General features: G+C 63.0%; 74 protein-coding genes and 3 pseudogenes. 41 read left to right on the forward strand and 36 right to left on the reverse strand.

Features of this window, described 5'->3' with window-relative positions:
* Positions 1-386: 386 nt before the first annotated feature.
* Positions 387-770 carry an RNase A-like domain-containing protein gene (locus tag ABF990_RS07435; protein ID WP_415500573.1) on the reverse strand — a complete coding sequence of 128 codons (384 nt, stop codon included), beginning with the start codon at positions 768-770 and terminating at the stop codon, positions 387-389.
* Positions 771-809: 39 nt separating this feature from the next.
* Positions 810-1,136 (reverse strand): annotated as a pseudogene (locus ABF990_RS07440) (hypothetical protein); the annotation flags it as partial.
* A 775-nt stretch (positions 1,137-1,911) separates the two neighbouring features.
* Here ABF990_RS07440 and ABF990_RS07445 point away from each other — a divergent pair.
* Entirely contained in the window at positions 1,912-2,898 is a 987-nt protein-coding gene (locus ABF990_RS07445) for a helix-turn-helix transcriptional regulator (RefSeq protein ID WP_415500561.1), read from the forward strand.
* Here the strand turns inward: ABF990_RS07445 and ABF990_RS07450 are convergent.
* The 4 genes from ABF990_RS07450 to ABF990_RS07465 form a co-directional block, all read right to left on the reverse strand.
* Complete coding sequence (locus tag ABF990_RS07450) at positions 2,888-3,712, reverse strand: sulfotransferase family protein (protein ID WP_415500562.1); 825 nt, start codon at positions 3,710-3,712, stop codon at positions 2,888-2,890. The two genes, ABF990_RS07445 and ABF990_RS07450, sit on opposite strands and share 11 nt — an antisense overlap.
* Before the next feature lie 416 nt (positions 3,713-4,128).
* Positions 4,129-5,643, reverse strand: coding sequence for an aldehyde dehydrogenase family protein (locus ABF990_RS07455; RefSeq protein ID WP_415491540.1), 1,515 nt, complete (start codon positions 5,641-5,643; stop codon positions 4,129-4,131).
* A gap of 42 nt (positions 5,644-5,685) precedes the next feature.
* Entirely contained in the window at positions 5,686-6,975 is a 1,290-nt protein-coding gene (locus ABF990_RS07460) for an NAD(P)/FAD-dependent oxidoreductase (RefSeq protein WP_415491541.1), read from the reverse strand.
* Positions 6,976-7,218: 243 nt separating this feature from the next.
* Entirely contained in the window at positions 7,219-8,832 is a 1,614-nt protein-coding gene (locus ABF990_RS07465; RefSeq protein WP_415491542.1) for an APC family permease, read from the reverse strand.
* A gap of 476 nt (positions 8,833-9,308) precedes the next feature.
* On the opposite strand from ABF990_RS07465, the gene ABF990_RS07470 reads away from it, so the two are divergent.
* Entirely contained in the window at positions 9,309-10,313 is a 1,005-nt protein-coding gene (locus tag ABF990_RS07470) for a 4-hydroxyproline epimerase (RefSeq protein ID WP_415506537.1), read from the forward strand.
* A gap of 89 nt (positions 10,314-10,402) precedes the next feature.
* Positions 10,403-11,416, forward strand: coding sequence for a GntR family transcriptional regulator (locus ABF990_RS07475; RefSeq protein ID WP_415500564.1), 1,014 nt, complete (start codon positions 10,403-10,405; stop codon positions 11,414-11,416).
* 249 nt (positions 11,417-11,665) lie between these two features.
* Here the strand turns inward: ABF990_RS07475 and ABF990_RS07480 are convergent, their stop codons facing one another.
* From ABF990_RS07480 to ABF990_RS07510, 7 genes are all read right to left on the reverse strand, one after another.
* Positions 11,666-12,364, reverse strand: coding sequence for a M24 family metallopeptidase (locus ABF990_RS07480; RefSeq protein WP_415500565.1), 699 nt, complete (start codon positions 12,362-12,364; stop codon positions 11,666-11,668).
* Positions 12,365-12,538: 174 nt separating this feature from the next.
* Positions 12,539-13,027: an OsmC family protein gene (locus tag ABF990_RS07485; RefSeq protein ID WP_415500566.1), complete on the reverse strand. Its 489-nt coding sequence runs from the start codon at positions 13,025-13,027 to the stop codon at positions 12,539-12,541.
* A 48-nt stretch (positions 13,028-13,075) separates the two neighbouring features.
* Complete coding sequence (locus ABF990_RS07490; RefSeq protein ID WP_415500567.1) at positions 13,076-14,284, reverse strand: NAD(P)/FAD-dependent oxidoreductase; 1,209 nt, start codon at positions 14,282-14,284, stop codon at positions 13,076-13,078.
* A gap of 3 nt (positions 14,285-14,287) precedes the next feature.
* Positions 14,288-15,106: an NAD-dependent epimerase/dehydratase family protein gene (locus tag ABF990_RS07495; RefSeq protein WP_415500568.1), complete on the reverse strand. Its 819-nt coding sequence runs from the start codon at positions 15,104-15,106 to the stop codon at positions 14,288-14,290.
* 7 nt (positions 15,107-15,113) lie between these two features.
* Positions 15,114-16,442 (reverse strand): pyridoxal phosphate-dependent aminotransferase, encoded by a 1,329-nt coding sequence (locus ABF990_RS07500; protein ID WP_415491550.1) that lies wholly within the window; start codon positions 16,440-16,442, stop codon positions 15,114-15,116.
* A 2-nt stretch (positions 16,443-16,444) separates the two neighbouring features.
* On the reverse strand, positions 16,445-18,085 hold the full coding sequence (locus ABF990_RS07505) for a hydantoinase B/oxoprolinase family protein (protein WP_415500569.1): 1,641 nt from the start codon (positions 18,083-18,085) through the stop codon (positions 16,445-16,447).
* 25 nt (positions 18,086-18,110) lie between these two features.
* Entirely contained in the window at positions 18,111-20,159 is a 2,049-nt protein-coding gene (locus tag ABF990_RS07510) for a hydantoinase/oxoprolinase family protein (RefSeq protein ID WP_415491552.1), read from the reverse strand.
* Positions 20,160-20,351: 192 nt separating this feature from the next.
* On the opposite strand from ABF990_RS07510, the gene ABF990_RS07515 reads away from it, so the two are divergent.
* The 4 genes from ABF990_RS07515 (at position 20,352) to ABF990_RS07530 (ending at position 25,102) form a co-directional block, all read left to right on the forward strand.
* A complete protein-coding gene (locus ABF990_RS07515) occupies positions 20,352-21,902 on the forward strand; it encodes an APC family permease (protein ID WP_415491553.1) in 1,551 nt (516 codons plus the stop codon).
* 264 nt (positions 21,903-22,166) lie between these two features.
* Positions 22,167-22,928, forward strand: a complete 762-nt coding sequence (locus tag ABF990_RS07520) for an SDR family oxidoreductase (RefSeq protein WP_415491554.1) — start codon at positions 22,167-22,169, stop codon at positions 22,926-22,928.
* Between the two features lie 9 nt (positions 22,929-22,937).
* Positions 22,938-24,374 carry an MFS transporter gene (locus ABF990_RS07525; RefSeq protein WP_415491555.1) on the forward strand — a complete coding sequence of 479 codons (1,437 nt, stop codon included), beginning with the start codon at positions 22,938-22,940 and terminating at the stop codon, positions 24,372-24,374.
* A gap of 17 nt (positions 24,375-24,391) precedes the next feature.
* Complete coding sequence (locus ABF990_RS07530) at positions 24,392-25,102, forward strand: FadR/GntR family transcriptional regulator (protein WP_415491556.1); 711 nt, start codon at positions 24,392-24,394, stop codon at positions 25,100-25,102.
* 338 nt (positions 25,103-25,440) lie between these two features.
* Here the strand turns inward: ABF990_RS07530 and ABF990_RS07535 are convergent, their stop codons facing one another.
* Both ABF990_RS07535 and ABF990_RS07540 read right to left on the reverse strand, forming a co-directional pair.
* A complete protein-coding gene (locus tag ABF990_RS07535; RefSeq protein WP_415500571.1) occupies positions 25,441-26,589 on the reverse strand; it encodes an MFS transporter in 1,149 nt (382 codons plus the stop codon).
* 654 nt (positions 26,590-27,243) lie between these two features.
* On the reverse strand, positions 27,244-29,046 hold the full coding sequence (locus ABF990_RS07540) for an ABC transporter ATP-binding protein (RefSeq protein ID WP_415500572.1): 1,803 nt from the start codon (positions 29,044-29,046) through the stop codon (positions 27,244-27,246).
* 976 nt (positions 29,047-30,022) lie between these two features.
* Between ABF990_RS07540 and nth the strand changes: the two genes are divergently transcribed.
* Entirely contained in the window at positions 30,023-30,697 is a 675-nt protein-coding gene (nth, locus tag ABF990_RS07545) for an endonuclease III (protein WP_415501050.1), read from the forward strand.
* 322 nt (positions 30,698-31,019) lie between these two features.
* On the opposite strand, the gene hemH is transcribed toward nth, so the two are convergent.
* Together hemH and ABF990_RS07555 are read right to left on the reverse strand one after the other, a co-directional pair.
* Positions 31,020-32,174 carry a ferrochelatase gene (gene hemH / locus ABF990_RS07550; protein WP_415501049.1) on the reverse strand — a complete coding sequence of 385 codons (1,155 nt, stop codon included), beginning with the start codon at positions 32,172-32,174 and terminating at the stop codon, positions 31,020-31,022.
* Between the two features lie 472 nt (positions 32,175-32,646).
* Positions 32,647-33,732: pseudogene (locus tag ABF990_RS07555) on the reverse strand (A/G-specific adenine glycosylase); the annotation flags it as partial.
* A 10-nt stretch (positions 33,733-33,742) separates the two neighbouring features.
* Here ABF990_RS07555 and ABF990_RS07560 point away from each other — a divergent pair.
* The 8 genes from ABF990_RS07560 to ABF990_RS07595 all read left to right on the forward strand — a co-directional run bounded on the left by ABF990_RS07560 (position 33,743) and on the right by ABF990_RS07595 (position 45,097).
* Positions 33,743-34,225 carry a DUF721 domain-containing protein gene (locus ABF990_RS07560; RefSeq protein WP_415500071.1) on the forward strand — a complete coding sequence of 161 codons (483 nt, stop codon included), beginning with the start codon at positions 33,743-33,745 and terminating at the stop codon, positions 34,223-34,225.
* Positions 34,226-34,372: 147 nt separating this feature from the next.
* Positions 34,373-35,554, forward strand: coding sequence for a transglycosylase SLT domain-containing protein (locus tag ABF990_RS07565; RefSeq protein ID WP_415500072.1), 1,182 nt, complete (start codon positions 34,373-34,375; stop codon positions 35,552-35,554).
* Between the two features lie 268 nt (positions 35,555-35,822).
* Positions 35,823-38,669, forward strand: a complete 2,847-nt coding sequence (locus ABF990_RS07570) for a BTAD domain-containing putative transcriptional regulator (RefSeq protein WP_415500073.1) — start codon at positions 35,823-35,825, stop codon at positions 38,667-38,669.
* A 102-nt stretch (positions 38,670-38,771) separates the two neighbouring features.
* Positions 38,772-39,332 (forward strand): DUF3576 domain-containing protein, encoded by a 561-nt coding sequence (locus ABF990_RS07575; RefSeq protein ID WP_415490851.1) that lies wholly within the window; start codon positions 38,772-38,774, stop codon positions 39,330-39,332.
* Positions 39,333-39,452: 120 nt separating this feature from the next.
* Complete coding sequence (gene leuS / locus ABF990_RS07580; RefSeq protein ID WP_415490850.1) at positions 39,453-42,086, forward strand: leucine--tRNA ligase; 2,634 nt, start codon at positions 39,453-39,455, stop codon at positions 42,084-42,086.
* Positions 42,086-42,784: an LPS assembly lipoprotein LptE gene (lptE, locus tag ABF990_RS07585; RefSeq protein ID WP_415490849.1), complete on the forward strand. Its 699-nt coding sequence runs from the start codon at positions 42,086-42,088 to the stop codon at positions 42,782-42,784. The genes leuS and lptE overlap by 1 nt, the downstream gene beginning before the upstream one ends.
* Before the next feature lie 9 nt (positions 42,785-42,793).
* Positions 42,794-43,819 (forward strand): DNA polymerase III subunit delta, encoded by a 1,026-nt coding sequence (gene holA, locus ABF990_RS07590; RefSeq protein ID WP_415490848.1) that lies wholly within the window; start codon positions 42,794-42,796, stop codon positions 43,817-43,819.
* 1,032 nt (positions 43,820-44,851) lie between these two features.
* Positions 44,852-45,097, forward strand: coding sequence for a hypothetical protein (locus ABF990_RS07595; RefSeq protein WP_415490847.1), 246 nt, complete (start codon positions 44,852-44,854; stop codon positions 45,095-45,097).
* A gap of 135 nt (positions 45,098-45,232) precedes the next feature.
* On the opposite strand, the gene ABF990_RS07600 is transcribed toward ABF990_RS07595, so the two are convergent.
* From ABF990_RS07600 to ABF990_RS07615, 4 genes are read right to left on the reverse strand one after another with little or no spacing between them, the layout of a single operon-like run.
* Positions 45,233-46,456, reverse strand: a complete 1,224-nt coding sequence (locus ABF990_RS07600; protein WP_415490846.1) for an MFS transporter — start codon at positions 46,454-46,456, stop codon at positions 45,233-45,235.
* Positions 46,453-46,776, reverse strand: a complete 324-nt coding sequence (locus ABF990_RS07605) for a hypothetical protein (protein ID WP_415490845.1) — start codon at positions 46,774-46,776, stop codon at positions 46,453-46,455. Before ABF990_RS07605 ends, ABF990_RS07600 begins: the two co-directional genes overlap by 4 nt.
* A gap of 7 nt (positions 46,777-46,783) precedes the next feature.
* Positions 46,784-47,350 (reverse strand): isochorismatase family protein, encoded by a 567-nt coding sequence (locus ABF990_RS07610; protein WP_415490844.1) that lies wholly within the window; start codon positions 47,348-47,350, stop codon positions 46,784-46,786.
* 48 nt (positions 47,351-47,398) lie between these two features.
* Positions 47,399-47,851: a MarR family winged helix-turn-helix transcriptional regulator gene (locus tag ABF990_RS07615; protein WP_415490843.1), complete on the reverse strand. Its 453-nt coding sequence runs from the start codon at positions 47,849-47,851 to the stop codon at positions 47,399-47,401.
* A gap of 352 nt (positions 47,852-48,203) precedes the next feature.
* Here ABF990_RS07615 and ABF990_RS07620 point away from each other — a divergent pair, with 352 nt between their 5' ends.
* The 4 genes from ABF990_RS07620 to ABF990_RS07635 all read left to right on the forward strand — a co-directional run bounded on the left by ABF990_RS07620 (position 48,204) and on the right by ABF990_RS07635 (position 52,400).
* Complete coding sequence (locus ABF990_RS07620; protein ID WP_415490842.1) at positions 48,204-49,688, forward strand: tetratricopeptide repeat protein; 1,485 nt, start codon at positions 48,204-48,206, stop codon at positions 49,686-49,688.
* Entirely contained in the window at positions 49,685-50,125 is a 441-nt protein-coding gene (locus ABF990_RS07625) for a MarR family winged helix-turn-helix transcriptional regulator (protein ID WP_415490841.1), read from the forward strand. The genes ABF990_RS07620 and ABF990_RS07625 overlap by 4 nt, the downstream gene beginning before the upstream one ends.
* A gap of 263 nt (positions 50,126-50,388) precedes the next feature.
* Positions 50,389-51,606: a DUF2075 domain-containing protein gene (locus ABF990_RS07630; protein WP_415490840.1), complete on the forward strand. Its 1,218-nt coding sequence runs from the start codon at positions 50,389-50,391 to the stop codon at positions 51,604-51,606.
* Between the two features lie 146 nt (positions 51,607-51,752).
* A complete protein-coding gene (locus ABF990_RS07635) occupies positions 51,753-52,400 on the forward strand; it encodes a TetR/AcrR family transcriptional regulator (RefSeq protein ID WP_415490839.1) in 648 nt (215 codons plus the stop codon).
* Between the two features lie 60 nt (positions 52,401-52,460).
* Here ABF990_RS07635 and ABF990_RS07640 read toward each other — a convergent pair whose 3' ends face one another.
* From ABF990_RS07640 to ABF990_RS07665, 6 genes are all read right to left on the reverse strand, one after another.
* Positions 52,461-52,880 carry a ketosteroid isomerase-related protein gene (locus tag ABF990_RS07640; RefSeq protein WP_415490838.1) on the reverse strand — a complete coding sequence of 140 codons (420 nt, stop codon included), beginning with the start codon at positions 52,878-52,880 and terminating at the stop codon, positions 52,461-52,463.
* Between the two features lie 14 nt (positions 52,881-52,894).
* Positions 52,895-53,773 carry a carbon-nitrogen hydrolase family protein gene (locus tag ABF990_RS07645; protein ID WP_415490837.1) on the reverse strand — a complete coding sequence of 293 codons (879 nt, stop codon included), beginning with the start codon at positions 53,771-53,773 and terminating at the stop codon, positions 52,895-52,897.
* A complete protein-coding gene (locus tag ABF990_RS07650) occupies positions 53,770-54,408 on the reverse strand; it encodes a GNAT family N-acetyltransferase (RefSeq protein ID WP_415490836.1) in 639 nt (212 codons plus the stop codon). Before ABF990_RS07650 ends, ABF990_RS07645 begins: the two co-directional genes overlap by 4 nt.
* A gap of 29 nt (positions 54,409-54,437) precedes the next feature.
* Entirely contained in the window at positions 54,438-55,316 is an 879-nt protein-coding gene (sucD, locus tag ABF990_RS07655) for a succinate--CoA ligase subunit alpha (RefSeq protein WP_415490835.1), read from the reverse strand.
* Positions 55,316-56,515 (reverse strand): ADP-forming succinate--CoA ligase subunit beta, encoded by a 1,200-nt coding sequence (sucC, locus tag ABF990_RS07660; RefSeq protein ID WP_415490834.1) that lies wholly within the window; start codon positions 56,513-56,515, stop codon positions 55,316-55,318. Before sucC ends, sucD begins: the two co-directional genes overlap by 1 nt.
* A 496-nt stretch (positions 56,516-57,011) precedes the next feature.
* Positions 57,012-58,589: a B12-binding domain-containing radical SAM protein gene (locus ABF990_RS07665; protein ID WP_415490856.1), complete on the reverse strand. Its 1,578-nt coding sequence runs from the start codon at positions 58,587-58,589 to the stop codon at positions 57,012-57,014.
* Positions 58,590-58,963: 374 nt separating this feature from the next.
* Between ABF990_RS07665 and ABF990_RS07670 the strand changes: the two are divergent.
* Positions 58,964-61,502 (forward strand): annotated as a pseudogene (locus ABF990_RS07670) (excinuclease ABC subunit A).
* 136 nt (positions 61,503-61,638) lie between these two features.
* Here ABF990_RS07670 and ABF990_RS07675 read toward each other — a convergent pair.
* Both ABF990_RS07675 and ABF990_RS07680 read right to left on the reverse strand, forming a co-directional pair.
* Positions 61,639-63,120 (reverse strand): amino acid permease, encoded by a 1,482-nt coding sequence (locus ABF990_RS07675; protein WP_415500074.1) that lies wholly within the window; start codon positions 63,118-63,120, stop codon positions 61,639-61,641.
* A gap of 266 nt (positions 63,121-63,386) precedes the next feature.
* Complete coding sequence (locus tag ABF990_RS07680) at positions 63,387-63,869, reverse strand: GNAT family N-acetyltransferase (RefSeq protein WP_415490831.1); 483 nt, start codon at positions 63,867-63,869, stop codon at positions 63,387-63,389.
* A gap of 510 nt (positions 63,870-64,379) precedes the next feature.
* Here ABF990_RS07680 and ABF990_RS07685 point away from each other — a divergent pair.
* The 7 genes from ABF990_RS07685 to bcsA all read left to right on the forward strand — a co-directional run bounded on the left by ABF990_RS07685 (position 64,380) and on the right by bcsA (position 76,913).
* Entirely contained in the window at positions 64,380-67,025 is a 2,646-nt protein-coding gene (locus ABF990_RS07685; RefSeq protein WP_415500075.1) for a cellulose biosynthesis cyclic di-GMP-binding regulatory protein BcsB, read from the forward strand.
* Between the two features lie 112 nt (positions 67,026-67,137).
* The gene (locus tag ABF990_RS07690; RefSeq protein ID WP_415490828.1) at positions 67,138-67,791 is read left to right on the forward strand and encodes an SGNH/GDSL hydrolase family protein; all 654 of its coding nucleotides are present in this window, start codon (positions 67,138-67,140) and stop codon (positions 67,789-67,791) included.
* Positions 67,792-67,875: 84 nt separating this feature from the next.
* On the forward strand, positions 67,876-69,021 hold the full coding sequence (locus ABF990_RS07695; RefSeq protein WP_415500077.1) for an acyltransferase family protein: 1,146 nt from the start codon (positions 67,876-67,878) through the stop codon (positions 69,019-69,021).
* A gap of 18 nt (positions 69,022-69,039) precedes the next feature.
* Entirely contained in the window at positions 69,040-70,812 is a 1,773-nt protein-coding gene (locus tag ABF990_RS07700) for a tetratricopeptide repeat protein (protein WP_415500078.1), read from the forward strand.
* 100 nt (positions 70,813-70,912) lie between these two features.
* Positions 70,913-72,973, forward strand: a complete 2,061-nt coding sequence (locus ABF990_RS07705; RefSeq protein WP_415500079.1) for a cellulose synthase subunit BcsC-related outer membrane protein — start codon at positions 70,913-70,915, stop codon at positions 72,971-72,973.
* 147 nt (positions 72,974-73,120) lie between these two features.
* On the forward strand, positions 73,121-74,740 hold the full coding sequence (locus ABF990_RS07710; protein WP_415490825.1) for an SGNH/GDSL hydrolase family protein: 1,620 nt from the start codon (positions 73,121-73,123) through the stop codon (positions 74,738-74,740).
* Positions 74,741-74,816: 76 nt separating this feature from the next.
* Positions 74,817-76,913 (forward strand): UDP-forming cellulose synthase catalytic subunit, encoded by a 2,097-nt coding sequence (gene bcsA, locus ABF990_RS07715; protein ID WP_415490824.1) that lies wholly within the window; start codon positions 74,817-74,819, stop codon positions 76,911-76,913.
* Positions 76,914-77,037: 124 nt separating this feature from the next.
* On the opposite strand, the gene ABF990_RS07720 is transcribed toward bcsA, so the two are convergent.
* The 4 genes from ABF990_RS07720 to ABF990_RS07735 all read right to left on the reverse strand — a co-directional run bounded on the left by ABF990_RS07720 (position 77,038) and on the right by ABF990_RS07735 (position 80,971).
* Entirely contained in the window at positions 77,038-78,051 is a 1,014-nt protein-coding gene (locus ABF990_RS07720) for a glycosyl hydrolase family 8 (RefSeq protein WP_415490823.1), read from the reverse strand.
* 153 nt (positions 78,052-78,204) lie between these two features.
* Positions 78,205-79,236 (reverse strand): exopolysaccharide biosynthesis polyprenyl glycosylphosphotransferase, encoded by a 1,032-nt coding sequence (locus ABF990_RS07725; protein ID WP_415490822.1) that lies wholly within the window; start codon positions 79,234-79,236, stop codon positions 78,205-78,207.
* A 123-nt stretch (positions 79,237-79,359) separates the two neighbouring features.
* Positions 79,360-80,142: a WecB/TagA/CpsF family glycosyltransferase gene (locus tag ABF990_RS07730; RefSeq protein WP_415490821.1), complete on the reverse strand. Its 783-nt coding sequence runs from the start codon at positions 80,140-80,142 to the stop codon at positions 79,360-79,362.
* Between the two features lie 247 nt (positions 80,143-80,389).
* Positions 80,390-80,971: a phosphatase PAP2 family protein gene (locus tag ABF990_RS07735; protein ID WP_415490820.1), complete on the reverse strand. Its 582-nt coding sequence runs from the start codon at positions 80,969-80,971 to the stop codon at positions 80,390-80,392.
* A 347-nt stretch (positions 80,972-81,318) separates the two neighbouring features.
* On the opposite strand from ABF990_RS07735, the gene ABF990_RS07740 reads away from it, so the two are divergent.
* Together ABF990_RS07740 and ABF990_RS07745 are read left to right on the forward strand one after the other, a co-directional pair.
* Positions 81,319-82,056, forward strand: a complete 738-nt coding sequence (locus ABF990_RS07740) for a polysaccharide biosynthesis/export family protein (protein ID WP_415490819.1) — start codon at positions 81,319-81,321, stop codon at positions 82,054-82,056.
* A gap of 2 nt (positions 82,057-82,058) precedes the next feature.
* Positions 82,059-83,384 (forward strand): hypothetical protein, encoded by a 1,326-nt coding sequence (locus ABF990_RS07745; RefSeq protein WP_415490818.1) that lies wholly within the window; start codon positions 82,059-82,061, stop codon positions 83,382-83,384.
* Positions 83,385-83,693: 309 nt separating this feature from the next.
* Here ABF990_RS07745 and ABF990_RS07750 read toward each other — a convergent pair whose 3' ends face one another.
* The 3 genes from ABF990_RS07750 to ABF990_RS07760 are packed head-to-tail and all read right to left on the reverse strand — an operon-like array spanning position 83,694 to position 87,248.
* A complete protein-coding gene (locus tag ABF990_RS07750; protein WP_415490817.1) occupies positions 83,694-84,149 on the reverse strand; it encodes a hypothetical protein in 456 nt (151 codons plus the stop codon).
* Between the two features lie 9 nt (positions 84,150-84,158).
* Positions 84,159-85,133 carry a DUF6492 family protein gene (locus ABF990_RS07755; RefSeq protein ID WP_415490816.1) on the reverse strand — a complete coding sequence of 325 codons (975 nt, stop codon included), beginning with the start codon at positions 85,131-85,133 and terminating at the stop codon, positions 84,159-84,161.
* 24 nt (positions 85,134-85,157) lie between these two features.
* Positions 85,158-87,248, reverse strand: a complete 2,091-nt coding sequence (locus ABF990_RS07760; protein WP_415490815.1) for an exopolysaccharide transport family protein — start codon at positions 87,246-87,248, stop codon at positions 85,158-85,160.
* 441 nt (positions 87,249-87,689) lie between these two features.
* Between ABF990_RS07760 and ABF990_RS07765 the strand changes: the two genes are divergently transcribed.
* From ABF990_RS07765 to ABF990_RS07815, 11 genes are all read left to right on the forward strand, one after another.
* The gene (locus tag ABF990_RS07765) at positions 87,690-89,345 is read left to right on the forward strand and encodes a glycoside hydrolase family 44 protein (protein ID WP_415500081.1); all 1,656 of its coding nucleotides are present in this window, start codon (positions 87,690-87,692) and stop codon (positions 89,343-89,345) included.
* A 13-nt stretch (positions 89,346-89,358) separates the two neighbouring features.
* On the forward strand, positions 89,359-90,717 hold the full coding sequence (locus ABF990_RS07770) for a lipopolysaccharide biosynthesis protein (protein ID WP_415500082.1): 1,359 nt from the start codon (positions 89,359-89,361) through the stop codon (positions 90,715-90,717).
* Entirely contained in the window at positions 90,714-91,139 is a 426-nt protein-coding gene (locus ABF990_RS07775; RefSeq protein WP_415500084.1) for a hypothetical protein, read from the forward strand. Before ABF990_RS07770 ends, ABF990_RS07775 begins: the two co-directional genes overlap by 4 nt.
* Before the next feature lie 176 nt (positions 91,140-91,315).
* Positions 91,316-92,464, forward strand: coding sequence for an FAD-dependent monooxygenase (locus ABF990_RS07780; RefSeq protein WP_415500086.1), 1,149 nt, complete (start codon positions 91,316-91,318; stop codon positions 92,462-92,464).
* Between the two features lie 16 nt (positions 92,465-92,480).
* On the forward strand, positions 92,481-93,011 hold the full coding sequence (locus ABF990_RS07785) for a (2Fe-2S)-binding protein (protein WP_415500087.1): 531 nt from the start codon (positions 92,481-92,483) through the stop codon (positions 93,009-93,011).
* A complete protein-coding gene (locus ABF990_RS07790) occupies positions 93,008-97,063 on the forward strand; it encodes a molybdopterin cofactor-binding domain-containing protein (RefSeq protein WP_415500088.1) in 4,056 nt (1,351 codons plus the stop codon). Before ABF990_RS07785 ends, ABF990_RS07790 begins: the two co-directional genes overlap by 4 nt.
* A complete protein-coding gene (locus ABF990_RS07795; RefSeq protein ID WP_415490808.1) occupies positions 97,060-98,370 on the forward strand; it encodes a solute carrier family 23 protein in 1,311 nt (436 codons plus the stop codon). The genes ABF990_RS07790 and ABF990_RS07795 overlap by 4 nt, the downstream gene beginning before the upstream one ends.
* On the forward strand, positions 98,357-99,397 hold the full coding sequence (locus ABF990_RS07800; protein ID WP_415490807.1) for a 2,5-dihydroxypyridine 5,6-dioxygenase: 1,041 nt from the start codon (positions 98,357-98,359) through the stop codon (positions 99,395-99,397). The genes ABF990_RS07795 and ABF990_RS07800 overlap by 14 nt, the downstream gene beginning before the upstream one ends.
* On the forward strand, positions 99,394-100,044 hold the full coding sequence (locus ABF990_RS07805) for an isochorismatase family protein (protein WP_415500089.1): 651 nt from the start codon (positions 99,394-99,396) through the stop codon (positions 100,042-100,044). Before ABF990_RS07800 ends, ABF990_RS07805 begins: the two co-directional genes overlap by 4 nt.
* Positions 100,041-100,829, forward strand: a complete 789-nt coding sequence (locus ABF990_RS07810; RefSeq protein WP_415490805.1) for an alpha/beta fold hydrolase — start codon at positions 100,041-100,043, stop codon at positions 100,827-100,829. Before ABF990_RS07805 ends, ABF990_RS07810 begins: the two co-directional genes overlap by 4 nt.
* Positions 100,830-100,912: 83 nt before the next feature.
* Entirely contained in the window at positions 100,913-101,665 is a 753-nt protein-coding gene (locus ABF990_RS07815) for an Asp/Glu racemase (RefSeq protein ID WP_415490804.1), read from the forward strand.
* Positions 101,666-101,944 lie beyond the last annotated feature (279 nt).

Genomic DNA, 101,944 nt, shown 5'->3' on the forward strand with positions numbered 1-101,944 from the left:
CCTTCTCGATCGGACTCTACTTTAAAATGGTTACATTTCCGGGGGGCACGTCACTTCGCTTGCATCAAATTTTTCTTTGAAATCTGCACAGCCAGACAGGGCTGTGAGCAAGCAACAAGAAAGGAAAGCAGATATAATTTTCTTGGCCATTTTTTTCATTTCTCTTGAACGCAAAGGGGAGCATAAAATTTATGCTCCCAACGTCGCTTTTTGGCGTCAAGTTTTTGAAAAAGCAATATCGTTTCGAAGGATATCCGCCATATTTCCCTTGCAGGGATTATTTTTATTTTGTTGCGATACCGTTTTATAACTGAAAAAGAAAAGAGGGCGAAAGGAGACTGTATTTTTGATATTTTTTACATAAGGAAACCATGTCGCGCATGTTGTCATTGGTACAGTTTGACAGTGTGGATATAATAGATCATCCCATTATATTCTCTTCTGACAATTGTAACGCGGATACGTCGCGCAGTCCTGCGTTGCCGATTGGCACTCCCGATAACGACAGCCCCCTTTCCAGAGATATATCCTTCAAGATCCAGCCGAGCACCTGTCCCTGCGTCCACAAGCCAGCCATCGATTTTATCAGAATTATCTATAAGCACCGGGTGAATGATACATTCCGCTTCGTCCTTCGATGTGAAGAATGAAACAGAATTACGCTTTTCCTTCGTAATCCGCTGCTCGATATAAGTATCTGTCAGATCAACATGTTTTCGTAGCACGTAACCGCCCACCACGCGATTATGTGATTCAGCTTCGTCAGTCATCGACCACGATGACAAATACCCTCCTGTGTCGGCTCGGGGTAAATTTCTGCCCGCCTGCACTTCCGGGTCATTTTCAAAAGCATTCAGAACAGCAGACCAGAATGCCCGCAAGTCTGCAAAGCGTCCCCACTCAGGTGGTTCATCAGGCTCAGCTGTAGGGTTTATACCAAGCACAACCCGACTGACATGCTCGATATCTTCATCGCAATAGGTCAGACAAAGCCTTAATTCGTCTATCGCTTGTATTTTGAACAACAGACCCCGCGTTTCCGGGTCGTCCTGAATAACTTCACGTAGTGTATCGCCAAAAGTATCGGCATCTTCGCCGAAAGCACCGCTACCAAGGTCGGCCAGACGAGGAAACATATCAAGAATATCGTCACCGCTAGAGTTTAACAGTTTTTCCATATCATATTATCCTATAATAGTTTTTTTAAAAATTGTAACATGGATACGTCAAACAGCCTTGCCATTATGACGCAGAACCGCTTGAGATCAAGCATTGCCGATCGATAATGGAAAAGAATATTTTGGTTAATAGACGCTCCTGAGAGGACGCTGGTAAGTTGATATTCGTTCATGAAAAATGTCAGAACAAGATTCCGGCTGGTATCTGGTATAGCGTGCCCTGAATACTGATACAAAAAGCGTGCCAAGGGCGACGGTGTTTATGTGTGGCATGAATAATGCGCGCTGTACCTTATGCCATAACGCTTTTAGGGAATCACGGTTCTGTGGAGAAATCCCGGTCAATCAGGCTCATGCTCAGAACTGTCGTGAAGATAGCAAAAGCTGTCTGCGAATACAAAATTGAAAACGGGCCGATCTATTCAAATCAATATCTGGTTTTGTATAATTTTCAGCCGGACGCGGATATGCTGGACAGACGGCAAAACTGCTCTTTGTTCAATGAAGAATAAAAATCACATAATATGTCGATAGTGCCTCCATCGTTATATTTCTTGATTTGCGAGATTACGATTTATCTTTCTTTGTGGCGCAGTTACCACAAGGAAGAGTTCATGATTCTCTCCACGCCTGATGCCATACAAACTCCCCTGCGGACAAGATATGTCAGATGCCTGATGGTATTGTCCACGATGGAAAACGACCACGCAAGATTGGCCGGGATGCGTGATAAATGGTAAAGACACCCCCCGAGACGGCACGCGGCTACGACCCCGGCGATACAATCTCGGCACAGAGCGTGTATACCGGCTCCGATGCGGCCGAAGCTCTGCCTGCCGTCGTGACGATCAACGCTCATACCCAGCTTATTGCTCTGAATATCGGTATTCGTATCCTGTACTGGCAGTCCGCGACGGAAAAAGACTTCCGTTATTCGGTTCGCCACGACGATGATCTGATCTATTTCGGAGCCTATACCGATGGTAGCGCACGCCTGGAGGCCCGCTGCCATGACGGGCTTGCCTCGTACGACACCCAAGGTGGTTGCGATGACGCCTATGTCGCCTATCGCCCTGGATGTCTGATCGATTTCACCAAGACTGCGGGGGCAGGGTCTGGCGTTACAGTCGCCATCAGCCCGTCCATGCTCGCCGAGTTGTCAGCCGAAGACGCAACAGTTCTGGACCGACGCCTGCGTTCGGGGCACTGCTTCAATCAGATCCGGGGAAGCCGGGACCTTCTGGGACTGGCAGGCAGCCTGAGAGCGGCACGCACCCGCACGACGCCGGGTACCCAACTGCAGATGCTGGGCGGGAGCCTCTCTTTCATGGGGCTGCTGGTCGAACAGATTTTCGGGCCTGACGAAACGCCGACACGTCTTTCCCGCGCCGAGAGCAGACGCCTGCAGAATGTCCGCGATTTCCTGTTTGCCGATCTTGCCGCCCCACCCCGGCTTGATCTTCTCGCGCGTCAGGCGGGCATGAGCGTCTCACGCCTGCAACGTGGTTTCCGGCTCCTGTTTGGCAGTAGCGTTTATGCCCTGTTCCAGAAGGAAAGGATGGACGAAGCACGTCGCCTGTTGCTTGCCGATGACCAGTCCATTCTCAGCATTGCAACCGCGCTGGGTTACACCAATCCGGGGCATTTTTCGGCTGCTTTCCGCAAACAGTTCGGAATCAACCCGTCCGAACTGAGACGCACGGCACGATTCAGGCGATAACAGCCGCCCCCCTGTTGAGTTTGGATTCACGCCAGAACATCTGGTGCGCAAGCCTTTCCACAACATAGGGGGGCAGCGTCAGCACATGCCCCGTCGCCGCCACGCGGGGGCGGACATCATGCAGACCCGGTGTGCCAAGTGCTGTGTCAAAGGATGACGTGTCCAGTCCTTTCACATGCTCCGGGTCATAGGAAAATGCGCTCAGTCCAAGACATGTTCCCAATTTTGCCAGGACACTACAGGGATCATGAACGAGACGGTCGTAATCGACCACAATAATGCGATCCGCACAGGGGCCGAAAAACACGTCATTCATCAGCCGCCAGGCGTAACCAAATGCGCCATCCCGAGACATCAGATAGTCGATCCGGTCATGCTGGGTGGCACGATGAGCAATCGGAACCAGCCTGGAGCGTAAAAGAGGGTCACGCGCAATAAGCCGTTCGAAAGAATTCAGGATCCAGACCGGATCTCTTACGCAGCAGATCACTTTCGCACCGGGGTAAAGCGCGGCAAGAAGCGGGACATGGGCGCACCATTCGCGGCTGACATCGACAAGAACCGGTTTGTCATGCGAACCGGCATGGTAGCCTTCGACCACACCCCGCATAAGCCGCTGCCATTGACCGTCATGAAACTCCGTTTCGTATTCTCCCTCGCTCATCACCGACATCAGACGGACCAGCATGGGTGCGACGGGTGTATTATGCCCCGGTGCATGAACATCGGGATGTTGGCGCAGGAGAGCCGCCAACAGGGTTGATCCCGAACGAGGAAGCCCGGAGATAACATGAAGAGTGCGAGATACTGTCATGCCTGCATGCTTAGCCGCCTCGATAGGTGGCATCTTCCCGGAAACGGGATTTACGTACCCCGATCCGGTCTTTCGGCACGGAACAGGAATGGCCCCAGGTCATCCCGTGTTCACCGGGTGTCGCGCCGGCCGAAAAATCGCGGGGGTCCTGCTTCTGGCGCAGGCCCTGTCTTCCGCGCTACGCGCCGCTGCCGGGATATCCGGCCAGAAGGCAAGTATCACATGAGTGAAGTGGCGCGGGACCGGATAGCACTTTTCGGGCGCATCAATGCGCACTGTGGAAACCAGCGGGGCTATCTGGACGGCTTGCCAGGAGGCCGCGACAGCCTGGAGCGGACACGTGCAACGCAAAACGGCGCAGGAGGAAACCTCCTGCGCCGTTCATGTCTTTTACCGGGTCTGGCTTATGGTAAGGGTCAGCCCACGTCGAACTTCACGCCCTGGGCCAGAGGCAGCGTGCGCCCGTAATTGACCGTGTTGGTCTGGCGGCGCATGTAGCCTTTCCATGCATCGGAGCCGGATTCACGCCCGCCACCGGTTTCCTTTTCACCCCCGAAGGCACCGCCAATTTCCGCACCCGAGGGGCCGATATTCACGTTGGCGATCCCGCAGTCGGACCCGGCGGCGGAAATATACTGCTCAAGCTCCCGCACGTCGGTGGTGAAGATGGAGGACGACAGGCCCTGCACCACGTCGTTCTGCAAGGCAATGGCCTGTTCCAGCGTGTCGTATTTCAGAACATACAGGATGGGGGCAAAGGTTTCTTCCAGCACGGGGCCGGTCTGTGCGGACATTTCCACCAGCGCCGGGCGCACGTAGAACGAGGCCGCGCCATTCACGTCAACCCGTTCGCCACCGCACACCACGCCACCGGCGGCCTTTGCGGCCCCAAGGCTTTCCTGCATGGCGTTGAACGAGGCTTCGTCGATCAACGGGCCGACAAGGGCGTCGGACGTCAGCGGGCTGCCGACGCTGATCGCGCCGTACACCTGCTTGAGGCGCGGCACCAGCGTGTCATACACGGAGGAATGCACGATCAGGCGACGCAGCGTGGTGCAGCGCTGGCCCGCCGTGCCCATGGCGCCAAAGGCCACGGCGCGCAGGGTCATGTCCAGATCGGCAGAAGGCGTGACGATGGAGGCATTGTTGCCGCCCAGTTCCAGAATGGCGCGGCCGAAGCGACGGGCCACGGCCCCGCCCACGGCGCGGCCCATACGGGTGGACCCGGTGGCGGAAATAACCGGCACGCGGCTGTCATCGACAAGCTGGCGACCGATATCGGCCCCGCCGATCAGCAGCCCGCTCAGCCCCGCGGGCACGCCGCCGAAAGCTTCCGCCGCTTTTTCGAACAGCGCCTGGGTGGCCAGTGCGGTCAGCGGGGTTTTTTCGGACGGTTTCCAGACGATGGAATCGCCACAGACCAGAGCCAGAGCCGCATTCCACGACCACACGGCAACCGGGAAGTTGAAGGCCGAGATAATGCCCACGACACCCATGGGGTGCCACTGTTCCATCAGCCGGTGTTCGGGACGTTCGGACTGGATGGTCAGGCCGTAAAGCTGGCGGGACAGACCGACCGCGAAATCGCAGATATCGATCATTTCCTGCACTTCGCCCAGACCTTCGGACACCACCTTGCCCGCCTCGATCGAGACCAGGCGGCCCAGCAGGTCCTTGTTGTCGCGCAGGACATTGCCCAGCAGGCGCACCAGTTCGCCCCGGCGCGGCGCGGGCACGGTACGCCATGCCTTGAACGCCTCTGTCGCCTCCGCAATGACCGTATCGGCCTGGGCTGCGGACACTTCGGGCACATGGGCGATGATCTCGCCCGTGACAGGGGTGCGCACGGCCAGCGTACCGCCGGTATAGGCACTTTCGGGCACGCCCAGCTTATGGAAAATGCTTTTCACGTCGTGTTGGATCGAACTCATGACTTCTCGGCTTTCGTGGAAAAAACTTGGTCGGCTCAGGACTTAGAGACGGTCGGAAATGGCATGCACGGCAACGGACCCGTGGGCGTACATGTGTTCCTGCAACGCACGCCGGGGCACGGATGCGGTGGGGGTTACAGGCAGGGGCATGTCGTCATCGCCCAGCTCCCCGCAGATACGGCGGGCCAGCACACGGCCGAATGCAGTCCCCGTGGAAATGCCACGGCCGTTATAACCGCTCAGGGACAGCACCGTGTCATCGAACCTGTGGTAGCGCGGCACGGAATCGGTGGTCATGCCGATGGTGCCGTACCATTCGCTCTCGAACCCTTCATGGGCCAGTTCGGGGTAGAGTCTGGCCAGCACCCGGCGGGACCAGTCATGGTGCACCTTGCGCGCCACACCCTTGAGCGCGCCAATGCTGCCCACGATCAGCCGCCCCGCCCGGTCCAGGCGGAAGGATGTCAGAACCTCGCGCGTGTCCCAGGCACCCTGGCGGTCGGGCAGCACGCGGGACAACTGGTCCGCCGAAAGCGGGCGCGTGGCGAAGTTGAAATACGGCAGGGCAACCACCTCTTCGCGCAGTTCGGTCCAGGGGGCGACCGTATAGGCGTTGGTGGCGACAATGACCCATTTGGCCCGCACCGTGCCACCCGGCGTGCGCACATGCCAGGTTTCGCCCACTTTCTCGGCCCCGGTCACGGGGGTTCCGGTGTAGATGGCAGCACCCGCGGCCTGTGCGGCACCGGCCAGCCCGCGCGCATAGGACAGCGGCTGGATGGTGCCCGCGCGCATGTCCAGCAACGCGCCGCGATACAGGGATGTGCCGGTCTGCCGCCGTGTCTGCGCCGCGTCCAGCAGGCGCACGGGGGCACCCAGGCGCTGCCACTGGCGTTCGCGCTCGCCAAGGGCCTTGAGCCCGGCGGCGTCAGGCGCGCAGTGCAGCGTGCCGGTATGTTCGGCCTCGCAATCCAGGCCGAAACGTTCCACGATCTTGAACACCAGATCCGGCCCGTGGCCCAGCAGGGTCAGCACCCGCGCGCCGTATTTGGGGCCAAGGGTCTCGAACACTTCGGACGGCATGTTCCACAGGGCCGCGTTCACCAGCCCGACATTGCGGCCCGACCCGCCATACCCGATGGCCTTCGCTTCCAGCACGGCCACGCTGCGCCCGGCGGACGCCAGATGCAGGGCGGCTGACAGGCCGGTATAGCCCGCCCCCACCACCACCACATCGACAGTGCTGTCTTGCGACAGGGGCGCGGTCAGCGGGGCGGCGCAGGCACTCTGCCCCCATAAACCGTGACTGCGAGGATCATCCGTAATGCTCATTGCTTTCCGCCACGTTCCTATTGTCAGACACAAACCACAAAAACAGGGCCCGCCACACGGACGGCACCCCTACGGATGGCCGGCACGCCGCCACCTGACCCGCCCCGCCCGGTGGACCGGTCCATCGGGGGGCGGGGGCATGGCAGGCAGCTTCGCCCAGACTGTTCTTTGTGCAAAACAATGTTCACCCATGAGGTCATTCCAATTTGGAATGACCTGCCGGGGATGGCGCGAAAACGCGCCTTACTGCACGCCAATGGTGGCGCGCACGGCCTCTGCCTGGGCGTGTATGATCACTTCTTCTTCCTCCGCAAGGCCCGTATCGCGGTGGGCGGTACGAACCCCGATGGCATAGATCGCCCAGGCGAACAGCGCCACCGCCACATCGTCCAGCGGGTGGGGGATAAGGTTCAGCCCCTCGAACGACCCCACGCGCGAGAAGGCCAGAAGCCCCGCGAAATACGCAATGACCCAGCCGCAGCTGCGCAGGTCCTCGCGGCAGTCGATTTTCTGCACCAGGTGGCGCACCAGCACCGAACCGGCAATGAAAATAAGCTGGAGGCTGAGCAGCCAGGACAGGATGGTCCAGCCCGACCAGAAAATAATGAGCGTGGCGACAATGAACGCCACCGGCCCGACAAAGCCCATGAACGGCACCTGGAAAGGCCGGGCCAGATCGGGGTTGGTGCGCCGCAGGGCGCCTGCGGCAACGGGGGTGAAGGTGTAGCTCATGACCAGGGCGGAGGACACGACGCCGATCAGCGCATCCCACGAGGGGAAAGGCAGCATCCAGAACACGCTCAGCCCGAAGGTCAGCAGCACGGCGCGGCGGGGGCTGTTGGTCTTGGGGTCCAGCTTGGCGAACCAGGAACTGAACGTGCCGGTCTGCGCCCAGGCGAACACCACGCGCGAACACGACCCCATGTAGATATTGCCCGTGCCGGAGGGGGAAATAATAGCGTCCAGCACCACGCACGAAGCCAGCCAGCCCAGCCCCAGCATGACGGCCAGGTCATGGAACGGCAGCGACAGCGCGCGGTTTACGCCGTGCCAGCCATCGGTCAGCAGGCTGGGGGGCACGGCGCCCACGAACACGAACTGCAACAGCACATAAACCAGCGCGGCCATGACCACCGACAGCATGAGCGCGAGCGGAATGGTGCGCTGGGGGTCCTTGGCCTCACCCGCCACGGCCACGATGGGTGTCAGGCCCAGATAGGCGAAAATGATGCCGCCGGTGGAAATGGCGGTCTCGAGGCTCTGCCAGCCATGGGGGGCAAAGCCGTGGCTGTGGAAGTTGTCGCCCCGCACATACATGAACAGGCACACGATCACGAGCGAGGGCACCACGAACTTGAAAATGGTGATGATGTTGTTGAAGACCGCGAAGGTCTTGACCGTGGACATGTTCAGCTTGGCCATGAAACACAGGGCCGCGAACTGCACGAACCAGCCCAGCAGCGTGGGGTCGCCCGCGACGTTGCGGGTCAGCCCCGGAATCCAGGACCCGGCATACTGGCGCGCGGCCACGATTTCCACCGAAGTCAGGCTGGAATAGGCGATAACCGTGATAAACCCGAGCAGGGAGCCCAGAAGCGGGCCATGGGCATAAGCCGGGTAGCGCACGATGCCGCCCGCCTTGGGCAGGGCGGCGGACAGTTCGCAATACACCAGCCCCAGGAAGAAGACCGCAACACCCCCCGCCAGCCAGGAAAAAATACTGGCAGGCCCGGCAAGGGCCGCCACATGCGATGCGGCGAACAGCCACCCCGACCCGAACATGGACCCGAAACCAAGCAGGGTCAGGTCCACCAGGGACAGGGACCGCTTGAAGGATACTTCCTGCGATTGCTGCATTACCGACACCTCATTCCTCAACATCCCCTGCCTCGAATGGCGCTCCGTATGGTGCTCCCGGGCGAGCGCGTGCGGGTGGCCCCGACATGCGCCGCTGGAATACGATCCACCGGGATATGCTTCACCATGGGCCTGCCGGAGCAGACCCGCATGGAAAACCCCATAACGATCCGTGCGATCACCGTGGCGATCCTGACTGGTGCCGCGCGGCAGGCCGCACGGCGTTCTTGTCCCGGCCGCGTTCTGCCACAGAACACGCGCGCGAGGCCACCCCCACGTCATCGGGCGGGGTGGTGCTGGCTGGTTCCGGTCGGAGAGATTTTTCCTTCCGGTTTAATTTCGTTTATCGTATACGAATCGTTATCGAAATCAAGATGCGGGACAGGCAGGGGCGGCGCACGCCCGTACCGGCTGGCCCACAGTCTGACCCCACAGGCTGGCACTGCCCCGCCACACCCCAATGCAAGGACAGAACCGTGCGCCATACATTTTTCTGCGTAGACGGACATACGGCCGGCAACCCCGTTCGCCTTGTGGCGGGTGGAGCGCCCCTGCTGGCCGGCTCCTCCATGAGCGAAAGACGCCAGGATTTTCTCAACCGTTTCGACTGGATCCGCACCGGGCTGTGCTTTGAACCGCGCGGCCATGACATGATGAGCGGCGGCTTTCTCTACCCCCCCACGCGGGAGGATACGGATGGCGGCATCCTGTTCATAGAAACCAGCGGCTGCCTGCCCATGTGCGGGCATGGCACCATAGGGCTTGTCACCTTCGCGCTGGAAAACGGACTGCTGACCCCGCGCACGCCGGGCAGCCTGAAGCTGGAAGTGCCCGCCGGGATCATTGACATTACCTACACCACCGAGGGCAAGCGCGTCAGCAGCGTGACCATCCGCAACGTGCCCGCCTGGGTGGCTAAAACGGGGATCGAGATCGACGTGCCCGGCTTCGGCCCGCTGACTGTCGACGTGTCCTATGGCGGCAATTTCTACGCCATTGTGGAACCCCAGGGGCCCTACACGACGCTGGACGCGCTGGGTGCGGGCAAAATCCTTGAACTCAGCCCCATTATCCGCACCCTCGTGCGTGAGAAATACACCCCCGTCCACCCGCTGGATTCCACCATTGCCGGGGTCAGCCACGTTCTGTGGGCCGAACCGGGGGCCAACCCGGCCACACAGGGCCGCAACGCCGTCTTTTACGGGGACAAGGCCATAGACCGCAGCCCCTGCGGCACTGGCACATCGGCCCGGCTGGCGCATCTGTGGCACAAGGGCATCGTGCGTGAAGACCAGGCCGAAGCCTTTACACATCAGAGCTATATCAAAAGCGAGTTCAAGGGCCGCATTGGCGGCACCACCACAGTGGGCGACACGCCCGCCATTATTCCGCTGATTACCGGCTCGGCCATAGCCACCGGCTTCAACACCATCTGGATCGACCGTGACGACCGGTTCTGGCAGGGCTTTCAGGTTACCTGAACGCAGCACCGCGCCGGGTGGTTGTCCCGCCTGCGGGCGCCCACCCGGGCCAGACCGGGGATACAGACTGAAAAAAGGGGCATTGCGCCATGAACCGCCAGCAACCGGGCCATTCCCCCGCCAGTGCCGCAAGCCAGCCCATGGCGGCCCGGCCGGAACGCCCGGCCCGGCTGGCCACCCGCAGGCGCACGCAGCCCCCGCCCCGCGCCCCCGGCGGGGAAAAGGCCGAAGAACACAGCGAACAGGCCCCCGAACAGACCCGTCACGCCACGCACGACCAAGCAGGGGAACGTGGCGTGGAAAACAGCGCCCGTGACACACAACACTATGGCGCGCGGCACAGCACGGCGGGTACTGGCATGGCGGGTAATGGCACAGCGGGCACTGGCGCGGCCGGTCTTGCGGGACCAGGTGCCGCACGGGCTGGCACGGCAGGCGCACGGGCGGGCCTGCTCAATACCCGTTCCCTGCCCGACCAGCTTTTTCACCTGTTGCGCGCGCGCATTGTCTCGGGCGAACTGGCCGATGGCGAACCCATTCGCCAGGACACGCTGGCGGCGGAATTCGGGATCAGCAAAATTCCGCTGCGCGAGGCTCTGGCCCGGCTGGAACAGGACGGGCTGGTGGCGTCCTACGTCAACCGCGGCTTTGTCGTGACCGCCATGACACTGGCCGAAGCGGACGAGGTGTTTACCCTGCGCGCCAAGCTGGAACCCGACGCCGCCGTGGCGGGCAGCCTGCGGGCGACCGAGGCCGACCACGACCGCGCACGCGCCGCGTTTACCGCCTTCAGCACCGCCCCGGCGGAAGAAAGGGCCGAACGCAACAGGGCTTTTCACCTCTGCCTGATCCGCCCCGGCGTGGGGGAGCTGACATACCGGCTGGTGGAACGCCTGAACGTGATCGCGGAACGCTACGTGCTGTTCCACCTTGCCCCGCCAACCCGCCCGCAAACGGCCAATGCCGAGCACAAGCACCTGCTGGACCTGTGGCTGAACCGGCAGGAACAGGCCCTGGCCGCGTTTGCCTACAACCATATCGACGCCACACACCAGGACCTGCTACGCGACATGCAGGCCCGCAGGGCCGCCACCCGCCGCTGAAAAGACTTTGGTAAAAACCGAGTTTTCCATAGCTGCACTACCATGACGGGTGGTCGTGCAGGCGCCGTTCCGTCGCAACGCCTCATGGACTGTCTAAAAAACACCATAGCACCGGGCGCAACCGGGCCGGTTGGGTTCTGAATGCGTGGTCCCTGAAGCTTTTTGAAAAAAAGCGTCACCAAAAATTTTAACGTTTATCGAATGTTTCGCAGGCCCGGTGCTGAAACTGCCCCAATGGGGCAGCGCCGTTCATGCGGTCAGGAGCTGTTCGTAAAACCCGCCAATCTGTTTTGCGCGGTCTACAAGGTGAATTTCCAGAATCCAGTGCAACTGTCGCCCGCTGGCATCCACCCCGCGCAGGCGTGTGGTGCTGCCGGGCATGATGTAGGACGCAACCCGGTCACCGGGTATGACCTCATGCGGGAAATCGCCTACCAGGTGCCCGGCAATGCCGCCCCCGAACTGCCACCCCGCACGCTGCGCCGCCGCACAGGCGCGGGCGTACAAATCCTCCCCCGTCATGTCGGGGTGGGTGTCGAATTCAGCCCGCACCTGCTCGAACACGGGCTGGAGCGAATCACGCAGGCGCAGCTTGTCGGGGTCGTTGCCCAGCACGAAGGTGCGGCCGAAATCGGCCTCCCACTCATCAAACACAGGGCCGAGGTCGACAAACAGGATGTCGTCCGCGGTTATGGTCCTGTCCGGGGCGTTTTCCACATAGGGCAGCAGCGTATGCGGTCCCGACCGCACCACACGGCGGTGCCAGTGGCTGGCCACCCCGAAACGGGCCTCCGCCATGGCGTAGATCTCCTCGCTCAGGGCTGCTTCGGTCACACCGGGACGCACCAGTTCACGCCCGATCATGTCGAACAGGGCTACCGCCTTGTTCTGCGCGGCCAGCAGGGACGCGGCCCGGCCTGCGTCATCAGGGTGAGGTGTTGCGGTCATGGGGGGTCTTTCGCTGTGTCAGACGTATCGAACCCCAATGCACGGCCCCTGTCCAGTCCAGTTCAGTCCGGTGTAGCCAGGCCCGGCCAAGCCCGGTCAGGCGCGCCACCGGTCCCGGAGCCGCCTGCACTGCATCCCCTGCACTACATCCCCTGCGCCACCCCCGGGCCGCGCTCAGCCGGGCGTGGCGTCCTGCACGGTCAGGACAGGGGCAACCGTTACGGGAAAATTCATGGAGCGGGCAATAAAGCACATGGCATGGGCCTTGTGGTGCAGTGCGGTCGCCATGGCCGGGTCGGATGTGGCGGTAATCGTCACATGGGGGTGCAGTTCCACGGCGGTAAACTGGCCTGCGCCGTCGGGTTGTTCCTCCATGCTGCCTTCAGCCCGGTCCTCGTACGCAAGCACGACAACCCCCGCCTGCGCGCACAGGCCCAGATACCAGAGCTTGTGGCAGGCCGATAATGACGCCACCAGCAGTTCCTCGGGGTTCCAGCGGGTGGCGTCGCCCCGGAACGCAGGGTCGGACGACCCGGCAATGGCGGGCTTGCCGGGTACGCTCATCACATGGTCGCGCGCATAGGTGCTGTATTGTGCAGTACCGTCCCCGGTATTGCCGGTCCATACCACCTGCACGCCATACCGGTGCTGCCTGCCCGCCATTACTGTCCCTTTCAGGCCAGCGGGCAGCATGCACCGAAGGCCGTTTTTTCAGATCACCGCTTCTTCCACAAAGGGTTCGCCCTTGACCACGCGGGCATACCCCAGCGGGGACAGGTCAAGTGCCCGGTATTCACCATACAGAATCTGCTCGGACAGGCCACGCCCGATGGCGGGGGACTGTTGCAGGCCATGACCGCTGAAGCCGTTGGCGAACAGGAAGTTCGTCACCTCCGGGTGGGGGCCGACAATCACGTTATGGTCCAGCGTGCAGTAGTCGTAATGCCCGGCCCAGGACCGGATGACCTTGAGCGATTCAAAAACCGGAACGCGTTCGGCCAGCACAGGCCAGATCTCGTTTTCGAATTCGTCATGGGCGATATCGAAATCATCCGGGTCGACCGCAGGGTCCGGGTCGGGTTCGGTCCCCATGAGGAAATACTGCCCCTCGGGCCGGAAGAACACGCCGCTGGGGTCGATGGTCAGCGGCACCTTGCCCGCCAGCTTGTCGCGGCAGTCCACCACGAACAGCGAGCGCCGCCGTGGCTCGACCGGAATGTCCAGCCCCGCCATGGCCGCAACCCGCGTGCCATGCGTGCCCGCCGCATTGACCATAACCCCGCACGACACCGTGGCCCCGCTGCGCAGGGTCAGCGCCGTAACCCGGTCGCCGTTGCGTTCAAGCCCCACGACTTCATCTTCGATATAGGTCGCACCCAGCGACCGCGCCTTGGCCCGCATGCCAAACAGCAGGCCCGTATTGTCGAACCAGCCCTCGCCACTCAGCCCGTAGCTGCCCAGTTGCAGGTCATCGGCCATCAGCCACGGAAAACGCGCGCGCAGTTCCGCCTGGTCCAGCAGCACGGTTTCGGCCCCCAGATCGGTCTGGGTTTTGCAGTTGCGGCGCAAAAGGGCCTCGGCCCGGTCGTTATTGGCCAGGAACAGGTAGCCGTTTTCATGCAGGGACAGGTCGATGCCGTCCCCCTCCACGGCGGAAATGGTCCTGAAATCGCGAATGAACTCGGCCCCGAACATGGACATCTGCACGTTCAGGGGGTTGGAGAACTGGTGGCGGATGGAACTGGATGACAGCGATGTGGCCGCCTTCTGGTAAGTCCAGTCCTTTTCGATCACCAGGATGGACCCCTTGAAATCGGGGTTGGACGCCAGAAAATACGCGGTGGCGCTGCCCACGACAGCCCCGCCCACGATCACGACATCATACGCGGCCTGCAGGTCCGGCTTGGATACGTCCGACATGGATCAGCCTTTCCGGGCAAGATCGTCAAAATGACCGGCGGCGCAGAAACTGCCGCCCTGAAAACGCACGGCGGGGTCGTTCGGGTCGCCCTGTTCCACCTGCGCCATGACCTCGGCCGCGTAATCGTCTGCGCTGTCCTGCGGCGCATACCCCAGCACGGAGGCATAGTCATTGTTCCAGAACCGCTGGCTGTTGCGCGACGTGGCAAAGCTGATCATGTGCCCCACGCGCGGCGCATCCAGACAGCAGGCCACAAGGGAGCGGAAGTCGCGATAGGACAGCCAGGTGATCAGGTGCCGCCGGTCCACGGGCTTGGGAAAACACGAGCCGATGCGCAGGCATACGCTCTCGATCCCGAACTTGTCGAAGTAATAGCGCGACAGGTCCTCGGCATAGGCCTTGGAAACACCATAGAGGCTGTCAGGTCTTTTGGGGGCATTGGCGTCTATGGTGTGGGTGCGTTCATGAAAGCCCACGGCATGGATGGAGCTGGCATAGACAATGCGGCTTACCCCGCACTGACGGGCGGCCTCATACACATTGTACGTGCCGACGATATTGGCGTTCAGCACATCCGTCCACGGCCCTTCCACCGCCTGCCCGCCCAGATGCACGATGGCGTCGCACCCGCGCACGGCCTCCAGCACCGCATCCCAGTTGCCCAGATCGGCCACCGTGCTGTCTTCATACGCGGCAAGGTCCGTTATGGCCGTGCGGTCGCTCAGGCGCAAAGCGGGGGCCAGGTCCTGGCCGGACAGGCGCAACTGCCGGCCCAGCGCACCCGCGGCACCGGTTATCAGAACTTTTTTGAATTTGCTCATGACCCGATCATCCTTTTTTCAATGTGGAGAGACACGCGACCATCGCCGCCAGGGCGGTTCGCAGGTTCTCCTCCGATGTCGCGAAAGACAGACGCAGATAATTGCCGACCCCGAAGGCCTGCCCGGGCACCACGGCCACGCCGCCTTCGTCCAGCAGGTAGTCGGCCAGGGCGATATCATCCCCGATCAGGCGGCCATCGGGCGTGTAACGGCCAAGATAGGCGCTGCATTCGGGAAAAATGTAGAACGCGCCATCCGGCGGAACCACGCGCAGTTCCGTTCCGGCCAGCCCGTCCAGCACCAGGGCGCGGCGGCGCGTATAGGCGGCCTGCGCCTCGACCAGAAAATCCTGCGGGCCGTCAAGGGCCGCGGCCGCCGCCACCTGCGAGATGGAGGACGGGCAGGTCGTGGTTTGCGATTCCAGCTTGTTCAGCGTCCTGATCAGCCCCGCCGGACCCGCCGCGTAACCCAGCCGCCAGCCGGTCATGGCATAGGCCTTGGACACGCCGTTCACCACCAGCGTGCGGTCTTTCAGCGCCGGGCACGCCTTGGGAAAGGAGCAGACCTCCACACCGTCAAAGCGGATATGCTCGTAAATCTCGTCGGACATGATGCAGACCTGCGGGTGGCGTTCAAGCACGGCCCCCAGCGCCTGCAGTTCGGCCTGCGTATACACGGCACCCGACGGGTTGGACGGGTTGTTGAGCATCAGCCAGCGTGTCTGCGGGGTAATGGCAGCCGCAAGCCGTTCGGGCGCGAGCTTGAAGTTGCTCTCCGCCCCGCAGGGCAGCAGCACCGCCTGCCCGCCATTATACTCCACCATGTCACGATAGGAGAGCCAGAAGGGGGCCGGGATCAGCACCGTGTCACCGGGGTTGAGAGACCCCATGAACAGATCGAACAGGATCTGCTTGGCACCCACGCCAACGGCAATTTCATCCGCCGTGTAGGTCAGCCCGTTTTCACGCGCGAACTTGCGGATAATGGCGTCTTTGAGCACCGCAAGGCCGGACGGGCCGGTGTAATGCGTCAACCCGCCCTGCATGGCCTCAAGCGCTGCCTGCACGATGGGGGCTGGCGTGTTGAAGTCGGGCTCGCCCAATGACAGGTCGAACACCGTGCGCCCCTGTGCGCGCAGGGCCGTCGCACGCATGGACGCGGCCATGGCGGCGGACAGGCGGATACCCGCCGTGCGCGCGTTTTCAAAACACGGGCCGGATACCGCACCGGACACCGCACCGAGCACACAGCCGGCGGTCGGGGCCGAAACCGGGCCCGAAGCCGGCGCGGCGGATACGCTGGCCGATACCGTGGCACCCGGGGCGTTGCCTGCCATGCTCATGCCCCCTGCCCCGACTGACCAACTGCCGCCACGTAGCCGTTGCTGGTGTCGTATTCCTGCCATTCGGCCGGGCGTTGCGCGGGATCACCATAACCGCCGCCACCCGGCAGGTTCAGCACCAGCCTGCGACCGGGCGGCACATCCTGCTTGCCCTTGCCGCGCAGGCGCGTGCCGTCATCCAGCGCGACCGAACCGGGTGCGCCCGCCTGCCCGCCCGCGCGGCCCAGAGCGGGGTTGTCGATCCGGTCGAACATGGCCGAGAACTGGAGTTTGTAGCCTTCGGCCGCCTCGATCTCGATCGTCTGGCCCAACCCGCCGCGATACTGCCCGGCACCGCCGGAGCCTTCGCGCAGTTCCTTGCGCCAGATAATGACCGGGCCGACATGCTCGGTCGCTTCCACGGGCATGGTATGCACCCCGCTGGGGAAGGCAGTAGCGTTCATGCCGTCCAGCGTGGGGCGCGCACCCGTGCCCCCACTGTTGAACATGAGCATTTCCGCATTGCGGCCTGTCTGGCCCGGCAGGGGGCGCAGGCTCATATGCAGGTTCCACAACGCACCAGCCCCTTCCGCCGGAACGCGGTCGGGCAGGGCCTTGTGCAGCGCACCCAGCACCAGATCGGGCACGAAATGCCCCAGCACATGCCGCACCGACACCGGAGCCGGACGCTGCGCGTTGAGAATGCAGTTATCGGGCGCGGACACGCTGAAGGGTTCGAGCGAGCCGAAATTATTGGGAATTTCCGGCGCTACGATACATTTGATCCCGTAGCACGCATACGCCATGACATAGACCAGCGGCACGTTGATACCAAAGCGGCTGGGGCCGGACGTGCCAGAAAAGTCGACATGCACGGTATCGCCCTTGATGGTCAGGGTCGCGTGCAGTTCCACCGGTTCGTCATACCCGTCAAGGCGCAGGCTGTTGGTCCACTGCCCCTGCGGCAGGGCCGCCAGCCGTTCGCGCGTGGCGCGGCCGCTATGGCCCAGAATGAACCCGCCCAGATGTTCGAGATCGGCCATGCCGAATTCGCGCATCATGTCCACAAGGCGGCTGTGGCCCGCATCGTTACAGGCGGCAAGGGCGAAGATATCGCCCACAACCTTGTCGTCCTCACGCACGTTGTTGCGCACGATATGCAGCAGCGTGTCGTTCTGCCTGCCCGCATCGAACAGTTTCATGATCGGGATGAACAGGCCTTCTTCATAGACCTCGTTCGCATCCGGCCCGAAGCCTCGGCCACCCACATCCACCACATGGGCGGTAGAGGCAAAATACCCGATCAGCCTGCCATCGAGAAAAGACGGCGTGACAACCGTGATATCGTGCAGATGGCCCGTACCCTTCCATGGATCGTTGGTGATGTACACATCACCTTCATGGATATTGTCCGGCCCGATATCGGTTATGAAATGCCCGACCGATTCCGCCATGGCGTTCACATGCCCGGGTGTGCCGGTCACGGCCTGGGCCAGCATGCGCCCGCGCACGTCGAAAATACCGGCCGACAGGTCTCCCGCCTCACGCACGGAGGTGGAAAACGCGGTGCGGATCAGGGCCTGGGCCTGTTCCTCCACCACGGAAATCAGCCGGTTCCACATCACCTGCATGTGGATATCAACAAATGTGTCCTGCATTGATGTCTGCTCCACGCTGCTGGGGTTAATGGCGGGTGGCCAGAAGGCTGCCATCCGACTGGACGGTGGCCGTGAACTGCGCGCTCAGGATGGTTGTGGTCTCGGCCTCGGTAATAATGGCGGGGCCTGCGACAACATCGCCCGGCACCAACTCCGCGCGTTCCACCACCTGGGCGGATACGAAAGACCGGCTGACGGAATCAAAGAGTTTGCGTGACACGCCCGAGGTGATCTGCCGTGTGGCACCCACCGGGGTTGCGGGCTGCGCCCGCTCCACCGGCGTGCTGACCCGCAGCGACCAGCTTACGATCTCGACCTCCGGCCCGACAATGGCGCGGCCGAAAAAGCGCGTATATTCCTTCATGAATTCGGCCCCGATCGCAGCGGTGTCGCCCGCGTGGAACACCTCGAATGGCAGGCGGACGGGAATATCCCAGCCCTGCCCGGCATAACGCATGAAGGCCGTGCATTCGACCGTGGTGGCCGCACTGCTTTCAATGGCCGAGACAAAGCCCAGGGCCTCGTCACGCATGGACTCCAGCAGGGCGGCAACCCTGGGCTGCTCGAAGCGTGACAGTTCCACCCGGCCGCTGCGCACCGTCTCGTAGCCGAACGGGGCCAGCAGGAAGCCGATGGCCGAGCCCACACCCGCACCCGGCGGCACGATAAAGCTGTCGATCCCCAGCTTTTCGCACAGGCGGGCCGCATGCAGCGGGCCGCCGCCACCAAAGGTGATCATGGTGAAAGTGCTGATATCCTTGCCGCTTTCAATGGCATGCACGCGGGCGGCGTTGGACATGTTCTCGTCCACCACCTCGCACACGCCGTAAGCCGAAGCCTCGACCGAAAGGCCGATCTGCGCGCCAATGTCCTGATCCAGCGCATGGGACGCGGCAGGCACGGACAGCGCCACCTTGCCACCGGCAAAGTTGTCGGGGTCCAGCTTGCCCAGTACCAGATTGGCGTCCGTCACGGTGGGGTTGATACCGCCCCGCTGGTAGCAGGCAGGCCCGGGTTCGGATGCGGCACTTTTCGGCCCCACGCGGATCTGGCGCAGCGAATCCACACTGGCGATGGACCCGCCGCCCGCCCCGATTTCGACCATTTCCACCACGGGAATGGATATGACCATGCCGCTGCCCTTGCGGAACCGATAGGTACGCGCGACCTCGAAGCTCTTGGCGGTCTTGGGCACGTAGTCCTCGACAAGGCAGATCTTGGCGGTGGTGCCGCCCATGTCGAAGGACACGACATGCTCGCGCCCATGGCGGCGGGCCACGTCCTCGGCAAAGATCACCCCGCCCGCCGGACCCGATTCGACCAGCCGCACCGGAAATTCCGCCGCGTGTTCGAGCGAGATAATACCGCCGCCGGAATGGATCATGTAGACAGGGCAGCCCATGCCGCGCGCCGCCAGCGCCTTGACCAGCCTGTCGAGATACGCCTTGATGACAGGCTTGACGTAGGCATTGGCGCAGACGGTGTTGAAGCGTTCCAGTTCGCGGAACTGCGGCGCCACCTCGGAGGAGATGGAAATGGACACGTCGGGCAGCCGGGCCAGAATGGCGTCACGCACCAGGCGTTCATGCGCGCCGTTGGCATAGGCGTGAATAAACCCGATGGCGACGCTTTCGTACCCGCCTTCGGCCAGGCGGGTGATCAGCGCGTCCAGCGCCGCGCGGTCCACATCCAGCAGCACCTGACCCGCCGCATCCATGCGCTCGCGCACCACAAAGCGGTCCGCGCGGCTGATCAGGGCGGGGGGCAGGGTGATGTTCAGGTCATACTGTTCGAACCGGTTTTCGGTGCGCATTTCCAGCACATCGCGAAACCCCTCGGTGGTGACGAACGCGGTGCGCGCGCCACGCCGCTCGATCAGCGAATTGGTGGCCAGCGTGGTGCCATGCACCACAACCCCGATCTCGGCCAGCGCTACGCCCGCATCGGCGCAGACCTGCTCGATTCCCTTGAGAATAGCCCGCTCGGGCGCTTCGTAATCCGTAAGAACCTTGGTGGAAACCAGCCGCCCGTCGACCTTGAGCGCGACATCCGTAAAGGTGCCACCAATATCCACGCCAACACGACAGTCCTTGTGCCCCGACGCCATCCCGACACTCCCAGATTCGTGGCGGCACCCGCGCGCCGCCCATAAATTTATAATACAGGTCATATTGACTTGTATGATTTGTGTCAATGACGTATCGTTCTTTTATGACAACGACCATCGCCGCTGTTCCGGACCGCAAAACTGGAGATACATACAGGCATGACTGAAAACACCCCCCACCCCGCACCGGACGGTGCCCGCAGGCTCGGCCTGCTGGACCTGGTGTTTATCGGCTGCGGCGCCACGTTCGGTTCGGGGTGGCTGTTCGCCGCGTCCAAGGTGGCAGGCATGGCCGGGGTGTATTCGCTCTATAGCTGGGCGGTGGGTGGGCTGATCGCGCTGCTGCTGGGGTTCATCTACTGCGAACTGGGGGCCGCCCTGCCCAAGACCGGCGGCGTTGTGCGATACCCCTATATATCGCACGGGGATTTTCTGGGCTTCAACATCAGTCTTGTCACACTTGTCGCGTTTTCCTCCATTGTTGCGATCGAGGTGGTGGCCGCGCGGCAATATGCCTCGGGCGCGTTCCCGTTCCTGGGCCATGCGGACGGATCGCCCACGCTGGCGGGCTGGCTGGTACAGTTCGCGTTCCTGCTCTTTGCCTATTTCGTCAACCGCAAGAGCGCCAAGTCCTTCGCGTGGATCAACAACATTGTCACGACCCTTAAATTCTCGGTGCCGTTCCTGAGCATTGTCGTGCTGGCCATGCATTTTTCTACAGCCCCCTTCCATGTGCCGCTGGGCAGCGCAACGCCGCTGGCATCGGTTGTCGTGGCGTTGTCCACGGGGGGGATCATTTTCTCCTATCTGGGGCTGACCCCGATCGTGGCTGCGGCAGGCGAGGTCAGGAACCCCCAGCGCAACGTGCCCATAGCCCTGTGTACGGCCGTGCTGTTCACGGGGGTTGTATATCTTGCGTTGCAGACGGTGTTTATCGGCAATATTCCCATGGCCGATCTCAGGAACGGCTGGGTTGATATTCCCGGCCTGTTTCCCCTGCCTTTTCACGACATCATGCTGGTGATCGGGGCGGCGTGGCTGGGGCGGCTGGTCCTGGTGGATGCGTGTGTTTCCCCCCTTGGCACGGGCAACGTGTTCATGAACTCCACCTGCCGCGTGGCCCAGGCCTGGCTGGAGGAACTTGGCGCGGCCCCCACCCAGCCCGACCCCGACAGGCCCATAGGCCCCCGCGCCATGGGCCTGTCCTTCGCACTGTGCTTTTTCTGGACCCTGCCTTTTCCGTCCTGGTCCAGCCTTGTGGGCGTGGTGTCCACCGCCCTGGTCATGAGCTACACTTTCGTACCCGTTGTCATGGCAGCACTCCGCCGCACGGCCCCTGACATGCCCCGCCCCTTCCGGGTGTGGTGCCCGCAGGTTGTCGGCCCGATCTCGTTCATCCTGTCCTCCTTCGTCATTCTCTGGGCTGGCTGGAACACGGTCGCATGGCTGATCGGCGGGCAGTTCGTGCTGTGCGTCGCGTACCTGATCTACCAGCTACCCCGCCGTACGACATGCAACGGGCTGCGTTCGGCGGGCTGGGTGCTGGCCTATTACGCGGGCATGATCGTGTTTGCCTGGGCCGATCAGACCCAGGCCATGGAAACACTGCGCAGCCCCGCCCTTCTGGCCGCTTTTATCGTGTTCCTGTGGGGCATTTACCTGTGGGCCGCCCGCAGCGGGCAGGATGTCGACCATGCGCAGTTCGCCTGACAGACCATGCCTGACGGATGCAACGGCCAGGTCCTTATGCCGCACTACCTGACGGGTCCACCTGAGCAGCCCACCTGACGGCCCATCCGGCGGGCACCTCCGGTGGGCACACCCGGCAGGCATGCCCGCCGGGATATCATACATTTCCCCTATCCTATCAGACAGGAACAGTATTTTTCATGTCGTTTGCTCCAGCACCCCGTGGCCTGCCGCCACACAATGCAGCCCCCCATGCCACCGCCCCGCACCATGGAGGCATCGCCCATGTCTGACACCACGCACACAGCCGCCCGCGCGCATACAAGCCTTGTCACCGGGGCCACAAGCGGCATAGGTGCGGCCATTGTGGCCGCATTGTCAGCGGCGGGGTATAAGGTTTTTGCAACCGGCCGCAACCCCGACGCCCTGGCCCGGCTTGCAGCCCTGCCCGGTGTCACCGCCATACAGGCCGACGTGCGCGATACCGACACGCTGTGCAGCCTGCTGGGCGATGCGCGGATCGACAGCGTGATCAACAATGCCGGGCAACTGACGACAACCGGCCCGTTTGTCGGCACCGATCCCAGCCAGATCGACACCATGATCGACATCAACCTCAAGGCCCCCATCCGCCTGACACACAAACTGCTGCCAGCCATGATCGAACGGCGCGCGGGGCATCTGGTCTTTGTGGGCTCCATTGCCGGGCATGCGGCTTTTCCGGGGTCCTGCGTATATGGCGCGTCCAAGTCGGGTATCGGGGTGTTCTGCGACGCTTTGCGCTGCGAACTGCTGGGCAGCGGCGTGCGCGTGACCGAACTGGTGCCCGGCCGGGTGGAAACGTCGCTCTACCGCGACACGCATGGCCCCGACGGCGCCAAGCGCGCCCTGTATGACGGCTACCGTTCCGTGCAGCCGCACGACGTGGCGGGGCTGGTCCGCACGGTCCTGGAACTGCCCGACTATGTCGATATCTCCCGCATGGAAATCATGCCGACAGACCAGGCGGCGGGTGGGGGTTCCATGGTCAAGTTCGCGGCGGTATAACGCGCCACCATGGTCCAGACCTCCCCCACAGCCCCGCCAGACATGCCTGCCGCCAACCGCGGCGGAGCCACCCAGCACGCTCCCGCCCCGGACACGGACGTTCGGGGGCAGGTCCGCTACAGTGCTGTGGTGCCGCTGTTCATGGCGGTGCTGCTTTCGGTGCTGGACTATGCCGTGGCCAATATCGCCCTGCCCACCATTTCGGGCGCGCTGTCGGTGTCGCAGGCGGAATCGGTGTGGGTGGTCAACGCCTACCAGCTTGCCAACGCCATGCTGCTGCTGCCGCTGGCCGCATGGGCCGACAGGCTGGGCAGTGCGCGGCTGTGCCAGGCGGGGCTTGTCGTCATCATGCTGGGGTCGGCACTGTGCGCCACCACATCCTCCTTCGGGATGCTGGTGTTCGCACGGATCATCCAGGGGGCGGGCGGGGCCTGCGTCATGTCCGTCAGCGCAGCCCTGGTCCGCTCGGTGTATCCACCGGCCCTGCTGGGGCGCGGGCTGGCGCTGAACGCGCTGGTGACAGCGCTGGGGTTCGCCATCAGCCCGGCTGTGGCCTCCGTCATCCTGTCCGTCGCGTCATGGCGGTGGCTGTTCCTTTTCAACCTGCCCTACGGGGTGCTGACCCTGGCGCTCGCACTGCGCTTTTTCCCCGCAACACCGGTCCATGCCAATACCATCAAACCCCTGCCGGTCGTGCTGAACCTACTGTTTTTCGGCGGGGTGCTGGTCGGGGCCGACCTGCTGGCCCACGGCAATGCCCCGCTTGCGGGCTGGGGCACCCTGCTGGGCGGCGTAGCCTGCCTGCTGGCCCTGCTGCATGTGCAAAGAGAGGCGCAAACCCCGCTCCTGCCCGTGGACCTGCTGGTAAAATGGCCTTTCGGCCTGGCGTTTACCGTGTGTTTCATGGGGTATATGGCGGCCAATTTCTTCATGGTTTCCATTCCCTTCGCGCTGACGGGCATTTTCGGGCGCACGGCCGTGCAGAGCGGGTTCATCATCATGTTCTGGCCCGCGGGCATGGTTGCCGCCGGCCCGCTGGTGGGCCGCCTGTCCGACCGGGTGCCGGCGGCCGTGTTGTCCACCTGCGGGCTGGTCGTGGTGGGGGTGGGCTACCTGCTGCTGCGCATGACGCCGATTGACGCCGCGGACTGGAATATCATGTGGCGGCTGGGCCTTGCGGGCGTGGGCTTTGCCTTTTTCGTGGCCCCCAACAACAAGGCCATGATGGATGCAGCCCCCCTGCACCGGTCGCGCAGCGCCAGCGCCATGCTGTCTGTCGCGCGGATCATGGGCCAGTCCACGGGGGCGATTTTTGTGGCCCTTGTCATGGCGCATGTCCACCAGGGGGCCGCCCTGCTGTGCCTGGAACTGGGCGTGGCCACGGCCTGGGGGGCGGCCGCACTCAGCCTGTCACGCGCGCGCATGACATCCCGCCCCGCTTCCTGAATGCAAGGGTGACACGCATGCACTCCCTTCCCTCCACAACGTCCCTGTCCGACACGATCGCCAGCGCGCTGATGCAACGGATCGTGAACGGCACATACGCCCATGGCGACAAGCTGCCGAGCAATGCCGAGTTATGCGAGGAATTCGGGGTCAGCCGCACGGTCGTGCGCGAGGCCCTGGCCTCGCTCAAGCTGGGGGGGCGTATTGTCTCGCGCCAGGGATCGGGGGTGTTCGTGTCGGACCGGGGGCAGAAAATGCCCGCCATGGCCTGGCCGTTACCCAATATCCGCGCCTGTCTGGAAATTCTGGAATTCCGCATCGGGGTGGAAATGCAGGCCGCGGCCCTGGCCGCCCAGCGCCGCACGCCCGACACGCTACAGGCCCTGTACCAGGCCCATGCCGCCTTCGCGGATGAAAACTGGCACGACACGGAAAAGGAAGCTCTGGCCGATTTCGGCTTTCATCTGGCCATAGCCAGGGCGGCAGGCAACCCGCGCTTTGCCGAATTCCTGCAAACCACCATTGCCGAGATATGCCGCGACCTGCACACCAAATATACCGAAAGCGCCAAGCACAGCGCGACGTATTTCGCCCAGACGGTCAGGGAACATACCGAAATCCTGGCCGCCATCTCGGACGGGGATGCGACACTGGCCCAGACCCGTATGCAACTGCACCTTGAAGACGGGCTGAACCGCTACCGCCGCCTGCTCAGCACCGCGCGCTAGGCTGGCCCCACGGGTCGGCGCAAGCCGGGCAGGCATGTCCACGCGGGCACACACACTCAGGCGGCCACGCTTGGGCAGGCACGCTCAGCCGGGCACACTCCCTGCCCCCAGACACGGACACGCCCCCGCTGACACGCCCATATGGGCATAGCTCCCCGGCACTCCATACGGGCACTCCCACACCGCACGTCCATTCTGGCACACCCATTCTGGCACACCACACCGCCACTCCCGCACGGGCAGGCACGCACAGCCACGCCCGGCAACAGCACGCACGCCAGCCCGCAAGCCAGCCACACGCCACACCGGCCGGGTGGAGCCTGAAGGGGAAGTAGCGCCTAATGGTGGACCCTTACCGCCAGCAGGGCAGCGGCACTGGCCAGAACGATCGCGCCCGCCATGGTGGTCACGCCAAACAGGCCATAGGCCGCATAAAGTGGCCCCATGCACAGCGGCCCCGCGAAAACGGCCACATAGGTTACCGCGCTGTAAATCCCCATGACCACACCGCGTGCCTCTGCCGCGTAGCGGTTGAGCGTCACGATCAGGGCATTCAGGGCCAACTGGTTCAAAAACCCCCAGACCGCACTGTTGATGAACGCCCACGACCGGACGGTGGAGGCTGGTAGCCACGCGACATAGCACAGGCTGATCAGGACAAGGGCTGTCACCATATAGGGTTTTGTGGCACGGGGTGCGAAATGGCTGAGCATCAGCCCCGCAATGCCAAACCCCAGCCCATAGGCGAACACGAACGACCCCGCCCCCTGGGCCGACAGGTGCAGCGCCACGCGCAGCCCTTCGCCAAAATAGGCGAACGTGCCGTAAAACGCGGTCATGTATCCGAAAACCAGCAGCAGCATGAACGCAACGCCGGGAATACGCAAAGCCCCCCGCAGCGCAACCCGTTCCACCGGGCGGGACAGGCTGATCCCGCGCAGGGACAGCCACAGCGCGCAGGCAACAGCCAGCGACAGGGTGCCCGTTATCACATACACCGAGCGCCAGCCCACATGTTCGGTCACATAGGCCGCGAACGGCACCCCGAACACCAGCGACAGGGCCCAGCCGGTCAGCACCAGCCCGATGACCTTGGCCTCCTTCCCGCGGGGGGAGACCGCCGCGGCTGTCGCGTAGGTTCCAGGCAGCAGGACGCCCACCGCCACCCCCGCCATGGCCTGCGCCAGACACAGATGCAGCCAGTGCGCGCTCAGGCTGCTGCTCAGTTCGGCAACCCCCAGCAGCACCGCCGAAAGCGACAGGACCTTCGCCGGCCCCCAACGGTCAAGCTGCGCGGACAGCGCGAGAGACGACACAGCCGTAGCCGCCCCGAACGCGGAAATCGCCCACGCCACATGCTGCGGAACGGTCCCGAGTGACGCGCTGACTTCGCGCAGGATGGGGGTCAGAACGAACGCGTTGGACCCTACGGCCACCACGGCGGCGAACAGCGCCGCAACCTGCGCCCAGCGAGCATGATGTGACACCGTGTAAGCTTCCTCCCGTTTGGCCCTGTGCAGGTGGCACGCACGCAAGGCACGGATCAACCGGAATCTTCGCAAACCGGAACGAATTGCCGCATTTTGCCCGCCAGCACGGCCCCGCGGCGCCAGGCCAGCATAAACACCCGCGACGCACGGACCGGCAGCGCCTTGCCGCCGACCCGCCTAAAGCGAAGCACATGGTCAACACAGCAGACCGAAAACCCGGGCAGAGACGCTGCACCGGCCAGCCACAACGAACGGCTACAACGGCCAGTTACCCTGAACCGGCCCACCGATACGGCACACCCACTGGTTCACCGACTGATTCACCGACCGGCTCACTGAGCGACATACTGAATGGCACGACTGGCCACACTAACCCGCCAGACCAACTGGCTAAGCTGACTGGTTAATCCGGCTGACACTAACCCGGCCAGCTAACCCACTTGGCTAACTCAATGAGCTAACCCGGATGACAAAGCCAAGGGGCAACCACCCGGCCAGACCGATCGGCCCGCGTGCCCCACCTGAGCGGCCGGGCCGATGGCAATACCCCGGCGTCAATAGCCCAATGCCAGCACCCCGGCGCCAGCACCCCAGCGCCAAAACCCCAGTGTCAATAGCCATTAATAGTGTATGGACCGGACCCTGACCTGCCTACAGGCTTTGCAGGGCGTACAGGCGCTGGTACAGCCCGCCCTCCCGCGCGACAAGGGTGTGGTGGGGGCCATCTTCGACAATATGGCCATGTTCGAAAACCAGAATACGGTCCAGTCCCACCACGGTCGCCAGCCGGTGGGCCACCACCAGCACGGTGCGCCCCTGCATGAGCCGTTCCATGGCCTCCTGCACCTGTGCCTCGGATTCCGAATCGAGACTGGCCGTGGCCTCGTCCAGCACCAGAATGGGGGCATCGGCCAGGAACGCGCGGGCAATGGCCACGCGCTGGCGTTCCCCGCCCGAGAGCTTGATACCGCGTTCGCCCACCAGTGTGGCGTAGCCTTCGGGCAGGCGTTCGATAAAGCCCGCCGCATTGGCCTGTTCTGCCGCATGGGCGATCTGCTCTGGTGTCGCACCGGGCCGCCCATAGGCGATGTTTTCCGCCAGACTGCGGTGGAACAGCATGGGGTCCTGCGGCACAAGGGCGATCTGTGACCGCAGGGCCGACTGCGCGACAGTGGCGATATCCGTGCCATCGACCCGCACCACGCCCTCCTGCGGAGCGTAAAGGCGCTGGAGCAGCTTGGTAAAAGTGGACTTGCCCGACCCCGACGGCCCCACAAGCCCCACGCGCGAACCGGGGGCGATCACCACCGACAGGTCAGAAAAAATGGCGCGGGTCTGGCCGGGATAGCGAAAACCGACATGCTCGAAACGGATTTCACCCTGCGTGATACGCAAGGCAACCGGGCGCGCGGGATCGCTGACCGCAACGGGGGTGCGCCACAGCAGCAGCAGTTCCTCCATTTCATTGACCGAACGCTGCACCACGGACACCTGCTGCCCGATCTCGCGCAGGTAACCCTGCACCAGAAAGGTCATGGTCAGCACATAGGCGACATCGCCCGGGCCTGCCTGCCCGCGCCACCACAGCCATACCGCCCCGCCCGCAAGCGCCAGACGCATGACCATGACGGCGGCCCCCTGAATGTTGGCGCTGTCGGTGCCGCGCACCCACATGAGGGCGGTGGCCGTGCGCCAGCGGGTCATGATGCCTGCCAGCAGCCGTTCCTCGCGCTCTTCCGCGCCAAAGGCCTTGACCACGGCATTGCAGGTCACCGCGTCGGCCAGGGCAGCACCCATGCGGCTGTCCCCCGCGTTGGCGGCCTGCGCGGAGGGCGCGACGTAACGCAGTGTCAGCAGGCAGGACAGCAGGATGAACATGGCCGACAGCACGCCCAGCAGCGCGCCCATGGCCGGCCAGTGCCAACCCAGCACCAGCGTTGTCAGCAGCAGCAGGCAGGCTTCGGGCAGGAGCATGAGCAGCAACGTGTCATCGAGCATGTCCACCGCCCACATGCCGCGTGTCAGCCTGCGCACGGTCGACCCCGCAAAGGTGCTGGCATGCCAGTCCGTGGACAAGCGCTGCACATGGGCGAACGCCTCGGTGCCGATTTTCTGCATGACGCGGGTGGTCAGCGCCGTAATGCCCAGATAGGCGTAACGCTTGGCCAGCACGCTGCCAAAACCGCAGGCCGCCATGGCCCCCAGCATCCACGCGGCGTCGCGCACCGCGCCCCCCTGCCCCGCCGGGCCTGCGACATCCCCCACAAGGCGGCCGGCTATGACCGGCATCATGACATCGGCCACGGTGGCGACAAGCGTGCCAGCCACCGTCACGCCCAGGAACACGGGAAAAGCCAGCCAGTGCCGCGCCACAAACCGCAGCACATCGACAAAAAGCGATGCCTGGCGCGCATCTTGGCCATTCCGGGCCGTATCGGAACCTGAATCAGACATGCGCAACCTGTTCTTGAAACCCTGAACCACCCGGCACCCGCCGCGCGGCACCCGTCCTGTATCGTGAAGTGCACGGCCCACGCAAATACGCATGCGCCCCGCCTGCAAACGCAGCCATGGCCAACGAGCAGCCAACAGGCGGCGCACGGCGCACCGGGCGCGTGATACGCCCGACCCTGCCAGAGATACGCCGGGCCGCATGCGCCTTTGCCCCATACGCCCCCCGGCCCGGACCAGCCGCCCGCATGCCCGCATGAAAAACCGCCTACCCCCTTGCAGGCGCGCAGGGCTGGGCACAGATCGCGCCACGGCCTATGCTGCGCCACCATACAACCAGCCAGACACCAGCCCGCGCAGCAAGGCCCAGCCGCCAGCACCGGGCCATGACCCGGGCGACAGATCAATGACCGAACCGCGCGACCCCGCACAGCCCCCCCGCCCCACCGCCACGCGCACAGCCCGGCCCCGCAAGGCCGCGCCACGCAGGACCGTTGAGAACCCGGTGAAGCAGGCAACAACCACACCCGCGACCAAGCGCCGCACGACAACGCAACGCATGACGGACACACCCAAGGTGGCCGGGACCACCCGGCACCCAAATACGCCAGACATGGCGGATACCGCCGCGACCTCCCCGCGCGGCGCCGCCCTGGCCCGATCCACGACCAGTTCCTCGGCCCGTTCCACGGCCACCCCCCTGATGAGCAACGCCCCAGCCAGCACCCCGGCGCCGGACGCCGCACCAACAGGCGGAGCGGCCAGGCCCGCCCGGAGCAGAGCCGCCCCCCAAAAAGCCGCCAGCACCCCCACGCGCAAGGGCGGCAGTAAAACCCGGGCCAAAACCGCCACCCCGCCCAAGGCAAGCCCCGCAAAACGCGCAAAAAAAGACCCCGAAGCCGCGATCGGCAACAGAACCACCCGGCGCGCGGCTCAGACACAGGCCGAACCTGCCCCGGCCCTGATCGCCCCGCGTGATATGACGGCTGAAGAAATCCGCAGTTTCCTGCTCGATCTGGCGCGCACCTGGCCCGACGCGAAAACGGAACTGCACTATACCGACACATTCAGCCTGCTGGTGGCGGTAGTCATGTCCGCGCAGGCGACGGATGCATCGGTCAACCGGGTCACGCCAGCGCTTTTCGCGGCCGCCCCCACCCCACAGGCCATGGCGACCCTGGGGGAGGACAAAGTGGGCGAACTGATCCGCACCATCGGCCTGTGGCGCAGCAAGGCCAAAAACGTGGTGGAACTGTCACGCCAGCTTGTGGCCAGCTATGGCGGGCAGGTGCCCTCCACGCGGGAGGCGTTGGAAAAACTGCCCGGTGTGGGCCGCAAGACCGCGAACGTGGTGCTGAATGTCGCCTTCGACCAGCCCACGGTGCCGGTCGACACGCATGTGTTCCGCCTGGCCAACCGGTCGGGGCTGGGGCGCGGCAGAACGGTGGAAGCGGTGGAAGCCGCACTGGAACGCCGCATTCCCACCGACATGAAGCGCGATTCCCACCACTGGATGATTCTGCACGGGCGCTACGTGTGCAAGGCGCGCAAGCCCGAATGCTGGCGCTGTGCTGCCAGCGGGCCATGCCTGTTCCCCGCCAAAACCCCGGCCCCGCGCGCCAGACCGGCCAGAACGACAGCCACAACGGGCTGAACCCCGACCAGAGCACAGCCCGGACCCGGCCCTTTGGCCAGACGCAGGACGAAACGGGACGGGACAGGCCCGGCACCTACCCGCGCCGGATCGGCGGGCCCGCCGGCAAACCCGTTCACCGGTCTGCTTGCAGACCTGCGCCCCCCAGTGGCAACCGACTGGCAGCCCGATAACGGCCAACTGACTGCCCACTGGCCAACCCGCCGATACCCTGCTGCCAAACCGGCTGACACCCACCATCCGGCACCATCTGGCACCACCCCGGTCGGCACCCGCCCCGCTGCCGGGAACAGCCCGCAAACGGCCCGGAGCCGTGCGGCGGCTACAGCCAGCCTGCCAGTTCGCGGCGGGCCAGTTTTTCCAGCAGGTCGATACTGGCCGGGCTGTCGTTCAGGCAGGGGATGAGGGTGAAGGATTCGCCCCCGGCCGCCATGAATTCCTCACGCACCTCGTTGCCGATTTCATCGAGCGTTTCCAGGCAGTCGGCCATGAAACCGGGCATGACCACGGCAATACGCGTGATCCCGCGTGCGGGCAGCGCCTTGATAAACGGGGCCGTATAGGGTTCCAGCCATTTGGCCGGCCCGAAACGGGACTGAAAGGTCATGGGCAGGGTGGTTTCATCCATCCCCAGCGCGGCGCGCAGGGCCACAACCGTTTTAAGACAGTCCGCCGCATAGGGGTCGCCCTTTGTCACGTAATCCTTGGGCAGGCCGTGGAAGGACGCCACGACCACCTGGAACGGCTCGCTCGCAGTTTGGCCCGCAGCTTGGCCCGCAACCTGCCCCGTAGTCTGACCGACGGACGGGGAAGAAGTCCGGGGCGGAATCTGGGGCGTAGTCCGGGGCGCACTCGGGGCGGACATCTCGGCCAGGGCACGGTCCTGCGCATCACGCACGCTCCGGGCCAGGGCCGCGATAAAATCGGGGTCATCCGCAAAGGGGGGCAGGGTGCGCAGGGCAGGCTGGTTGCGCAGTTTCATGAGCGCGCGAAAAATCTGGTCGTTGGCCGTGGCGGTGGTGGTCGCACTGTATTGCGGGTAAAGCGGCATGACCAGAATACGCTCGCACCCCTGACGCAGCAGGTCATGCAGGGCCTCGGCCAGTGCAGGGCGGCCGTAACGCATGCCCCACACGACCGGCACACCCGATACGCCAAGGCGTTCGGCCAGTTTTTCAGCCTGACGGCGTGTGACCCCGCGCAGGGGGCTTTCGTTGCGTTCGATGTCCCATATACGGGCGTAGGCGCGGCCACTGGCCTTGGGGCGGGTGGTCAGCACAATGCCCTGCAGGATCGGCTGCCACAGCACGGGCGGGCCTTCGATCACCCGCCGGTCGGACAGGAATTCCGACAGGTAACGCCGTACGGCACCGTAGCCCGTGTCTTCCGGCGTGCCGAGATTGACCACGATAACACCCGGCTTGCCCGCCTGGGCCTGCTGGCCCGACCCTTCGGCCGGAATATGATGAAAGACCATGAAACCCCCGTGCTTTACCGTTCCTGGCCTGCAAAGCCGAACGCCGTCAAGACGACGCCTTGCCCCGCCCTGCCCGCGCCGCACTCCGCCGGGCGGCACTGCGCGTAACACGCCCGCCAGCCCCCACCCGCCGGCCCGCCCCGGAAGACGAGCCGGAGGGCAAGTCAGACAAAGGCGGAATGGGGTCTGAGCCCGTACTATGCGTACCCCCCGCCGCGGGGGAATACGCCAGCGGATCCGGCGGGACCGTAGCGGCCGGGACCTTACCGGCTGAAGGTGCACCGACAGGGGGCGCACCAACCGCGGCACCACCGACAGAGGAACTGCCGACAGGGGAGCGACCGGCTGGAGATTCACCAACCGGGGGCTTGCCAACCGGGGGACGACCAACTGGGGGACGACCAACCGGCAGCACTCCGCCCTGCACGGGGTCGGGCGACCCCGCCCCATCCCCCATGCCGGGGGTGGCGGTCAGGCTCCGCACACCCAGATCGAGGCATTTGCGCATGACCGAGGGTAATGACGCCGCCCGCGCCCGATCCAGCGGCAGCAGAAAACGGTCGCGCACATCCTGGTTGGAAAACCGCGTAACGCAGGCCGCATACACCACAAGTTCCAGCGTGAAATGCGTGAACACATGCACCACCGTACCCGCCACCTGCCACGAAGCCTGCACCCGCACCGGGGCGTGGGCCAGGGCCTCCTCCTCCGGCCAGGGGGTGGCCCGCCAGTCCGTTCCGGGCAGTTCGGTCATGGCGGCCAGCAGCCCGGTTTCGGGCCTGCGACGCAGCAGCACCTGCCCTGCCGCATCCATGGCCAGAAAATGCGCCCCGTACCGCACGGGCCGCGCCACCTTTGGGGCTTTGCGCGGCAGGCTGGCAGCCGTACCGGCGGCATGGGCCGCACAGTTCCCCACCCACGGGCACAGGCCGCAGGCGGGCGAGCGCGGCGAACACAGCGAGGCCCCAAGATCGAACAGGGCCTGCGCAAAGGCCGATGGCCGTGCCCGGGCCTGCGGGTCCGCGTTCAGGGTTGCGGCAAGGCCTGCCAGTGTCCGGCGGGCGGCGGGCAGGGGGTCGGTCACGTTGAACAGGCGGGCGGTCACACGTTCCACATTGCCGTCCACCGGCACGACCGGCACGCCAAAGGCAATGGCCGCCACAGCCGCCGCCGTATAGGCCCCTATGCCGGGCAGAGCCCGTAGCCCTTCCACCGTTGCCGGAAAACCCCCAAGGGCCGCCACGGCCTGCGCGCAGGCATGCAGGTTGCGCGCCCGCGAATAATAGCCAAGCCCCGCCCAGGCGGCCAGAACCTGCTCGCGCTCGGCCGCGGCCAGCGCCTGCACGGTGGGGAACAGGACCAGGAATTTTTCGTAATAGGGAATGACCGCCTTGACCGTGGTCTGCTGGAGCATGATCTCGCTCAGCCAGACACGGTAGGGGTCGGGGGCGGGACTGGCGACACCGCCACCCGCTTGCCCATCCGGCAGCCGCCATGGCAAGGAACGGGAATGTCTGTCATACCAGTGCAGCAGGGCATGGGCGGGCGGTATAGTCACGGAGGCAGTTATGGCGAAGGAACCCCGCGCGGGCAAGCCGAAGGCGCAGGTGCAGGACCAGCCGCCGCGCCGCGCCATGACGGCGCGCAGCCTGGCCGCCCTGCTGCCCAACGTGACCGCGCCCGCCTTCCGCCGCCGGTCCCCCACGGGGGCGCGGCTCATGGCCTGCTGGGCCGATGCGGTGGGCCCCGCCCACGCGCGGCTGACAACCCCGCAGCGCCTGAGTGCGGGCACCCTGACCATAGCCTGCGCAGGCCCGGTCGCGCTGGAACTGCAACACCAGGCGGACATGCTGATCGCCCGGATCAACACATGGTGCGGGGACAGGCTGGTAACACGCCTGCGCTTCGTGCAGGACCCGCTGGCCGGCACCCAAAAAAAACCCGCACGGCGCAAGCCCGGCCCCGCACGGCCCTGTACCCTGCCCGACCTGCCCGAAGGCCCGCTGCGCACCGCGCTGGAGGCCCTGGGCACGGGCATTGCCCAGGACTGAAGCGCCGTTCCATAAAAACAGCCGACGGCACATTCCGCGCCATGCCCGCCCTGTGCCCCCTTCAATGCCACTTTCAATGCCACGTTCAGTAACACCGACACGTCATGCCCCATTGCATCGGCCAGCGCGGGCAGGCACCATAACGCCATGTGGTGTGGCTTTTTTCCTCCCTTTTCGCGCACGGCCCGACCCCGTACCGGGGGGCAGCGCCTGCGTGCGGGGCTGACGCTGGGCGCGCTGGCAATACTGGCCGCCTGCGCGGGACCTGTGCGCAGCTACCGCCCGCCCGGCTCCGCCCTGAACCCGTGGGGGCCTTATATCCGCGAAGCGTCGCAGCGGTTTTCCATTCCGCAGGGGTGGATACGCGCCGTCATGTGGCAGGAATCGGGTGGGCACCAGTATATTCACGGCCACCTGACACGTTCGGTCCACGGGGCTGTGGGGCTTATGCAGGTCAAGCCCGACACCTACCACGAACTGGCCCGGCGCTACGGCCTGGGGTCGGACCCGTACGACCCGCATGACAATATCATGGCGGGCAGCGGCTATATCCGTGAACTGTATGACCGGTTCGGCTCCCCCGACTTTCTGGCCGCCTATAGCTGCGGCCCGCAATGCATGGCCAATTACCGCGCCGGTTCGGGCTCCCTTCCCGGGTATGCGCGCAGTTATCTGGCCGCTGTCTCCCCGCACCTGAACGATCCCGTGCCCGCCGTGACCGAACCCGGGCCCGACACCACCCCCATGACAACACCCGTACGCGTGGTTGCGGACAGCACCCCCGCCCCGCCGGAGGACGCAACCGCCCAGGCCGACGCCCAGGCGGCGGAATCGGACATGCAGACCGACAGCGCAGCCCCCGTGGCCGTGGCCAGTGCTGACATGCCCGCCCCGGACGACACGGCAACAGGTGGCCTAGGCCCCGGCACGCCCGATACAGTCAGCCCCAACCCGCGCGCGGGGAGCAGCTACGGCCCTGCGGCCGCGACACAGACCGTGCCGGAACCCCCCATCATGGCGGGGCCAACTGCCAGTTCCACCCTGCGCGGGCGCGGGCCGGCCCTTGTGTGGAAGCAGAACGCACAGACCGGTAACGCCGTTATCCAGATCGGGGCGTTTTCCACCCAGACACGCGCGCGCGACGCGCTACGCCTGGCCCACAGCGCCACACAGGCGCTGAACAGCGCCACCGACCGGGTCGAGCCCATCCCGCACGGGCCGCACCCCATATGGCGCACCCGTATTGCGGGCCTGCCCGCCGGGCGGACACAGGCCATATGCGCCAGCCTGCGCCAGCAGGGCCTGTCCTGCGTGACGGTGCCGCAGTAAAAATCCTGCCATGCGGCACAGCACCGTTCCCGCACAGATCGGAAAATATTTTATTCCAGAGTAATTTTTTCCAAAGCATGCCCGTATTTCATGCCCTGCGGCGCGGGACCGCCCGATCCCGTTTAAAAACAGCGTTTTAATCTTTCTGCGCTAGAGACTGGGTAAGCGGGGCCGAAAGGCCGCGCAACGCAGCTTACAAGACTTTGTGAATTTTCCGTTATTTTTTCGATTTTGTTAAGAAACGGGCATTCCACGGGTACCTACGCGCATGCACCTTGCCAGCCAGCCTTCCACGACACCCGCGCAGGTCGGCTCCCTGCATATTACCCTGCTGGGCCATATGGCGGTTGCCTCCACCGCCGGGGTGTCCCTTCTGCCCACGGGGGCCAAGACACGCGCATTGCTGGCCGTTCTTGCCCTTTCGGCCCGCAGGCCGGTCGCGCGCACATGGCTGGCGGAACTGCTGTGGTGCAGGCGTGGCCCCGAACAGGCCCGCGCGTCGCTCCGGCAGGAAATCCACCGCCTGCTTGGCGTGCTGGAACCGCTCAGCCCCCCGGTGCTGGACGTGCAGCGCCATACGCTGGCCCTGCGCCGCGCCGGAATCCGGGTGGATACCGACGCCGTGCTGGCCGCCACGCCGCAGACCGTGCTGGACCTGCCCGAAACCCTGCCCCCGCTGCTGGAAGACCTGGGCGCGCTTGACGGGGCTTTCAGAACCTGGCTCGACGGCGAACGCGCGCGGCTGGCCAGCCATATCCGCCACCAGCTTGAAACCCTGCTGGCCGACGCCCCCGACCTTGCCACCATAAAGGAAGCGGCCCGCCGCCTGCTGCTGCTGAACCCCCTGCATGAAGCCGCATGGCGCGCACGGATCAAGGCCGAAACCCGCAATGGCGAGGAAGGGGATGCCCTGTCGAGCGCCAGAGCCTGTCTCGATACGTTCCAGAACGCGTTGGGCAGTCTGCCGGGGCAGGAGACCATGCGCCTGATCACCGACCTGCGCGCAGCCCATGACCGCAATGCCTGCGCCCCTGCGGCACCGGGCAGCCCCCAGTCGTCGCGCCTGAGAGCCATGGTGTTCCTGACCTGCGCGGGCACGCCCGGCCCACATACCCGCACCCCGGAACCCGCCGCCGGGCCCGCCGCCAGCATACCCGCCAATGTGCCTGCCAATATGTCAGCCAGTACGTCATCCAGTATGGCCTCAAATATGCCTGCCGGTGCGCCAACCGGAATGCAGACCCGTATGCCCGACGGTCTCGCCGCTGGGCTGGGGGCCGGGCCGTCCAGCCGCCGTGGCACGGAACAGGCCCGCATGCAGGCCGCCAGCCCCCCCGATGCGCCCTATGCTACCGATTGTGCCGCCCACTACACCCCCGAGCGTACTACCGACCTTGCCACGGGTCGTGCCACCCCCCACGACGTGCCGCCCCTGTCGGCAGATACGGGCGCTGCGGCTGAACGCACCCACACGGACAGCCGCCCCCATGTGGAGCAAAGCACACGCAGGGCCAGCCGACCGGCCACGTTCCTGCCTGCCCGTGGCCTGCCTGCCAGCGGCCTGCCACTGGCCGAACAGTTCCGTGACGAACTGACCCTGAACCTTGCGGTGCATGACCTGTTCGACCTCAGCCTTCTGCCGGAGCGTCTGCCCGGAACGCCTGCCCCCGCACCGCCCTACCAGCGCCAGGCCGATTTTCTGATCGGGATTACCCTGACCGATGGCGACCGCGATGAAATCCGCTGCACGTTGCAGGCATTCGACACCCGCCGCAACGATGCCGTCCTATGGGGGCAACGGGTGACGGTGGGCGTGCGGGACATCTCCGAAATCAGCCACCGGCTTGCCGCGACACTGGTCACGACCCTTATCGTGGCCGCGGCCCGGCATGTGGCGGACAAGCCCGACAGCGCTCTCAGCCCCATGGAAAAAGGACTGCGCGCGTTTATCCTGACCGTGCGGGCCGACGCCACGCAGGACGCCACACCCCCCGCCCCTGCGGCGGTTACGACCGGTATTCCCGCCAGTATTCCCGCCGGTATTCGAGACGGTGTGCGGGCCGATGTCCGGGCCAGCGTTCCGACTGCCGCTCACGCCAACGATCGGGCCAACGATCGGGCCAGTGTCCAGACCCGCATTCCGGCTCACCTTCAGGCCAACGCTCAGGCTGGTCCTGCGGCGGGCATGCCGGCATCCGGCACCACAGACACCGTGGCCGCCACAGGACCGGCGGATACACCGCGGCGGAACACCGCCGGGACCGGGACTGGCTCAGGGATTGGCACTGGCACTAACTCAGACACTGGCACCATGCCGGACGGTGACGAAAAGACCCAGTACCGCGCCATAGAACGGCTGATCGGCGCCGCACAGGCCAGCAGCCCGGAAGACCCGTTCCTGTTTTTCGTGCATGCGCATTACCTGCTGTGCCGCCTGCATGACGACTGGGGCAGCCCCGCGGCCCAGACAGCGCGGCACCTGAACAGCGTGCTGCGGCGCGGGCTGGCCATAACCCCGGCCAGCGTGCCCTGCCGCTACCTGCTGGCCGCGGGCCTGTTCCACGCGGGCGAACTGGGGGAAGCCCAGGCCCTTCTGGGCCTGATGCATGACGCAAGCCGGATCGATTCCCGCTGGGGCATGCTGGCCATGCTGGACGCGCTCAGCGCCCTGTGCGCGGGGGATGCGGTCACCGCCGCGCGGCTGTATGGAGAATTCTTCAGTCTCGCCACGCCGCTGCCCGGCACGCTGCTCCCTTCGCAGAATTTTATTCTTTCATGTTTTCTGGCCGGTCGCCACGCCGACACGCTGCGCCACGCCCAGGGGCTGCTGGCGGTCAACCCGTGGCGCACGGCTGTTCTGGTGCCGGCCATGGCGGCGGCAAATAGCCTTGGTTATCAAGACCTTGTGCGCGATTACCATAACAGGATCAGGGCCCGGCACCCCGATCTGACCCCCCAGACCATAGAGCAGCATTACAGCTACGTGCCCCGCTCGCTCCGGCACCAGTTACTGGCCGCGATGCGCTACGACCACGGCCATGCCGCCCCCAAAGCCCCCATGACAGGCAGGGAACACCATGCAGACGCTTGGCGGGACAGACCTGAGAGGATATGAAGGCTGGCAGGAACACCTGAGCCGCCAGCCAGGCCCGAGAACGGCTCAAACGGCGGACCGGGAAGGACGGATACCCCAGCGCCAAGGAGCCGTATCAACATCATGCTTCGCCGTCTCAAGCACTTCCGCCCTGCCGCCGGTCGCGCATTTTTCTCGCCCCCATCCCCGCGGGCGTCCCGTCCCGCTCTGGCCCCTGCCCTGGCCCTGGGCGGACTGTGCCTGCTGGGCGGGTGTTCGCTGTTCGGGGGGAGCAGCAACACCAGCAGTTCCCTGGCCGCACCCAACAGCGAACTGCTGACCGAGGACCGTGGCGCATCCGGCGGGGAGGCCTCGCTCAAGGGTGGGGTCAACGCCTATCTGTGGCGCGCGGCACTGGATACGCTGTCCTTCATGCCCATCGCCTCCACCGATGCGGAAGGCGGCATTATCCTGACCGACTGGTACACCCCGCCAGCCGCCCATGACGAACGCTTCAAGATCACCGCTTTCATTCTGGACCGCCGCCTGCGGTCCGACGCCCTGCGGCTGAGCGTGTTCCGCCAGGTCCGCCAGGGCGATTCGTGGGTAGACACCCAGCCCGCGCCCAACACCGCATCGGATATCGCCACGCGCATTCTCTCCCGCGCGCGCAAGCTCCGCGCCGATAACGGCAACCGCGATTGATCCCCCGGCACGGGGGCGGGGGCTGGCCGCGCGCCGCCCCGCCCCGTGCCCGCCGGCCCGGCATCCTGTAGCGTTGCATGGCCGTATTCCGTCCTTTCCAGACTGGCTGCGTAATCTTTCATGTCCCAATCGACCAGCACATCCCTGACCTACGATTTCCATACCGTCGAACCCAAATGGCAGGCCGCCTGGGACAGCGCGGGCATTTTTACCGTGCCCGACGTGCCCCCCGCCGACCGGCCCAAATATTATGTGCTGGAAATGTTTCCCTACCCGTCGGGGCAGTTGCATATGGGCCATGTGCGCAACTACGCGCTGGGCGATGTCATTGCCCGTTACAAGCGCGCGCGCGGCTATGCGGTGCTGCACCCCATGGGCTGGGACGCCTTTGGCCTGCCGGCTGAAAACGCGGCGCGCGAACGCGGCGTACACCCGCGCGAATGGACCCTGAACAACATTGCCGCCATGCGCGCGACCCTGCAGCGCCTTGGCTTTTCGCTGAACTGGGACCGCGAGATCGCGACCTGCCTGCCGGACTACTACGGCAAGCAGCAGAAGCTGTTTCTGGACTTTCTGGCCGCGGGGCTGGTGGAACGGCGCGAAAGCTGGGTGAACTGGGACCCCGTGGACCACACCGTGCTGGCCAACGAACAGGTGGTGGACGGCAAGGGCTGGCGCTCGGGGGCGCCGATCGAGAAAAAACAGCTTTCGCAGTGGTTCCTCAAGATCACCGATTTTGCCGAAAGCCTGCTGGACGGACTGGGCACGCTCGACCGCTGGCCCGAACGCGTGCGCACCATGCAGGAACGCTGGATTGGCCGGTCCGAAGGGGCGCGCATCCGCTTTTCGCTGCATCAGCCGCCCGCCGGGCTGGATACCGACCTGAACGCGGTGGAAGTGTTCACCACCCGGCCCGACACGCTGTTCGGCATGTCGTTCCTGGCCATTGCCCCCGACCACCCGCTGGCCGCATGGGCCGCGGCGCAGAACCCGCAGGCGGCGGATTTCGTGGCCGAATGCCGCAGGCTGGGCACCTCGGTCGAGGCGGTTGAAACGGCGGAAAAGCGCGGGTTCGACACCGGGCTGCGCGTCAACCACCCGTTCATGGACAAGAGCTTTCCTGTCTGGATCGCCAATTTCGTGCTGATGGACTACGGCACGGGCGCGCTGTTCGGCTGCCCGGCGGGAGACCAGCGCGACCTTGATTTCGCGCATAAATATGCCCTGCCGGTGCTGCCGGTCGTTCTGCCCCCGGGCAAGGACCAGGCGGATTTTACCGTGACCACCCAAGCCTATACGGGCGATGGCGTGCTGATCAATTCCGGCTTTCTGGACGGGCTGAGCACGCAGGACGCGCGCAGTGCCGCCATTACCCGGCTGGAAGACCAGGGCGTGGGCGAAGGTGTCACCAACTGGCGGCTGCGCGACTGGGGCATTTCGCGCCAGCGCTACTGGGGCTGCCCCATTCCCGTGATCCACTGCGACACCTGCGGCCCGGTGCCCGTGCCCGACGCGCAACTGCCGGTGGAACTGCCCGAGGACGTCACCTTCGAGAAGCCCGGCAACCCGCTGGACCACCACCCCACCTGGAAGCACACGACCTGCCCGTGCTGCGGCAAGCCCGCCCTGCGCGAGACCGACACGTTCGATACGTTCGTCGACAGTTCGTGGTATTTCGCCCGGTTTACCGCGCCGCACGCCGCCACCCCCACGGTACGTGCCGCGGCCGATGCCTGGCTGCCGGTTGACCAGTATATCGGCGGGATCGAACACGCCATCCTGCACCTGCTCTATGCGCGCTTCTTTACCCGCGCCATGCACCGCACCGACAACCTGGACATGGACGAACCCTTTGCCGGGCTGTTCACCCAGGGCATGGTCAGCCACGAAAGCTACAAGGACAGCGCGGGCAACTGGCTCTACCCCGAAGAGGTGGAGCGCGGGCCGTCCGGCGTGGTCAAGACCGGCACCACCGAACCCGTGACCGTGGGCCGGGTGGAAAAAATGTCCAAGTCCAAGCGCAACACGGTGGCCCCGGTGGCCATTATCGAGCGCTTTGGCGCGGATACGGCGCGCTGGTTCGTGCTGTCCGACAGCCCGCCCGAACGCGACATGGAATGGACCGAGGCCGGCGTGGCCGGGGCCGCGCGCTTTGCCCAGCGCCTGTTCCGCACGGTCTGCGCCATTGCCGCCAGCGTGCCCGCAACGCCTGACTGCCCGGCCGAAATCTGTGCCGAAGCCGACACCCTGCGCCGCACCACGCACCGCACCATTGCCGCCGTGACCGAGGCGCTGGAAAGCTTTGCCATCAACGTGGCGGTGGCGCGTATCCATGAACTGACATCCGCCATGGCGGAGGCTGAAAAAGCCGCCGCCAAGGGCCACGATACCCCGGCGGGTCTGGGCTTTGCCCTGCGTGAAGCGGCACGCACGCTGTGCCTGCTGAGTGCCCCCATGATGCCGCATCTGGCCGAGGAAATGTTCGCAACCCTCGACCCCGCCGCCGGTCTGGCCGCCAGCCAGTCCTGGCCCCAGGCCGAGCCCGACCTGCTGGCCGCCACCAGCCTGACCATTGCCGTGCAGATCATGGGCAAGCTGCGCGGCACCGTGCAGGCCGAACCGGACGAGGACGCCGCCGCCGTGCTGGCCAGGGCGGAAGCGGAACCGAACGTGGCCCGGCTGCTGGAGGGCAAGCGCATTGTCAAGCGCGTGCATGTGCCCAACCGTATCGTCAACTTCGTTACGGCAGGCTGATGCGCCCGCCCCGCCCCGCCCTGCGTTGCATACGGGCCGCGCTGGCCACCCTGCCGGTGCTGGCCCTGCTGGTGCCTCTGGCGGGCTGCGGCTTCAAGCCCCTGTACGGTACACAGGACGGGCAGGCGGATATCACGGCCGAAATGGCGCAGATCTATGTCGCCAATATCAACGAACGCTCGGGCCAGCAGCTTCGTCTGGCCCTGCAGGCCGAACTGGAACAGGGTGCCGCCGAAGACCCGCATAAATATACGCTGGTCGTCCAGCCCTCCTTCGGGGGGGAAGCGGTGGATATCCATTCCGACAACACGTCGGGGCGTACCCGCATAACCGGCCATGCCCACTGGCAGCTTTTCACGGTGGACATCAACCCCAGACTGCTGGCCCAGGGCGATACGAGCGCGCTGGACGGATATACCGGCACCTACGAACAGTATTTCGCCCAGACCCTGAATGCCGAGACGGCCATCGGACGGCTGGCCCATACACTGGCCCACCAGGTGGCGCAGCAGGTGGCCATATGGTTCCGCACCAGAGCCACACCGGCCAGCACGCGCGACCGGGGACCGCGCGCCATGTACCCGGCGGGTGGCGCGATCTCGCAGTCTGAAAAACAGGGGCCGATGGAACAGGAAGGCGAAGACGCCGTTCCCGACATGGCGACCGGGCGGTCCACGCCCGATGCCGGGCAGCTTTAAGGCCGCGCCATGAAAATAGACGCCCGCACCCTGCCCCGCGTCCTGGCCGACCCGGGTGCGTGGCGGGCGATCCTGCTGTACGGAGAGGATACGGGGCTTATTCGTGAACGCGCGCAGGACGCGGTGCGTAAAATTGCAGGCACAACGGACGACCCGTTCCGCATTGCCGTGCTGGACCGCGAAACCCATGACCGGCTGGAGGAAGAAGCCACGGCCCTCTCGCTCATGGGCGGGCGGCGTGTGGTGCGCGTGCGCGACGCGTCGGACAGCCAGCTCAAACCTCTTGAACACAGCCTGGCCCAGAACACCGACACCCTGCTTGTGCTCGAAGCCCCCGGCCTGGCCTCGCGCTCCAAGCTGCGCGCCTTTATGGAAGCGCGACCCGACTGCGCCTCCATCGGCTGTTACCCAGAGGAAGGCCGCAATCTGGAGGGCAGCGTGTCCAAAATGCTGGGCGCGCATCAGGTCCGCATAGACCCCGATGCACTGCACTGGCTGACCACCCGTCTGGGGGCCGACCGCGCCGCTGCCCGCAGCGAGGTCGAAAAACTGGCCCTTTACGCGGGCGATGGCGGCAGGCTTGATCTGGAAGACGTGCGTGCCTGCATTGGGGATGCCGGCAGCGTTTCGGTCGAAGACGCAGCCTTTGCCGCAACGGAAGGGCAGAGAGCGCAGGCCGATCTGGCGCTGGAACGCGCGCTGGCCGAAGGCACCAGCCCCATTGCCATTATCCGCGCTTTTCTGGCCCATCTGCACCGCCTGCGCCGGGTGCGCGCGGCCATGGCCACGGGGCTGAGCCGCACCGACGCCCTGAAAACCCTACGCCCGCCGGTGTTTTTCAAACGCACGGCAAGCTTTGGCCGCGCGCTGGAACTCTGGACCCTGCCCGCCTTAACGCGGGAAACCGCGGCGTGGCAGGCGCTGGAACTGGCCTGCAAACAGACCGGCGCGCCCGACACGCTGCTCTGCCGCCGTCAGGTTGCCATACTGAGTGCCCGGGCGGCGCAGACCGGCAGCAAAAACGCACGGGGCTGAACGTACCGCCCCTTGGCCTTTGTCTCTCTCCCACGTCATCGGGCGGCAACTGCACATACCGGCTCCGGCCCCGCCAGGCGCGATTCTCCGGCCACGGTCGGTTCGCCGTGGCGACTACACCCCCGCTGCGGAAAAAGAACACGACATCGTACCCGGCGGCGGATCGCCAGGAGACTGGCAGCCCGCAACGGTTCGCCCCTTGCCGGGAGAGGGTGGTTTTTGTATAGAGAGTGCGTGTGTCCGCGTAGCTCAGCAGGATAGAGCACAGGATTCCTAGGTAAAATTGGGCACCATGTCAGGAAACGGCATGGTGAATCCGCTCAAAGTCGGGGAACGCTACGGCCGCAAGGCCTTGCCAATCCCGAGCCAAGCCGCCCTTGCGGGCGGAAGGTGTAGAGACTGGACGGGCGGTGCCTAAAGACCTGCATGCAGGTCCATGGCAAAGGGACAGTCCAGCCCACAAACGTTCCCCCCGGCATGCCGGTGGTGGTAACGGCTGTGAAAACCGCAGTGGGATGAATCCTGGGGCCGTGGGTTCGAATCCCGCCGCGGACACCACACATTTTTCATTCATCTGGTTTTTTTGCGTTTTATTCCTGCAAAAAAACCAGTCCTCCTTCCATTTTCCCAACACGCCATGACATGCACCCCTGTCGCGCCCCCCCTGTGCCGACAGGTGCATTGTATAGGGTTTAGCCCCAGGCTTTGGAGCGCCGTGCGCGCCTCCCTCCACCACCGGAAAAACTGTTGAAAAATATGCATCCGCGCCGTCTCTCACGACGGATGCGCCGACGGTGCATGTCCTGTTTCACGGTGATTTCACGTACGCACTTCAATGATGAACGTACAACCCTGTACATCTGCAGCGCACCGTGGATATTCATGATGAGTGTATGAAGTATTAATATATTGAATAAGTATGATTCATGTCCTGAATCAATAGTCATACGGCACAATATTATTTTTGTTGAAAAATTAAATTAATAAAACTTACTCTGTTCTCCATTCATTTCCTTCAATGGAGTCTCGCTGATGGCGTCTATGCTCAGGTGTGCAAGCTGCACGTGTTCCACGTGCGCGGTCGCCTGCGAGGTCGTTTCTCTCCGGTTTGCACTGGACATGGTCCGGCGCGAACTCTCAGCGGACAGTCTGGCAAAACTGCTTGTTTATTTCGATGCATTGCATGACACGCACAAAATCCCGTTTTGCGATACACGCGCCATACTACGCGGGATCACCATCCCGGATTTTGTACCGCATATGGCGTGTCTCGAATAAGCGGACCATATGTCCACACGCTGAATCGGCCCTATATGGGGCAGCCCGTGCCATGGTGCCCGAGCGTCCTGATAGCCCCCTGACAACGCCCTGATCCCCTGACTGCCCGCGTCCGGTTCACTGGCCAGACAATGCTCAGGCGGGTCCTGCGCGTTGGCGCAGCATGGTAAAAAACCCGACACAGGCTGCTGCAAAGCCAGCGGCAGCACCCACGCCGAGGGCCCAGCGCGGGCCGAACGTATCAGCCACCCAACCTACGATCGGCGCACCGACGGGGGTACCGCCCAGGGCGACACCCACCCGCAGCGCCAGCACGCGCCCACGCATTTCGGGCGTGGTGGAAAGCTGCATGAGACTGCTGGAGGTGTTGGTAACAGTCAGCATGGCTACGCCGGTCATGGCCAGGGCAGCAGCAAAATACCAGTAGCCCGGCGCAAAAGCGGCCAGAACACAGCCAAGCCCGAAAATACCCGAACCTGTCACCAGCAGATCGAAACGCGGCTTCTCCCGCCCTGCCCCCAGAATGGCACCGGCAATCGTACCCACCGCCATGATAGCCGAAAGCACACCATAGCCCCATGCATCCGTATGAAAGACGCTGACCGCCATGGTGGAGATGAAAATAGGAAAGTTCATGCCGAATGTCCCGATCAGGAACAGCATGATCAGGATCGCACGGAGGTCAGGTCGCACCCAGGCGTAACGTAAACCGGCGGTAAAGCTGCCCTTTGTTCTGCGCGCCCGGGCATGCTGGCGCAGGGTGCTGGTGCGCAGCGCCAGCAGGGAGAACAGCACCCCGATAAACGATGCCCCATTGATCAGAAACGCCCAGCCGGTGCCGATCCAGGCAATAACCATGCCCGAGACGGCAGGCCCGATCATGCGCGCGGCGTTGAATGAGGTGGAATTGAGCGCCACGGCATTATGCAGGTCTTCGTCCCCCACCAGCGCGGCCACAAACACCTGACGCACCGGCGCGTCGAACGCGGCCGCGCTGCCGAACAGGAAAGCGAAGACATAGACATGCCACAACCGCACCGCCCCGGTCAGTGTCAGCAGGCCAAGTGCCAGAGCCAGAACACCCATGGCCGCCTGGGTCAGCACAAGCAGGCGACGCTGGTTGAAATGATCGGCGGCAAAGCCTGTCCAGGGCAGCAGCAGCATCTGCGGTCCGAACTGCAACGCCATGACCACCCCCATGGCCGAAGCGTCATGATGGGTCAACTGGGTCAGGACCAGCCAGTCCTGCGCCGTGCGCTGCACCCATGTCCCGATATTCGAGACAAAGGCCCCCCCGGCCCAGACACGGTAATTGGCGTTCCGCAGCGAGCGGAAAACAGCGTTGGGGGAATACGTCACGGCTGGCGCATCACCTGAGCACCGTAAAAAGCGGCCGAAATGCGGTCATGCATAAGCGGGACAGAAAACGCGCCCAGCCCGGCTGCCGCGCCCTCGCTCATATCCGTCAGCATAAAACCGCCATCCTGCCAGAGCAGCCCACAAGCAACGCTCAGGTTACGCCCCTCCAATAGGACGTTGACAGTGGCAGCCGACAGCCCCCGCCGCGACGGGCTTGCAAACAGTGCCTGGAACGCGCGCCCCATCATGCCGCTGCCCCCGTGGAGCACCGCATGAGCCACAAAAAAGCCGCACCACACCAGGACAAAGGACAAAGCCACACCAGTGTCAGTTCCCCCGCCCAGGCAGCAGGGCAATCACCTCCGCACTCGACCCCACCTCACCCAGTCGGGGAAAAACCGTGTGTATGCTGTAGTCGTGCCCCTGCGCTCTGGTATCGGTCATGGCGTCAGCCGCAAGGGTCACGTTGAACCCTGCCTCATAGGCCTGCCGCGCGGTAGCCTCCACCCCGATCGAGGTTGCCACACCTACCAGCACCACCTGGGTCACGCCTCGTGCTTTCAGCCTCGTCTCCAGATCGGTGTTGGCAAAAGCACCCCATGTACGCTTGGTGACGATCATATCGCCGGGCTGCGGGTCGAGTTCGGGTAGGAAATCCGTAAAATCAGGCGGGATGGTACCGCTGGAAGCGGGTGGCGTTTCCGTCCGCCCCGGAGCCCTGCCGGCAACATTGACCAGCACCACAGGCAGCCCACGCGCCCTGAAAGCACCAGTCAGTTCGCATGTCCGGGCGAGAACCTGCGCGATGGGATGAAGAAAAGCCGCACCGGCAAGACCTTTTTGCAGGTCAATGACGACAAGAGCCGTGTCGGGATCGATAATGGACAGCGCCATGGGAACTCCTTGGGCAAAAGGGGCCCGCAAGGCCGACCCCGGTCACGATCAGTCTTCCACGATCCGGCGCAGCAGCCCGACAGCCGTGTTGAGCAGCGCCTGCTCCGCCGGTGAAAAACGGGACTGGACAGTACGGGCCAGCCAGTCCTGCCTGGCTGCACGCCCCTGAGCGACCTGCTGGCGGCACGATGCGGTAAGAGACAGTAAGGTCTGCCTTTTATCTGCGGGATCGGGTTCAGCCTGGACCAGACCTGACTGTATCAACGCGGCAATAACGGGAGCCATGGACTGGGGCCGCATACCGGCCCCACGCGCCAGGCTGGATGTTGTCGCGGGGCCTTCCGCCTCAAGTTGCAGCAACACCGAAACCTGGGACGGTGTCAGATCACCCACATGGGCCTGCTCGCGCAGGCGGCGCTTGAGCTTGCCCAGCAGGGCACGGAGATCCTGCGCGAGGCGTGACGCATCGGGCGAGGGCTGAGTGTCTGGTTGTGCAGTCATGATACATGATCCAACCATAAATACAGTCTACCTGTAAAGATAAACTGTTTAGTCTAGCTGTGCTTATGGCAGTACGGATGCACGCGCTCCGGGCTGGCAGTCGCAACCTCTCGCCCTTGGTCGTGCAGCGGAACACCCGGCTTGCGGACCACGCAGTCCATCGTGGAAAGCTTTGTGGAAACCCCTTGGAAACTCTCTTGGAAACCGTGCCGGGGGGTTGACCTGCGCTGCGGATCGTTGAATGAAAACGAAAGCAGCACCTGCTCTGCCCGCAGGCTGGCAGGACGGACGGAACGCGCCGGAAAAGCCGTGCCCGACCGGGCTTGGTGCATGCAGCAAGGGGGAGTGAACAATGCAGGCAAACCAGACAGTCACGCCTGCCGCGCCCCCGCCCCGGGTAGAGGCATGCGCGCAGACCGGACACCCTCCTGGCAGTGGCGAGGCGCTGCAACTTGCGGGCCACCTGACGGAGGCTGAGCAGGCCTACCGCCGGGTTCTGGCCCAAAACCCCGATGACGCCCGGACCCTGAGCAATTACGGCGGCCTGCTATGTGCGGTCGGGCATTTTCCGCAGGCGCGGGAAACGCTGGTCCGTGCCCTGACCCTTGCCCCCGACATGGCGGATGCATGGTCCAATATGGGCAATGTCCTGTTCCGGCTCCAGCAGTATGACGACGCAATTGCCGCCTACCGGGAATGCCTGACCCGCCACCCCACCAATGCGCTGGCGCTGAGCAACCTGGGCGTGGTGCTGGACCAGCGCGGACAGCACGCCCTGGCGCAGAAATTCCACACCGCCGCCGTGCAGCTCACCCCCCATAATGCACAGACCCGCACCAACTATGCGCTGTCCCTGCTGGCGCAGGGAGATTACCTGCGGGGTTTTGACGAATACGAGTGGCGGTGGAACACGCTGGCCACCCGCTATAACGGGCTGAACGCGCCGCTATGGAATGGCGAACCCTTTGCCGGGCGCACCCTGCTGATCCATACCGAGGGCGGGTTTGGCGACATGATCCAGTTCGCCCGTTTTATTCCCCTGGCCGCCCAGCGGGGCGGGCGTACCATCACACGCGTCAGGCCCCAGTTGCTCAGCCTGCTGGAACAGTCGTTCCCGGATCAGACCTTTGTCACCGAGGATGACCCGGTTCCAGCACATGACCTGCAATGTTCCGTGCTCAGCCTGCCACGCGCCCTGAAAACGACGCTGGCCACAATCCCCTACCCGCAGGGTTTTCTGCGCGCGGACCCGCACAAGGCGGCGTTCTGGGCTGGCAGGCTGGCGCAGGACGCGGCAGACTGTTCCCTGCCCCCGGGCATTTCTCCCCTGCGTATCGGGCTGGTCTGGGCCGGTGCGCCCCACCCCGAGGTCCGGGTTGCCGAACTGGCCGACCGCCAGCGTTCGACCGATCTTGCAACCTTTGCCCCCCTGGCCGGGGCGGCCCCTACGGCCCTGTTCTACAGCCTGCAACTGGGTGAAAGAGCAGAGCAGGCCCACACACCGCCACCCGGCATGCGCCTGTTCGACCACACGGCCCTGCTGCGTGACTTCAGCGATACGGCGGCCCTGATCAGCCAGCTTGACCTCGTGATCGCGGTGGATACCTCCACCGCCCATGTGGCCGCCGGGCTGGGAAAACCGACCTGGATGCTGTCGCGCCTGGATCAGTGCTGGCGCTGGCTTTCGGGGCGGGTCGATTCCCCCTGGTATGACAGCCTGCGGATCTACCAGCAGGTGAAGCCGGTCGACTGGTCGGCCCCTATGGAGCGGATCTGCGCGGATCTGCGTCTTTTCACCCCGGCCCGCGCGCAGGCGGGGCAGGACGTGAGCGCATGAGCACCGACCGCGACGACTACGAACTGGACATGCAGATCGGCCACCTGCTGCGCCGGGCCTACCAGCGCCATACGGCCATTTTCCAGAAAGGCATTGCCGACGACCGGCTGACATCCGTGCAGTTCGCAACCATGGTCACAATCCGGCAGTTCGGCACCGCCCCGCTGGTCCAGATCAGCCATGCCACCGCAATCGACCATGCCACATTGCGCGATATCGTCGCCCGGCTGAAGGAGCGCGGTCTGCTGTGCGTGGTGCAGGACAAGGCGGACCGCCGTCAGCGCCTGGTGTCCCTTTCCCCCGAGGGTGAAAAACTGCTCCAGGACACCATACCGGCTGCCCGTGCGGTGACCGAGCTGACACTTGCCCCGCTGGATGCCTGTGAACGGATCGCCGCATTGCAGGTCCTGAAAAAACTCGCCCCCGAGGATATCTGAGCCGGATTTTCGGCCATTTCTCATGGCGCCCACACGGTCGCCTCCCTGTTTCCACACGAAAAGCGGGGATAGGGCCGGGTCTTTCGGGCTGAGCCATGACGGTCGCGTGGTTCCTGTATTGGCCGGTCCGGGTGGTGTCGGCCTTGCCCATGCCGCCGGGGCAGGGCGGCATGGGCTGATGTACGCAAGGCAGGTGCCGGTATACCCCGCTACGCAAGCCCCGCCGTGCCGCATATGATCCGGCCCGGCAGAAGGGGTGCACGATGGCTGAACAGAACGCGCAGAGCAACCGCTCCGAACTTAAACTTTCGCCCGAGCGCACGCTCAGTGCCGCGCAGGATGCACTTGTGCGCCAGATTACGGCTTTCTGCGAACATCATGGCCGCGACAGCCAGGCTGTCTTCGTTCTGCATGGAGAGGCCGGAACCGGGAAAAGCCTTGTTCTGAACAAGGCCTTCACTGCAATCCAGCAGGCGGCGCGCGTGGGCGATCCAGCCAGTCCGCTGGCGGGCACGCGCAATGTATTTCTGGTCAACCATCCGGAAATGATAAAACTTTACCGCAATATTTCCGAAAAATCAGACGTTCTGCGCAAGAAGGACTACGAGCGCCCGACCACATTCATCAACCACATGGACAAGACCGGCCAGCGGGCCGATATCGTCTTTGTGGACGAAGCCCATCTGCTGCTCAGCCGCGCCGACCGTTACAACCGCTTCACGCAGGACAACCAGTTGCGTGAAATTATCCGGCTCAGCCATGTCGTGGTGCTGGTTTTCGATCCCGGGCAGGTTCTGAAGTTCAAAAGCTACTGGAATGACAGTCAGCTTGCGCAAATACTCGGCCCTGTCCCGCACGAGGTCCATACCCTGAAGGAACAGTTCAGGGTCCGGGCCGAACCCGACATGCTGGCCTGGATTACGGCGTTCCGCCACAGAACGCTGCGACCGCTCCCCGCGAAACAGGATTTCGACTTCCGTATTTATGACGATGCCGCCGTCATGTATCGCGACATTCAGGACCGCAACGCACGGTACGGACTGTCACGCATGCTGGCTACATACGATTACCCCTACACGCTGAACGGGCAGGACCATTTCATACACGAAGGCGCGTTCAGGCTGCGCTGGGACCGTGCGCGGCCCGAACAGCGCCTGCCATGGGCCGAACGGCCCGATACGATTGACGAGGTGGGGTCGGTCTATACCGTGCAGGGCTTCGACCTGAATTATGTGGGGCTTATTCTGGGCCCGTCGGTCATGTATGACCCGCATACGGCGCGTATCGTCATTGACCCTGCCAGGTATGAGGACAGCGCCGCCTTTGCGGGGCGCGGCCACCTGCACGACCCCGACGCCATCAAGGAACAGATCATGCTGAACGCCGTTAACGTTCTGATGACGCGTGGCACAAGGGGGTTATATGTCTATGCCAGCAATCCGGCCCTGCGGCATGCGCTCGCGGCCCTGCGCCGGGACTGATACCCGGCACCGACAGGGTGCGGGGGCACCGGGGGCGGCTTGTGTCCTGTCGCAAATCCGTGGTTTTTTTCATTGCTGGCGAATAGGCCAATAACCGATTTTGTGTTATAATCCATCACGTTTCCCAGAATCCGATGAGGCCTTGCGTGCCTATTCCCGACATATCGCCCGCTCCACGCAAGCGCGGCCGCCCTGCACGGGGCACACCGCCAAGCCGGGACGTTGTCCTGGGTGCCGCCCTTGCGCATTTTTCCCTGACCGGTTTCGACGGCACGGGCCTGCGCGACATTGCGGCCACCGCCGGGGTGGACGCAGCCCTGATTTCGCACACATTCGGCTCGAAGCTCGATTTATGGAAAGCCGTGGTCGATGAAATCGCCAACCGGCTGGCGGAGGCGCAAAAAGACATCATCCGCCTGCACGACGCCAGTGCGCCCACGGAACAGCGCGTGCGTGAAGGCCTGTCCTGTTTTATCGCCACCAACTGCAAGATACCGGAACTGGCGAAATTCCTGTCCGATGAAATGAGCCAGCCCGGCGCCCGGCAGGATTATGTCATGCTGCGGATCTGGCAGCCTTATCAGGCCGCCATGCTGCCCCTGCTCCACGATGCAAAAGCCGACGGGCTGCTGGGCGAGGGTTCGCCCGAACTCACGCTGCGCATGCTCATGGGGGCCATCATGCTGCCGCTGATGATGATCCGGCGCAGCGGGGACCTGCCTCTGGGCGAAATGTCCCGCCTGAAGGACCGGCTGGTCAAGACCGTGCTGCCCATGTTCCTGGAAGCCACCTGACGGAAAACCCCTGCAGCCACCACCCGGCAAGATGGCGGCCCGGGACCGGTGCGGGTATGTTCAGGTACCGGGGTTGTTGATCTGGTGCACCCATAGCGGCAGGTTGTAATAGTTCGTCACCCGCGTGATCATGCCATCGCGAATATCGAAAAACGCACCCACAGGCAGCGCGTATTTCTGGCCCGTGGCGGGGGGCAGGCCCTGCTCGGTCTTGAGATATTCGCCATGCACCACGAACTCCACCGCCGCGCGCGTGCCGTCGGGCGTGGTCATGACAACCCGGTCGGCCGAACGTTCGCGGTAGAATCCTTCCATCCGTTTGAGAAAGGCCGCGAATTTATCGCGCCCTGTCTCCTGCCCGCCCTGGTTGATGTCATGCACGACATCCTCGCTCAGCAGGGCGAGAATGGCGGCGCTGTCCTCGCGGTTGAAGGCATCGTAATAGGCTTCGATCAGGGCGTGTGTCTGCTCGGCGGACATGTCTTGTTTCCTGTTCAGGCGGAAAAGGGCTGTACGGGGGCCGGCGGAACCGTCTTGGGCCAGTCGCGGCAGTTCCGCACCGCACCGTTCTCGCGCACTTCGTCCAGGGTTGCGGGGTCCAGCGTCGCGAACACCCAGCCCCCCTGGTCCAGCGTGCCTTCGGCCATGATCCCGTCAGCGGGAAAACCCCGGTCAACCGGGCCATACACGCCCGCGCAGCCGTGGTTTTCATCCAGCGTGGCAAGCCAGGGTGCCAGCCCCACAGTGGGGGAGACCGCGACAAAGCACTGGTTTTCCAGCGCCCGGGCCTGGGCCGAAATACGCACGCGGTTGAAGCCGTGCATGGAATCGGTGCAGGTCGGCACCAGGATCAGCCACGCCCCGGCTTCGATCTGGGCGCGGGCCAGCATGGGGAATTCGGAATCGTAGCAGACCGAAGTGCCGATTTTGCCCCAGGGTGTTTCAAACACCCCCGGCAGGTCACCCGCGCGCACACCCCAGGATTCGTTTTCAAACCGGGTCATGACATGCTTGTCCTGAAAGGCGACCTGTCCGTCCGGCGCGATCAGGGGTGCGCGGTTGCGTACAAAACCCACTTCCGGCCGGGGCAGCGTGCCGGGCATGAGCCATACCTTATGGCGGCGCGCGGTCTCGCGCATGATGGCCAGAATGGCGTCGCTCTGCTGGCATACGGCTTCCAGTTCAGCGGACGGGTCGGGCCGGTCGGTCAGGGCGCCGGCCACTTCCATGCAGGAATATTCCGGCATGAGCAGCAGATCCGCCCCGGCTGCCCCTTCGGCCACCAGCGTGTCCAGATGGTGTGCGTAATCGTCGATGGTGCGGTTGCGGGCGACTTCCCAGGCCAGCACGCCCAGACGCAGGGGCTTGTTCATAGGGCTTTCTCCTGTTGCAAAAGCTCGGCCGGAACCGGCCTGCCGCGCAGTGGTTTTATGAAAAAATCAAGCAGGTGCGATGTTTCGGCGGCCTGCTCCGGTTCTTTCCAGTCCAGCGTGCAGGTCACGCCCGGCAGGGGCTGGAACCCCCGTTTTGCCCAGAAGGCATGCAGGCTTGTCGCCCCTTCTGGTTTGGCCGGGTGGTCCGCCGGGCGGCGCACGGCGCAGAATGTTGCGAAATCGGCCGTGCTGGTGGCCAAAGCGTGGCGTTCGCGCTCCTCGAAAAAGCGCACGCCCAGACCATGCCCCCGGTAGGACGACAGCAGGACGGATTCACCAAAATAGAAGAACGACTCCGCCGACAGGCCGCGCTGTTCGAACGGGGCGCGGATGGCGTCCATTTCGTCGCGCATGGGCAGGCAGGTGGACGCGCCGACAATGCGCGCCCCGTCGCGCGCGACAATGACGGCGGCTCCCGTACTGCGCACATACAGGCCCAGATAGGTCTGCTCGTACGCCTCGTCACCGTCGTACAGGTATGGCCATTCGCGGAAAACCGTAATCCGCAACCGCGCAAGGTCAGGCAGGATGGGCACGATATCCGTGCCGGTCAGTGTTTCGATCGTGATGCTCATGTCTTCAACCCGAATTCCCTGGTGCCACGTTACCCGCCCTGCAGGACCGCTTTCAATGTCGCGCCCAGCAGGGAGGGGTCGGGGGCGATATGCACCCCGGCACCGCGCAGCGCCTCGATCTTGGCGGCGGCCGTGTCATCCCCGCCGGAGACGACCGCGCCCGCATGGCCCATGCGCCGCCCCGGCGGTGCGCTAAGCCCCGCCACCAGCCCCACGACGGGCTTGGTCGTACGGCTGTCGCGCAGGAAGCGGGCTGCCTCGCATTCCGACTGACCGCCGATTTCCCCGATCATGATAATGGAGTCGGTCTGCGGGTCGGCCAGGAACATCTCCAGCACATCAATGAAATCCAGCCCCTTGATGGGGTCCCCGCCTATGCCGACACTGGTGCTCTGGCCCAGCCCCAGGGCCGATGTCTGGGCCACGGCCTCGTACGTCAGGGTGCCCGAGCGCGAGACAATGCCCACCCGCCCCGGCCTGTGAATGGGGGCTGGCATGATGCCGATCTTGCATTGCCCGGGCGTGATGACCCCCGGACAGTTCGGCCCCACCAGCCGGCTGGACGACCGGTCCAGCGCCTTGCGCACACGCAGCATGTCCAGCACGGGAATGCCCTCTGTAATGCACACGATCAGCGGCACCTCCGCCCCGATCGCCTCCAGTATGGCATCGGCCGCGCCCACGGGGGGCACGTAGATCACGCTCGCCGTCGCGCCCGTGGCGGCCACGGCCTGGGCCATGGTGTCGAACACCGGCAGGTCCAGATGCGTGCTGCCACCCTTGCCCGGGGTTACGCCGCCTACCATGCGTGTGCCGCAGGCAATGGCCTGCTGGGCATGGAAGGTACCCTGCGCACCGGTAAAGCCCTGTGTCAGCACGCGTGTTTCATGGTTGACCAGAATAGCCATCAGACTGTCCTCCGTGCGCGGACGGCGGCCACGATCTTGCTGGCCGCGTCTCCCAGGTCCTGCGCGACCGTTACCGGCAGGCCGGATGCCTGCAGCAGGGCCTGTCCTTCCTCCACATTGGTACCTGCAAGCCGCACCACCAGCGGCACGCCCAGCCCCACATCGCCACAGGCGGCAATTACGGCCTGGGCGATCAGGTCGCAGCGCATGATGCCGCCGAAAATATTGACCAGAACGCCTTCCACCTGCGGGTCCGCCAGCAGAATGCGAAAAGCCGCCGTCACGCGCTCCCGCGTGGCGCCCCCGCCAACATCGAGAAAATTGGCCGGGGCCTCGCCACGGGCATGGATGATGTCCATGGTGGCCATGGCAAGCCCGGCCCCGTTGACCATGCAGCCGATCGAACCTTCCAGCCCGACATAGGACAGGCCGAAGCGCGAGGCTTCGACCTCACGCGGGTCTTCCTCGTTTTCGTCGCGCAGTTCCTCGATATCCGAGTGGCGGAACAAAGCGTTGTCGTCAAAGCCCATTTTCGCGTCCAGGGCCAGAAGTTCGCCCCCCTCGGTCACCACCAGCGGGTTGATCTCGATCAGGGCCGCGTCAAGCTGGACAAATGCCTTGCAGGCGGCACGCACAAGGGCTGCAAAGGACTGGATCAGCCGCCCCGACAGGCCCAGGCCCACGGCCAGATTGCGGGCCTGGTAGTCCATGAACCCAAGCCCGGCATCGATACTGACACGCAGGATACGCTCGGGCGTTCTGGCCGCCACATCCTCGATATCCATACCGCCATCGGGGGAGGCGACAATGACCAGGCTACGGCTTTCCCGGTCGATCAGCAGCGACAGATAAAGCTCGCGCGCGATGGCGCAGCCCGCCTCCACATAAAGCCTGCGCACCAGACGCCCGGCAGGGCCGGTCTGGCGGGTGACAAGAACGCGGTCGATCATCTCGCAGGCGACACGTTCCGCTTCGGCCGCGCTGCGCACGATCCGCACGCCGCCACTGGCCGGTTCACCCACAAACTGGCCCGCACCACGCCCGCCGGCATGGATCTGGGCCTTGAGAACGAACACATCGCCCGGCAGGGATTTTGCAATTTCCTTTGCCTCGACTGGCGAATGGGCGACATGGCCCTGTGGCACCGGCACCCCGAACGATTTCAGGATCGCCTTTGCCTGGTACTCGTGAATGTTCATGCTATCCTGTCAGCTTCGGAATAAGACTATCGGACCACGCGGAAAATCGGCATGATGAGGGACACACAACGCCTGCATACAGCGTGTGACACCCCTCCCCAGGACGCGACCCGGCATAGCCACGACCGGCACCAATTTAATCACCAATCGGTGATTATATGAGAGCACAAGCGCCGTCAATCGACCCGATGGCGCGCAATCATGACAGGGCGGTATCAGCCGTCGGGCGGCGCGGCGACTCCCTGCACACCAAGCTGGCGCCCCCCATGCGTCGACGGATGGCGCGAAGCCTGCTGTCCGGCAGTGCTGGCCGCGCCTTGACGCCCCCGGCCAGCACTGCCGGTCTGCTCTGTCGGGTCTACGCGGACCGATCTGCCGCCGCACCACGGGTGCCTCCGGACCGGATTTGGCGAAGGCGGATAGCAGGGAGCAAGTCCGGCTTGCTCCCTGCCGTGTGCGCACTGCAATCGGCCTCAAGGTCCTGTCAAAAATCCGGTCAGGCCGGTACGAGAACCGGATCGGCGGGCTGTTGCAGGACGGGTGGGGCATGCCAGCGACCCTGTTCGACAGTGCTGATTTCCCGGTCGATCTCGCCCACGACCTGGCGGGCGAACGGACCGAGATGCAGATACAACGCACTGGTCATGACCACATAAGGCAGGGCTTTGGGGTTATGCAGGGCGCAGTCCAGCATCATGCGCCAGAATGACCCGGCCGTTCCCGGACCCGCGCGGTGAATGCGCAAAAGAAGCCGGAAGAAACTGCGCAGATCGCCCTTTATCATCTTGTGGCCCCGCTCGCGCCTGAGCATCCGGCCCAGCCGGCGCACACGGTCGAAATAGGCGGATGGATGATAGATTTCCTCCAGCACCGTGCGGTAGTCGTTCAAAACATCCTGACGCGGTCGTTTTGTTTCGAAATTCAGCCCCGCGGTGCACTGGTCCCCCGATTGCGTCTGCTCACTGCCCGAGAACAGCCGCCCTTCGGCCAGCAGGCGGCGCGTGAGCTGCGTCGTGGGCAGGGCATAAAGCAGGCCGACCATGCAGACGGGAATGGCCGTGTCCTCAATGCATTCGATCATGCCTTGGGCAACACTGCCTTTTTCACTATCGAACCCGACAATGAAACCCGCATTCACGAATATCCCGGCCCTGTATATTGTCTCGATACTCTGTTGCAGGCTGCGGCGCGTGTTCTGCTTTTTCTGCGTCATGACCAGGGTATCCGTATCGGGGCTTTCTATCCCGATGAACACCGCGAAAAAATTGGTCTCGGACAGGCCACGCAGCAGGTCCGCGTCATCGGCAAGGTTGATCGAAGCCTCGGTCGAAAATTCGAACGGAAATTTCTTTCTGTTCTGCCATTTTTTCAGCTCCGGCAGAAATTTCTTGAGCGCCTTTTTATTCCCGATCAGATTGTCATCGACAAAATCGACATGCCCGCGATACCCAAGGGCGTACAGGGCGTCGAGTTCCGCCAGAACCTGTTCATTGGTCTTGGTGCGTGGCACCCGGCCGTACAGTTCGATAATATCGCAGAACTCGCAACTGAACGGGCACCCGCGCGAAAACTGCACACCAACATGCAGGTACTGGTCAAGCTTGAGAAGATCGAAGCGTGGCAAGGGGCTTTTTGTAACGTCTGTCTTGCCCATCGGGGCTTCGAACACGCCTGTCGCGGCCCCGCTGCGCCAGGCCGCAACAAAGTCCGCCATGATTTCCTCGGCTTCTCCCAGAACCTGAAAATGCGCGGCACTGTAGAGAGCGGGGCTGGATGTCACATCGGGGCCGCCAACCACCACCGGCTTGCCCAGGGTGCGGCACATCTCAATCAGGTGCAGGGCGTCGTTTCTCTGGGGCAGCATGCCGCCGGTCATGACCAGATCGGCCCAGGCCAGATCGTCGTCGCTCAACACCTCGGTGTTGCGGTTGACCAGCCTGATCTCCCAGTGTGCGGGCAGCAGGGCGGCAACGGTAATCAGGCCCAGCGGGGCTGCCGGATAACGCGCCCCGGACAGGTCACAGGTCTCCTTATAGTTCCAGAACGAACTGGCATTGAAGAGCGGGAAGATCATCAGGACCCGGCAGGTGTCGGGTCTGGCGACAGGGCCCGTCAATTGCGCATATGGCCATGGTCAAGAAGCCCTCCCCCCATGGTCATGGGGCTCATGCGGACGAACTGACCCACCCTTGGTGAAACGGTAACTATTCCGGCGAACGATCATCGTATGGATCTTCCATCTGGGTGAAGAGATGTTTCTACCCCGTCTCTTTGCCAATAGCGAACGGAAGAGCGCGCAGAATAAAACGTTGGGCAATTTTTACCTGTGCGCCGGATAGCTACGCGAACGCGACATATCGCCCTGGCGGGCTGTTTTTTCCCCGCATCCATGCAGCCAGAGCCATCCGGGCGCGCTAGAGTGCCCCCAGTTTGATCTGGAGCAGCCTGATGACACAGAATTCTGGCGCGCGGCCCATGGACCCCAGCGGGTTTGTCCGGGTGCGTGGCGCGCGTGAGCATAACCTGCGCGACGTGAATGTGGATGTCCCGCGTGACACCATGGTGGTGTTTACCGGGGTTTCGGGTTCGGGCAAGTCTTCTCTGGCGTTCGGCACCCTGTATGCCGAGGCTCAGCGCCGTTACCTGGAATCCGTCTCCCCCTATGCGCGGCGGCTGTTCCAGCAGATGCCCGTACCCGATGTCGATACGGTGGATGGACTGCCCCCCGCCATTGCCCTGCAACAGCAGCGCGGGGGCAGTTCAAGCCGGTCCTCTGTCGGCAGTATCACCACCCTGTCGAACCTGCTGCGCATGCTGTATTCACGCGCGGGCACCTATCCGCCCGGTCTCGACCGGCTGGAGGCCGAAGCGTTTTCGGCCAACACCCCCATGGGGGCCTGCCCGCGCTGCCACGGGCTGGGCCGCGTGCATGACGTGACAGAGGCAACACTGGTGCCCGACCCGGCCCTGTCCATCCGCGAACGGGCGGTGGCGGCCTGGCCTACCGCGTGGCAGGGCCAGAACCTGCGCGATATCCTGATTACCATGGGAATCGACGTGGACTGCCCCTGGCGCGACCTGCCCGCCAAAACGCGGGAGTGGATTCTGTTCACCGACGAAACGCCCAGCGTGCCGGTTTATCCCGGTTTTACACACGCGCAGGTACAGCGCGCCATTGCGCAGGGGCTGGAGCCCGCCTACCAGGGCACGTTCTCGGGCGCGCGGCGCTACGTGACGCAAACTTTCGCCAATTCGCAAAGTGCGTCCATGCGCAAGCGGGCGGAATCGTTCATGATCTCGGCCGACTGCCCGCTTTGCCACGGCCAGCGGCTGAACCCCGACGCCCTGCGCGTGACGTTTTCGGGCATGAACATTGCAACGCTGGGGGCACTGCCGCTTGAACGCATTGCCGCGGCCCTTGCCCCCGTGGCCAACACGCCCGACAGCCCGGATGATGACGCAACGGCCATTGCCGCACGCCGCATTGCCGTGGACATGATTGCCCGGATCGATGTGCTGGCCCAGCTCGGGCTCGGCTACCTGCAGATGGACCGGGGGGCCCAGACGCTCTCGCCGGGGGAATACCAGCGCCTGCGGCTGGGCACGCAGATCCATTCCAGCCTGTTCGGCGTGGTCTATGTGCTCGATGAACCGTCGTCTGGCCTGCACCCGGCCGACACGCAGGCCCTGCTGGCCGCGTTTGCACAGTTGCGCGCGGCGGGTAATTCGCTGTTTCTGGTCGAGCACAACCTGGATGTGATCCGCCAGGCGGAATGGATTGTCGATGTCGGGCCGCAGGCGGGCGAACGGGGCGGGCAGGTGCTGTATTCCGGCCCGCCCGAAGGCCTGCGGGACGTGGCGGAGTCCCGCACGCGGGAATATGTCTTTGCCCCGCCCGCACCGGTGGCCAGCACGCCGCGCACGCCCAAAGGCTGGCTGCGGCTGGCGGATATCGAATGGAACAACCTGCACCGGCTGGAGGCGGCCTTTCCGCTGGGAACGTTTACATCCGTCACCGGTATTTCGGGCTCGGGCAAGTCCTCGCTGGTCAGCCACGCGCTGACCACCATTGTCGCGCGCGCTGGGGCAGGCCCTGCCCACGGCGGAGCCGGAGGACGACGCCCCCCACGCCCCACGCGCTGCCGAAACCAGCCCCGAAGGCCGCGTGGTTTCGGGGCTGGAGGGCATAAGCCGGCTTGTGGTGATCGACCAGAAACCCATCGGCCGCACGCCGCGCTCCAACCTGGCCACGTATACCGGCCTGTTCGACATGGTGCGCAAGCTCTACGCCCGCACCGATCTGGCCCGCACGCGCGGATACGACGCGGGATGGTTTTCCTTCAACCTGGCCAAGGGCCGCTGCCCGCGCTGCGAAGGGGCCGGTTCGGTCATGGTCGAACTGCTGTTCCTGCCCAGCGTCTATGCGCCCTGCCCGGTCTGCCACGGCAGCCGCTACCGGCCGGAGGTGCTGGATGTGCGTTACCGCGACCATTCCATAGCCGATATTCTGGGCATGACCGTGGATCAGGCCTGCACCTTCCTGGAGGACCAGCCGGGGCCGTTCGCCTGCCTGTCCACCCTGCGCAAGGGCGGGCTGGGCTACCTGCGGCTGGGCCAGCCCGCAACCGAACTGTCGGGGGGAGAGGCCCAGCGCATCAAGCTGGCGACCGAACTGCAAAAGCAGCGGCGCGGCCACGTGCTGTATGTGCTGGACGAACCCACGACAGGGCTGCATCCCTCGGACGTGGACCGGTTGCTGACCCACCTGCAGGATCTGGTCGAGAGCGGGAACACGGTCATTGTCGCCGAACACGACATGCGGCTGGTGGCCCGTGGCGACTGGGTGATCGATATCGGCCCGGGGGCTGGTGACAAAGGGGGCATGATCGTAGCCGCAGGACCGCCAGAAACGGTCGCACGGGACGCCGCAAGCCGGACCGCGCCCTTTCTGGCCCGCGCCCTGCATCCACAGGAGCAGCCGGGGTAGAAGGCCCGACCATATTCCCCGCCCCACAAGACCGAACGAGCGGCCCGCGCACCGGAAACGGCCCGTTCGGCACTACGCCTGTGGCAACGTTCAAAACCATACCTTACGCGCCACATATATGGGCCCGCCCGAACGCTCAGGGCTGCCCCGGATGTTCCAGAACACGACGGGTCAGCTCGATGGACGGTACGGTCTCGGGCATGAGAATGGGAGGTTTGTTCCTGACCAGTTTCCAGCCGATCACCATCAGCACCGCCAGAATGGGGCTTAACGCCACGGTCAATGTACCGTCAGGATAGTCAAGCGCCATCAGCACCAGAACGCTGGCCAGAAAACCCAGCGTCAGCCATGACGTAACCGGCGCGCCGGGCATGCGGAACGGGCTGGGGGGAGCCTTTCCACGCGCTACCGCGCGACGGTAGGCGATCTGGCTGGCAAGGATGAACCCCCAGGTGCTGACAATGCCCAGCGCTGAAATGTTCAGCACGATCTCGAACACCTGCGCGGGCACGATATAATTGAGCACCACCCCCACAAGGTAGATCGAAACCGTCAGGAAAATACCCGCGGATGGCACGGACTGACGGTTCATGTAAGCCAGAAAGCGTGGCGCGGACCCGCCAAGGGCCAGAGCGCGCAGGACGCGGGCGGTGGAATACAGACCCGAATTCAGGCTGGACAGGGCGGCTGTCAGCACCACGAGGTTCATGGCCGTATCCACCCCCGGCACGCCCAGCGCCTGAAAAAACGTAACAAATGGCGACACACCGGCCCTGTAGGCGGTCCAGGGCAGCAGGCAGACCAGCAGCACCACAGAACCCACATAAAACAGCGCGATACGCCAGATCACGCTGTTGATGGCGCCGGGCAGGATCTCACGCGCGTTCTCGCACTCCCCCGCCGCCGTTCCCAGCATTTCTATACCCGAATAGGCGAAGACCACTCCCTGGATCAGCACAAGGGCCGGCAGTACGCCGTGGGGGAAAATACCGCCATTGTCGGTAATCAGGTGCAGGCCCGTGGCATGGCCCGCGACCGGCACGCGCAACCCCAGAAGAACCGCCCCCACAACCAGGAACAGCGCAAGAGCCGCCACCTTTATGAGAGAGAACCAGAACTCCATCTCGCCAAAATATTTGACGCCGACCATGTTCATGCCGGTCACGACACACAGCGCGCCAAGGGCGAAAACCCATTGCGGTACCGCCGCGAACGGCGCCCAGAACTGCATGTACAACGCCACCGCCGTAATATCGACAATGCCGGTCATGGCCCAGCTGAGAAAAGACATCCAGCCCGCGACATAGGACGCCCGATCCCCCAGGAATTCCTGCGCGTAGGAGACAAAACTGCCACAGGTGGGGCGGTACATGGCCAGTTCACCCAGGGCACGCAGGATCAGGAAGCAGAAAACGCCGCAGACCAGATAGACAATGGCAAGGGCCGGGCCCGTCGCCTGCAGCCGCGACCCCGCGCCCAGAAAAAGCCCGGTGCCGATCGCGCCGCTGATCGCAATCATCTGGACCTGACGCCTGCCCAGCCCCTTGTGGTAGCCTTCCTCCGTCACGCTGCTGGCCAGAGGCCGGGCGGGAGCGTCTGTATGAGCGGGTGTGGCCATGCAAGAGCTCCTGCCTGAAATATCCTGCGCCAACCCGACGCATGGGGGCAGGCCGACCAGAACATCCGACCGGGGTGGCACCACCGGGCAGGCCTCGTCAGTTCCCGGCGTACCTGCCTTCCCCCATGAATACCAGCCTGCGCAAGTCGTTGCGTACCAGGAACAGTGTGTCAGACAAAAACCCGCCGGGCAAGCACCATGCGCGCCGTGAAGGCCGCCCCTGTCAGGTGGCCCTTGCCATCCCCAGCAAGAAGCCGCACAGACGCCTAAAGCGCCTGGAACATGACGAACGCATCCACAAAACCCGCATTGGGGTGTTCGAACGCATGGGGCAGGCGCCCCACGATCTCGAATCCCAGGCTCGACCAGAGACCGACCGCCCGCACATTGGTGGCGACAACAAAATTGAACTGCATGGCCCTGAACCCCCACAGTCGCGCCATGGCAATGGAATGGGCGCACATGGTCCTGGCAATGCCGCGTCCGGTATGCTGCGCACTGGTCATATAGCCGCAGTTGCAGACATGCCGCCCGCCACCGCGCTGGTTGGGCCGCAGGTAGTAAGACCCCAGAACCTGCCCGTCTTCCACCGCGACAAAGGTCTCCTTGTCAGGGCCCATCCAGTAAGCCAGGGCGTCACCCTCGGTCATGTCCCGGTCGAGGGCATAGGTTTCCCCCGCGCGGATCACGGGTTCCAGAATAGCCCATATGGCAGAACGATCGTCTGTGCTGACGGGGCGAACGATCATACGGGACACCTTGCAATCTGCCGGACAGGCAAGTGAGGATACAAAGCCCCACAGAAGCCGAAAACCAGGTCGAATATGGACTGGATACCCGGCACGGAGAAGCACACAGACGGGAATTCCAACCTGCTCACAGAATATTGCTCCCGATAAAAAGTAATACAAGAATCGTTACGACGTCAATTGGACAGAACATCTATGAGCAAAATGGTTTCAGAAAGGTTATTCCTGCCCCCGGATAATTCTTCATAACCGGCGGATTACGGACACTTGACTGATATTATTTTATTACAATAAATTAACTTGCGTGTACTTTTCCACCCGGATAAATCATACCGCGATTAGTGCAATTTTTTAATTTCCCCCTGTTTTACCGCTGATTTTACCTACCCGACGCGTTTCCGCCCAGAGCGGGAATCGCCGCGCCCAACCCTGCTGCCCTGCCATACCGCCTGACCGGCATCTCCTTTATTCGGGGGTGTTGTGTACCGCATTTGAGAGAAAGAAGCTGTCGTGTTCAAAGCCGGTTCCCGCCTGATCTGGTCTGTCAGCGCACTGAGCGTTGCAGGCTGGATGGCCTTGACAAATAGCCCTGCCGCATGGAGCGCTGGCTCCCAGGATTCCGCCCCGTACGAAGTACCGGAACATCCCAGCGCGCCACTCTCCCCCTCGGATGTCTCGCTCAACGCACCTGCGGGTCACGCGCCGACCGGCGCCGCAGCCATTCCCGGACCCAGCGTGCCCGCCACCGGCAGGCCCGCCACCGCCACGCCGTATGGCAACGCGCCCCTGCCCCCAAGCGGTATCCCGCAGCCATCCGACCTGCCGCCTCCGGCCATTCCCGCATCCGACACGATGCAGGCGCCGCCAGCCCCGGCCCCGGCCCCCAGCGCGCCGGTCATGCAGCCGCCCGCTGGCTATGCCCCTGGCTACCCCGCCACATCCTACCCGAATGCAGGCCAGGCACCCCAGGCTCCTGCCATGGCGGATACCGGCCTGGCGCAACCCGAAATCACACGCACCCTGACCCTGCGCGACCTGGGCGTACCCGGCCCCATGACGCTGCGCGGGTTTTCACCATTGCAGGGGCTGGATATTCCCATCCCCGCTGATGAAGTGGTCACCCGTGCGCAGATCGTGCTGGATGGCGCGCTGTCCCCGTCCCTGCTGCCCGAGGCCAGCAGCCTGACTGTCACCCTGAACGAACAGTATGTCGGGACAGTTCAGGTCGATCCCAAGAATTCGCGGTTCGGTCCTCTTGTTTTCGATATCGATCCCATCTTTTTTTCCCGCCTCAACCACCTGAACTTCCAGTTCGCGGGGGAATACCGGCGCGACTGTAACGATCTGCACAACGGTGTGCTCTGGGCACGGGTTTCCGATCTTTCCAAAATTATCGTCACCACGGTCAAGCTGCCGCCCGTGCGCAGGCTGGCCCACCTGCCTGCCCCATTCTTTGACAAGAACATGCACGATGTGCTGCGGGTGCCGTTTGTCTTCCCGCACGCCAACGGCCAGAGCGACCTGAAGGCCGCGGGTATTGTGGCGTCGTGGTTCGGCAAGCTGGCCGATTTCCGCGGCACGTCCTTTCCCGCATCCAGCGCCTTTCCCGCCACCGGCAATGCCGTGGAGATCGGCGAGAACCTGCCTGTGGACAGCAATGGCACCCTGCCATCCGGCCCCACCGTGTTCGAAGCGGCCAACCCCAATGACCGCTGGGGCACCATTCTTGTCGTGACCGGGCGCAACCAGCAGGATGTTGAAATTGCCGCGCGCGTTCTGGCGTTTTCATCCGACACGCTGGGCGATGTCCCTTACCGCGTAGTAAGCGACGTCACACTGGCGCCGCGCAAGCCCTACGACGCACCAGCCTTCGTGCCGACCGACCGTGTCGTACGCTTCGGGGACCTGATCGCCGAACCCGACCTGCAACGCCAGGGTGGCGCACCGCTGGGTATTTACGTACCGTTCCGCCTGCCGCCCGACCTGTTCCGGTGGAAACAGCACAGCTACCCGGTCAAGCTGAATGTCCGTACCCCCGCCGCCGCCGCGTTCGAACGCGAAGGGGCGCGGTTCGACGTCCTGGTGAACAATGCCTATGTGCAAAGCTTCCCGCTGTTTTCCGACGCGGTCTGGAAAAAGGTCGAAAACCATATGCCCGGTCTGCAGACCGGAGCGCTGACTTTCAATTCCGCCCTGCCCCCATGGCTGCTGTTCGGTGGCCGCAACCAGCTTGACCTGAGCTTTAACGTGCTGCCCATCGACCGTGGCGCCTGCCGCCGCGTGAACGATGACTTCATTGCCGAAGTCGATTCCAGCTCGACCTTCGATTTCCGCAACAGCTACCATTACACCACCCTGCCCGACCTGTCGTATTTTGCCGGTGCCGCCTTTCCGTTTTCCAGAATGGCCGACTATTCCCAGACCGCCGTCGTGCTCCCACCGCAGCCCGACATGGGTGTAACCTCGGCTTTTCTTGAACTCATGGGCTTTCTGGGATCCTCGACCCAGTATCCGGTCACGGGGATCGATCTGGCTTCCAGCGCCGATCTGAGCGGCCTTGCCCAGAGCAAAGACATCATCGTGCTGTCGACCATCGACCAGTTGGGGACCGCAAACTCCCTGCTGTCCCGCTCGGCCTATGAAATCAGCGGCCAGTCCATCAGGCTGGGCCAGAAAACCCTGCTCGACGGGTTGTGGTATCTGTTCCAGGACAAGGACGACGCAGGCCAGAACAACAATGCAAAACCAGCCCTGAACACGCCGATCGTCAATGCGTCCCTGCTGGTGGGCGGGCAGTCGCCCTACACAAACCACCGCTCTGTCGTGGCCATCCTGGGCGACCGCCCGGCCCAGCTCCAGCAGATGATTGCCAGCCTGCGCGACCGCCAGTTCCTGCCGGCTGTGCAGGGTGACCTGGTGATCAAGAACGGCACCGTGCTGACGAATTATCGTAACGCCAACCGCTATACCGTGGGTTCCCTGCCGCTGTGGATCCGCATCGAGATGGCTCTCGAACACCACCTGCTGTTTCTGGCATTTGCCGGACTGCTTGGAACGGGTGTGCTCGCCTATGGCACGGCCAGGTGGCTGAGAGCGCATGCCCGCCACAGATTGCAGCGCCGCCTTCCCGGAGAAGACGAGCCCATCGATTCGTGAACGCTGGCCACGGCCCCGCTACGTCACCATACTCCCCCGCAGGTGCGACCCCTGCGGGGGTCTTTGTCGATTTCAGCCATTTCGACAGACATAAAATACAGGAAACAGGATCATGAGCGCCCTTCTAGCCGGACTGACATTGCTGATCATCGGAGACAGCCACGTTACGTTCAAGGATTCCCTGCTTTCGATCCTGCCTGAAGCCTATACCGAAGCCGGGGCCAAGGTTGTGACATACGGCGTCTGTTCCTCCACCGCCGCAGATTGGGTAGTGCCCAACCCCAATAATGGCTGTGGTGCGTCGCAGCGCATTGGCGCAGCCCCTCTGACCGCGCCGAACATGACCCCGGCCGCCCCCCCGCCGATCACATCGCTGATCGCGCAGTGGCACCCCGATGTGGTCATGGTTGTGCTGGGTGACACCATGGCAGCTTACGGGCAGAACGAAATTTCCAAAAACTGGGCGGATGAACAGGTCAAGACCCTGACCATGACGCTGGGCAAGACCGCATGCATCTGGATTGGCCCGACCTGGGGCGAATACAGCCCGCGTTATGGCAAGACCGACAAACGCGCCCAGGAAATGGCCGATTTCCTGAAAGAGGAAGTCGCGCCCTGCACATATATTGACGGCACAAAACTGATGCAGCCCGGCAGCCCCAGGACAATCGACGGGGTGCACCTGACACCGGCCAGCTACAAGGTCTGGGGCAATGGCATTCTGCAGCAGACCATGCCAGTGCTGGAAAAGCTGCGCAAAGGATAACGCCCCCGCGTGCCGCCGGCGCGTCGGGACCCTGTATCGTCTTATACGGTCCTTTGTGCCGTAAACCCGTGGTGAACCAAGGTCATGTTACTTTCGCTGGCGCCCGAAACATGGAAAAGCAGGCTGAAGGCTGAATTTTTTCCGCTCAACCGGCGTCGCGATATCGATGGCCTGCGCGGACTGGCCATACTTCTGGTCATGTTTTTTCATGCAGGCTGGCTGAAGGGCGGTTTTATCGGGGTCGATATTTTTATCGTCATCTCCGGTTACTTCATGGGCCGTTCGGCCTTCATGCAGCATCCTTTCCGGGCTGAACGCTTTGTATGGCGTCGCCTGTACAGGCTGGTACCAGCCCTGCTGGTGATGATTATCGTGGTCTGCGCCAGCATGCTGTGGTGGGTTCTGCAGAGCGACCGGGCGGATATCGCACAGAACGGTGCCTATGCGCTGGTATACCTGTCCAATATCTGGGCCAGCCACCATGTCGGGTATTTCGAGGGGCAGGCAATTGCCTATCCGTTCCTGCACACATGGTCGCTGTCGCTGGAAATGCAGTTCTACCTTGTCATTTTTCTGGTGGCCCTGCTGCTGCCCCGCCTGAAAAGCCGGCGCGGCCTTCTATATGCCCTGCTGGCGGCGTCGTTCCTGTACAGCATCGTCGCCAGCTACCGGGGTGAGCATGCCGCCTATTACAGTATCCTGTCACGCCTGTGGGAGTTCTCGCTGGGGACGCTGATCTGGGTCTTGCCCGCGCTGCCGCAATCCCTGCTGCTGTCCGGCCTGTGCTATGGCGTGGCGGTTGCGGTTCTGGTCCTGTGCGCGGTGTTCTATGACCTGACCTTTGCCTGCCCGTCGCTCATGGCCCTTCTGCCCTGCGTGGCAACCATGCTCATCATCATGCAACCCCACGCACTCACGCGCCGGATGCTGGAACCCCTGTCCCCCGTCGGGGTCATTTCCTATTCGCTGTATCTGTGGCACTGGCCTGCCATTGTTCTGGCGGCGTACCTGCTGTCTTTCCAGGTGCAGGGCCTGACGATGGCGCTTGTTCTGGTCGGGGCCGTTCTGGCGGGAACACTGAGCTACCTCTGGGTTGAACGCCCCCTGCTCGATTACGAAAACCGTGCCATGCCTGCCGCCGCACGCAGAGGGGCTGGCATCCTGGTCGGGTTGTGCGGTGCTACGGCACTCGTCCTGGCCTGGCTTTCCTTTCTGTCACGCGTGCATTGACAAGCAATGGTAAAGACCATGTCCAACGCCCATAACATTCGCACACCCGACCCACATGCTCCCAGAACCGTAAGGCTGGCTGTCGTATCCCGTCGGGAACGCAAACGCTATGTGCTGCTGGGCACGCTGGGTGCTGTGTGGAGTGCGACACTCTCCTCCGGGTTCGGGCAGGCGCTCAACGGCGGCGCCAACCCCGCGCCCCCCTCAGCCCCACTGTCCGTTTTCGCCAATAGTGGCCCTGTCGCCCCCGCCCAGTCGCAGCAGAGCGCCAGCGTCGAAAATGCCATGTTCTACCGCATGATTTCAGAAGCGGAATACTGGCTTTCGCAGCATCAGTTCGACCGCGCGCAGGATTCGGTCCAGCGTGCTCTGGACATGGCACCCCACAACGCCCAGGCCCTGCTGCTGCTGGGCACGGTGCAGAAGGGCCTGGGCAATGTGACGGCCGCTGAAAAAACACTGGCGCTGATGCAGGACACCGGCGCACCGGCGGATCTGCGCTCCGCCCTGCGTGACATTATAGACGCAAAACCCGTCGACAAGGACAAGCTGGCCCAGGCCCGCGCACTGGCGGCGTCAGGCAAAATGCTTCAGGCATCGCTGACCTACAAGGCGCTGTTCGACAATGGACCACCCCCGCCCGATCTGGCTCTGGAATATTATGGCGTGCTGGGCTCCACCATTCTGGGGTACCAGGAGGCAGTGACCCGGCTGCAGCAATGGCTGCAACGCAACCCCGCCGATCTGGACGCGCAGTTACTGTATTACCGTATTCTCACATACCGCGAGACGTCGCGCGCCATGGGGCTGGAAGGGCTGAAAAAACTGGCCTCGGCCGACATATCGCCCCGTATCCGCCGCCAGGCTTATGCCGCATGGCGGCAGACATTGCTGTGGGAACCTATTCGCGGGTCATCCATCCCGCTTTTTTACGAGTGGCTGGCCCAGCATCCGACCGATGCGGAAATTGCCGACAGGCTGGAAAAATCCCGCGCAGAACAGGGCCGGATTGATGCCGATACCGCACGCGTGGAGGGTTTCAGCCATCTGAATGCCGGCCGGATCGATGAAGCGGGCAAGGACTTCAGGCAGGCTCTGACCTACAACGCCCACGACGCCGCGGCCCTTGGTGGCATGGGGCTTGTGGCCGAACGCCAGCATGACTGGCACCACGCGGAAGAAAACTTCCGGCTGGCCATGGCGGCGGACCCGGCAACAGCCAGCCAGTGGCGTTCCGCCCTGACAGGGGTGAGGCAGAGCATGGCCGGGAACAACCCGCTGGCGGCACAGATTGCCCGCGCCCTCGCCGCCGATCGCACCGACGACGCCCGGCGCGACATAGCTGAACTGGCCCGGCAGCCGGGGCAACAGGTCAACGCCCTGCTGTTCCGTGCTCAGCTTGAACTGCGCGAAGACCACCGCCCCGAAGCCGAAGAAGCCTATCGCAGCGCCCTGATGCGCGCACCCGGCAACAAGGGCGCACGCACGGCCCTGGTCACACTCCTGCTCCAGGACGGAAAACTGGATGAAGCCGAGGACGTGATCCGTCGCGACGGCACTGTGCAGCCCGAACTGGCCGCCCAGGTCCAGAGCGCGCGATTTGTCCTGCAGGCAGACACGACGACGGACCCCGCCGAACGGATATCCCTGCTGCGTGACGCTGTAAGCACCACGCCCGCAGACCCCTGGGTACGCCTGAAGCTGGCCCAGGCCCTTGCGGCAACACACCATGCGGATGAGGGGCAGGCTGTCATGAACAGCATGCTCGATCAGCCCCACCCCCCCGCGTGAGGCGCTGGCCGCCGCCATTATCTACGCCGACGGGCAGAACGATTTTGCCACGTCCAATGCCCTGCTCAGGCGGGTGCCGCCAGCTGGCCTGTCACCCGACATGCGCCAGATCATGGCCCGCACACAGGCCGGGCTGGATGTCAGCACCGCGGAACGCAACAGTACCACGGCCGTGGCGGAGCTTAGAGCCCTTGCCAGCAGGCCTGACCCGTCAGGCCAGAGAACCCTGCTGGTCGCAGATGCCCTGCTCCGACACGATGACGTGCAGGCAGCGTATGAGGTGCTCAAACAGGGGCAGGCCCAGGCCACGAACCTGACGCCATCACAGCGGTTGAGCTATGCCGGTCTTTACCTGCGTATACTGGCCACGCGCGGCAGCGCACGCTTCCACCGGCGGATACGCCAGGATGTCCTGGCATGCCTGAACGCGTTCGACGCCCAGACCCGCGACAAGGAACCGACCGAGCGCGAAGCCGAAGCCCGCACCCGAATCGAGGACGGGTTCATGGCAATCCGGGCCGACGATCTGGTGCGCCGGGGCTGGCCGGACGATGCGCGCAACCTGCTCGCGCCCTATATCGCCACCCACCCCGACGCGATTGAATCCCGCCTGGCCATGGCCCGTGCGCTGGGTGCGCAGGACCGGCCCGAACGCGCGCTGGCCGAGGACATGCGGGTTCTTGAACACGCGCCAAATAACACCCGCGTTCTGGCCGCCGCCGTGCATGACGCCACCATGGCAGGTGATACCCGCACAGCAGACACACTGTCACGACGCCTGCAAAGCCTGGCCCCTGACACGCGTGAAACCTGGAGCGCACTGGCAGAAAGCGCGCAGTCGCGTGACAACATGCACCGCCAGCTTGGCGCCATGGAGCATGTGCGCGCAGTCGACTGCGAAGACAGTGACAGCGAAACCTGCGACCGCGAGGACCTGCGCGAGCCCGATTACCGCTGGCCCCTGATCGCAGCCGGGTATGTGAACCAGCAGGGCGTCATGCTACCCGATTCCTACCATTACCTGCGCGACGATACGACAACCGCGGCCAACAACCGTTCCATCGTCTACCTGACCGATTCCGTTTCCCCGCAGATGGATGGCAATATCTTCATTCGCAACCGCACAGGTGACGCGGGACTGGGACAACTGACCGAACTGGCCGTACCCATTACCGGCAGCATTCCGTTTGATTCGTGGAATCACCGTATCTCGTTCTCGATTTCGCCCACCTTCCTGTTCACCGGTAACCCGCTGGGGAATGACGGCTCCAACCACCAGTTCGGGCAATGCGCCACCCAAGGTAGCGCCGGGCTGTGTGCGGGACCCGGCCACCATTATTACGTTCAGGGCGTGGGGCTGAACGTCAACTACGTCAACCGCTGGTTCAGCGCGGATGTGGGCTCGACCCCGCTGGGCTTTCCTGTCGCCAATGTGCTGGGCGGGGTTGAGTTCGCCCCGCATCTGGCGCGCGACCTTGTGCTGCGCATTGCCGGCGGCCGCCGCATGGTCACCAACAGCGAACTGTCCTACGCGGGCATGAAAGACCCGGTATCGGGCCGGACATGGGGCGGTGTCACGCGCGACTTCGGGCATGGCATGCTTGAATGGGGGCATCCGGGCTGGAACCTTTACGCAGGCGGCGGCTTTGCTTACCTGGACGGCACGCATGTCGCCTCCAATACGGAATTCGACGTACAGGCCGGCGGCAACGCCACGATCTGGCAGTCGCACGAACGTCAGGCGATCCGCACCGGGCTTGATTTCACCTATTACGACTACCAGCACAACCGCTATCTCTTTACCTGGGGACAGGGCGGTTACTTCTCGCCCCAGGGCTATTACGCCATCATGGTGCCGCTGGAATGGACTGGCCATCAGGATGAGTGGACCTGGCTGCTGCGCGGCGAAGGCGGTTTCCAGCATTACCATAGTAACGCTGCAGGATATTTCCCGCTTGGCGGACTGCAGGCGGTTACAGGCACCGCATCCAGTACAGGCGCGCAGTCAGCCAGCGGTGTTGCGGGCAATGTGCAGGGCCGGGTTATCTACCAGGTCACACCCAGCCTGCGCGTAGGGGCCCAGGCAAGCTACAGCAGGGCCGGAAACTGGTCGGAAATTGCCGCCATCCTCATGGCACACTACACGTTTGATACTTTCTAGTTTTAATGCTTTCCGCAATGTTGCGTATCGGATAGCCATAAAAAGCCCCAGGCCGACAGAAGGAAACACATGAAACAGACCCTGCGCGTTATGTGCTCGCTCTGCTGCCTGGGGGGGATTGGACCCGCGGTGACAGGCGGTTTGGCCATGGCGGCTACATGCACGCAGGCTCCCCCTCCCGGCCCCATGGACGACACACATCTGGGTTACAGGGTCAACGATCTCTGGCAGTCCTGCGGTACTGTGTGGCGGGCAGTTTCCGTGCATGCCGGTGCCGCCGTATGGCAGGCCATGCCACCCGCACGGCAATCCGCACAGGGGCCCGCAGACGCATTCGGCCAGCATATCCTGTTCGCTGGAGGAAGCGTGCGCATGGTCTCGGGCTACACCGGCCCGGCCCTGGACGTGACGCTGACGACGCAAGGCCAGCCCAGCGCCCAAACCCTGAACATTACCGCCGCCGGGCAACTGGACACCACCCCCCTGCGTCAGCGCGACCCCGGAACCTATGCGCTGGTGACGCGGGTATATGACCAGTCGGGCCATGGTAATCACCTGCTGGCAACGCCTGACAGGGTTGTCGTGCATATTGGCGAAGTCCGGGTGGGCGACACGGAAGCCCTGTCCTGGGGCGAGGCCAACGGAGCGGGCGGATTTGTGCTGCCCCCGACACTGAGCGTGGATGCCAGGAGCTTTGTCTTCGGCACAACAGGGGCATATGCCTCGTCCAATTCGGGCTACGCCGCCTACCCGGTACCCCTTCTGCTGGGGCAGGGCGGCGCGGGCCACGAAGCCAAGGTTTATTTCGGCGGTTATGAACTGGACGGGTTTGTCCATGTCGCGGATTCAGGCAATCCTGACCAGCGGCTGGATCTGGTCGTCACCAATTCTCCGGCGTCATTTTCGCTCTGGGCGCATGACGGCACCTACCAGGTCACCTCGGGCAACGCCGTGGCCATGGGCCATAGCCGGATTACTCCCACAACGCTCACAGGCGGGTATATCGGTTTCAATGCCGATGGCGGCCCCTGGTTCAGCCAGGGTCGCAATACCGGAATATGGACAGGGTTTGTTCTGGCAGACCATGTCAGCGACCCCGAAGCAGTCATGCGCTTCCGTGCCGCTGCGGCTGCACAGGGCCATTACGCCCCGCAGATCCGCACTGCTCTTGTCGCCATTGGTGACAGCCGCACGGAAGGCTACCTTGTAGCAGACGGGCAGAACTGGCCCCGGCTTGCGCAGGCCTACGGCCAGTACCAGAGCTACAACCTTGCGGTTTCTGGCGCGACCACCCGCCATATGCTGGGCATGCTGCCTGCCGCCGCCCATATCGCGCACAACGCAGGCCCGCATGTGGCAGTGGTGTTCGGGGGCTTCAACGACCATCTGAGCCAGAACAACATCAACTACGACGAAACCCTGGCCAACCTGCACCGCCTGATACACACCCTTCAGGACCTGAAATACAGGGTCATCCTGATCGCAGAAGCCCCGACCGACCCGACGCTGCGCGGCAAGGTACTGGCCGCCCTGGCTACAGGAACGCTGCACCCCGACGCCGTGGTGGACCCGTTCGCCGCAGGGATGCCCCTGTCCAATCTGGCAAACAGCCTGTACTGGAACAGTGACGTCACACACCCAAGCTTGGCAGGCCAGGCAGAACTGGCCAGGCTGCTATGGCCGGCAATAAGCGCGGCATTCGCCGCAGGTGAGAACCCGACCATGCCACAGGATGTGCATCACCCGCAGGCGAGTTCCCCGCCATGACGCATCGGTGTCATTTCATGCTTTTCCCGCTCCTTCCCCGCAAGGACGACCCAGACATATCAGGTAGCCACGCCCTATGAGACCCACCACCCAACGATCCGCCAACGCTCTACCTTATGCTTTTATGATTATCGGAACGGTGCTCGTACTCGTGGCTAGCCAGGCTGTCATTACCCCCATAGCCCAGATCTATCTCAGCATTGCCGTACTGCTCTGTGCGATCGCGCTGCGCAACAGGCCTGGCCACATGGCCGGGCTCCTGATGATCGGCCTGTCCACGTTCGTATCCCTGCGCTATATTTTCTGGCGCCTGACCAATACACTCGCATTCGAGAACTGGTTGCAGACTACCCTGACCCTGATGCTGCTTTTTGCGGAACTCTATTCCTGGATCATCCTGTTCCTGGGATACATGCAACTGGCCTGGCCGCTGAACCGCAAGGAATTTCCCCTTCCTCCGGACGACAGCCTGTGGCCCAGCGTCGATGTCTTCATCCCCACCTATAACGAAGACCTTTCTGTGGTCAGGAACACCGTTCTGGCAGCTATGGCCATGGACTGGCCCGCCAGCAAGCTGCATGTCCATGTGCTCGATGACGGTCGACGCCCGGAATTCCAGGCTTTCGCGCGGGATGTAGGGGTCAGCTACATTACCCGGCCCAACAACGCCCATGCCAAGGCAGGTAACCTCAACCACGCCCTGACACGGACTAACGCCGAACTGGTCGCGGTGTTCGACTGCGACCACGTACCTGTCAAAAGCTTTCTGACACGTACCATCGGATGGATGGTCCAGAACCCCCGCATATCACTGGTGCAGACACCGCAGCACTTCTATTCGCTCGATCCGTTCCAGCGCAATCTGGACACGTACGGCCGTATCCCGCCCGAAAGCAACCTGTTCTACGGCCTTGTCCAGCCCGGCAACGATTTCTGGAACGCGACCCTTTTCTGCGGATCCTGTGCGGTCCTGCGCCGGTCCGCTCTGGACAGTATCAACGGCTTTGCGGTGGAAACCGTAACGGAAGACGCCCATACCTCACTGAAAATGCAACGCAAGGGGTGGGAATCCGCTTACCTGCGCGAAACCCTGGCGGGCGGGCTTGCGACCGAAAGCCTGGCGCTGCATGTGGGCCAGCGCATACGCTGGGCGCGCGGCATGGTTCAGATTTTCCGGATCGACAACCCGCTGCTGGGGCGCGGGCTCAGCCTCGGCCAACGCCTGTGCTATCTTTCGGCCATGCTGCACTTCTTCTTTCCCATACCGCGGCTTATTTTTCTTATCTCCCCGCTGGCGTTCCTATTCCTTGGGCAGAACGTCATTTTCGCAACCCCGGTCGCGGTCATGACCTATGCAATCCCGCATCTGGTGCAGTCGCTCATGACCCAGTCGCGCATGCAGGGGCGCTGGCGGTATTCAATCTGGAATTACGTTTACGAAACCTCGATCGCGATCTTCCTGGCCCCCGTCGTACTGATAGCGTTTTTTGCACCCTCTCGCGGTACCTTCAACGTGACCGCGAAAGGTGGTTTGATTTCACAGAACTATCTCGATACGCGCATGGTGCGACCCAATGTCATCATGTGTTTCGTGCTGATTCTGGCGGCCTTCGTGGGTGTGGGCGGCATGATCATCCACCACGCGAATGCAGCACTTTTCCAGACCTATGGCATGAATCTCATGTGGGTTTCAGCCAACCTGCTGATCGTGCTTGCCGCCATTACCGTAGGGTATGAACGCAAGCAGATACGCCGTGCGCCGCGTATTCCCGCCCAGCTTGCTGTCACTGTGCTCGCACCCGGACAGCCGCAGCGCTACGAAGCCCGGACACTGGATCTTTCCAAGGGTGGGCTATCGTTGCAAATGCTCCAACCACTTCCTCCGGGGCTGGAAACGGTGAATGTGGAATACGTCAACAACGCTGACAAGATCACAGCAAATGTGCCCGCCCACATCATCAACCAGCAGGATAATATTGTCAGACTGGAGTGGAGAAGCCGCAATATCCGCGACGAAACCGACATTGTCGAAATGATTTTCGGCCGCAGCGATGCGTGGTCCCACTGGAGCGACTATTCCAACGACAAACCCCTGCACAGCCTGAACCTGCTGGCACGTGGCATTGTCAACTTCATGTTTGTCGTAGTCCTGCGCCGGCGGCCTTTGCAGTAAACCACAACACGCCGCCACAAAAATTCAGGTCCGGGCAAAGGCCACCACAGGCAAGCCCGGCACCGAACAAAGGCACGAACCTGCATCCGCACGACATGCTACACGGCTTTTTCTTTCCTGCGCCCTAACCTGTCACGTCCTCAGCCGCCACGCGCGCGAGCAGGCTCAGGGCGGCGGAATAATAATCGTGGCTGTCACGCACGGATGGCAGCACATCCAGCAAAGATGATCCATCATAGGTCAGGCCCGTGCATAACGCCACGGCGCGAAAACCCGCAGGCCCGTCATAAGGTGCTCGCTGGTTGTTCGCCAGGTTGACCCAGGCAGGAATGTGGGCTGGCCCGAAACCGTTCCAGAAAGTGCTGTACACCTCTTCATCCCGCCCCTGAAGCACCTTGCCCCACCACATATGCAATGGCACGCGCACAGCATCGTAGGAAAAATAGGGTGCCCAACCTTTTGCGGGTGTCGGAGCCGCACCGTTTGCCCCCAGTTCCACCCAGTCGGAAGGCAGAAACCAGTCACCAAAACGGCACATATTCAGAATATTCAATCCGTTCTGAAGAATTTCCAACCAGACGGGATTGGCTGATGCCGCCTTTTGCAACGCGGGAACAATATAATAAGATGGGTTGATAACCGTCCTGTCGGAAAAAACAAAACCATTCTGGCCGGGCAGCAAGACGCGGCGCCCACCAACCGTACCCACCAGATCTTTCAGCACATTGTCATAAATCTCGCGCGCGGCCTGCAAAAACTGATGCTGCCCCCATGCTTCTGCGGCACGACACAACGCCAGGGCAATAAGCAGTTCACCGTCGGTCGCGGAAGACGGGTCGGGAACAGATGTAGCGGTGTCAGGCACGTATTTCCAGGCATGCAGCGCTGAATCCGGACGTTTCAGGGTGGTTTGCGTCCAGTCCCATATGCGCCTGAAAGACTGGAAGTCGTTGGCGTATACGGCAAACAGCATGCCGTAACCCTGTCCTTCGCTATGGGAGATATTGCCGTTACCGGTATCGACCACCCGCCCCTGCGGGCTGAGATATTGCTGCGCAAACAGAGCCCATTCGTCCTGCCGGGCGCTCCAGGCCGGTTGGGTGGCAAGGCCAGCCCCAAGTGTCGCACCTGCGGTCAAAAAAAGCCTCCTCCCCAGCATGAGGCACCTCCGTCATGATTGTGCCGCCTGGCGTCCTGCATGGCATAGCCATGCCTACGCACCCTGGCGTCGCCTCGGCAAAAACATGCAAGGCTGGGCACGTGGAAAAATCAGGCTAAAACCAGCCCGATATCAAAAGGCGTTTTCACGACTATACAGGACGATGGAAATACTTTTGAAAATTATTTTCAAGTCCAGCCCCAGGGACCAATGCGTGATATAATACAGGTCGCAATCCACACGCTTCTGCGCAGCCTCGCGCGAGGTGATTTCACCCCTGTATCCCCTGACCTGGGCAAGCCCCGTCATGCCCGGGCGCACGCGATGACGGGCGGAATAACAGTCGATCGCCTTTTCGTACAGTTCGTTGTCGACCCGCATGGCTGTTGCATGCGCACGCGGACCAACAACCGACATTTCCCCGCGCAGAACATTGAAAAATTGCGGTAGTTCATCAAGGCTGAAATTACGCAGGTACCGCCCGATACGCGTCACACGCGGATCGTTGCGAACGGTTCTGTCCGCTCCGGTCGGGTCACCTTTTTCGACATACATGGTGCGAAATTTCAGCACCTTGATAATCTTGTCGTTAAAACCGTACCTGTTCTGGACGAAAAAAACCGGCCCCCTACTGTCCACTTTTATCAGCAGCGCAATCAAAAGATACAACGGCGAGAAGGCTATGATAAAAATAAGCGACAGAATCTTGTCTTCCAGCCACTTGGCCCAGAACCAGCCCCCCGAAAGCGGCATCTTGCTGATCAGGATCAGACAGAGATCCAGCCCGTCGTCATGCAGGGCGCCACTGGAAAAACCAGGCGGAAAAATATCGGTGGCCAGATAGATATCCACCGGCAGCACAATAACCTTGCGCACGATATTGCGCAGTCTTTCTCGGCCCGCATCAAAAATGGCAATGACGATCATGTCAGGCAAGTCTTCGCGGCACAGGGCGATCATGTCATCGACCGAACCAAGGACCGGCGCACTATGCACGACCCCCTCATTTTCAAGACGCTCCCAGCGATCGTCGAAAATACCGACAACGTTATAGCGATCCGGTCTTTGCAGGAGCTTGTGAGCAATGACCTCCCCATCCGGGCCACCGCCGAGAACGAGCACCTTCCGTCTGGACAGATATTTAGCTCTAGGTGTCAATTTCACCAGAAGGCCCTCTCTATCGGATCGCTTTCAACAATCGGTCGCAATATAATCAATGATCCCGATACCGTTAAATAACCGTGCCACCAGACCACGGCGATATCAGTCCCCATATGGATATTCACCTCAGTCACGACGCAAGACATCCCTTAAAACTGCGCCAGCGAACCCGCAGGCGGAAACCGCATAGCGCTTGAGCAGCCGTCGGGGCTCCAGCGCGATACGCCATAGCCATTCCAGATTGAACCGTTGCACAAGCTTGGGGGGGGCCGGCAGGCTTCCAAAAGCCACCAGTAGGGCCTGGCCTATGCACAAGGCCCAGCAGGGGGGAAGACTGGCACGATACTGGTTCACGAAAATTTCGCTCCGCGGCGCACCGACGCCCATGAACAGCAAGCTTGTGTTGTGGGCCGCGATCTGCCGAGCCAGACTGTCCATATCAGCAGGGCGTTTGTCAAACCCCATTTCGGGCACCAGGCAGGCAAGCCGGTCAGCCAGACCGTGCTTGTCCGCCCAGTGCCGGGCGGCGGCCACGGTGGCGTCGCTATCGAGCACCATGAACAGCCGGTGCTGGCGCAGTCGGGCGGGTTGCGCCAGCAGGTCCGCCACAATCCCACGCCCGGTCACGCGCCCGCGTACTGGCAGGCCACGCCATTTCGCATAATAATATAGTGGAAAACCATCACAGGTCAGCACTGCCGCATTCTGGCAAGCCTGCAGCAGCGCGGGATTATGCCGCAACAGGCTGATGTGCTGGATATTGGGCGTAATGACCAACCCCACCCCCTGCTCTGGTGAACGCAGGGTGGATGCGACAAGAGTGGCGATATCCTCTTCCGACAACACTGAAAAATCCAGTCCGAACAGGGGATATCGGGCCAGCATGCGATCCTCAACGGGCATTGACATTTCTTACTCTCATTTGCGGCCTGTATGCCAGAAAACCGGAGCGGACCCAAAACCAACCCGTACCATACTCAGCGCCAGATAGACCTGCGCCCCGGCAACCCCATGACCGAAAGAGATATTTCCTTGAAACAAAGTCATCCGACAAGCAATTTTTTATTATATTGTTCCAGAAAACAGTCGGATTATTCAAAATTCCAAATCATTTTCATTAATGTGTCAGGCATTGTTTTTTGCTCGGACAAACCTTTTACCACGCTAACACATGGGACGCCGACCGATACGATGTGTGGAACATGTTTTGCAACAGAGGCTCTGCATGAAACATGTAACCGTGAAAAACCACTATGACGCAAATTGAAACCAACAACGCGCATTGTACAATATGACCCGGAACAGGTGACAGAATCCTGTACAACGCCAATGCCCCAACAGTACCAAGCACGGCGCCACAGACAATTTCGGCCTGTGTATGGGCGTGTAGCTGCAACCGCGTGTATCCGATCACTCCTGCCACGACAAGAGGCGGCAACAACGCCAGAAACCAGGATCGTCGACGCGAATGCAGGATAATGTTAAGAAGGCTGCCGTAAACGGCCGCACTGGCTGCGACGTGCCCGCTGACACTGAACGGTCGGCCGACAAAACCAAATACCTCGCCCCAGTACAGACCGAACAGCTTGGCAGCCACCAGGCAGGTCAGGATAGTCGCAATACCGACTGCCCATACAATCCCCCCCCGTCGCCACCCCATTGCGTAAAAGGTAACGCCAACAACCAGAAAGAGTGGCAGGATAACAGCCTCATCACCGAAATCAGTCATAAATTTCATGCGCGATTCCCGATGAAGACATGATGCACTGCCTTCAACCACCATATCTTAAAAAAAAACGATTATAACCGTAGCAGTCTCGCGCGACACCCGTTATTGCCCCTGCCTGCCGCAACGCCAATCGCGCACGAACAGGTTTTGCGAATACCAGAGTGCCTGCACAAGACATCGGTCAAAGCCTTTTGATTATGGTTTTTCTGTTTCAACACCTGATCTAGGCTTGAGTTCCTAGCCATAACCCCATAAAGCCCAATATTATAGCCAGTACCCGAATATCCGAAACCGAACATCTGGACCTCTGGCACAGCCATGATGCCAGCAGAAATAAATTCAGGAGCATAGCCGTTTTGCAACGTGTTTCGACGACTCTGTTCCGCACCACCTGCTGCCTGACCCTGCTGTTGCTGCTTCCCGCCTGCACAGGCAAATGGGTCGACCGCCGCAACACCAGACCAAACAATTTCGCTACCTGGGTAGACACGCCACGATCAGCCTACAAGATCGAGCCAGGGGACGATGTTTCTGTTGTCCTGCCCTTCAATGCTGAACTGAATTACGAGGCGCCCGTAGCCCCCGATGGTGGCCTGACCATACCGCTCGCAGGCACGATCAAGGCTGCGGGGCTGACGGTCATACAGGTCGCACAGAATGTTGACGGCGCACTGGCGGCCAACGGCATTACCGGGAACGCCCATGCGTCGGTCAGTATCCGCACCTTTGCCGGCCATCTGTATGTCAGCGGTCAGGTCAAAAAGCCCGGGCCCGTGCCGATCCAGAATGACATGGATGTGCTCCAGGCCATCAGCGCCGCCGGTGGTCTTATGGATACGGCACGCAGCAAGGAAATTGTGGTTATCCGCCGCAACCCCGACGGACGGCCGATGGTACGCACCGTCAATCTCGAAGCCCTGACCCGCCGGGCCGATCCGACACAGGAGGTCATGCTCCAACCGTTTGATACGATTTTCGTACCCCAGTCCTCCGTGGTCGAAGCCGATCAATGGATCGATCGCTACATTACGCGGATCGTACCATTCAACCAGAGCATCAACTACAATATCGGGCAGGGAGGGTTCTTCCGCTAACCATGGCGCTACAGCACAGCATTGCTCCCACGCCCGGAGACGAGGAAGAGGGGCAGGACGCATCCGCCCCCACTTTTTTTTCCGCCGCAAAGGTGCGGCCAAAAATCCTGTGCTGGCTTCTCGCCCTGCTACCCATGTTCGGCGAAACCTTTCATTACATGAGCGCGATCCGCCCGCTCTGGGTTTTGTCCAAGGCGTTTCCCATACTATCCCTGCCACTCGCGTTCCGGCTGATATCGTATACTCATTTTCCCATGACGCGGCAGGTTCTGCTCAGCTTTGCGTGGCTTGTACTCTCGCCCAGCATCGCGGCAATTTTCTATTTCCATGAAGGATTTTTCACCGGCGTTACGGCACAGGTCAAACTGTTGCCGATGCTCTATTTCTTCTCTTTCCTGGCGCTCCTGCTGCTATTGAAACCGAGCATGACTGAAATCCGGCGTGGTTTCGTCATTCTGGGAACAGTGACGGTCGCCGTCCTTATCGTGCTTTGGGCCATTATTCCGTCAAGCTGGTATACTGGCACATATGTCATCGGCAGCGCGCCGCTGTTCAGCGCCGACAATCGTGGCCATCGTATTCGCATGCAGATGTATTTTCCGATTATTCTGTTATTTTTTTGCTACCGACGTGGTTTTTTCGAAAAAAATCTTTCCTATCTGGCTGGCGCCGCAATCACCTTCGCCGTCACATTGCTGATCGTGCGAACCCGCGCCATGATTATTGGTACAACCGTTGTCGTGCTGCTCAACACCATTATGTGGTCCCGGCCCATGGTGCGACTGGGGCTGCTGCTCAGCGCGCCTTTCGCGTTCGTAGCCATGTTCTCGACCGGGTACCTCGCCACCACATTCAGTACGGCCCGCAATACCGGATTCGACGTACGTTATATTACTGCTGAAAAAGCCTCCGCTTTCCTGGGCGATTATCCCATACGCTGGATTTTCGGTGTCGGCACGCTCAGCCCTACCAGCAAGGACAGTCTGATCTCGTATTTCCACCATTTCTTTTTTCTGGCGGATATTACCTGGCTGGGCATCATATTCGAGTATGGCCTTATCGGTGCGATGATTTTCGTTTTATTCGAACTTCGCGGTATCCTGTTCTATGTTCGCCTGTGCAACCGGGTAGAAGATGATCTTCTGGGCGGGATGTTCGATTATCTCATTTATGTTCTGGTCATCTCGTTCTTTTATCCACCGACCCTAGCACCGGGCGAAACGGCAACCATCCTGGCTGTTTTCGCCTATGTCTGGCATGCGGGAGGCTTTGACACTCGGCCGGGCTTTGCCACACAGGAGAACCACGGACCGCTTGTCGGATCGTAAAAATAGAATTTTCGAAAGCGTGCCCTTCAAGACCAGCAGACTACATGGCTAAAGCCGTCTAAAAAATATCAGCCAGCAGAACATTTAATAAATATTCCAAGTATTTTGACCGAAATCTGCCGGAAAACTTTGGGGAAAGTTATTTTACTTTAAAATCATACTAATATTTGTTTATTATTATCAATATATTACTTCAAGCCAGCCTGGCTGGTTCGAAAATCCCGTTGTTATTTCTAAAATTCCCATAATATCAATAAATTACAATTCCTGCGCGGGCAAGAAAAGAGGGCTTTTAGAACTTTCCACCTCTTATTGAACAATGCTGTTTTTCTGCTCGCACATTGCCGTCAACCGGTCACAGATCGTTCTCACGCCTTTTGGCCCACAAATACTGCCCTGCTGAATTTTCGAAATATTAAGATACCCGTAAAGCTTGTTCTGTACATCCAAAATACGCGGCGGCTGCCGGGCGAATGGATCGCAGGCTGAATAAACACCATGCGCCTGTCGGTAAATATAGAAATGGCTGTAATCGGAATAGCTATTGCCCCACCCCAGTGGAGAGTACGCGTTCCACACCGAATCGGTGTCATACTGATCGCAGTTCAGACAGCCCAGATATTCACGGTACAGCGGCCCCGCGTAAATCATCAGTCGCGATTGAGTCAGCGTTTCCTGAGCCAAGGCTTGGCCACCGACCAGTTCCATACATGGCAGCGCCAAACATGACAGAACACAAAGCAGCCCTGCCCATGATCCGTTCATGACCGGCCCTTACCGGCCGAACAGTTTACGTACGCCTTTAAAGGCACGACGCACGACGGCGGAATACAGTTCGGCCACGCGCAACGCAAACGCCTTGTCGCGCTTGTAAGGCTGCAACGTAATAGGGAAATAGGGAGACAGTTTTTCCACCACCTGTTGTGGAGAAATATGCGTATTGCTCTGCACCACGGCAAACAACCCGTCACTTTCAAGCGCAAAATGACGTCTGGCGTCCCAGTCCTGCATCATATCGACATACCACACGCTTTCAGCCGCGTGCAGGGTCCGCTGCCCCGGACCAGGCCGGGCATGATAGCGCTCAAGCAGGCCCTCACGCTCGGCATTGAGCCAGTAAAGCGTGTATTCGGTCCAATCGAGAGTATAATGACTTAACAGCACGCGCCGCCAGTCTGTTTTATATTGCTCTTCCAGTCGGCGCTGAAGGTGCAGACACAGCGTACGGGACAGGATCGTGGGCGTCCACCACAGACCGTCGCGATCAAGATGCGGGTCCTGGTCAAGCAGTTTTGCCGAATCCCGCCAGAAACGACTTTCTGTCGTGCGGGGCAGATAATGCGTCAGAGCCTTGCCGTCAATCACCAGCGTATCGGCAGTAAATGGGTGCGTGGCAAAGCAGTCCGGGTCGAACACCAGAAAATATTCGGTATCAATCAGGGCTGGCGCATAGAGCTTGATAATCTGCTGGCGGTGCCACCCCCTGATCTGATGCCGCTGCGAAAATTCATTGAAAATCGCCAGATGTTCTGATTCGTCAACAATTTCGAGAGGAAAATCGGACCATGCCTTTGCATAGCCTTTTACCGCTTCAATCTCGTCGTGCGGCACAACCAGAACAAAGCGTGCAAATGTATCGGGCGTGGTAAAATGCCGCAGGGATGAAAACAGGATATCGCACCGGCCAATATTATCGGCGTAATGTCGGCCTCGTGTCTTAAGCGGCAGAATCGCGCTGATCTTGGTCATGAGCATCTCGCCCCTGGCAGGTAATTACAGAAAACGATAGATAACGGCGGGAATATAGCTTTTGCGGTGCGTCAGCACGACACCGACGATCCAGCCACCGGCTTCCTGAACCTGCGCTTTCAGGCCCAGGACGACCGGTTTGCGGGTTTTTTCGGCACGGACAGCAAGGATCGTCGCATCCGCCAGTCGCGCGTTTTCGACACCGACAAAAGACCCGCTGACAGGGGGCGCATGGATCAGCACGTAATCATGCCGCTGGCGCGCCCCATCAAGCAGGCTGGCCACCTGCTGATGAGCAAAATGGATGCTGCCATCCCGCGAGCGGGCTACCACAATGTCGTGCCCGGCCACGGGCTGGAAATTGAACGTCTCCAGGGTGTGGGCGTCTATGGGTGTTGCATCGGGGGTTCCGGTCTCGCCATCGCCTACAGGCCAGGCAAGTTCACCCTGCATATCGGGTTCGCCATACAGCGCGGTCGTGGCGGAAGACGCCAGATCGATAATCAGAATCGAACGTGACGAACGCCGCTCAAGCTCCGTTGCCAGCCCCTGTACAACCTCCAGCAGCCCGTCGCTATTCTGGAAGGACAGCATCATGACCACTTTTGTCGGCGCGTCGGAACTGGTGTCCAGGGCGTTGATTGTCCGGCCATACAAAATCCGCGACGGGTAGGATGGAAGCGCAGCCCCCGTCACCGCCACCACCGGGGGGGGAGGCGTCAGCACATGCCAGCGCTGGATGTATTTGTTCAACCAGGGCCAGCGAGACGCCGCTTTTTCCAGCCAGAACGGCCAGCGAGAGACTACCGGAACCTGCGGCGTGATAGGTGCGCTCAGAACCGGCAGCCCCAGAACACGCTCGACCTGTTCGGGGCTGAGGAACGTCTCACGCAGGCTGACCAGCGCGAGCACCGTCAGGGCCGGCAGCACCAGCCCTGCGACAAGGCTCGCAGCTATGAACATGCTAAGCGGGTTACTGGGATGCGACGGTGGGAAAGGCGCCTGAATGATGCGTACGTTCGTACTGCTGGCCGAATCCGCCTGAATCCGGTCTATACTTGCCAGTTCCACCTGATGAGACAGGCTCCGCAGGCTTTCCGTCAGGATATTGCGCTCGATCTGCATCTGGCTCAACCGGTTAGCCGCACCAATGAGCGCCTGCACCCCGTTATTAGCCCCATCGAGCTGCCCCGCCAGTTCCTGCTGGCGCGCGATTTCACCCTTGATATTGGAACTGACAACCGCCAGCCGGTCCTGCACAGTATCGTAATAGGCGTTGTGACCGTACCGTTCAACGCCAACCAGCTTTCCTTTTTCCTCGTTGATGGAAGAGCGCAACGCCTTGATCTGCTGGTCGATCTGCGTCACGAACGGCGCCGTCGCCAGATAGCGCGACGCCAGGTCGGCCCGCCGCGCCTGAAGCTGAAGCTGCGAAAGCTCCATGGTGTCCAACGTACGGGCTGCCTCGTCATTATCGCGAAACAGCAGAATGGTGGCCGGTACATCCTTGGCCGAAACCAGAAGCGAGGCCAGCGTTGACCGATCCTGGGCCAATGCGCCATCGTTTTCCAGCTTGCGCTGTTTCAGCAGGCTTTGCAGGGCGACCGCATGGGCGATCTGGTCATCGATACTGACAATGCCATGCGCGGTCTGGAACGCGACCATATCGGCATTGACCTTGTCGAGCGCGGTACGCACTACATCACGCTGCTCCATCAGGGAGGAAACCCGCCCCGAGGTAAAAATCGCGGCGCGCTCAAGAAAATATTCCGCCAGAAGGCGATTGAGCATATCCGCCGCCCGTTTCGGGTCGGTATCGGTATAGAAAAGGGTGATCGTACTGGCGAGATCGTCCTGTTCGAGATGGAAATGTTTCTCGAAGGACTGCAAGCGGTCGTCGATCTGCCGCTGTGTGGCACCCTGTCCAAGCAGGGTTTTGATAACCGCACGGTGCAGTTCCGAACTGTTCAGGATCTGCGCTTCGATACTGACAAGCTGACCTTCGACCGGAGCCGAAGTCCCCCCGTCACTGACACTGGACTGGTTATAATAGCCCGCAAGCAGCGTCAGCAGGCGTGCCTCCGCCCTGTAGGCCGGCCGCTGGACCAGCCCCACAGCTACACCGATCAGGACTGTCCATATAAAAACCGCACCCGCAATCCTGCGGTAGAAAAAAAGCGTATTAAGATAATCTCGAGTAGTTATGTGACTTTGGGAAGCAGCCGTTTCTTTGCGGGTTGGCCGCGCTCTGGTGGAAATAACCATCGTTTTTATTCTAGGCTCCAGGAGTATCGCAGATACAGGAGGAGTTCTCCCGGAATAAGCGCTATTTTGTTCCTCGATAAAGTACTACGCACCCTCTGTATCAGCACTATTTGCCACACTCAACAACCATAAAGAGGTTAAATTTAAAAGATTGCCAGCGCCCGGACGTCAGAACCGGTATCGGGACAGAAACCTTGCCCCCCGAAGAGGATCCATAACCGGTCTGGCAAGAACGGGGATGTATGATACTGTCTGGCCTGACGGCAAAATTCCGACCGAGTATTCCAGACCATGGCGCTGACGTTCCCTGACCGTTCCACCGCATTGCGTGCCCTGACAGGCAGGACCGCCGTTATGCTGGCGGCTCTTGTGCTCCCGCTGGCCGCTGGCCACGCCCAGACATCGCCCATTGCCATTACGGTCGACGCCTCCGCCAACCGCCACCCAATCAGCCCCCTGATTTACGGCTTGAACTTCGGCACGGCCGACGCGCTCCGGGACCTGCGCGCGCCCATCAACCGTTCGGGGGGGAATAGTGCATCCACCTATAACTGGCGGTTGAATGCGCGCAACGCCGGCAAGGACTGGTATTTCGAAAGCCTGCCCTGCGACCCCCAATCCATCAACGACCAGTTCGGATCCAGTTTCATAACCCTGACCCGTGCCGCCGGTGCGGCCCCCATGATCACCCTGTCCATGCTGGAGTGGCAGGCCAAGCTTGGCCCCGATCACGGGCGGTTGGCCAGCTTCGCCATTACCAAATACGGGCCGCAGCAGGACAACGACGCCTCCGGCTTTTACGACGCGGGCAACGGCATTGCCGCGAACGGCACCCCCATTACCGGCAACGACCCGCACGACGCCCAGACCCCCGCCAGCCTGGCGGACGAACAGGCCCGACTGCGGGACCTGGTCAGGCAGTTCGGCGCCGGGGGGCTGCCCTACATCATTCTCGATAACGAGCCCAGCATGTGGCAGGTCATCCACCGCGATGTGCGCCCCACCGGCGCACATGCCGATGAAATTGCCAAAAAAATCATTGCCTATTCCAGGGCCGTGAAGGCCATTGCCCCCACAACCAAGGTGGTGGCCCCCGAGGAATGGGGCTGGCTGGGTTACCATTACAGCGGTTTCGACCAGCAATACGGGAATACCAACGGGCTGGACCACGCCCCCGACCGCACCGGCATTACCCAGGGCATGGACTACGTGCCGTGGCTGCTGACGCAGTGGAAAGCGGCCGGCCACCCCGTTGACGTATTCAGCCTGCATTTCTACCCGCAGGACGGAGTGTATTCGGACTCTGACACGCGCGAGGTGGAACTGGCCCGCAACCGCTCCACCCGTGACCTGTGGGACCCCAGCTACACGGACCCGAGCTGGATCAAAAGCGTGGTGGCCCTTATTCCGCTCATGCGCAAATGGGTAAACCAGTACTATTACCCCGGCACGCCCATCGCCATTACCGAATATAACTGGGGCGGCGAAAAGCTGATGAACGGCGCAACCGCCCAGGCCGATGTTCTGGGCATTTTCGGGCGTGAAGGGCTGGATATCGCCACGCGCTGGGCAACGCCGGACGCCACGACCCCGGTTTACAAGGCCATGAAGCTGTACCGCAATTACGACGGCAAGGGATCGGCGTTCGGGAATACAAGCATCGGAGCCGCAGTCCCGGACCCGGACACCGTGTCCGCCTTTGCAGCACTCCGCGATACCGACGGCGCAGCCACCGTGATGGTGATCAACAAGCAGCTTGAGGCATCGGCCACTGTCACGATCGCACTTGCGCACCTGCCCGACCATGGCGCGGTGGAAACGTGGCAACTGGCCGACAATGCGCTGACCCGCCTGCCCGACACACACTATGCAAACGGCGCGCTGGGGGCCACCCTGCCCCGCCAGAGCGTGACCCTGTTCATCCTGCACAACGCCGGGCACGGCTGATAGGACCGCGGACATGACCGAGACCGCAAGCCCACCCGGCGCACATGGTGGTTCCATCCTGCGCGGTGCGCTGGCCAGTCTGGGTGTGCGCCTGCTCGACCTGCCAAGCCGCTATGGCTTTCACCTGCTGATCGCGGCAAGTCTGGGCGTGATCGAGAGCGGGCGCTTTTATATCGTCTTCAGCACCGTGGTCGCTCTCTCGGGCTTCGGGCGGCTGGGGATCGACCGTGCCCTGACACGCCAGCTTGCCGTGGATACCGCATCGGGGCAGGATACCGCCGTACGCCCGGCCATACGCAATGCGCAAAGGCTGGTTCTGCTGGCATCTCTGGCGGCATCCGCCGCACTTGTAGCGGGGGCAGAACCTTTTGCCGTATCCGTGCTGCACAAGCCGGACCTGACCCTGCCCCTGATGCTGAGCGCTCTGACAATCCTGCCGCAGAACATCGGCACAACGCTGGCTGGCGCGCTGGCCGGGCTGCACCGCATCACTTACAGCCAGATGATCTATTCCTGGCTCTGGCCCGCCATTTTCTGCATTTTTGCCATCCCACTCATGTTTGTTGGCCGCTTCACCGTCACCAGCGCCCTCGTCCTGATCGCGGCCAGCTTCGCCCTGACGGCAGCCATTGGCTTGATCCTGTTACGCCGGTTTGCCGCCCCTTTCCCCGTGGGAGGGAAATTGTCAGAAAACCCGCATTTTCTCTCTCATGGCCTGTCGTTTTTTACACTGGAACTGACCCAGTTACTGATTACGTCAGCACCGTCCATCGCGCTGGGTATTGCCGCATCCGCTCAGCAGACCGGGCTGTTCGCGCTGGCTTGGCGCGTTGCCCTTGTCAACACCCTGCTGATAAGCGGCGTCACGGGCATGACCGCGCCGAAATTCGCCGCCCTGCATGCGCAGGGCAACCTGCATGGGCTGAACAAAAGTGCCGCCCAGGCCATAGGCCTTGTGCTGTGCCTGGCGTTGCCGGTCACGGGCTGCATGCTGCTGTTTCCCGGCCATCTGCTGGCGGTGTTCGGCCATGGCTACAGTCAGGGGGCAGCCACGTTGCGTATTCTTGCGCTGGGGCAGCTTGTCGCCGCGTGCTTTACCGGCATGCCCGAACTGCTGGGCATGACCGCCCATATGGCAGCCCTGCGCAAGATCAACGCGCTTTCACTTGGCGTACTGCTGGCAGGGCTTGCCATTCTTGTACCCATGGCAGGCAGTATCGGGGCGGCCATTGCAACATCGCTCGCCATTGCCCTGAACGCGGCAGCCGCAGCCTGGGCGGCGCACCGCCTGCTGGGCATAATTCCGCTGGCCACAGTCTGGCACGGGCTGCTGGCCCGCCTGCACCCCATCCGCGCGGAAGGCAGGTCATGAAGCGTACAACCGGAACAATCGCCCTGCTCGTGCTTGCCCTGGCTGGCTGGCCATATCCGCTCCCAGCCAGGGCCGACGCCCTGCCTCCCCGCTACGACACCAACGGGCTGTGCTTTCGTAACGCCAATACCGCCGATGGCCTTTCTCCCGACGCGATTGCAAGCTGTATCGCAAGCCAGGGCAACGCGCTCAATGCGATCCGGCGGCAATGGGACAATATTCCCCCCGATTTGTCGAACGACTGCGACCAGAGAATACGCGCCAGCGGTTCCCAGGACTACAACGCCCTGGAAAACTGCCTGAAACTGCAGATGCGCCAGAACGAGTACACGCCGCTGGTCCCGCCGACCAAATATCAACCCTACCGCGATCAGGACACACCAGCCCTGACCCCCGACGCCGGGCGCGCGACCCGGCCATAAGCACACCGTCGCCCGACCAACCCGTACCCGATGACCATGCCGGAGGCCTGAAAGGCGGAGTCATATTTTTTGATTCCGAAACGACTTCCTAAGCCCAAAATTGTCATGTATACGTTATTCATGACGGTCCGCAGTCCGCCATGCGGGTCAATGGGGTGAACAGCATGACTCACGACATGACACAGCACGCACACCACACGCAGACCGGGCCGCGCATAGGCATTGCCGGGGCCGGGCTTGGGGGCGTTACCGCGGCGGGGCTGTTGCAGCGCGCGGGGTTCGACGTTGTTCTGTTCGACCAGGCACCCGGCTTTTCGCGGTTGGGAGCAGGAATCCAGTTCGGCCCCAATGTGCTGAAAATCCTCAGCCATCTCGACGGACTGGACCGGAAACTGACAGCCATGTCCTGCCTGCCCGACTACTGGGTCAGCCGCAAATGGGACGACGGCACCGTCATGGCCGAAATTCCGCTCAATGCCGAACGCGCGCGATACGGGGCCCCCTATATCACCATCCACCGGGGGGATCTGCATCAGGCCATGCTGGACTGCATCGACCCCGCGCGCGTGCGCTGGGGCCACAGGCTGGTCGACTTCACCGATAACGGCCACTCCGTATCGCTGGATTTCGAGAACGGTGCGCGTGAGACGGTGGATGTGCTGATTGGCTCGGACGGCATAAACTCACGTGTACGCGAGAAAATCTTCGGGGCGGAGGAAGCCGTCTATACCGGCTGGGTCGCCCACCGCGCCATTATTCCCGGTGCTGCCGCACGTGCGCTGGGGGCGGATGTGAACGCCAAATGGTGGAGCCCCGACCGCCATATCGTGTGCTATTATCTGGACCGCGACCAGGACGAATTCTACCTCGTAACCGGGGAGCCGGGCGAATGGACCGACCGTTCGGGCCAGCTCCCGAGTTCCCGCGCGGCGCTGAAGGCCGCATTCGAGGGTTTTCACCCGCTGGTGCAGGGCTATATCGACGCAACCGACACCGTGACCCAATGGCCGCTCAAGACCCGTGACCCGCTGCCCGTATGGTCACGCGGGCGGACCGTGCTGCTGGGCGATGCCTGCCACCCCATGAAACCGCATATGGCGCAGGGCGCCGCCATGGCGGTGGAAGACGCCGCCGTGCTGACGCGCTGCCTGGCCGAACTGGGCACGCAGGATCTCGAACGCACATTCGCCGCCTATTACGCCGCCCGCAAAACACGCGCGACACGGGTGCAGAGCGTATCCAACGCCAATACGTGGCTCAAAGCCCCCGAAGACCCCTACTGGTGCTATGGGGATAATGTCTACGACCTGAAACTGGGCACCTGACGGAAAGGGGCGCGCAATGCCAGAAGGCTGTTTCAGGCTCAGGGTCAACGGACATGAAAATGCTGTCACGGCCCCTGCCGACACACCGCTGCTGACCGTGCTGCGCAACGATCTGGGGCTGAACGGCCCCAAATACGGGTGCGGCGCGGGCCAGTGCGGGGCCTGCACGGTGTCGCTGGACGGCAAGGCCGCGCGCGCCTGCGTGGTGCGGGTGGACGTGGCGGCCCACCACGCCATTACCACGCTGGAGGGGCTGGCCCCGGCCGGCGCGCTTGATCCGGTGCAGCAGGCATTCGTCACCGCGCAGGCAGCCCAGTGCGGCTATTGCCTGAACGGCATGGTCATGACCCTGCGCGCGTTCCTGACCGCCGTGCCCAACCCCGACGAAACCGCCCTGCGCGAAGCCCTGCGGTATAATCTGTGCCGCTGCGGCACCCATGTCGAAATCATGCAGGCAGCCTGTCTCGCGGCGGGGCTACCCGCCACCGTCCTGACCGGTCTGGCCCCGCCGCATGACCGGGTGCCACTGCCCGGAGAGAACCCATGACCGCGACCGACGCGCCGCATGACGGCCCCACCGGGCGCACCCCCACGCCCGATGGCACCGCACCCATGGGGGCAGCCATGCCGCACCCTATGGCGGCCCCCATGGCAACCTCGGTGGCCACCCCGGCAGCAGCCCCGGGGGCCGCACCCGGGACCAGCCCCGCGATCAGTCCCGACAACACAGGCGGTGCAGGGCAAGGCACCGCCGCGCAGGCAGGCAGAAGCCCCTCCGAATCCGCCATGGTGGGGGAAGGGCTGTGCATTTTCCGCCCGGCCCAGCCCCCCAAGGGGCTTGCCGCACGCGGGGAGTTCATCCCGCGGGACGAAACGCTGATCACCATCGACGCGCAGGGCCAGGTCCGCGGCTTTTGCGGCCATGTGGATCTGGGCACCGGCATTGCCACGTCGCTCGCGCAGATTCTGGCCGACGAACTCGACGCCCCACCGGGCGATGTGCGCATGGTGCTTGGCCATACGGATGCGACACCCGACCAGGGGGCCACCATTGCCAGCGAGACCATACAGGTCACGGCCATACCGCTGCGCAAGGCGGCGGCGCAGGCGCGGCGTCTTCTGCTTGCCCGCGCGCAGGCCCTGACCGGCCACCCCGCAGCCAGTCTGACGCTGCGCGCCGGGCGCGTGGTGGTGCAGCCCGCAGGCGGTAACGCGTCCGGCGGTGCGGAGACGGGTCTGGGCCTTGCCGATCTGGTGGCCGGCCAGTCTGTGCGCGAAACGCTGGACGAGACGGTTCAGGTCAAAACCCCGGCCGAATACCGCGTGGTGGGCCGCGACATGCCCCGCGTGGACATTCCCGACAAGGTGACCGGCCGCGCCGTTTACGTGCATGACGTGCGGGTGGACGGCATGCTGCACGCCCGCGTGGTGCGCCCACCCTATGGCGGCTTTGCCGTGGGGCCGTTCGTGGGCCGCGCCCTGCTTGGCGTCTCGCGCGAGTCGGTGGCGGACGTGCCGGGTCTGGTCGATGTCATCGTGATCGGTGACTTCGTGGCCGTGGTGGCGGAACGCGAGGAACAGGCCATGGAGGCCGCCGCCCGGCTGGAGGTAACCTGGGCCCCCTGCCCCCTGCCCGACCTGTCCGATCCGGCGGCGGCTGTGGGCGCCAACCCGTACGAACCGCGCGTGGTGCTGGACCGGGGTGCTGTGGACACCGCACTGGAGGGCCTGGCCCACCGGATGGACCGGGACTACCACTGGCCGTACCAGATGCACGGCTCCATCGGGCCGTCCTGTTCGGTGGCGGACTGGCAGGACGGACACCTGACCGTATGGTCCGGCACCCAGAACCCGCACATGCTGCGCGCCGATCTGGCGTTGCTGATGGGCATGTCCACGCGCGACATCAGCATTATCCGGCATGAAGCGGCAGGCTGTTACGGCCGCAACTGCGCCGATGACGTGGGGGGCGACGCCGCCCTGATCGCCCGTGCGCTGGGCCGGCCCGTACGCGTGCAGCTTTCGCGCGAGCAGGAACATGTGTGGGAACCCAAGGGGGCCGCGCAGGAAATCAATATCCGTGGCGGGCTGGACCAAAACGGCCAGCCCGTGGCCTACGATCTGGACACGGCCTACCCGTCGGACCTGTCGCCCCTGCTGGCGCTGGTGCTGACGGGTGTGGTGCCTGCCGCCACCGCCCCCGTGGCGCAGATGGGCGACCGCACCTCCATTCCGCCATACGCCTACCCCAATGCCCGCGTGACCGTAAAGGACATGGCCCCCATTGCCCGTGCCTCGTGGTTCCGGGGCGTGTCGGCCATGCCCAACAGCTTCGCCCATGACAGTTATATCGACGAACTGGCGGCGCAAGCCGGGGTGGACCCGCTGGAATACCGCCTGCGCCACCTGCCCGACCAGCGTGCGGCCGACCTGCTGAAAGCCACCGCAGCCCGCGCGGACTGGACACCGCGCACCCAGCCGGTAGCCCCCGATGCCGCAGCCCGCACCCTGCGCGGGCGCGGCCTTGCCTATGCGCAGTATGTACACGGCACGTTTCCCGGCGTGCCTGCAGCATGGTCGGCCTGGGTGGCCGATGTGGAGGTGGACCGCGCGACAGGGGTTGTCAGCGTGACCCGCGCCGTTGTGGGGCAGGATGCGGGACTGATGATCAACCCCGCCGGGGTGCGCCACCAGTTGCACGGCAATGTCATCCAGTCCACCAGCCGGGCGTTGCGCGAACAGGTCAGTTTTGACGAACAGGGCGTGGAAAACAAGGAATGGGGCGGGTATCCGCTCATAACCTTCCCCGAACTGCCCGCCATCGAACCCCTGCTGATGGAACGGCCCGACCAGCCGCCGCTGGGGGCGGGGGAGTCCTCCTCCGTGCCGAGTGCGGCGGCCATTGCCAACGCCCTGTACGATGCAACAGGCGTGCGCTTTCGCGATGTTCCGTTCACGCCTGAAAAGGTCAAGGCCCGGCTGGACGCAGCCCTTGGCCCGCTGTCAGCCGAACAGCCAGCCCCCGTGCCCCCGTTGCAGATTGGCGGGGCGGCCCCTGCCCCGGCCATGGCAGGCGGGCGCTGGTGGAAACGGGCGAAAAAGGGCGGCATGGCGGCGGCGTTCATCGCCACTGGCGGTATTCTGGCTGGCATGATGCCATGGCGCGCCCCCATTGCGCCCATTGCCCCGCCTGATCGCACGCTGTTTTCAGCCGCTGCCATCGCGCGGGGCGCGCAGGTCGCGGCGGCGGGCGACTGCGCGGTGTGCCACACGGCGGCCGGTGGTATGACCAATGCCGGGGGACTGGCGCTGGATACGCCCTTTGGCACGGTCTATTCCACCAACCTGACCCCCGATGCGCAAACGGGTATCGGCACGTGGTCCTACCCGGCATTCGCGCGGGCCATGCGGCAGGGGATCAGCCGCGACGGGCGGCACCTGTATCCGGTCTTTCCCTACACGTCCTTCGCCAAGATCAACGAAGACGACATGCAGGCCCTGTACGCCTACCTGATGAGCCAGGACCCCGTGCGCGCGGCCCCGCCCGCCACGGCGCTGAAATTCCCCTATAACCTGCGCTTTACCATGGCGGGCTGGAACACGCTGTTCCATAACCCCGCCCCCTTCACACCCGACCCCACACAGTCGGCCCTGTGGAACCGGGGGGCATATCTGGCCGAAGGGGCGGGGCACTGTTCGGCCTGCCACACACCGCGCAATGCCCTGGGCGCCGAACGCGCAGGCAGGGCCTACCTGGCCGGGGGTGAGGCCGAAGGCTGGACCGCGCCCGCCCTGAGCAGCCTTTCCCACGCGCCACTCCCCTGGACGGAGGATGACCTGTACGCCTACCTGCGTACCGGCTACAGCCCCAACCACGGCCCCGCCGGTGGCCCCATGGCCCCCGTAGTACACGCCATGAAAGACCTGCCCGACGCGGATGTCCGGGCCATGGCGCATTATATCGCCTCCTTCGACACACGCACGGTGGCAGGCGGGCCGACAGCAGCGGCGCAGGACACCACACCGCCGGAACAGGTGGCCCCCGTTACGGCCCCTTCCGCAGTCCCTCTTGCCCCCACTCCGGCCGCCACCCCGGTTACACAGGCAACCGTAGCCAGCCCGGTCAGCGGCCGCGCGCCGGATACCCTGGCCGCACGCCGCGCAGCACTTGTGGACAGCGCACGCCAACGGCAGGCACTGGACCAGAACGAAGGTGCGCGGCTGTATAACGGGGCCTGCGCCGCCTGCCATGAAGGGGAAGGCGCGCATCTGTTCGGGCCGAGACCGCAGCTTGCACTCAATTCCAACCTGTATGCCCCGACCCCCGACAACCTGATCCGCATTCTGCTTGACGGCGTGCCCGCGCCGGTTTCCGATACGGGCATGGTCATGCCGTCCTACCGGTCGCTGATGTCTGACCGCCAACTGGCGGAACTGCTCGGCTTCCTGCGCCGCACCATGGCGCCGGACCAGCCTGCCTGGACCGACCTGCCCGCAACGATAGCCCGCCTGCGCGCTCAGGAGAGCCACGCTGTGGGACACACTGCGGGCCATACCCCTGCCCAGACCCCGGCCCGCACTCCGGTTCAGACCCCATGACCGGGCAATGGTTCCCCACATGGCGGCGGGTCGGCACGCAGGGCAGTGTCGCGCCGGATGAACACCCCGGCGCGACACAGACCGTGCTGCTGGGGGCGCAGCATGTGCTGTCCATGACCGGCTCCACCGTTCTTGGGCCGCTGCTGATGGGGTTTGACCCCAATATCGCCATCCTGGCGTCCGGGCTGGGCACGTTGCTGTTTTTTGTGCTGACCGGCGGGCGCGTGCCCAGCTATCTGGGGTCCAGCTTTTCGTTCATTGCCCTTGTGGTGGCCCTGACCCACTATTCCGGCCATGGTCCCAACCCGGATATTGCCCTGGCCTGCGGCGGTATTTTTGTGGCGGGGCTTGTCTATGCGCTGATCGGGGTGTTGGTCGGGCTGACCGGCACGCAGTGGATCGAACGGCTGATGCCCCCTGCCGTGACCGGCGCGGTGGGGGCGGCCATCGGGCTGAACCTGGCCCCTGTCGCCACGCGCGGGCTGGGCCATGGCGGGGTGCAGACCGCATGCGGCCTGTTCGCCCTGCTGTGCATGGTGGTGCTGGCCCGTTACGCGCCGTCCTTCATCCGCCGTATTGCCATTCTTGTGGCACTGGTTCTGGCCAGTGCCGTATATGCGCTGGCGGCGAACGGGCTGCACCTCATGCCCCCGATCGACTTTGCCGCCATACGGGCGGCCCCCCTGTTCGGCCTGCCGCATCTGGTCACGCCACGCTTCAGTGTGCAGTCGGCCACCCTGCTGGCCCCGGTCGCACTGGTGCTGGTGGCCGAAAACCTGGGCCATCTCAAAGCGCTGAGCACCATTACCGGCAGGCCGATGGAACCCATGATGGGCCGCGCCTTTACCGCCGACGGTCTTGCCACCATGCTGGCGGCGTCCATGGGGGGGACGGGTGTGACCACCTATGTCGAGAATATCGGCGTTATGGCGCTGTCGCGCGTGTATTCCACCCTGACCTTCGCGGTGGCGGGCAGCTTTGCGGTGCTGCTGGGCTTTTCGCCGTTTTTCGGCGCATTGCTGCGCGCCATTCCCGACGCGGTTCTGGCCGGGCTTGCGGTGGGCCTGCTGGGGCTGATCGCGGCCACCATGGTGCGGATCTGGATCGATAACCGCGTTGATTTTTCCGACCCCGCAACCCTGTTCCCCGTCGGGGTGGCCCTGATCGCGGGGGCGGGGGACATGTCTTTTTCCATCGGCACGGTCACGCTGGGCGGCATTTCCACCGCCACCATCGCGGCAATCGGCCTTAACCAGCTTCTCTCTTTCAGGCCCGGCAGAAAGGATACCACCCATGGCGGTCAGTGATTTTGAACTCGTGCAGGCCTGGCGGCAGGTGCTGGAACTCAGCAACCTCAAGGCGGGGGATACCGTCGCCCTGCTGACATCGGGCGACACCAACGCCCAGACCCTGCGCTGCGCGATTATCGCCGTGCAGGAGAAAGGGGCCATCGCCAACCGGCTGGACCTGCAACCCACCAATGGCGCGCTGTCCTTCTCGCGCGATCCGCTGGCCTATGTGGGCAAAACACCGCTGACCGACAACCGTGCGGCGGTGGAAATGCTCAAGGCCAGCACCATGGTGCTCGACCTCATGACGCTGCTGTTCTCGGCCGAACAGCACGAAATTCTGGCGGCGGGCGGGCGTATCCTGCTGGCGGTGGAACCGCCCGAGGTGCTGGTGCGCATGACCCCCACGGCCGAGGACCGCACCCGCGTGCTGGCGGCGTCGGCTAAACTTCAGGCGGCCAAAACCATGCGCGTGACCTCCGCCGCGGGGACCGACGCCAGCTTCGCACTGGGCGACTACCCCATGCTGGAGGAATACGGTTTTGTGGACGCCCCCGGCCGGTGGGACCACTGGCCCAGCGGCTTTCTGGCCACCTGGTCGAACGAGGGGTCGGCCGAAGGCACGATCGTGCTGGCGCCGGGCGATATCCTGCTGCCGCAGAAAAGCTACCTGAGTGCGCCCGTGACCTGCCACCTTGAAAAAGGCTTTGTCCGCGCGATCGAAGGCGGGTTCGAGGCCGAACACCTGCGCGACTACATGGACAGCTTCAACGACCCCGAAGTGTATGCCGTCTCGCATATCGGCTGGGGCCTGCAGCACCGCGCGCACTGGTCCGTCATGGGCTTTTACGACCGTGAAGCCAGTATCGGCATGGACCCGCGCGCCTGTGCGGGCAATTTCCTGTGGTCCACGGGGCCGAACAACGAGGCCGGCGGCACGCGCGACACCGCCTGCCATATCGACATACCCATGCGCAACTGCACCGTCATGCTCGATGGCGTGGCGGTGGTGCAGGACGGAAAACTGCTGGAGGATCAGGAATGACATCGCAAAGCCCCCGCGACGAGGATCGTTACCGCAAGCAGGGCTTCGGCAACGAGATTGGCATTGTCAGCGGCATTGGCCTGCTGATCGTTGATTTCGTCAATGGTTTTGCCGACCCCAACGCCTTTGGCGGCGGCAATATTCCACAGGCCATAGAGCGCACGCGCGCCCTGCTGGCCGCCGCCCGCACACGGGGCTGGAAAATTGCCCATACCCGCATCGTTTTTGCCGATGACGGTTCGGATGCGAACATTTTTTCGCTGAAAGTGCCCACCATGCTGGGCCTGACCGAAACCAACCCGGCCTCGGCCATCGTGCCCGAACTGGCCCCCCTGCCGGGCGAATACGTGGTGCGCAAGACCGTACCGTCGGCCTTTGCGGGCACCCCGCTTGCCGCATGGTTCGTCACCCATGGGGTGCAGACCGTGGTGGTGGCGGGCTGCGTGACATCGGGCTGTATCCGCGCCAGCGTGCTGGACGCCATGCAGGCCGGGTTCCGCCCCATTGTGGTGTCGGACTGCGTGGGCGACCGCGCCATTGGCCCGCATGAGGCCAACCTGTTCGACATGGCCCAGAAATGCGGCGATGTGCTTGACCTTGACACCTTTCTTTCCCGACTACCCAACCAGACGCGGAGCCCCTCATGACCGATACCCGCCTGCTTTACGGCGCCAACATCAACGCCAATGGCATTCGCCAGCATTACCTGCGCTATGGCGGCAACGGCACGCCGCTGGTGCTGGTGCCGGGTATTACCAGCCCCGCCATTACCTGGGGTTTCGTGGCCGAGGGGCTGGCCAGCAAATACGACGTGTATGTGCTGGACGTGCGCGGGCGTGGCCTGTCCGAGACCGGCCCGGATCTGGACTACGACCTGGACACCTACGCCGCAGACGTGCGCGGCTTCATTGACGCACTGGGCCTGAAGGACGTGACCCTCATGGGCCATTCCATGGGCGCGCGCATCGCCATCCGCACCGCACGCCACGACAGCACGGGTCTTGCCGGGCTGGTGCTGGTGGACCCGCCCGTAAGCGGCCCCGGCCGCCGCCCCTACCCCGCCAACCTGGACTGGTACACCCAGTCCATCCGCCAGGCGCGGCGCGGCATGACGGCAGAAGACATGCTGAAATTCTGCCCGAGCTGGACCGAGGAACAGCGCCAGCTCCGCGCACAGTGGCTGCACACCTGCGACGAACTGGCCATTCGCATCACGTTCGAGAAGTTCCAGACCGAGGACATACACCAGGACCTGCCGCACCTGTCCGTACCCACGAAGCTGGTGGTGGCCACACGCGGCGGCGTGATCCTGCCTGAGGACGAGCAGGAAATCCTGGGCCTGAACCCCGCGATCGAAATCGTGCGCGTGCCCGATGCCGGGCACATGATCCCGTGGGACAATCTTGACGGGTTTTTTGCCGTCACCCTGTAACCCGGCCTTACGCCACCCGGCGGGCTGTTCGCACCCGCCGGAACAAGAAAACACCCCATAAACGGGGGATTACGGAGAACACCATGACATCCGTCTACCGGATCGGGCAGATCGTACCCAGCTCCAACATCACGATGGAAACCGAAATTCCGGCCCTGCTGAAACTGCGTGAAAGCATCAGGCCCGAACGCTTTACCTTCCATTCCGCGCGCATGCGCATGAAGACCGTCAACCGCGACGAACTGGCCGCCATGGACGCACAGTCCGACCGCTGCGCGCTGGAACTGAGCGACGCCGCGCTGGACGTGCTGGGCTATGCCTGCCTTGTGGCCACCATGTCCATGGGGCCGGGCTATCACCGCGTGTCGGAAGAACGCCTGCATGGTCGCACGGTGGAAAACGGCCACCCCGCCCCGGTCGTAACCAGTGCCGGCGCGCTGGTGGAAGGGCTGAAAGTGCTCGGCGCGAAAAAGATTGTTGTCATCGCCCCGTATATGAAACCGCTGACCGAACTGGTGGTGAACTACATCGCACAGGAAGGGGTGGAGGTGATCGATTACGTCGCCCTTGAAATTCCCGACAATCTGGATGTGGCCCGCCATGACTGCGGCCGCCTGCCCGACATTGCCGCAAAGCTGAACTATAAGGATGCCGATGCGGTGGTGGTGTCCGCCTGCGTGCAGATGCCCTCGCTCCCCGTCGTGCCGCTGGTGGAAGCCCTGACAGGCAAGCCCACGCTGAGTGCCGCTGTGGCAACCACCTATGCCATGCTCAAGGCACTCGGGCTGGAACGCGTGGCCCCGGCTGGCGGCGCGCTGCTGTCCGGCGCTTACTGAGCCTATAGGACATAGCGGGTTAAAAAAGGCGGTTGCTTCCGGGCACCGCCTTTTTTTATGAATGAAACTGTTTTCTGAAGCTTTTTGAAAAAAGCTTCACCAAAAACTTTTATCTGTTTTGCTGCATCCGGCGTGCAGACGGGTTTTCAAAGCCACCCGTCATTTTCATGGGTTTTCATGGTTTAAGCCTCTGATGAAACACCCACGACAAACCCGTATCAGTCCGGCAGGTGTGCGATGACATCCACTTCGATCAGCCATTCCGGCCGGGCGAGCGCC

This window comes from Acetobacter sp. (genome assembly GCF_047723915.1).
Taxonomy (GTDB): domain Bacteria; phylum Pseudomonadota; class Alphaproteobacteria; order Acetobacterales; family Acetobacteraceae; genus Acetobacter.

Excerpts from the sequence above, each read along its gene's own strand:
- ABF990_RS07465 (WP_415491542.1), bottom strand. The coding sequence starts at position 8,832 with ATGCAGCAATCGCAGGAAGTATCCTTCAAGCGGTCCCTGTCCCTGGTG.
- ABF990_RS07460 (WP_415491541.1), bottom strand. The coding sequence starts at position 6,975 with ATGAGCATTACGGATGATCCTCGCAGTCACGGTTTATGGGGGCAGAGT.
- ABF990_RS07755 (WP_415490816.1), bottom strand. The coding sequence starts at position 85,133 with ATGACCAAGATCAGCGCGATTCTGCCGCTTAAGACACGAGGCCGACAT.
- ABF990_RS07630 (WP_415490840.1), top strand. The coding sequence starts at position 50,389 with ATGGCTGAACAGAACGCGCAGAGCAACCGCTCCGAACTTAAACTTTCG.
- ABF990_RS07695 (WP_415500077.1), top strand. The coding sequence starts at position 67,876 with ATGTTACTTTCGCTGGCGCCCGAAACATGGAAAAGCAGGCTGAAGGCT.
- ABF990_RS07505 (WP_415500569.1), bottom strand. The coding sequence starts at position 18,085 with ATGCAGGACACATTTGTTGATATCCACATGCAGGTGATGTGGAACCGG.
- ABF990_RS07750 (WP_415490817.1), bottom strand. The coding sequence starts at position 84,149 with ATGAACGGATCATGGGCAGGGCTGCTTTGTGTTCTGTCATGTTTGGCG.
- ABF990_RS07800 (WP_415490807.1), top strand. The coding sequence starts at position 98,357 with ATGGCGGTCAGTGATTTTGAACTCGTGCAGGCCTGGCGGCAGGTGCTG.
- ABF990_RS07540 (WP_415500572.1), bottom strand. The coding sequence starts at position 29,046 with ATGTCTGATTCAGGTTCCGATACGGCCCGGAATGGCCAAGATGCGCGC.
- hemH (WP_415501049.1), bottom strand. The coding sequence starts at position 32,174 with ATGGTCTTTCATCATATTCCGGCCGAAGGGTCGGGCCAGCAGGCCCAG.
- lptE (WP_415490849.1), top strand. The coding sequence starts at position 42,086 with ATGCGCCCGCCCCGCCCCGCCCTGCGTTGCATACGGGCCGCGCTGGCC.
- ABF990_RS07595 (WP_415490847.1), top strand. The coding sequence starts at position 44,852 with ATGGCGTCTATGCTCAGGTGTGCAAGCTGCACGTGTTCCACGTGCGCG.
- ABF990_RS07810 (WP_415490805.1), top strand. The coding sequence starts at position 100,041 with ATGACCGATACCCGCCTGCTTTACGGCGCCAACATCAACGCCAATGGC.
- ABF990_RS07530 (WP_415491556.1), top strand. The coding sequence starts at position 24,392 with ATGCACTCCCTTCCCTCCACAACGTCCCTGTCCGACACGATCGCCAGC.
- ABF990_RS07785 (WP_415500087.1), top strand. The coding sequence starts at position 92,481 with ATGCCAGAAGGCTGTTTCAGGCTCAGGGTCAACGGACATGAAAATGCT.
- ABF990_RS07815 (WP_415490804.1), top strand. The coding sequence starts at position 100,913 with ATGACATCCGTCTACCGGATCGGGCAGATCGTACCCAGCTCCAACATC.
- ABF990_RS07790 (WP_415500088.1), top strand. The coding sequence starts at position 93,008 with ATGACCGCGACCGACGCGCCGCATGACGGCCCCACCGGGCGCACCCCC.
- sucD (WP_415490835.1), bottom strand. The coding sequence starts at position 55,316 with ATGGCTATTCTGGTCAACCATGAAACACGCGTGCTGACACAGGGCTTT.
- ABF990_RS07730 (WP_415490821.1), bottom strand. The coding sequence starts at position 80,142 with ATGTCAATGCCCGTTGAGGATCGCATGCTGGCCCGATATCCCCTGTTC.
- bcsA (WP_415490824.1), top strand. The coding sequence starts at position 74,817 with ATGAGACCCACCACCCAACGATCCGCCAACGCTCTACCTTATGCTTTT.
- ABF990_RS07610 (WP_415490844.1), bottom strand. The coding sequence starts at position 47,350 with ATGGCGCTGTCCATTATCGATCCCGACACGGCTCTTGTCGTCATTGAC.
- sucC (WP_415490834.1), bottom strand. The coding sequence starts at position 56,515 with ATGAACATTCACGAGTACCAGGCAAAGGCGATCCTGAAATCGTTCGGG.
- ABF990_RS07700 (WP_415500078.1), top strand. The coding sequence starts at position 69,040 with ATGTCCAACGCCCATAACATTCGCACACCCGACCCACATGCTCCCAGA.
- ABF990_RS07490 (WP_415500567.1), bottom strand. The coding sequence starts at position 14,284 with ATGTCGGACGTATCCAAGCCGGACCTGCAGGCCGCGTATGATGTCGTG.
- ABF990_RS07570 (WP_415500073.1), top strand. The coding sequence starts at position 35,823 with ATGCACCTTGCCAGCCAGCCTTCCACGACACCCGCGCAGGTCGGCTCC.
- ABF990_RS07450 (WP_415500562.1), bottom strand. The coding sequence starts at position 3,712 with ATGACAGTATCTCGCACTCTTCATGTTATCTCCGGGCTTCCTCGTTCG.
- ABF990_RS07710 (WP_415490825.1), top strand. The coding sequence starts at position 73,121 with ATGGCGGCTACATGCACGCAGGCTCCCCCTCCCGGCCCCATGGACGAC.
- holA (WP_415490848.1), top strand. The coding sequence starts at position 42,794 with ATGAAAATAGACGCCCGCACCCTGCCCCGCGTCCTGGCCGACCCGGGT.
- ABF990_RS07780 (WP_415500086.1), top strand. The coding sequence starts at position 91,316 with ATGACACAGCACGCACACCACACGCAGACCGGGCCGCGCATAGGCATT.
- ABF990_RS07645 (WP_415490837.1), bottom strand. The coding sequence starts at position 53,773 with ATGAACAAGCCCCTGCGTCTGGGCGTGCTGGCCTGGGAAGTCGCCCGC.
- ABF990_RS07765 (WP_415500081.1), top strand. The coding sequence starts at position 87,690 with ATGGCGCTGACGTTCCCTGACCGTTCCACCGCATTGCGTGCCCTGACA.
- ABF990_RS07770 (WP_415500082.1), top strand. The coding sequence starts at position 89,359 with ATGACCGAGACCGCAAGCCCACCCGGCGCACATGGTGGTTCCATCCTG.
- ABF990_RS07745 (WP_415490818.1), top strand. The coding sequence starts at position 82,059 with ATGGCGCTACAGCACAGCATTGCTCCCACGCCCGGAGACGAGGAAGAG.
- ABF990_RS07475 (WP_415500564.1), top strand. The coding sequence starts at position 10,403 with ATGAACCGCCAGCAACCGGGCCATTCCCCCGCCAGTGCCGCAAGCCAG.
- leuS (WP_415490850.1), top strand. The coding sequence starts at position 39,453 with ATGTCCCAATCGACCAGCACATCCCTGACCTACGATTTCCATACCGTC.
- nth (WP_415501050.1), top strand. The coding sequence starts at position 30,023 with ATGACGGCTGAAGAAATCCGCAGTTTCCTGCTCGATCTGGCGCGCACC.
- ABF990_RS07675 (WP_415500074.1), bottom strand. The coding sequence starts at position 63,120 with ATGGCCACACCCGCTCATACAGACGCTCCCGCCCGGCCTCTGGCCAGC.
- ABF990_RS07520 (WP_415491554.1), top strand. The coding sequence starts at position 22,167 with ATGTCTGACACCACGCACACAGCCGCCCGCGCGCATACAAGCCTTGTC.
- ABF990_RS07500 (WP_415491550.1), bottom strand. The coding sequence starts at position 16,442 with ATGGCAGGCAACGCCCCGGGTGCCACGGTATCGGCCAGCGTATCCGCC.
- ABF990_RS07620 (WP_415490842.1), top strand. The coding sequence starts at position 48,204 with ATGCAGGCAAACCAGACAGTCACGCCTGCCGCGCCCCCGCCCCGGGTA.
- ABF990_RS07480 (WP_415500565.1), bottom strand. The coding sequence starts at position 12,364 with ATGACCGCAACACCTCACCCTGATGACGCAGGCCGGGCCGCGTCCCTG.
- ABF990_RS07445 (WP_415500561.1), top strand. The coding sequence starts at position 1,912 with ATGGTAAAGACACCCCCCGAGACGGCACGCGGCTACGACCCCGGCGAT.
- ABF990_RS07565 (WP_415500072.1), top strand. The coding sequence starts at position 34,373 with ATGTGGTGTGGCTTTTTTCCTCCCTTTTCGCGCACGGCCCGACCCCGT.
- ABF990_RS07680 (WP_415490831.1), bottom strand. The coding sequence starts at position 63,869 with ATGATCGTTCGCCCCGTCAGCACAGACGATCGTTCTGCCATATGGGCT.
- ABF990_RS07805 (WP_415500089.1), top strand. The coding sequence starts at position 99,394 with ATGACATCGCAAAGCCCCCGCGACGAGGATCGTTACCGCAAGCAGGGC.
- ABF990_RS07795 (WP_415490808.1), top strand. The coding sequence starts at position 97,060 with ATGACCGGGCAATGGTTCCCCACATGGCGGCGGGTCGGCACGCAGGGC.
- ABF990_RS07735 (WP_415490820.1), bottom strand. The coding sequence starts at position 80,971 with ATGAAATTTATGACTGATTTCGGTGATGAGGCTGTTATCCTGCCACTC.
- ABF990_RS07615 (WP_415490843.1), bottom strand. The coding sequence starts at position 47,851 with ATGACTGCACAACCAGACACTCAGCCCTCGCCCGATGCGTCACGCCTC.
- ABF990_RS07485 (WP_415500566.1), bottom strand. The coding sequence starts at position 13,027 with ATGGCGGGCAGGCAGCACCGGTATGGCGTGCAGGTGGTATGGACCGGC.
- ABF990_RS07665 (WP_415490856.1), bottom strand. The coding sequence starts at position 58,589 with ATGATCTTCCCGCTCTTCAATGCCAGTTCGTTCTGGAACTATAAGGAG.
- ABF990_RS07690 (WP_415490828.1), top strand. The coding sequence starts at position 67,138 with ATGAGCGCCCTTCTAGCCGGACTGACATTGCTGATCATCGGAGACAGC.
- ABF990_RS07650 (WP_415490836.1), bottom strand. The coding sequence starts at position 54,408 with ATGAGCATCACGATCGAAACACTGACCGGCACGGATATCGTGCCCATC.
- ABF990_RS07515 (WP_415491553.1), top strand. The coding sequence starts at position 20,352 with ATGACTGAAAACACCCCCCACCCCGCACCGGACGGTGCCCGCAGGCTC.
- ABF990_RS07705 (WP_415500079.1), top strand. The coding sequence starts at position 70,913 with ATGCGCCAGATCATGGCCCGCACACAGGCCGGGCTGGATGTCAGCACC.
- ABF990_RS07640 (WP_415490838.1), bottom strand. The coding sequence starts at position 52,880 with ATGTCCGCCGAGCAGACACACGCCCTGATCGAAGCCTATTACGATGCC.
- ABF990_RS07525 (WP_415491555.1), top strand. The coding sequence starts at position 22,938 with ATGGTCCAGACCTCCCCCACAGCCCCGCCAGACATGCCTGCCGCCAAC.
- ABF990_RS07575 (WP_415490851.1), top strand. The coding sequence starts at position 38,772 with ATGCTTCGCCGTCTCAAGCACTTCCGCCCTGCCGCCGGTCGCGCATTT.
- ABF990_RS07435 (WP_415500573.1), bottom strand. The coding sequence starts at position 770 with ATGACTGACGAAGCTGAATCACATAATCGCGTGGTGGGCGGTTACGTG.
- ABF990_RS07455 (WP_415491540.1), bottom strand. The coding sequence starts at position 5,643 with ATGAGTTCGATCCAACACGACGTGAAAAGCATTTTCCATAAGCTGGGC.
- ABF990_RS07625 (WP_415490841.1), top strand. The coding sequence starts at position 49,685 with ATGAGCACCGACCGCGACGACTACGAACTGGACATGCAGATCGGCCAC.
- ABF990_RS07775 (WP_415500084.1), top strand. The coding sequence starts at position 90,714 with ATGAAGCGTACAACCGGAACAATCGCCCTGCTCGTGCTTGCCCTGGCT.
- ABF990_RS07560 (WP_415500071.1), top strand. The coding sequence starts at position 33,743 with ATGGCGAAGGAACCCCGCGCGGGCAAGCCGAAGGCGCAGGTGCAGGAC.
- ABF990_RS07495 (WP_415500568.1), bottom strand. The coding sequence starts at position 15,106 with ATGAGCAAATTCAAAAAAGTTCTGATAACCGGTGCCGCGGGTGCGCTG.